Annotated in this window: 109 protein-coding genes and 1 riboswitch (2 of these 110 cut by a window edge); of the genes, 60 read left to right on the top strand and 49 right to left on the bottom strand. The window is 61.0% G+C overall.

Features of this window, described 5'->3' with window-relative positions; genetic code table 11:
• From AC1MDC_RS09800 to AC1MDC_RS09785, 4 genes are all read left to right on the top strand, one after another.
• A protein-coding gene (locus tag AC1MDC_RS09800; protein WP_085697784.1) for an L-carnitine dehydrogenase crosses the window boundary here: on the top strand, nt 1-356 show its final stretch. Its footprint begins 610 nt before the window's first position; the window shows 356 of its 966 coding nt (coding positions 611-966); its start codon lies off the left edge, out of view; the stop codon is at nt 354-356.
• A 129-nt stretch (nt 357-485) separates the two neighbouring features.
• Nucleotides 486-962: a thioesterase family protein gene (locus tag AC1MDC_RS09795; RefSeq protein WP_480392917.1), complete on the top strand. Its 477-nt coding sequence runs from the start codon at nt 486-488 to the stop codon at nt 960-962.
• A 24-nt stretch (nt 963-986) separates the two neighbouring features.
• Nucleotides 987-2,150 (top strand): gamma-butyrobetaine dioxygenase, encoded by a 1,164-nt coding sequence (locus AC1MDC_RS09790; protein ID WP_480392916.1) that lies wholly within the window; start codon nt 987-989, stop codon nt 2,148-2,150.
• A gap of 273 nt (nt 2,151-2,423) precedes the next feature.
• Nucleotides 2,424-2,684, top strand: a complete 261-nt coding sequence (locus tag AC1MDC_RS09785; protein WP_085688602.1) for a hypothetical protein — start codon at nt 2,424-2,426, stop codon at nt 2,682-2,684.
• Between the two features lie 115 nt (nt 2,685-2,799).
• Here the strand turns inward: AC1MDC_RS09785 and gbdR are convergent, their stop codons facing one another.
• Both gbdR and AC1MDC_RS09775 read right to left on the bottom strand, forming a co-directional pair.
• A complete protein-coding gene (gbdR, locus tag AC1MDC_RS09780) occupies nt 2,800-3,903 on the bottom strand; it encodes a choline metabolism transcriptional regulator GbdR (RefSeq protein ID WP_007959756.1) in 1,104 nt (367 codons plus the stop codon).
• A 470-nt stretch (nt 3,904-4,373) separates the two neighbouring features.
• Entirely contained in the window at nt 4,374-5,750 is a 1,377-nt protein-coding gene (locus tag AC1MDC_RS09775) for an L-serine ammonia-lyase (protein WP_480392915.1), read from the bottom strand.
• A 436-nt stretch (nt 5,751-6,186) separates the two neighbouring features.
• Between AC1MDC_RS09775 and AC1MDC_RS09770 the strand changes: the two genes are divergently transcribed.
• The 3 genes from AC1MDC_RS09770 (at nt 6,187) to choV (ending at nt 9,235) form a co-directional block, all read left to right on the top strand.
• Nucleotides 6,187-7,137, top strand: coding sequence for a choline ABC transporter substrate-binding protein (locus AC1MDC_RS09770; protein WP_085697788.1), 951 nt, complete (start codon nt 6,187-6,189; stop codon nt 7,135-7,137).
• Nucleotides 7,138-7,214: 77 nt separating this feature from the next.
• Nucleotides 7,215-8,060 (top strand): choline ABC transporter permease subunit, encoded by an 846-nt coding sequence (choW, locus tag AC1MDC_RS09765; RefSeq protein ID WP_007959749.1) that lies wholly within the window; start codon nt 7,215-7,217, stop codon nt 8,058-8,060.
• Nucleotides 8,057-9,235 carry a choline ABC transporter ATP-binding protein gene (choV, locus tag AC1MDC_RS09760; RefSeq protein ID WP_085697789.1) on the top strand — a complete coding sequence of 393 codons (1,179 nt, stop codon included), beginning with the start codon at nt 8,057-8,059 and terminating at the stop codon, nt 9,233-9,235. Before choW ends, choV begins: the two co-directional genes overlap by 4 nt.
• Before the next feature lie 202 nt (nt 9,236-9,437).
• Here the strand turns inward: choV and AC1MDC_RS09755 are convergent, their stop codons facing one another.
• Nucleotides 9,438-11,378, bottom strand: coding sequence for a BCCT family transporter (locus AC1MDC_RS09755; RefSeq protein ID WP_227235638.1), 1,941 nt, complete (start codon nt 11,376-11,378; stop codon nt 9,438-9,440).
• Between the two features lie 482 nt (nt 11,379-11,860).
• On the opposite strand from AC1MDC_RS09755, the gene betI reads away from it, so the two are divergent.
• From betI to yccS, 9 genes are all read left to right on the top strand, one after another.
• On the top strand, nt 11,861-12,454 hold the full coding sequence (gene betI / locus AC1MDC_RS09750; RefSeq protein WP_011336305.1) for a transcriptional regulator BetI: 594 nt from the start codon (nt 11,861-11,863) through the stop codon (nt 12,452-12,454).
• Nucleotides 12,455-12,563: 109 nt separating this feature from the next.
• Nucleotides 12,564-14,036 (top strand): betaine-aldehyde dehydrogenase, encoded by a 1,473-nt coding sequence (betB, locus tag AC1MDC_RS09745; RefSeq protein ID WP_085697791.1) that lies wholly within the window; start codon nt 12,564-12,566, stop codon nt 14,034-14,036.
• Between the two features lie 179 nt (nt 14,037-14,215).
• A complete protein-coding gene (betA, locus tag AC1MDC_RS09740) occupies nt 14,216-15,919 on the top strand; it encodes a choline dehydrogenase (RefSeq protein ID WP_085702875.1) in 1,704 nt (567 codons plus the stop codon).
• Between the two features lie 184 nt (nt 15,920-16,103).
• On the top strand, nt 16,104-17,546 hold the full coding sequence (locus AC1MDC_RS09735) for a TldD/PmbA family protein (protein ID WP_085697793.1): 1,443 nt from the start codon (nt 16,104-16,106) through the stop codon (nt 17,544-17,546).
• Entirely contained in the window at nt 17,546-18,883 is a 1,338-nt protein-coding gene (locus AC1MDC_RS09730; RefSeq protein ID WP_085702876.1) for a TldD/PmbA family protein, read from the top strand. Before AC1MDC_RS09735 ends, AC1MDC_RS09730 begins: the two co-directional genes overlap by 1 nt.
• A 146-nt stretch (nt 18,884-19,029) precedes the next feature.
• Complete coding sequence (mdtD, locus tag AC1MDC_RS09725; protein ID WP_085697795.1) at nt 19,030-20,457, top strand: multidrug transporter subunit MdtD; 1,428 nt, start codon at nt 19,030-19,032, stop codon at nt 20,455-20,457.
• A gap of 121 nt (nt 20,458-20,578) precedes the next feature.
• Nucleotides 20,579-21,964 (top strand): ATP-dependent RNA helicase DbpA, encoded by a 1,386-nt coding sequence (gene dbpA / locus AC1MDC_RS09720; RefSeq protein WP_085697910.1) that lies wholly within the window; start codon nt 20,579-20,581, stop codon nt 21,962-21,964.
• A 152-nt stretch (nt 21,965-22,116) separates the two neighbouring features.
• The gene (locus AC1MDC_RS09715) at nt 22,117-23,295 is read left to right on the top strand and encodes a BaiN/RdsA family NAD(P)/FAD-dependent oxidoreductase (RefSeq protein WP_480392914.1); all 1,179 of its coding nucleotides are present in this window, start codon (nt 22,117-22,119) and stop codon (nt 23,293-23,295) included.
• A gap of 156 nt (nt 23,296-23,451) precedes the next feature.
• Complete coding sequence (yccS, locus tag AC1MDC_RS09710) at nt 23,452-25,635, top strand: YccS family putative transporter (RefSeq protein ID WP_480392913.1); 2,184 nt, start codon at nt 23,452-23,454, stop codon at nt 25,633-25,635.
• 140 nt (nt 25,636-25,775) lie between these two features.
• On the opposite strand, the gene AC1MDC_RS09705 is transcribed toward yccS, so the two are convergent.
• Complete coding sequence (locus AC1MDC_RS09705) at nt 25,776-26,513, bottom strand: substrate-binding periplasmic protein (RefSeq protein ID WP_085697798.1); 738 nt, start codon at nt 26,511-26,513, stop codon at nt 25,776-25,778.
• Nucleotides 26,514-26,769: 256 nt separating this feature from the next.
• Here AC1MDC_RS09705 and AC1MDC_RS09700 point away from each other — a divergent pair, with 256 nt between their 5' ends.
• Nucleotides 26,770-27,222: a GNAT family N-acetyltransferase gene (locus AC1MDC_RS09700; protein WP_085697799.1), complete on the top strand. Its 453-nt coding sequence runs from the start codon at nt 26,770-26,772 to the stop codon at nt 27,220-27,222.
• 42 nt (nt 27,223-27,264) lie between these two features.
• On the opposite strand, the gene AC1MDC_RS09695 is transcribed toward AC1MDC_RS09700, so the two are convergent.
• From AC1MDC_RS09695 to AC1MDC_RS09685, 3 genes are read right to left on the bottom strand one after another with little or no spacing between them, the layout of a single operon-like run.
• The gene (locus AC1MDC_RS09695) at nt 27,265-27,561 is read right to left on the bottom strand and encodes a winged helix-turn-helix domain-containing protein (protein WP_085697800.1); all 297 of its coding nucleotides are present in this window, start codon (nt 27,559-27,561) and stop codon (nt 27,265-27,267) included.
• Nucleotides 27,562-27,585: 24 nt separating this feature from the next.
• On the bottom strand, nt 27,586-28,077 hold the full coding sequence (locus AC1MDC_RS09690) for a M48 family metallopeptidase (protein WP_227233746.1): 492 nt from the start codon (nt 28,075-28,077) through the stop codon (nt 27,586-27,588).
• Between the two features lie 41 nt (nt 28,078-28,118).
• A complete protein-coding gene (locus AC1MDC_RS09685; protein WP_480392912.1) occupies nt 28,119-30,242 on the bottom strand; it encodes a putative bifunctional diguanylate cyclase/phosphodiesterase in 2,124 nt (707 codons plus the stop codon).
• A gap of 350 nt (nt 30,243-30,592) precedes the next feature.
• Between AC1MDC_RS09685 and AC1MDC_RS09680 the strand changes: the two genes are divergently transcribed.
• The 7 genes from AC1MDC_RS09680 (at nt 30,593) to AC1MDC_RS09650 (ending at nt 35,630) form a co-directional block, all read left to right on the top strand.
• On the top strand, nt 30,593-31,261 hold the full coding sequence (locus AC1MDC_RS09680; RefSeq protein ID WP_227233749.1) for a polysaccharide lyase family 7 protein: 669 nt from the start codon (nt 30,593-30,595) through the stop codon (nt 31,259-31,261).
• A 366-nt stretch (nt 31,262-31,627) separates the two neighbouring features.
• Nucleotides 31,628-31,990 carry a DUF6124 family protein gene (locus AC1MDC_RS09675; RefSeq protein ID WP_085697804.1) on the top strand — a complete coding sequence of 121 codons (363 nt, stop codon included), beginning with the start codon at nt 31,628-31,630 and terminating at the stop codon, nt 31,988-31,990.
• A 266-nt stretch (nt 31,991-32,256) separates the two neighbouring features.
• Entirely contained in the window at nt 32,257-32,688 is a 432-nt protein-coding gene (locus tag AC1MDC_RS09670) for a hypothetical protein (RefSeq protein WP_085697805.1), read from the top strand.
• A gap of 811 nt (nt 32,689-33,499) precedes the next feature.
• Nucleotides 33,500-34,042: a hypothetical protein gene (locus tag AC1MDC_RS09665; RefSeq protein ID WP_139832586.1), complete on the top strand. Its 543-nt coding sequence runs from the start codon at nt 33,500-33,502 to the stop codon at nt 34,040-34,042.
• Between the two features lie 156 nt (nt 34,043-34,198).
• A complete protein-coding gene (locus AC1MDC_RS09660; RefSeq protein ID WP_170929723.1) occupies nt 34,199-34,360 on the top strand; it encodes a hypothetical protein in 162 nt (53 codons plus the stop codon).
• A 114-nt stretch (nt 34,361-34,474) separates the two neighbouring features.
• Nucleotides 34,475-34,918 (top strand): hypothetical protein, encoded by a 444-nt coding sequence (locus AC1MDC_RS09655; protein ID WP_085697806.1) that lies wholly within the window; start codon nt 34,475-34,477, stop codon nt 34,916-34,918.
• A gap of 154 nt (nt 34,919-35,072) precedes the next feature.
• Nucleotides 35,073-35,630, top strand: coding sequence for a hypothetical protein (locus AC1MDC_RS09650; RefSeq protein WP_480392911.1), 558 nt, complete (start codon nt 35,073-35,075; stop codon nt 35,628-35,630).
• A 217-nt stretch (nt 35,631-35,847) separates the two neighbouring features.
• On the opposite strand, the gene fba is transcribed toward AC1MDC_RS09650, so the two are convergent.
• The 6 genes from fba to tkt all read right to left on the bottom strand — a co-directional run bounded on the left by fba (nt 35,848) and on the right by tkt (nt 42,089).
• Nucleotides 35,848-36,912 (bottom strand): class II fructose-bisphosphate aldolase, encoded by a 1,065-nt coding sequence (gene fba / locus AC1MDC_RS09645; protein ID WP_007959708.1) that lies wholly within the window; start codon nt 36,910-36,912, stop codon nt 35,848-35,850.
• 125 nt (nt 36,913-37,037) lie between these two features.
• Entirely contained in the window at nt 37,038-37,370 is a 333-nt protein-coding gene (locus AC1MDC_RS09640; protein WP_227233751.1) for an MliC family protein, read from the bottom strand.
• A 56-nt stretch (nt 37,371-37,426) separates the two neighbouring features.
• Nucleotides 37,427-37,648 (bottom strand): hypothetical protein, encoded by a 222-nt coding sequence (locus AC1MDC_RS09635; protein ID WP_085697808.1) that lies wholly within the window; start codon nt 37,646-37,648, stop codon nt 37,427-37,429.
• Nucleotides 37,649-37,682: 34 nt separating this feature from the next.
• A complete protein-coding gene (locus tag AC1MDC_RS09630; RefSeq protein WP_085697809.1) occupies nt 37,683-38,846 on the bottom strand; it encodes a phosphoglycerate kinase in 1,164 nt (387 codons plus the stop codon).
• Nucleotides 38,847-38,858: 12 nt separating this feature from the next.
• Nucleotides 38,859-39,911 (bottom strand): erythrose-4-phosphate dehydrogenase, encoded by a 1,053-nt coding sequence (gene epd, locus AC1MDC_RS09625; RefSeq protein WP_085697810.1) that lies wholly within the window; start codon nt 39,909-39,911, stop codon nt 38,859-38,861.
• Nucleotides 39,912-40,091: 180 nt separating this feature from the next.
• A complete protein-coding gene (tkt, locus tag AC1MDC_RS09620; RefSeq protein ID WP_480392910.1) occupies nt 40,092-42,089 on the bottom strand; it encodes a transketolase in 1,998 nt (665 codons plus the stop codon).
• A 271-nt stretch (nt 42,090-42,360) separates the two neighbouring features.
• On the opposite strand from tkt, the gene AC1MDC_RS09615 reads away from it, so the two are divergent.
• The 4 genes from AC1MDC_RS09615 (at nt 42,361) to AC1MDC_RS09600 (ending at nt 46,939) form a co-directional block, all read left to right on the top strand.
• On the top strand, nt 42,361-43,356 hold the full coding sequence (locus AC1MDC_RS09615; protein WP_085697812.1) for an ArsR/SmtB family transcription factor: 996 nt from the start codon (nt 42,361-42,363) through the stop codon (nt 43,354-43,356).
• 18 nt (nt 43,357-43,374) lie between these two features.
• Entirely contained in the window at nt 43,375-44,565 is a 1,191-nt protein-coding gene (gene metK / locus AC1MDC_RS09610; protein WP_011336330.1) for a methionine adenosyltransferase, read from the top strand.
• Between the two features lie 203 nt (nt 44,566-44,768).
• Entirely contained in the window at nt 44,769-46,445 is a 1,677-nt protein-coding gene (ligB, locus tag AC1MDC_RS09605; RefSeq protein ID WP_480392909.1) for an NAD-dependent DNA ligase LigB, read from the top strand.
• Nucleotides 46,446-46,543: 98 nt separating this feature from the next.
• Nucleotides 46,544-46,939, top strand: a complete 396-nt coding sequence (locus AC1MDC_RS09600; protein WP_085697814.1) for a DUF1090 domain-containing protein — start codon at nt 46,544-46,546, stop codon at nt 46,937-46,939.
• A 132-nt stretch (nt 46,940-47,071) separates the two neighbouring features.
• Here the strand turns inward: AC1MDC_RS09600 and AC1MDC_RS09595 are convergent, their stop codons facing one another.
• Entirely contained in the window at nt 47,072-47,521 is a 450-nt protein-coding gene (locus AC1MDC_RS09595; protein WP_085697815.1) for a c-type cytochrome, read from the bottom strand.
• A gap of 128 nt (nt 47,522-47,649) precedes the next feature.
• Between AC1MDC_RS09595 and mltA the strand changes: the two genes are divergently transcribed.
• Nucleotides 47,650-48,822: a murein transglycosylase A gene (gene mltA / locus AC1MDC_RS09590; protein ID WP_085702886.1), complete on the top strand. Its 1,173-nt coding sequence runs from the start codon at nt 47,650-47,652 to the stop codon at nt 48,820-48,822.
• A 49-nt stretch (nt 48,823-48,871) separates the two neighbouring features.
• Here mltA and AC1MDC_RS09585 read toward each other — a convergent pair whose 3' ends face one another.
• Complete coding sequence (locus AC1MDC_RS09585; RefSeq protein WP_085697817.1) at nt 48,872-49,255, bottom strand: MAPEG family protein; 384 nt, start codon at nt 49,253-49,255, stop codon at nt 48,872-48,874.
• A 39-nt stretch (nt 49,256-49,294) separates the two neighbouring features.
• A complete protein-coding gene (locus AC1MDC_RS09580; protein ID WP_480392908.1) occupies nt 49,295-50,128 on the bottom strand; it encodes an EamA family transporter in 834 nt (277 codons plus the stop codon).
• A 219-nt stretch (nt 50,129-50,347) separates the two neighbouring features.
• Between AC1MDC_RS09580 and AC1MDC_RS09575 the strand changes: the two genes are divergently transcribed.
• Both AC1MDC_RS09575 and AC1MDC_RS09570 read left to right on the top strand, forming a co-directional pair.
• On the top strand, nt 50,348-51,517 hold the full coding sequence (locus tag AC1MDC_RS09575; protein WP_480392907.1) for an MFS transporter: 1,170 nt from the start codon (nt 50,348-50,350) through the stop codon (nt 51,515-51,517).
• A gap of 104 nt (nt 51,518-51,621) precedes the next feature.
• Nucleotides 51,622-52,887, top strand: coding sequence for a cation:proton antiporter (locus AC1MDC_RS09570; RefSeq protein WP_085697820.1), 1,266 nt, complete (start codon nt 51,622-51,624; stop codon nt 52,885-52,887).
• Nucleotides 52,888-52,932: 45 nt separating this feature from the next.
• Here the strand turns inward: AC1MDC_RS09570 and AC1MDC_RS09565 are convergent, their stop codons facing one another.
• Nucleotides 52,933-53,811, bottom strand: coding sequence for a formate/nitrite transporter family protein (locus AC1MDC_RS09565; protein ID WP_085702888.1), 879 nt, complete (start codon nt 53,809-53,811; stop codon nt 52,933-52,935).
• A gap of 73 nt (nt 53,812-53,884) precedes the next feature.
• The gene (locus tag AC1MDC_RS09560) at nt 53,885-54,292 is read right to left on the bottom strand and encodes an acyl-CoA thioesterase (protein WP_011336338.1); all 408 of its coding nucleotides are present in this window, start codon (nt 54,290-54,292) and stop codon (nt 53,885-53,887) included.
• A gap of 197 nt (nt 54,293-54,489) precedes the next feature.
• Nucleotides 54,490-54,588, top strand: a riboswitch (S-adenosyl-L-homocysteine riboswitch).
• A 23-nt stretch (nt 54,589-54,611) separates the two neighbouring features.
• On the opposite strand from AC1MDC_RS09560, the gene ahcY reads away from it, so the two are divergent.
• The 4 genes from ahcY (at nt 54,612) to rhlE2 (ending at nt 60,128) form a co-directional block, all read left to right on the top strand.
• Nucleotides 54,612-56,021: an adenosylhomocysteinase gene (gene ahcY / locus AC1MDC_RS09555; protein WP_085697822.1), complete on the top strand. Its 1,410-nt coding sequence runs from the start codon at nt 54,612-54,614 to the stop codon at nt 56,019-56,021.
• 192 nt (nt 56,022-56,213) lie between these two features.
• Nucleotides 56,214-57,059 carry a methylenetetrahydrofolate reductase [NAD(P)H] gene (metF, locus tag AC1MDC_RS09550; RefSeq protein WP_085697823.1) on the top strand — a complete coding sequence of 282 codons (846 nt, stop codon included), beginning with the start codon at nt 56,214-56,216 and terminating at the stop codon, nt 57,057-57,059.
• Nucleotides 57,060-57,206: 147 nt separating this feature from the next.
• A complete protein-coding gene (locus AC1MDC_RS09545) occupies nt 57,207-58,019 on the top strand; it encodes a substrate-binding periplasmic protein (protein WP_085697824.1) in 813 nt (270 codons plus the stop codon).
• Between the two features lie 222 nt (nt 58,020-58,241).
• On the top strand, nt 58,242-60,128 hold the full coding sequence (rhlE2, locus tag AC1MDC_RS09540; RefSeq protein WP_480392906.1) for an RNA helicase RhlE2: 1,887 nt from the start codon (nt 58,242-58,244) through the stop codon (nt 60,126-60,128).
• A 140-nt stretch (nt 60,129-60,268) separates the two neighbouring features.
• On the opposite strand, the gene AC1MDC_RS09535 is transcribed toward rhlE2, so the two are convergent.
• Together AC1MDC_RS09535 and AC1MDC_RS09530 are read right to left on the bottom strand one after the other, a co-directional pair.
• Complete coding sequence (locus tag AC1MDC_RS09535; RefSeq protein WP_085697911.1) at nt 60,269-60,862, bottom strand: YceI family protein; 594 nt, start codon at nt 60,860-60,862, stop codon at nt 60,269-60,271.
• A 32-nt stretch (nt 60,863-60,894) separates the two neighbouring features.
• A complete protein-coding gene (locus AC1MDC_RS09530; protein WP_085689662.1) occupies nt 60,895-61,446 on the bottom strand; it encodes a cytochrome b in 552 nt (183 codons plus the stop codon).
• Between the two features lie 332 nt (nt 61,447-61,778).
• Here AC1MDC_RS09530 and llpB point away from each other — a divergent pair, with 332 nt between their 5' ends.
• Nucleotides 61,779-62,273, top strand: coding sequence for a lectin-like bacteriocin LlpB (llpB, locus tag AC1MDC_RS09525; protein WP_227233767.1), 495 nt, complete (start codon nt 61,779-61,781; stop codon nt 62,271-62,273).
• A 412-nt stretch (nt 62,274-62,685) separates the two neighbouring features.
• On the opposite strand, the gene AC1MDC_RS09520 is transcribed toward llpB, so the two are convergent.
• Nucleotides 62,686-64,470 carry a flavin monoamine oxidase family protein gene (locus AC1MDC_RS09520; protein WP_480392905.1) on the bottom strand — a complete coding sequence of 595 codons (1,785 nt, stop codon included), beginning with the start codon at nt 64,468-64,470 and terminating at the stop codon, nt 62,686-62,688.
• Between the two features lie 223 nt (nt 64,471-64,693).
• Here AC1MDC_RS09520 and AC1MDC_RS09515 point away from each other — a divergent pair, with 223 nt between their 5' ends.
• Both AC1MDC_RS09515 and AC1MDC_RS09510 read left to right on the top strand, forming a co-directional pair.
• On the top strand, nt 64,694-66,100 hold the full coding sequence (locus AC1MDC_RS09515; RefSeq protein ID WP_480392904.1) for an adenosylmethionine--8-amino-7-oxononanoate transaminase: 1,407 nt from the start codon (nt 64,694-64,696) through the stop codon (nt 66,098-66,100).
• Between the two features lie 152 nt (nt 66,101-66,252).
• Nucleotides 66,253-66,972 (top strand): 16S rRNA (uracil(1498)-N(3))-methyltransferase, encoded by a 720-nt coding sequence (locus tag AC1MDC_RS09510; protein ID WP_480392903.1) that lies wholly within the window; start codon nt 66,253-66,255, stop codon nt 66,970-66,972.
• 4 nt (nt 66,973-66,976) lie between these two features.
• Here the strand turns inward: AC1MDC_RS09510 and AC1MDC_RS09505 are convergent, their stop codons facing one another.
• On the bottom strand, nt 66,977-67,879 hold the full coding sequence (locus tag AC1MDC_RS09505; protein ID WP_085702894.1) for a transporter substrate-binding domain-containing protein: 903 nt from the start codon (nt 67,877-67,879) through the stop codon (nt 66,977-66,979).
• Nucleotides 67,880-67,920: 41 nt separating this feature from the next.
• Nucleotides 67,921-69,162, bottom strand: coding sequence for a D-amino acid dehydrogenase (locus tag AC1MDC_RS09500; RefSeq protein ID WP_480392902.1), 1,242 nt, complete (start codon nt 69,160-69,162; stop codon nt 67,921-67,923).
• Nucleotides 69,163-69,270: 108 nt separating this feature from the next.
• Between AC1MDC_RS09500 and AC1MDC_RS09495 the strand changes: the two genes are divergently transcribed.
• Nucleotides 69,271-70,182, top strand: coding sequence for a LysR family transcriptional regulator (locus tag AC1MDC_RS09495; RefSeq protein ID WP_480392901.1), 912 nt, complete (start codon nt 69,271-69,273; stop codon nt 70,180-70,182).
• Here AC1MDC_RS09495 and trhA read toward each other — a convergent pair.
• Nucleotides 70,179-70,796 carry a PAQR family membrane homeostasis protein TrhA gene (trhA, locus tag AC1MDC_RS09490; RefSeq protein WP_480392900.1) on the bottom strand — a complete coding sequence of 206 codons (618 nt, stop codon included), beginning with the start codon at nt 70,794-70,796 and terminating at the stop codon, nt 70,179-70,181. The two genes, AC1MDC_RS09495 and trhA, sit on opposite strands and share 4 nt — an antisense overlap.
• A 141-nt stretch (nt 70,797-70,937) precedes the next feature.
• On the opposite strand from trhA, the gene AC1MDC_RS09485 reads away from it, so the two are divergent.
• Nucleotides 70,938-71,858: a LysR family transcriptional regulator gene (locus AC1MDC_RS09485; protein WP_085697834.1), complete on the top strand. Its 921-nt coding sequence runs from the start codon at nt 70,938-70,940 to the stop codon at nt 71,856-71,858.
• 40 nt (nt 71,859-71,898) lie between these two features.
• Here the strand turns inward: AC1MDC_RS09485 and madM are convergent, their stop codons facing one another.
• From madM to pilG, 15 genes are all read right to left on the bottom strand, one after another.
• Nucleotides 71,899-72,663: a malonate transporter subunit MadM gene (madM, locus tag AC1MDC_RS09480; protein WP_085697912.1), complete on the bottom strand. Its 765-nt coding sequence runs from the start codon at nt 72,661-72,663 to the stop codon at nt 71,899-71,901.
• A 5-nt stretch (nt 72,664-72,668) separates the two neighbouring features.
• Nucleotides 72,669-73,061 carry a malonate transporter subunit MadL gene (gene madL, locus AC1MDC_RS09475; RefSeq protein WP_025109166.1) on the bottom strand — a complete coding sequence of 131 codons (393 nt, stop codon included), beginning with the start codon at nt 73,059-73,061 and terminating at the stop codon, nt 72,669-72,671.
• 64 nt (nt 73,062-73,125) lie between these two features.
• Entirely contained in the window at nt 73,126-74,046 is a 921-nt protein-coding gene (gene mdcH / locus AC1MDC_RS09470) for a malonate decarboxylase subunit epsilon (protein WP_480392899.1), read from the bottom strand.
• Nucleotides 74,043-74,663, bottom strand: a complete 621-nt coding sequence (locus AC1MDC_RS09465; protein ID WP_480392898.1) for a malonate decarboxylase holo-ACP synthase — start codon at nt 74,661-74,663, stop codon at nt 74,043-74,045. The genes mdcH and AC1MDC_RS09465 overlap by 4 nt, the downstream gene beginning before the upstream one ends.
• Complete coding sequence (gene mdcE / locus AC1MDC_RS09460; protein WP_480392897.1) at nt 74,657-75,442, bottom strand: biotin-independent malonate decarboxylase subunit gamma; 786 nt, start codon at nt 75,440-75,442, stop codon at nt 74,657-74,659. The genes AC1MDC_RS09465 and mdcE overlap by 7 nt, the downstream gene beginning before the upstream one ends.
• Nucleotides 75,439-76,290 (bottom strand): biotin-independent malonate decarboxylase subunit beta, encoded by an 852-nt coding sequence (locus AC1MDC_RS09455; protein WP_367255024.1) that lies wholly within the window; start codon nt 76,288-76,290, stop codon nt 75,439-75,441. The genes mdcE and AC1MDC_RS09455 overlap by 4 nt, the downstream gene beginning before the upstream one ends.
• A complete protein-coding gene (locus AC1MDC_RS09450; protein ID WP_480392896.1) occupies nt 76,283-76,582 on the bottom strand; it encodes a malonate decarboxylase subunit delta in 300 nt (99 codons plus the stop codon). The genes AC1MDC_RS09455 and AC1MDC_RS09450 overlap by 8 nt, the downstream gene beginning before the upstream one ends.
• Nucleotides 76,582-77,454 carry a triphosphoribosyl-dephospho-CoA synthase gene (locus tag AC1MDC_RS09445; RefSeq protein WP_480392895.1) on the bottom strand — a complete coding sequence of 291 codons (873 nt, stop codon included), beginning with the start codon at nt 77,452-77,454 and terminating at the stop codon, nt 76,582-76,584. Before AC1MDC_RS09445 ends, AC1MDC_RS09450 begins: the two co-directional genes overlap by 1 nt.
• Complete coding sequence (gene mdcA / locus AC1MDC_RS09440; protein WP_480392894.1) at nt 77,454-79,124, bottom strand: malonate decarboxylase subunit alpha; 1,671 nt, start codon at nt 79,122-79,124, stop codon at nt 77,454-77,456. Before mdcA ends, AC1MDC_RS09445 begins: the two co-directional genes overlap by 1 nt.
• 128 nt (nt 79,125-79,252) lie before the next feature.
• On the bottom strand, nt 79,253-79,723 hold the full coding sequence (locus AC1MDC_RS09435) for a chemotaxis protein CheW (RefSeq protein ID WP_085697842.1): 471 nt from the start codon (nt 79,721-79,723) through the stop codon (nt 79,253-79,255).
• Complete coding sequence (locus AC1MDC_RS09430) at nt 79,716-85,628, bottom strand: Hpt domain-containing protein (protein WP_480392893.1); 5,913 nt, start codon at nt 85,626-85,628, stop codon at nt 79,716-79,718. Before AC1MDC_RS09430 ends, AC1MDC_RS09435 begins: the two co-directional genes overlap by 8 nt.
• Before the next feature lie 35 nt (nt 85,629-85,663).
• Nucleotides 85,664-87,724, bottom strand: a complete 2,061-nt coding sequence (locus AC1MDC_RS09425; protein ID WP_085697844.1) for a methyl-accepting chemotaxis protein — start codon at nt 87,722-87,724, stop codon at nt 85,664-85,666.
• A 13-nt stretch (nt 87,725-87,737) separates the two neighbouring features.
• Nucleotides 87,738-88,277, bottom strand: a complete 540-nt coding sequence (locus AC1MDC_RS09420) for a chemotaxis protein CheW (RefSeq protein WP_085689623.1) — start codon at nt 88,275-88,277, stop codon at nt 87,738-87,740.
• A gap of 10 nt (nt 88,278-88,287) precedes the next feature.
• On the bottom strand, nt 88,288-88,653 hold the full coding sequence (gene pilH / locus AC1MDC_RS09415; protein WP_011336365.1) for a twitching motility response regulator PilH: 366 nt from the start codon (nt 88,651-88,653) through the stop codon (nt 88,288-88,290).
• A gap of 60 nt (nt 88,654-88,713) precedes the next feature.
• The gene (gene pilG, locus AC1MDC_RS09410; RefSeq protein WP_007953330.1) at nt 88,714-89,118 is read right to left on the bottom strand and encodes a twitching motility response regulator PilG; all 405 of its coding nucleotides are present in this window, start codon (nt 89,116-89,118) and stop codon (nt 88,714-88,716) included.
• A 224-nt stretch (nt 89,119-89,342) separates the two neighbouring features.
• On the opposite strand from pilG, the gene gshB reads away from it, so the two are divergent.
• The 7 genes from gshB (at nt 89,343) to AC1MDC_RS09375 (ending at nt 95,364) form a co-directional block, all read left to right on the top strand.
• Nucleotides 89,343-90,293 (top strand): glutathione synthase, encoded by a 951-nt coding sequence (gene gshB / locus AC1MDC_RS09405; RefSeq protein ID WP_085697846.1) that lies wholly within the window; start codon nt 89,343-89,345, stop codon nt 90,291-90,293.
• Between the two features lie 107 nt (nt 90,294-90,400).
• Nucleotides 90,401-91,300, top strand: a complete 900-nt coding sequence (locus tag AC1MDC_RS09400) for an energy transducer TonB (protein ID WP_480392892.1) — start codon at nt 90,401-90,403, stop codon at nt 91,298-91,300.
• A 169-nt stretch (nt 91,301-91,469) separates the two neighbouring features.
• A complete protein-coding gene (locus tag AC1MDC_RS09395; protein WP_085689619.1) occupies nt 91,470-92,042 on the top strand; it encodes a YqgE/AlgH family protein in 573 nt (190 codons plus the stop codon).
• Nucleotides 92,042-92,479, top strand: a complete 438-nt coding sequence (gene ruvX, locus AC1MDC_RS09390; RefSeq protein ID WP_007953334.1) for a Holliday junction resolvase RuvX — start codon at nt 92,042-92,044, stop codon at nt 92,477-92,479. Before AC1MDC_RS09395 ends, ruvX begins: the two co-directional genes overlap by 1 nt.
• Before the next feature lie 81 nt (nt 92,480-92,560).
• Nucleotides 92,561-93,064 (top strand): bifunctional pyr operon transcriptional regulator/uracil phosphoribosyltransferase PyrR, encoded by a 504-nt coding sequence (gene pyrR / locus AC1MDC_RS09385; protein ID WP_011336369.1) that lies wholly within the window; start codon nt 92,561-92,563, stop codon nt 93,062-93,064.
• A 27-nt stretch (nt 93,065-93,091) separates the two neighbouring features.
• Entirely contained in the window at nt 93,092-94,096 is a 1,005-nt protein-coding gene (locus tag AC1MDC_RS09380; RefSeq protein ID WP_007913665.1) for an aspartate carbamoyltransferase catalytic subunit, read from the top strand.
• Nucleotides 94,093-95,364, top strand: coding sequence for a dihydroorotase (locus tag AC1MDC_RS09375; RefSeq protein WP_085689617.1), 1,272 nt, complete (start codon nt 94,093-94,095; stop codon nt 95,362-95,364). The genes AC1MDC_RS09380 and AC1MDC_RS09375 overlap by 4 nt, the downstream gene beginning before the upstream one ends.
• Nucleotides 95,365-95,486: 122 nt before the next feature.
• On the opposite strand, the gene AC1MDC_RS09370 is transcribed toward AC1MDC_RS09375, so the two are convergent.
• A complete protein-coding gene (locus AC1MDC_RS09370; protein WP_085697850.1) occupies nt 95,487-95,921 on the bottom strand; it encodes an NINE protein in 435 nt (144 codons plus the stop codon).
• Nucleotides 95,922-96,170: 249 nt separating this feature from the next.
• Here AC1MDC_RS09370 and AC1MDC_RS09365 point away from each other — a divergent pair, with 249 nt between their 5' ends.
• Entirely contained in the window at nt 96,171-96,788 is a 618-nt protein-coding gene (locus AC1MDC_RS09365; protein ID WP_007953345.1) for a C40 family peptidase, read from the top strand.
• A 176-nt stretch (nt 96,789-96,964) separates the two neighbouring features.
• Here the strand turns inward: AC1MDC_RS09365 and AC1MDC_RS09360 are convergent, their stop codons facing one another.
• Nucleotides 96,965-97,999: a type IV pilus twitching motility protein PilT gene (locus AC1MDC_RS09360; protein WP_007953348.1), complete on the bottom strand. Its 1,035-nt coding sequence runs from the start codon at nt 97,997-97,999 to the stop codon at nt 96,965-96,967.
• A 56-nt stretch (nt 98,000-98,055) separates the two neighbouring features.
• Between AC1MDC_RS09360 and AC1MDC_RS09355 the strand changes: the two genes are divergently transcribed.
• The 10 genes from AC1MDC_RS09355 (at nt 98,056) to AC1MDC_RS09310 (ending at nt 104,938) form a co-directional block, all read left to right on the top strand.
• Nucleotides 98,056-98,742, top strand: a complete 687-nt coding sequence (locus AC1MDC_RS09355) for a YggS family pyridoxal phosphate-dependent enzyme (protein ID WP_480392891.1) — start codon at nt 98,056-98,058, stop codon at nt 98,740-98,742.
• Between the two features lie 23 nt (nt 98,743-98,765).
• Nucleotides 98,766-99,584: a pyrroline-5-carboxylate reductase gene (gene proC, locus AC1MDC_RS09350; RefSeq protein ID WP_480392890.1), complete on the top strand. Its 819-nt coding sequence runs from the start codon at nt 98,766-98,768 to the stop codon at nt 99,582-99,584.
• A gap of 10 nt (nt 99,585-99,594) precedes the next feature.
• The gene (locus tag AC1MDC_RS09345) at nt 99,595-100,185 is read left to right on the top strand and encodes a YggT family protein (RefSeq protein WP_085689611.1); all 591 of its coding nucleotides are present in this window, start codon (nt 99,595-99,597) and stop codon (nt 100,183-100,185) included.
• A complete protein-coding gene (locus AC1MDC_RS09340; RefSeq protein WP_085689609.1) occupies nt 100,182-100,472 on the top strand; it encodes a DUF167 domain-containing protein in 291 nt (96 codons plus the stop codon). Before AC1MDC_RS09345 ends, AC1MDC_RS09340 begins: the two co-directional genes overlap by 4 nt.
• 99 nt (nt 100,473-100,571) lie before the next feature.
• Entirely contained in the window at nt 100,572-101,711 is a 1,140-nt protein-coding gene (gene metX / locus AC1MDC_RS09335) for a homoserine O-succinyltransferase MetX (protein WP_085697852.1), read from the top strand.
• A gap of 7 nt (nt 101,712-101,718) precedes the next feature.
• Complete coding sequence (metW, locus tag AC1MDC_RS09330) at nt 101,719-102,339, top strand: methionine biosynthesis protein MetW (RefSeq protein ID WP_085697853.1); 621 nt, start codon at nt 101,719-101,721, stop codon at nt 102,337-102,339.
• Nucleotides 102,340-102,365: 26 nt separating this feature from the next.
• Nucleotides 102,366-102,800 carry a DUF4426 domain-containing protein gene (locus tag AC1MDC_RS09325; protein WP_227233791.1) on the top strand — a complete coding sequence of 145 codons (435 nt, stop codon included), beginning with the start codon at nt 102,366-102,368 and terminating at the stop codon, nt 102,798-102,800.
• The gene (gene rdgB / locus AC1MDC_RS09320) at nt 102,797-103,393 is read left to right on the top strand and encodes an RdgB/HAM1 family non-canonical purine NTP pyrophosphatase (RefSeq protein ID WP_227233793.1); all 597 of its coding nucleotides are present in this window, start codon (nt 102,797-102,799) and stop codon (nt 103,391-103,393) included. The genes AC1MDC_RS09325 and rdgB overlap by 4 nt, the downstream gene beginning before the upstream one ends.
• Nucleotides 103,390-104,595 carry a radical SAM family heme chaperone HemW gene (gene hemW, locus AC1MDC_RS09315; protein WP_085697856.1) on the top strand — a complete coding sequence of 402 codons (1,206 nt, stop codon included), beginning with the start codon at nt 103,390-103,392 and terminating at the stop codon, nt 104,593-104,595. The genes rdgB and hemW overlap by 4 nt, the downstream gene beginning before the upstream one ends.
• 19 nt (nt 104,596-104,614) lie before the next feature.
• The gene (locus AC1MDC_RS09310) at nt 104,615-104,938 is read left to right on the top strand and encodes a DUF3392 domain-containing protein (RefSeq protein WP_011336381.1); all 324 of its coding nucleotides are present in this window, start codon (nt 104,615-104,617) and stop codon (nt 104,936-104,938) included.
• 131 nt (nt 104,939-105,069) lie between these two features.
• Here AC1MDC_RS09310 and trmB read toward each other — a convergent pair whose 3' ends face one another.
• The 4 genes from trmB to AC1MDC_RS09290 all read right to left on the bottom strand — a co-directional run bounded on the left by trmB (nt 105,070) and on the right by AC1MDC_RS09290 (nt 107,313).
• Nucleotides 105,070-105,795 (bottom strand): tRNA (guanosine(46)-N7)-methyltransferase TrmB, encoded by a 726-nt coding sequence (gene trmB, locus AC1MDC_RS09305; RefSeq protein ID WP_085646976.1) that lies wholly within the window; start codon nt 105,793-105,795, stop codon nt 105,070-105,072.
• Nucleotides 105,796-105,804: 9 nt separating this feature from the next.
• Nucleotides 105,805-106,599 carry a thiazole synthase gene (locus AC1MDC_RS09300; protein ID WP_007953385.1) on the bottom strand — a complete coding sequence of 265 codons (795 nt, stop codon included), beginning with the start codon at nt 106,597-106,599 and terminating at the stop codon, nt 105,805-105,807.
• 60 nt (nt 106,600-106,659) lie between these two features.
• Nucleotides 106,660-106,860, bottom strand: a complete 201-nt coding sequence (thiS, locus tag AC1MDC_RS09295; protein WP_007953386.1) for a sulfur carrier protein ThiS — start codon at nt 106,858-106,860, stop codon at nt 106,660-106,662.
• Between the two features lie 72 nt (nt 106,861-106,932).
• On the bottom strand, nt 106,933-107,313 hold the full coding sequence (locus AC1MDC_RS09290; protein WP_085697857.1) for a DUF423 domain-containing protein: 381 nt from the start codon (nt 107,311-107,313) through the stop codon (nt 106,933-106,935).
• A 74-nt stretch (nt 107,314-107,387) separates the two neighbouring features.
• On the opposite strand from AC1MDC_RS09290, the gene mtgA reads away from it, so the two are divergent.
• Nucleotides 107,388-108,110, top strand: a complete 723-nt coding sequence (gene mtgA, locus AC1MDC_RS09285) for a monofunctional biosynthetic peptidoglycan transglycosylase (protein ID WP_085697858.1) — start codon at nt 107,388-107,390, stop codon at nt 108,108-108,110.
• Nucleotides 108,111-108,180: 70 nt separating this feature from the next.
• Here mtgA and rpoH read toward each other — a convergent pair whose 3' ends face one another.
• From rpoH to ftsY, 4 genes are all read right to left on the bottom strand, one after another.
• Nucleotides 108,181-109,035: an RNA polymerase sigma factor RpoH gene (gene rpoH, locus AC1MDC_RS09280; protein WP_007953393.1), complete on the bottom strand. Its 855-nt coding sequence runs from the start codon at nt 109,033-109,035 to the stop codon at nt 108,181-108,183.
• 115 nt (nt 109,036-109,150) lie between these two features.
• A complete protein-coding gene (gene ftsX / locus AC1MDC_RS09275) occupies nt 109,151-110,176 on the bottom strand; it encodes a permease-like cell division protein FtsX (RefSeq protein ID WP_085697859.1) in 1,026 nt (341 codons plus the stop codon).
• A complete protein-coding gene (gene ftsE / locus AC1MDC_RS09270; RefSeq protein WP_007953396.1) occupies nt 110,173-110,844 on the bottom strand; it encodes a cell division ATP-binding protein FtsE in 672 nt (223 codons plus the stop codon). The genes ftsX and ftsE overlap by 4 nt, the downstream gene beginning before the upstream one ends.
• On the bottom strand, nt 110,841-112,331 hold the full coding sequence (gene ftsY, locus AC1MDC_RS09265) for a signal recognition particle-docking protein FtsY (RefSeq protein WP_480392889.1): 1,491 nt from the start codon (nt 112,329-112,331) through the stop codon (nt 110,841-110,843). Before ftsY ends, ftsE begins: the two co-directional genes overlap by 4 nt.
• Before the next feature lie 345 nt (nt 112,332-112,676).
• On the opposite strand from ftsY, the gene AC1MDC_RS09260 reads away from it, so the two are divergent.
• Nucleotides 112,677-112,985, top strand: the beginning of a protein-coding gene (locus tag AC1MDC_RS09260; RefSeq protein WP_085702912.1) for a M16 family metallopeptidase. It continues 1,047 nt past the right edge of the window; the window shows 309 of its 1,356 coding nt (coding positions 1-309); its start codon is at nt 112,677-112,679; the stop codon falls past the right edge of the window.

Raw genomic sequence — 112,985 nt, 5'->3', positions numbered from 1 at the left:
ATCTGGTCAACGACGGTGTGGCGACCACCGGTGAAATCGACGACGCGATCCGCTTTGGCGCCGGTCTGCGCTGGTCGTTCATGGGCACGTTCCTGACTTACACCCTGGCCGGTGGCGATGCCGGCATGCGCCATTTCATGTCGCAGTTCGGCCCGGCGTTGCAGCTGCCGTGGACGTACCTGCCGGCACCGGAATTGACCGACAAGTTGATCGACGATGTGGTGGATGGCACCAGCGATCAGCTGGGCCGGCACAGTATTTCGGCGCTGGAGCGCTATCGTGATGATTGCTTGCTGGCGGTGCTTGAGGCGGTGAAGACCACCAAAGAAAAGCACGGGATGAGTTTCAGCGAGTAATCCTTGCGCCAGCAATTCCGGCCTCTTCGCGAGCAAGCTCGCTCCCACAGGGGACTGCATTTCAACTGTGGGAGCGAGCTTGCTCGCGAAGACGGCAACCCAGACAACATCAATGTCGGAACAAATGCCATGCCAACCCTCACCACCTACCAAACCAGAATCATCCCCGACTGGGTCGACTACAACGGCCATCTGCGCGACGCCTTCTATCTGCTGATCTTCAGCTACGCCACCGACGCCCTGATGGATCGCCTCGGCATGGACAGCAACAACCGTGAGGCCAGCGGTCATTCGCTGTTCACCCTCGAACTGCACCTCAACTATCTGCACGAAGTGAAGCTCGACGCCGAAGTCGAAGTGCGCACGCAGATCATCGGCCACGACCAGAAACGCCTGCACATCTATCACAGCCTGCATCTGGCCGGCGGTGACCAGGAACTGGCCGGCAACGAACAGATGCTGCTGCACGTCGACCTCGCCGGCCCGCGTTCCGCACCGTTTACCCCGGACACCCTGGGCCGTCTGCAAGCCATCGTCGCCGAGCAGGCCGACCTGCCCGCCCCTGCTTACATCGGCCGGGTCATCGCCCTGCCCCCAGCCCGGTAAATCCATCCATCGCAAGGAGCCGCCATGCAATCCGCCGTCGCAGTTGCCGATTTCCGTACTTATCCGTTGATCAGCGCGCTGAACGGCGTGCAGACCCTGGCGGATCGCGTCCTTATTGAATGGGCCGACGGGCGTGTCAGCCCGTTCCACCATGTGTGGCTGCGGGACAACTGTCCGTGTCCGCACTGCGTCTACAGCGTCACCCGCGAGCAGGTGTTCGAGATTGTCGACGCAGCGCCGGATCTGTCGCCCTCCGCTGCGCATATCGACACCGATGGCTGCCTGCGCATCGACTGGCAGGACGGCCACCTCAGCCGCTTCGATGCGGGTTGGCTGCGGGCCCACGCCTACGACGACGAATCCCGCTCCGAACGCCTCGCCGCCAAGCCGAAACCCTTCCTCTGGCGCAGCGATTTGCAGCTGCCGGTGTTCGACTATTCAGCCCTGATGCACGACAGCGCCGCACTGCTGCAATGGTTGCTGGCGGTACGCGACATCGGTCTGACCCAGGTGCGCGGCGTACCCACCGAGCCCGGTTCGCTGAAGCTGATCGCCCAGCGCATTTCATTCATCCGCGAGAGCAACTTCGGCGTGCTGTTCAACGTTCAATCCAAGGCCGATGCCGACAGCAATGCCTACACCGCTTTCAACCTGCCATTGCACACGGATCTGCCGACTCGCGAGCTGCAACCGGGGCTGCAATTTCTGCATTGTCTGGTGAACGATGCCGAGGGTGGCGAGAGTATTTTTGTCGACGGTTTTGCGATCGCCGAAGCGCTGCGTCAGGAAGATCCCACGTCGTTTCAGGCGCTGTGCGAAATCCCGGTAGAGTTTCGCAACAAGGACCGCCACAGTGACTATCGCTGCCTCGCCCCGATCATCGCTCTGGATGCCTTGGGCCGGGTCGCAGAAATCCGCATGGCCAACTTTCTGCGCGGCGCGTTCGACACGTCCGTGGAACAGATGCCGCTGCTGTATCGCGCTTACCGACGCTTCATCGCCATGACCCGCGAGCCGCGCTTCCGGGTGATGCAGCGACTCAACCCGGGCGAGCTATGGTGCTTCGACAACCGCCGCACCCTGCATGCGCGCAATGCCTTCGACCCGTCCACCGGGGCCCGGCATTTTCAGGGCTGCTATATCGACCGGGACGAATTGCTGTCGCGGATTCTGGTGTTGCAGCGCTAGCCCGCGTCAGCCTTATTCGCAGACAAAAAAAGCCCCGATGCAAGCCGTGACAGGATCGGGGCGAGGGTACTGTTGAGGAGCTGCCATACCGAGGGTGACCAAACCTTCGTGAAGCGAGCTGAGGCCAGTGTGCCCACTCCCCTGGCCGGCAAGTTAGCCGAAAACGACCTGTTCATAGCCGTCGCGGCCACTGCGACAAATCGCCCTTGCCGTGCCTGGGCATGCCTACCAGAATCGAGCCACGACCTCCGTTGCCAAAGAAGGATTCGCGTCATGATGTATGCTGATTTGATCGATCAGGAAGACCTGTTGGGCCAGCTCAAGTCGTTGGGATTCGAAGTACCGTCGGGCTCCACTGCCCAGCAGGCCTGTGAATGCGCGGTGCGGGGGCTGGACGATGTGCGGGCCAACACGCTGCGCACCATGGTCAAGCAGATGTACACCAGCAGCGCAAGCATTCAGCCGATCGTGCGCGAAGCCATCGACAAGCAGTTGCTGCCGGCACTGGCGCAGTACCAGCAAACCCGCGCCTGACAACCCCTCATCGCTGGCAAGCCAGCTACCACAGGATTTGTGCCGGACATAGTTAAAGTGTTCAGCACAAATCAGTGTGGGAGCTGGCTTGCCAGCGATTGAACGATGACTCGATTCAGAGCCTTACGCTGGCAAAAGTGGACTCGTTGCGTGCCTGACTGAGCGCCGACATCGGCCCGGACAGCGGCGACATCACGATGGCCTGCGGCAGCGGCATCATCGCCACCTGCTGGGTGGTGTTGGAGCCGACGCGCTCGTCGCGCGGCGGAATGCCGAAGTACTCGCGGTAGCACTTGGAGAAGTGCGGCGTCGACACGAAGCCGCAGACCGACGCCACTTCAATGATCGACATCGGCGTCTGCTTGAGCAGTTGCCGCGCGCGGATCAGGCGCAACTTGAGGTAGTAGCGCGACGGCGAGCAGTGCAGGTATTTCTGGAACAGGCGCTCAAGCTGGCGACGGGACACGGCGACGTACACCGCCAGTTCGTCGAGGTCGATCGGCTCTTCCAGGTTGGCTTCCATCAGCGCAACGATTTCCTGCAGTTTCGGCTGGTTGGTGCCGAGCATGTGCTTGAGCGGCACGCGCTGGTGATCCTGCTCGTTGCGGATGCGTTCGTAGACGAACATCTCGGAGATCGCGGCTGACAGCTCACGACCGTGATCGCGGCTGATCAGGTGCAGCATCATGTCCAGCGGCGCGGTGCCGCCGGAGCTGGTGAAACGGTTGCGGTCGAGGGTGAACAGGCGGGTGCTCATCGCAACGCGCGGGAAAGCTTCCTGCATCGCCGCCAGACATTCCCAGTGCACGCTGCAATCGAAACCGTCGAGCAGACCGGCGCAGGCCAGGGCCCAGCTGCCGGTGCACACGGCGCCGAGGCGGCGCGACTGACGCGCCTGGCTTTGCAGCCACGACACGTGTTCACGGGTAACGGTGCGCTGAATGCCGATCCCGCCGCACACGATGATGGTGTCGAGGGCCGGAGCTTTGTGCATGGAGGCGTCGGGGGTGATCTGCAGACCGTCACTGGCCCAGACCTGGCCACCGTCGACGGTGAGGGTGGTCCAGCGATACAGCTCCCGACCGGACAACTGGTTGGCCATGCGCAGTGGTTCGACTGCGGAAGCCAGGGAAATCAGCGTGAAATTGTCCAGCAGCAGAAAGCCGATGGATTGAGGCGCACGGTTCTGGGGTTGAGCCCCGGAGTTGAACGACGTCATCGCGGTATCTCCTCACACAAAGCGGGTGATGGCCTCAGGCGGAGGCTCTTGTTATTGCCATCGTTCTCTTGCGTGAGACGGGCTTTGTTATGACAGAGCAATTGCCATGCCTAAATTTGAATGGCTGTTCAATAACTCCTGAAAACGACGTCGCGACGCGTCTATACAAGCGCTCCAACGAAGGGTAATTCGAAGTGCCATCAGCGGCCGCGAATGCCCTGCTCCGAAGCGTGTGAGCAAATCGGTAGCACTTGTGGGAACTGGCCTGCGCACGATTGTCCTACAGTGTCACCGCAGGCACAGGTGACGGACGGTAGCGCCTTCGAATCAGGCGCTGGAGGTGGGAAAGACGCTTATCTGATAACGACGCGCCAAAAGGTGGCGCGTTTTGATTCCGGTGTGCACTTAACGCGCAGTTTTGACTGGTCCGGCCTCATCGCTGGCAAGCCAGCGATTGGGGCGACCAGCTATCAGCATTCCACCGCGCTGACCGCCAACCCGCCCCGCGAAGTCTCTTTATATTTGTCATGCATGTCGGCGCCGGTATCGCGCATGGTGCGGATCACCCGGTCCAGAGAAATGAAGTGCTGACCATCGCCACGCAAAGCCATCTGCGCCGCATTGATCGCCTTCACCGCCGCAATCGCATTGCGCTCGATGCACGGCACTTGCACCAGACCACCCACCGGATCGCAGGTCAGGCCGAGGTTATGTTCGAGGCCGATTTCCGCCGCGTTGCACAACTGCTCCGGCGAAGCACCGAGCACTTCGGCCAAACCGGCCGCCGCCATCGCACAGGCCGAACCGACCTCCCCCTGACAGCCGACTTCAGCGCCGGAGATCGAAGCGTTCTTCTTGCACAGAATCCCCACCGCCGCCGCCCCGAGGAAGTAATCGACCACGTTGGCGTCGGTCACCGCCTCGCTGAATTTCATGAAGTAGTGCAACACCGCCGGAATGATCCCCGCCGCGCCGTTGGTGGGTGCCGTGACCATGCGGCCGCCGGCGGCGTTTTCCTCGTTCACCGCCAGGGCGAACAGGTTGACCCACTCCATCGCGCTGAGGGTCGAGCCGATCACGTTGGGCTTGTTCAATTCCTGAAGACTGCGGTGCAACTTCGCCGCACGGCGGCGCACGTTGAGGCCGCCGGGCAGGATGCCTTCGTGCTTGAGGCCCTGCTCGACGCAATCCTGCTTCGCCCGCCAGAGTTTCATCAGGCCGGCGCGGATTTCCTCTTCGCTGCGCCAGACCTTCTCGTTGGCCATCATCAATTCGGCCACGCGCAGGTTGTGGGTCTTGCACAGTTCCAGCAGCTCCACCGCGCTGGAGAAGTCGTAGGGCAATTCGGTGCGATCCAGATCCACCACGCCGCTGGAGGCCTGTGCCTCATCCACCACAAAACCGCCGCCGACCGAATAGTAGGTGTCGCGATGCAGCTCGCCGTGATCGCCTTCGGCAACCAGGGTCATGGCGTTGGGGTGGAACGGCAGGTTCTCGTCGATCAGGCGCATGTCGCGGCCCCATATAAAGGGCACCGACAAACGACCGTCGAGCAACAGCGTGTGGGTTTCGCGCAGGGCCTGGATGCGCGGACCGATCTGCGACGGGTCGATCGCGTCCGGCCACTCGCCCATCAGGCCCATGATCACCGCGTTGTCACTGCCATGACCGACACCGGTGGCCGACAACGAACCGAAAAGCTGCACCTCGATGCGGCGCACCTGCTCCAGCAGGTGTTTGTCGCGCAATGACTCGACAAACAGGGCGGCGGCGCGCATGGGCCCGACGGTGTGGGAACTGGAAGGGCCGATGCCGATTTTGAACAGGTCGAAAACGCTGATAGCCATTGCTGCAGAGCTCCTGAGAGTGCCGGTCCGGGGCATGAAACGCCCGCTGGCGGAGCTGCTACGCTCAAGCTGCGATCCGCCGGAATGCCCGCATCATCGGGCTTTTCCCGGGTCGCTCGGCGTCTGACACCGACGTACTCATGCCCACTAACGCCGTGCCGGTTTCAGCCCGTGTTTTCGCCGTTTTTATGCGGTTCAGATGGCCAGACAGGGCAGAAAAAAGCTGTAAACGACGTCACTGACACTGGATGCGACCATCCCTGTACTGGATACGACGCACCCTGTAGGCGTCAGATTTTCACTGGTACATGATCGTATCGACTCGATTGCAAGGCGCTGCGGTAGAGCTGTCTCCAGAACGCCATCCAACCGCAACCCATAAGTGCGGTGGTCCAATCGGAACACTGCCAAAAAAAACACCAAGGAGTCCCCATTCATGAAAGGTTCCCCGTCGTTGTTGTTGGCCGCCATGCTGAGTCTGCCATTGCTGGCTCAAGCCGCAGAACCGGCGCAGTGCAGTACCGTGAACTTCTCCGATGTCGGCTGGACCGACATCACCGCAACCACCGCCACCACCTCCGTCGTGCTCAACGCCCTCGGCTACAAGACCAAGACCACCATGATTTCCGTACCCGTAACCTACAAGTCTCTGGCCGACGGCAAGAACATGGACGTGTTCCTCGGCAACTGGATGCCGACCATGGAAAACGACATCAAGGCCTACCGCGACGCCGGCACCGTAGAAACCGTGCGCACCAACCTCAAGGGCGCCAAGTACACCCTCGCCGTTCCGCAAGCCTTGTATGACAAGGGTCTGCACGACTTCGCCGACATCGCCAAATTCAAGAAAGAACTCGACGGCAAGATCTACGGGATCGAGCCGGGCAACGACGGCAACCGCCTGATCCAGAGCATGATCGACAAGGACGCCTTCGGCCTGAAGACCGCCGGTTTCAAGGTCGTCGAATCCAGCGAAGCGGGCATGCTGTCGCAGGTCGACCGTGCGCAGAAACGCGACACTGCCGTGGTGTTCCTCGGCTGGGCACCGCACCCGATGAACAAGCGCTTCAAGATTCAATACCTGACTGGCGGCGATGATTTCTTCGGCCCGGACTTCGGCGCGGCGACCGTCGCGACCAACACCCGCAAGGGCTACGTCGAGGAATGCAGCAACGTTGGCCAACTGCTGAAAAACCTGGAGTTCACCGTCGACATGGAAAGCGAACTGATGGGCAACATCCTGGACGACAAGATGAAGCCTGACGCGGCCGCCAAGGCCTGGCTGAAAAAGAATCCACAGGTGCTCGATACCTGGCTCGCTGGCGTGACCACCATTGACGGCAAACCAGGCCTGGAGGCCGTGAAAGCCAAGATTGCCCAGCCTTGAATTAAGGAGCATCGCTTATGCCGGGCGGCGTACGCCGTCCGGGCTGTTTATTTCCTTGCATGCGGACGTTCACTACCATGCTGATTGATCAGAAAATCCCTTTAGGCCAGTACATCGCGGGCTTCGTTGAATGGTTGACGCAACACGGCGCCAACACCTTCGACGCAATCGCCGTGACCCTGGAAACGATGATCCACGGCGTGACGTTTGCGCTGACCTGGTTCAACCCGCTGGTGCTGATTGGCCTCATCGCCCTGCTGGCCCACTTCATTCAACGCAAATGGGGCCTGACCGCGTTCGTGGTCGCCTCCTTCCTGCTGATCCTCAACCTGGGGTACTGGCAGGAAACCATGGAAACCCTCGCCCAGGTCATGTTCGCGACCCTGGTCTGCGTGGTCATCGGCGTGCCGCTGGGCATCGTCGCCGCGCACAAACCGATGTTCTACACTTTGATGAGGCCGGTACTCGATCTGATGCAGACCGTACCGACCTTCGTTTACCTCATTCCTACCCTGACCCTGTTCGGGCTGGGTGTGGTGCCAGGCCTGATCTCGACGGTGGTGTTCGCCATCGCCGCGCCGATCCGCCTGACCTATCTGGGCATCCGCGATGTCCCGCAAGAACTGATGGACGCCGGCAAGGCCTTCGGCTGCTCGCGTCGCCAACTGCTTTCACGGATCGAACTGCCTCACGCCATGCCGAGCATCGCGGCCGGCATCACCCAGTGCATCATGCTGTCGCTGTCGATGGTGGTGATCGCGGCACTGGTGGGCGCCGACGGACTCGGCAAACCGGTGGTCAACGCACTGAACACTGCTGATATCGCCCTGGGCTTCGAAGCGGGCCTGGCGATCGTACTGCTGGCGATCATGCTCGACCGTATCTGCAAACAACCCGACGCCAAAGTAGGGGGTGACGCATGAGCATAATTCGCTTCGATAACGTTGACGTGATCTTCACCAGAGATCCGCGCGAAGCACTGAAACTTCTCGATCAAGGCTTGACCCGTAGCGAAATCCTTAAAAAGACCGGGCAGATCGTCGGTGTCGAAAAGGCCAGCCTGGACATCAACAAAGGCGAGATCTGCGTACTGATGGGCCTGTCCGGCTCCGGCAAGTCGAGCCTGCTGCGCTGCATCAACGGCCTCAACACCGTAAGCCGCGGCAAGCTGTTCGTCGAACACGAAGGCAAGCAGATCGATATCGCCTCCTGCTCCGCGGCCGAGCTGAAAATGATGCGCACCAAACGCATCGCGATGGTGTTCCAGAAGTTCGCCCTGATGCCCTGGCTGACGGTGCGCGAGAACATCAGTTTCGGTCTGGAAATGCAGGGCCGTCCGGAGAAGGAACGACGCAAACTGGTCGATGAAAAACTCGAACTGGTGGGCCTGACCCAATGGCGCAACAAGAAACCCGACGAGCTGTCCGGCGGCATGCAGCAGCGTGTCGGCCTGGCCCGTGCGCTGGCGATGGACGCCGACATTCTGCTGATGGACGAACCGTTCTCCGCCCTCGACCCGCTGATCCGTCAGGGTTTGCAGGATGAGCTGCTGGAGCTGCAACGCAAGCTGAGCAAGACCATCGTATTCGTGAGCCACGACCTCGACGAGGCGCTGAAACTCGGCAGCCGAATCGCGATCATGAAAGACGGCCGGATCATCCAGTACAGCGTGCCGGAAGAGATCGTGCTCAATCCTGCGGACGATTACGTGCGGACCTTCGTCGCCCACACCAACCCGCTGAACGTGCTGTGTGGTCGCAGCCTGATGCGCACCCTGGACAACTGCAAACGCATCAACGGTTCGGTGTGTCTGGATCCGGGTGGCGACTCGTGGCTGGACCTGGCCGAAGGCAACACCATCAAGGGTGCGCGGCAGAACGGTTCAGTGCTGAACCTGCAGAACTGGGCACCGGGGCAAGCCGTGGAAGGACTGGAACGCAAACCGACACTGGTGGACTCGAACATCGGCATGCGCGACGCGTTGCAGATCCGTTACCAGACCGGCAACAAACTGGTGCTGCACGATAACAATCATGTGGTGGGAATTCTGGGCGACAGCGAGCTGTATCACGCGCTGCTCGGCAAGAACCTGGGGTAAAGAGAACAGACACAAAAACGCCGCGAGAGGATCGCGGCGTTTTTGTTTGCGTGATGATCGTTCCCACGCTCCGCGTGGGAATGCCTCAAGGGACGCTCCGCGTTCCAGCCGCGCTGCCGATTTCAAGCTTGGCATCGATAGGACGCAAAGCGTCCTGGGCTGCATTCCCACGCGGAGCGTGGGAACGATCCTGGATCACAACTCAGCTATAGACCCGGCCAAGGAGTTGCCGATGGCTTTCAAACTGATCGAGCACATCGCGCGTGATCTGATCCTGTGTGAAGCCCATCAGGTCGTAGTCCTGGCTGCCGTTGTGCAGGTACACCTCGGCGCGGTAGAAACGCTGGCGCGCTTCATCGGACTGAGCCGACTCGCTCGGGGTGGCCAGATAGCCGTCCAGGCTCACTTCGTAGACAAAAGGGTTGCCCTCTTCCATCTCGACCCGTACGCCCATGCAGCGCTTGGATTTGCCCAGCAGCGTCTGCACTTCCAGACCCTGTGCACGCATTTGCGCAGCGGCATCTTCCAGTGCCGGGCTGACGTGTTTGTCCATGAAGCGCTGCACCACCGACTGACTCGGTTGCAGATCCAGTTGAGTCAGACGCTCGCTGAAACCACGACGACCGCGTTCAGCCAGTTGCGCCTGCTCCTGTTCGATCTGCATGTCCTGACGCATCGCCTTGTGCAGGCCGAACATGAAGCACACCAGCACCACCGAGAACGGCAGACCGGCCAGCACCACCATGGTCTGCATGGCTTCGAAGTTACCGGCGAACAGCAGGCCGATGGTCACCAGGGTGATCACGACCGACCAGAAGATCCGCAGCCAGTGAGGGGCGTCTTCGTCGACGTTGCCGCCCTTGCAGGACAGGTTCGCCATCATCACCGCGCCGGAGTCGGCCGGAGTCAGGAACAGCACGAAACCAACGAAAATCGACACACCGATGACGACTTTCGACGCCGGGTAGTGTTCAAGCAGTTGATAGATCGCCATCGACGGCTGTTCCAGCGCCGTCTTGCCAAGTTCCACCGCGCCCTGGTTCATCACCAGATCCAGCGCCGAGTTACCGAAGATCGACAGCCACGCCAGGGTGAAACCCAGCGGAATCAACAACACGCCGGCCACCAGTTCACGCACGGTGCGACCACGGGAAATACGCGCGATGAACATGCCGACGAATGGGGCCCAGGAAATCCACCAGGCCCAGTAGAACAGAGTCCACAGGCCCAGCCAGCGGTCGGACTTCTCGCTATCGCCTTCATAGACGTACAGGTCGAACGTCTTCATGACTACGCCATTGAGGTAGTCGCCGATGTTCTGCACGAAGCCGTTGAGCAGGTGCAGGGTCGGGCCGAACAGCAGGACGAAAATCAGCAGGCCGCTGAACAGGATGATGTTGAGGTTGGACAGACGACGGATGCCGTTTTCCACACCGGACACGGCAGCGATGGTCGCCACGGTGCTCATCACGATGATCACGATCAGCAGGTTGGTGTTGCTGTGTTCCATGCCGAACAGGTTTTCCAGACCCGAAGACACTTGCAGCGAGCCGATCCCCAGGTTGGTCACCAGACCCAGCAGGGTCACGAACATGCCGAAGCCGTCTACCGCATGACCGGCAGCGCCCTTGACCCAACGCTCGCCCACCAGCGGGTACAGCGCCGAACGCAGGGCCAGCGGCTGGTTATGACGGTAAGCGAAATAAGCCACGGCCAGACCGACCAGCGCGTAGATCGCCCAGCCGTGCAGGCCCCAGTGCAGGAAAGTCAGCTGAACAGCCTGACGCGCCGCCAGGTTGGTGGCCGATGCACCTTCCGGCGGGTTGAAGTAGTGATCCAGCGGCTCGGAAGCGCCGAAGTACAACAGCGAAATACCGATACCCGACGAGAACAGCATCCCCGCCCAGGCGCCGTAACTGAAGTCAGGGGTATCGTCCTTGCCACCCAGTTTGAGTTTGCCGTAGGAGGAAAACGCCAGGCCGACCACGAAAACGAGATAAGCGGCGATCACCACCATGTAGTACCAGCCGAAGCTGCGGGACAACCAGGCCTGAGCCACTCCCAGCATTCTGCCGGCCTCTTGCGGGGCGATGATCAGAATGGCGGTCAACAACAGAATCAGCGCGGTAGAGGTGTAGAACACCCAACCGTTGACCGTCACCTTCTCGGGCGGGGTCTTTATAAGCGAGGCAGAACTCATGGCACAAATGCTCCAGGCAGTGCGAGAGAAGAACACAAGGCAACACGGAACCCGACCAATCGGTTAGTTGGCAGCCGACCGGCGGGTGATATAAAGACACCCCGAAAAAAGCCCGAACCTGCAGAGATGGCACCGCGAATCGCCGTCGTGGCCGAGGCATGGACGTTCATCCGAAACCTGGCCTTGAGCGTCTTGCCCATTCAACACGTCCATCGAACGTCGAACCGCGCCTTGCCCCGCGCAGGTTTCGAGCATTTTCGGATGTCGGTTTATCGCCACTTACACGTAGGAAAAATCTGTAGGCAGCGACGATTTGTCGCAGATCTTATTCTTTGTTGATTGAACGTTCAATCAAAACAAAATAGACTGGCCCTCAATCCGCCAGGCGTTCATCGCCCGTCGGAAGGCCTAAGGAGATGTGCAAGATGCCCAAGGTCGGTATGCAACCCATCCGCCGCCAACAACTGATCGAAGCCACTTTGCAGGCGGTCGATCAGGTCGGAATGGGGGACGCCAGCATTGCGCTGATCGCCCGTTTGGCCGGTGTCTCGAATGGCATCATCAGTCACTACTTTCAGGACAAGAATGGCCTGATCGCCGCCACGATGCGGTATCTGATGAGCGTCCTCAGCGAGAACGTCACCGCGCGCCGTCAGGCGCTGGCAGACAGCAGCCCACGGGCGCATCTGCAGGTGATCATCGAAGGCAACTTCGACGCCAGCCAGGTCAATGGCCCGGCAATGAAAACCTGGCTGGCCTTCTGGGCCACCAGCATGCACCAGCCGTCTTTGCACAGGTTGCAGCGGATCAACGATCACCGTCTGTATTCCAACCTGTGCTGCGAGTTCCGCCGTGTGTTGCCGCTCGAAGATGCGCGCACCGCCGCCCGTGGACTGGCAGCTCTGATCGACGGCTTGTGGTTGCGCGGCGCGCTGTCGGGAGACGCTTTCGACACTGCGCAGGCGCAACAGATCGCTTACGAATACATGGATTTCCAATTGGCCAAGCAGGTGAGCTAGAGCACAGAGAAAACGCTCGGCCCCCTGAACTGTCACCGACCAGCGATGCCACAGCTACATGGCTCACCCGGTGACCAACGCCAACCACTAATGCACTTGCGAGGACACTATGGCCCGTTTCGAACTGCAAAAACTCTACATCGATGGCGCGTACTCCGACGCCGGCAGCGATGCCACCTTCGAAGCCATCAACCCGGCTAACGGTGAAGTCCTCGCACACGTGCAACGTGCGACCAAGGAAGACGTCGAGCGTGCTGTGGTCAGCGCCGAAAAGGGCCAGAAAATCTGGGCCGCGATGACCGCCATGGAGCGTTCGCGCATCCTGCGTCGCGCCGTCGACATCCTGCGCGAGCGCAACGATGAACTGGCTGCCCTGGAAACCCTGGACACCGGTAAAGCCTTCTCCGAAACCAAGTACGTCGACATCGTCACCGGCGCCGACGTGCTGGAATACTACGCAGGCCTGGTGCCTGCCATCGAAGGCGAGCAGATCCCGCTGCGTGACACCTCGTTTGTCTACACCCGTCGCGAACCGCTGGGCGTTGTCGCCGGTATCGGCGCGTGGAACTACCCGATCCAGATCGCCCTGTGGAAATCCGCTCCAGCCCTGGCGGCCGGTAACGCGATGATCTTCAAGCCAAGCGAAGTCACCTCGCTGACCACCCTGAAACTGGCCGAGATCTACACCGAAGCCGGCGTTCCGAACGGCGTGTTCAACGTGCTGACCGGCAGCGGCCGTGAAGTCGGCACCTGGCTGACCGAGCACCCGCGCATCGAGAAAGTCTCCTTCACCGGCGGCACCGACACCGGCAAAAAGGTCATGGCCAGCGCTTCGGCTTCGTCGCTCAAAGACGTGACCATGGAACTGGGCGGCAAGTCCCCGCTGATCATCTGCGACGACGCCGACCTGGATCGCGCCGCCGACACCGCCATGATGGCCAACTTCTACAGCTCCGGTCAGGTCTGCACCAACGGCACTCGCGTGTTTGTGCCGAGCCACCTGAAAGCCGCTTTCGAAGCCAAGATCGTCGAGCGCGTCGCCCGTATCCGCGTTGGCAACCCGGAAGATGAAAACACCAACTTCGGCCCGCTGGTCAGCTTCGCGCACATGGAAAACGTGCTGGGCTACATCGCCAAGGGTAAAGAAGAAGGCGCCCGCGTTCTGTGCGGCGGCGAGCGCATGACCGACGGCGAATTCGCCAAGGGCGCGTTCGTGGCTCCGACCGTGTTCACCGACTGCACCGACGACATGACCATCGTCCGTGAGGAAATCTTCGGCCCGGTGATGTCGATCCTGACCTACGAAACCGAAGAAGAAGTCATCCGTCGCGCCAACGACACCGACTTCGGCCTGGCCGCCGGTATCGTCACCCGCGACCTGAACCGCGCCCACCGCGTGATTCATCAACTGGAAGCCGGTATCTGCTGGATCAACGCCTGGGGCGAGTCCGACGCAAAAATGCCGGTTGGCGGTTACAAGCAGTCGGGCGTCGGCCGTGAGAACGGCATCAGCTCGCTGAACAACTTCACTCGCATCAAATCGGTACAGGTCGAACTGGGCGATTACGTCTCGGTGTTCTAAGACCCGAGTTCTGTATTGCTCGCGAGGCCGCCTTCGCTGGCAAGCCAGCTCCCACAGGTCGGGTGCCGCCCACCCAATCTGTGGCAGCCCCGATCCCTGAGGGAGCGGGCTTGCCCGCGAATCGAGTGCAAAGCACTCGCCAGGCCTGACCTGACCAACTTTCAAAGAGGGTGCATGCAATGTCCCAAGAATTCGATTACATCATCGTCGGTGCCGGCTCTGCCGGTAACACCCTGGCGACCCGCCTGACTGAAGACGAAGGCGTCACCGTCCTGCTGCTCGAAGCCGGCGGCCCGGACTACCGTTTCGACTTCCGCACGCAAATGCCGGCCGCTCTGGCCTTCCCGCTGCAAGGTCGTCGCTACAACTGGGCATACGAAACCGATCCAGAGCCACACATGGACGGTCGCCGGATGGAATGCGGTCGCGGCAAGGGCCTCGGCGGTTCCTCGCTGATCAACGGCATGTGCTACATTCGCGGCAACGCGATGGACTACGACGGCTGGGCGAAACTGCCAGGCCTGGAAGACTGGACCTACCTCGATTGCCTGCCGTACTTCCGTAAAGCGGAAACCCGCGACATCGGCCCGAACGACTACCACGGTGGCGACGGTCCGGTCAGCGTGACCACGCCGAAGGCGGGCAACAACCCGCTGTTCCACGCGATGGTTGAAGCTGGCGTACAGGCCGGTTACCCGCGCACCGAAGACTTGAACGGCTACCAGCAGGAAGGTTTCGGCCCGATGGACCGCACCGTGACGCCGAACGGCCGTCGTGCTTCCACCGCCCGGGGTTACCTGGACGTGGCCAAAAAGCGTTCGACCCTGACCATCGTCACTCACGCCCTGACTGACAAGGTTCTGTTCGAAGGCAAACGTGCCGTTGGCGTGCGTTACCTGGTCGGCGCTGCCGAAGAGCGCGTTGAAGCCCGCGCCCGCAAAGAAGTCATCGTCTGCTCCGGCGCGATCGCTTCGCCGCAACTGCTTCAACGCTCCGGTGTCGGCCCGGCGAAACTGCTGGAAAGCCTCGACATCCCGGTCGTTCACGATCTGCCGGGCGTCGGCGAAAACCTGCAGGATCACCTCGAGCTGTACCTGCAATACGCCTGCACCCAACCGGTTTCGCTGTACCCGTCGCTGCTCTGGTACAACCAGCCGGCCATCGGTGCCGAGTGGCTGTTCAACGGCACCGGCATCGGCGCCAGCAACCAGTTCGAAGCCGGCGGTTTCATCCGCACCCGTCCGGAATTCGAGTGGCCGAACATCCAGTACCACTTCCTGCCGGTGGCGATTAACTACAACGGCAGCAACGGTGTGAAAGAGCACGGTTTCCAGGCGCACATGGGTTCCATGCGTTCGCCGAGCCGCGGTCGCGTCCAGGTCAAATCCAAGGATCCGCGCCAGCACCCGAGCATCCTGTTCAACTACATGGCCACCGAGCAGGACTGGCAGGAATTCCGTGACGGCATCCGCCTGACCCGTGAAATCATGCAACAGCCTGCACTGGACGCCTTCCGTGGCCGCGAAATCAGCCCGGGCATCGAAGTGCAAACCGATGAGCAGCTGGACAAGTTCATCCGCGAGCACGCCGAAACCGCGTTCCACCCTTCCTGCTCGTGCAAGATGGGCACCGACGAGATGGCCGTAGTGGACGGCCAGGGCCGCGTGCATGGCATGCAGGGTCTGCGTGTGGTCGATGCTTCGATCATGCCGATCATCACCACCGGCAACCTGAATGCGCCGACGATCATGATGGCCGAGAAAATCGCCGACAAGATCCGTGGTCGTCAGCCACTGCCGCGCAGCAAGGCGCCGTACTACGTCGCTGGCGATGCGCCGGTGAAAGGCAAGCCGATGCGTGAAGTGAGTACTGTTGCTCAGTAAGCCGTAACACTCCCCCGCCCTGATCGCTTCCACGTTTTGCGTGGGAGCGATCAGCTGTTTCCTACACCCCCTCTTCACTTGATCCTACCCCCTCGCAGGCCTACTCTAGTCCTCGCCCAATCGTTTCACCCCCCTCCCCGCCGCATCCGCTGCGCCGCTGCTCCCATGACAAGGAGGTTCCCTGATGTTCGATTTCCACCCCCAGCTCAAGCAGCGCTTCGCTGCCTTGCGCACGGGCGCCGAGTTCTTTTCCTTGAGGTATGTCCGCGAGTCCGGCCAGTACCTGTCGGTGCGCAAGAACGTCGCCGAACCGCCGAGCCTGAGCCGTGATGAAGGCGCGATGCTCACCGTCCGGGTCAACGGCGTCGAAGCCTATGCCGCGACCAATGACCTGTCGCAACAAGGCCTGCAAGCCGCCCTCGAGCGCGCCGAACAACAGGCCCGACGGATCAAGCCGCACGCCCTGCTCGACCTGAGCCAGCAGCCGGTGTCCAGCGACCGCGCCGACTACTTTTCACCCAATCTCGAACAACCCTTTCCGTCCCTGAGCGAATGCTTCGAGCTGCTCGGCGCGGAATCCGCCTCGGTGCCAAAGGATGAGCGCCTGGTGAATTGGCAAGTGAGCATCGGCATCACCCACGTCGAACAGATCTACCTGAGCAGCGCCGGCGCCGAATTGCGTCAGGCCCAGCGTTTCGTCTACCCGGGCCTGGACGTCACCGCCTACGACGGCAGCGACAGCCAGACCCGCAGCCTCGGCCGCGAGAACTTCGGCCAGCAGGGCGGCGCTGACGTGATCAGCCGTTGCGGCCTGATTGGCGCCGGCCCGCAAGTCGCCGATCAGGCACTGCAACTGCTGCTCGCGCCGAACACCCCGCAAGGCCCTCGCGACCTGCTGCTGATGCCCGACCAGATGATGTTGCAGATCCACGAATCCATCGGCCACCCGCTGGAGCTCGACCGGATCCTCGGCGACGAGCGCAATTACGCCGGCACCAGTTTCGTCAAAGCCTCGGATTTCGGCAGCCTGCAATACGGCTCGAAACTGCTCAACGTGACGTTCGATCCGGGCATTCCCGAAGAACTGGCGAGTTACGGTCACGATGACGACGGCTCCAGGGCCAGCAAGCAATTCCTGATTCGCGAAGGCCTGCTGGTCCGGCCGTTGGGCGGTGCCTTGTCGCAGTTCCGCGCGGGTCTGGACGGCGTCGCCAACAGCCGCGCCTGCGGCTGGAACCGACCGCCGATCGACCGCATGGCCAACCTCAACATCGAGCCGGGCGACCAGCCGCTGGAGCAACTGATCGGCGGTATCGAAAACGGCATCCTGATGAGCACCAACCGTTCCTGGTCGATCGACGATGCACGCAACAAATTTCAGTTCGGCTGCGAATGGGGCCAGTTGATCGAAAACGGCGAACTCAAGGGCGTCGTGAAGAATCCGAACTACCGGGGCATTTCCGCGCACTTCTGGAAGAGCCTGCGCGCCGTCGGCAACGCCGGCACCACCCAGGTGCTGGGTACTCCGAACTGCGGCAAGGGCGAACCGAACCAGGTGATCCGCGTCGGCCATGCGTCACCGGCCTGCGTGTTCAGCAATGTTGATGTGTTTGGGGGAGACGCCTGATGAGTATTTCCAAGAACCCGTCCGAGGCGTTCAAGGTGCTGGTCGACTGGCTGCGCGATGCCGTGCGCGAGCCGGAACAGTTCACCCTGAGTTATGACGCCGAATCCTCGGCCTTCGTGCGCTTCAACCACGCCAAGGTGCGTCAGGCCGGGCAAGTCCAGCAAGCCGGTATCGGCCTGAAACTGATCGACGACGGTCGTCATGCCGACCTGCACATCACGTTGTCCGGTGAGCAGGCCACCGATCTGCAACGCCTCGCCGAAGGCTTGCAGCAACTGCGCGAAACCCTGCCGTTGCTACCGCAGGATCCGTACCTGTTGCTCAACCACAACAGCTGGCAGAGCAAGAACGTGCAGGAACATCCACTGCCGGACACCGAGCAGGTGGTGGCTGAAATTGCCCAGGCGGCCGAAGGTCTGGATCTGGTCGGCTTCTACGCTGCCGGCCCGATCAGCCGCGGTTTCGCCAGTTCTTCCGGCGCATTCGGCTGGCATCAGGCCAACAGCTTCAACTTCGACTTCAGCCTGTTCCACGAAAACGGCGAAGCGGTGAAGGCCAGCTACGCCGGGCATGACTGGAACAGCGAAGACTTCGCCAAACGCATCCAGCAGGCCCGCGAGCAACTCGAGTTTCTGGGGCGACCGCTGCGCACCCTGCCGCCCGGTCAATACCGCGCCTATCTGGCGCCGGCGGCCCTGGAAGAAATCATGGGCATGCTGTGCTGGGGCGGTTTTTCGGCGCAGTCGATTGCCAGCAAGAGCAGCCCGTTGCAGAAGCTGTATGCCGGCGATCAAGCGTTCAGTCCGCTGGTGTCCCTGGACGAAAAAGTCAGCGACTCGCTGAGCCCGGCGTTCTCCGGCGAAGGTTACCCGCGCAGCGATCTGCGGTTGATCATCGAAGGCAAGGCAGGTGATCAATTGGTCGGTTCGCGCAGTGCTGCCGAATACGGGCTTTCGGCCAACGGCGCCGGTGGTGGCGAATCGCCGAGCGCGCTGAACATGGGTGCCGGTGATCTGCCGCAGGCCGAGATCCTCAAGCAGTTGGGCACCGGTTTGTACATCAGCAACCTGTGGTACCTGAACTTCTCCGATCAACCGGCGGCGCGACTGACCGGCATGACCCGGTTTGCCACGTTCTGGGTCGAGAACGGAGAGATTCAGGCGCCGGTCAGCACCATGCGGTTCGACGACAGCGCCTACAGCCTGCTGGGTTCGCAGCTGGAAGCATTGACCGCCGAACGGGAATTGCTGCTGTCGGCGAGCACTTACAGCCAGCGCAATACCTCATCGGCACTGTTGCCGGGGGCGCTGGTGAGCCGATTGACCCTGACTCTCTAACCTTCCGACCTGATCGTTCCCACGCTCTGCGTGGGAATGCAGCCCGGGACGCTCCGCGTCCCAGCCAAAAGCGGACGCAGAGCGTCCATGGCGGCGTTCCCACGCAGAGCGTGGGAACGATCATCTTCCAGACAACAAGAGGTTCCATGCCCAACCGCCCGCCACTCGACGCCATCACCGCCCGCTGGTTGCCGTGGGTCGTCGCCATCGCTTTCTTCATGCAGTCCCTCGACGGCACCATCCTCAACACCGCCCTGCCGGCCATGGCTAGGGACCTGGCCGAAGACCCGTTGCGCATGCAGGGCGTGATCATCGCCTACATGCTCACCGTGGCCCTGCTGATTCCGGCCTCGGGCTGGATCGCCGACCGCTTCGGCACCAAGAAAATCTTCTTCGGCGCGATCCTGCTGTTCAGCCTCGGCTCGCTGCTCTGCGCCTTGTCGAGCAGCCTGAGCATGCTGATCGGCGCACGCGTGATCCAGGGGCTCGGCGGCGCGCTGATGCTGCCGGTCGGACGCTTGGTGGTGCTGCGCGCCTACCCGCGTTCGGAACTGGTGCGGATCATGGGCTTCATCACCATTCCCGGCCTGCTCGGTCCGCTGATCGGCCCGACCATGGGCGGCTGGATGGTGGAATACCTGACGTGGCACTGGATCTTCCTGATCAACCTGCCCGTCGGCGTCATCGGTTGCTATGCGGTGTGGAAATTCATCCCCGACCTGCGCGGCACCGAGCGCACGCGCTTCGACAGTCTGGGATTTCTGCTGTTCGGTGCGGCGATGGTGCTGATCACCATCGCCATGGAAGGCCTCGGCGAACTGCACCTGCCGCACTTGCGGGTGATGTTGCTGCTGTTCGGCGGCATGGCGTGTCTGGCGGCGTACTGGTTACGCGCCGGGCACATTGAAAACCCTTTGTTCGCGCCGTCGCTGTTCAAGACCCGCACCTTCGCCGTCGGCATTCTCGGCAACCTGTTCGCTCGCCTTGGCAGCGGCGCCCTGCCGTTTCTGGTGCCGTTGCTGCTGCAAGTGGCGCTGGGTTATTCACCGTCCCAGGCCGGGATGAGCATGTTGCCTTTGGCCGCAGCCGCGATGGTCGCCAAGTGGGGCGCGCGACCGCTGATCGAACGTCTGGGCTATCGCATCGTGCTGACCGGCAACACCCTGCTGCTGGGAATCATGCTGGCGAGCATGGGTCTGGTCAGCGAGCAGACGCCGTACTGGCTGCTGCTATGCCTGCTGGCGATTCTGGGGGCGATCAACTCGCTGCAATTCACCGCCATGAACACCGTGACCCTGATCGATCTCGACGACGCCAGCGCCAGCAGCGGCAACAGTTTGCTGTCGGTGGTGGCGCAGTTGTCGCTGAGCCTGGGCGTGGCCTGCGCCGGTGCGTTGCTCGGCGGCTTTACGGCACAAGTCGGCAATGACGGCGTTGAGACCGTGTTGGGCGCATTTCAGCTAACGTTCGTGACCGTGGGGATCATGGCGATGCTGGCCGCGACGATTTTCTCGCAGCTATCGAAAGAGGACGGACGGCGTACCAAACGCCGTGAGGAACATATCGAGCATTGACCGGGGTCCGCGTGGCGAGGGAACCGGCCCTCGTCACAGGCTTTGCGTTCGTCCAGAACTTTCGAGGAAAGTGGCCAGAGGCTGCTACACTGCGCGACATTTTGTTTTGCAGGCCAGTCCCGTGACCACCATCGCCACCGCTTTTAATACTTTGCCGCTGTCCGCCGCCATGCTGGCTAACCTCGACTCCCTCGGTTATGCCCAGATGACGCCGATCCAGGCGCAGAGCTTGCCGGTGATCCTCAAGGGGATGGACCTGATCGCCCAGGCCAAGACCGGCAGCGGCAAGACCGCCGCGTTCGGTATCGGCCTGCTGAACCCGATCAATCCGCGCTACTTCGGTTGCCAGGCGCTGGTGATTTGCCCGACCCGCGAACTGGCCGACCAGGTCGCCAAGGAAATCCGTCGTCTGGCCCGTGCCGAAGACAACATCAAGGTCCTGACCCTGTGCGGCGGCGTGTCCTTCGGCCCGCAGATCGGCTCGCTGGAGCACGGCGCGCACATCATCGTCGGCACGCCGGGCCGCATCCAGCAGCACCTGCGCAAGGGTTCGCTGGTCCTCGACGGCCTGAACACGCTGATCCTCGACGAAGCCGACCGAATGCTCGACATGGGTTTCTACGACGCCATCGAAGACATCATCGAGCAGACCCCGGCCCGCCGTCAGACCCTGTTGTTCTCGGCCACCTATCCGGTGGGCATCAAGCAACTGGCGTCGAAGTTCATGCGCGATCCGCAAACGGTCAAGGCCGAAGCGTTCCACGACGACACCCAGATCGAACAGCGCTTCTACGAGATTTCCCCGGAAGAACGCATGAGTGCGGTGACCAAGGTTCTGCACCACTTCCGTCCGGCCTCCACCGTGGCCTTCTGCTTCACCAAGCAGCAAGTGCAGGAAACCGTCGATCATCTGACCTCCAAAGGCATTTCCGCCGTCGGCCTGCACGGTGATCTGGAACAGCGTGACCGCGATCAGGTGCTGGCGATGTTCGCCAATCGCAGCACCTCGGTGCTGGTGGCTACCGACGTCGCCGCCCGCGGCCTGGACATCGATTCGCTGGACATGGTGATCAACGTCGAGCTGGCCCGCGATTCGGAAATCCACATTCACCGCGTCGGCCGTACCGGTCGTGCCGGCGAGAAAGGCATCGCGGTCAGCCTGGTGGCGCCGTCCGAAGCGCACCGCGCGCAAGCCATCGAACAATTGCAGAAAACCCCGCTGAACTGGGATCAGTTGGACAACCTCAAGTCCCAGGGCGGTGCCCCGCTGCAACCGCCGATGAGCACGCTGTGCATCGCTGGCGGGCGCAAGGACAAAGTGCGTCCGGGCGACATTCTCGGCGCACTGACCGGCGAAGCCGGCATTCCGGGCGCTCAGGTCGGCAAGATCGCGATCTTCGATTTCCAGTCTTACGTGGCGGTTGAACGCACCGTGGTCATGCAGGCGCTGCAGCGTTTGAACAACGGCAAGATCAAGGGCCGTTCGCTGCGCGTTCGGGTTTTGTAAGAACGCTTAAATGATCGTTCCCACGCTCCGCGTGGGAATGCCGCCATGGACGCTCTGCGTCCGCTTTTAAATCGTGACGCGGAGCGTCACAGGATGCTTTCCCACGCAGAGCGTGGGAACGATCTGCGTGGTCATTGTGTGAGGACACCGTTTTGCGCTCTACCGAAGTCGTGATCATTGGCGCTGGCGCCGCAGGGTTGATGTGTGCACTGACCGCCGCCGGGCGCGGGCGTCAGGTGTTGCTGCTCGACCACGCGAACAAGGCCGGCAAGAAAATCCTGATGTCCGGCGGTGGGCGCTGCAACTTCACCAACATGTACACCGAACCGAGCAATTTCCTCTCGCAGAATTCGCACTTCTGCAAATCCGCGCTGGCCCGCTACACCCAGTGGGATTTCATCGGCATGGTCGCCAAGCACGGCGTGCCGTATCACGAGAAGAAACTCGGTCAGCTGTTCTGTGATAACAAATCCAGCGACATCCTCGGCATGCTCCTGGACGAATGCGATCAGGTCGGCGTCAACCTGCACCTCGACACCTCGATCCAGACCATCGAAAAGGTTGAAGGCGGTTACCTGCTCGACACCACACTCGGCCAGATCCAGTGCCAGTCGCTGGTGATCGCCACTGGCGGGCTGTCGATCCCGACGCTGGGCGCCACCGGTTTCGGTTACCAGGTCGCCAAACAGTTCGGCCACGAGCTGCTGCCGACCCGCGCCGGGCTGGTGCCGTTCACCATCACCGATCAGCTCAAGGAGTTGTGCACCGAGCTGTCCGGCACCTCGGTGGATTGTCTGGTCAGCTGCAACGACCAGAGCTTTCGCGAGAACATCCTGTTCACCCACCGCGGCCTCAGCGGCCCGGCGATTCTGCAGATTTCCTCGTTCTGGGAGCCGGGCGACACAGTCGAGATCAACCTGCTGCCGGATCACGACGCCGCAAGCTGGCTGCAACAGCAGACCGCCGAGCGTCCGAACAGCGAACTGAAAACCCTGCTCGGCGAAATCTTCACCAAGAAGATGGCCAACCTGCTGGCGGACAACTGGTTCGTCTCCAAACCGATGAAGCAGTACACCCACGCCGAACTGGCGGACATCGCGCAGAAACTCGGCAGCTGGAAAGTCGTCCCGGCCGGCACCGAGGGCTACCGCACCGCCGAGGTAACGCTGGGTGGGGTCGACACCCGCGAAGTGTCGTCCAAGACCATGGAATCGCTGAAAAGCCCGGGCCTGTACTTCGTTGGTGAAGTGCTGGATGTCACCGGGCATTTGGGCGGATTCAACTTCCAGTGGGCGTGGGCCTCTGGCTACGCCGCCGCGCAGTACGTCTGATAAACACAAATCAAACTGTGGGCGAGACTGCTCCCACATTTGTTATCGGTGAAGCTGTAGGGAACACTTTTTGCTGTCAGATGTGATCGGCGCCATTGCGTCGGCGTCATTACTGGCTCAATTTAGCGGCATCGCCTCGGAAGGCCTTCGCACTTCATGTCCTCGACCTCGTTTCGTCAGTCTTTGCGGCGCCTGTGGGCGCTGGATAAATTCAGCTACAGCGTGCGGGTGTTCATCGCCCTGACCGGCAGCATGGCGCTGTGCTGGTATCAGGATGAAATGGGGCTGCTGATTCCGCTGTTCCTGGGGATCATCGCCAGCGCCCTGGCCGAGACCGACGACAGTTGGCAGGGCCGCCTCAACGCGCTGGCGGTGACGCTGGTGTGTTTCAGCGTCGCGGCGCTGTCCGTGGAATTGCTGTTTCCCTACCCCATCGTTTTCGTCATTGCGCTGGCACTGGCCAGTTTCGGCCTGACCATGCTCGGTGCGCTCGGCGAGCGTTATGGCGCGATTGCTTCGGCGACCCTGATTCTTTCCGTCTACACCATGATCGGCGTGGATCAGCGCGGTGGCGCGGTCACGGATTTCTGGCATGAGCCGATGCTGCTGGTGGCCGGCGCCGCGTGGTACGGCCTGCTGTCGGTGCTGTGGCAGGCGATGTTTTCCAACCAGCCGGTGCAACAGAGCCTGGCGCGGCTGTTCCGTGAACTGGGCTTTTACCTGAAGCTGAAAGCCTCGCTGTTCGAGCCGATCCGTCAGCTGGACGTCGAAGCGCGGCGCCTGGAACTGGCCCAACAAAACGGTCGGGTGGTCGCAGCGCTGAACAGCGCCAAGGAAATCATCCTGCACCGGGTCGGCAACGGTCGGCCCGGCTCGAAAGTCAGCCGTTACCTGAAGCTGTACTTCCTGGCGCAAGACATTCACGAACGCGCCAGTTCTTCGCACTATCCCTACAACGCCCTGGCCGATGCGTTTTTCCACAGCGATGTCCTGTTCCGCTGCCAGCGCCTGCTGCGCCAGCAAGGCAAGGTCTGTCGGGCGCTGGCCGAATCGATCCAGATGCGCCAGCCATTCATTTACGACGCGAGTTTCGCCGAAGCCCTGAGCGACCTGCACGCTTCCCTCGAACACCTGCGCATCCAGAGCAACCCGGCCTGGCGCGGACTCCTGCGTTCGTTGCGCGCACTCGCCGCCAACCTCGGCACCCTCGACCGGTTGCTCAGCGACGCGAGCAACCCCGATGCGCTGGCGGATGCCACCGACAGCAGCCTGCTCGACCGCTCGCCGCGCAACTTAAAGGATGTGTGGATTCGTCTGCGCACGCAGCTGACGCCGACCTCGCTGCTGTTCCGTCACGCCCTGCGCTTGCCGTTGGCACTGAGCATCGGCTACGGCATGGTGCACCTGATCCACCCGTCGCAGGGTTACTGGATCATCCTCACCACGCTGTTTGTCTGCCAGCCGAACTATGGCGCGACCCGGCGCAAACTCGGCCAGCGGATTTTCGGCACGGCGATCGGCCTGACGATTGCCTGGGCGCTGTTCGATCTGTTCCCGAGCCCGCTGGTGCAATCGTGCTTCGCCATCGCCGCCGGCGTGGTGTTCTTTACCAACCGCACCACCCGCTACACCGTGGCGACCGCCGCGATCACGATCATGGTGCTGTTCTGCTTCAACCAGGTCGGTGACGGCTATGGTCTGTTTGTGCCAAGACTGTTCGACACCTTGCTCGGCAGCCTGATTGCCGGGCTTGCGGTGTTCCTGTTCCTGCCGGACTGGCAGGGTCGGCGCCTGAACAAGGTGCTGGCCAACACCCTCACCTGCAACAGCATTTACCTGCGCCAGATCATGCAGCAATACGCCGCCGGCAAGAGCGACGACCTCGCCTATCGACTGGCCCGGCGCAACGCGCACAACGCCGACGCGGCACTCTCCACGACGCTGGCGAACATGCTGATGGAGCCGGGGCATTTCCGGAAGGAAGCCGACGTCGGTTTCCGCTTCCTGGTGCTGTCGCACACCTTGCTCAGCTATCTGTCAGGCCTCGGCGCGCACCGGGAAACCCAACTGCCGGCCGAGGTGCGTGAGCATCTGATCGATGGTGCCGGGGTGAGTCTGGCGGCGAGCATCGATGAAATCGCCCAAGGTCTGGCGAGCAAACAGCCGATTGCGATTCAAAGTGATGAGGAAGAAGCGCTGGCCAATGAGCTTGAGCAGATGCCGGACGAAATCGACGAAGGCCAGCGGCTGGTGCAGACGCAACTGGCGTTGATCTGCCGCCAGCTCGGCCCGTTGCGCACGCTGGCGGCGCACCTGATCAAAGACACAGCCGAAGACTGAGTTGGCCGCACAGGCCTCATCGCTGGCAAGCCAGCTCCCACAGTGTCGGTGTGGTACACAAAATATGTGAACTGCCGCTGTACCTGTGGGAGCGGGCTTGCCCGCGAAGAGGCCCGTTCGTGCACTAAAAATCTTTCAGGCTACATTCCGTGTTGCCTGAGCAGCTTGTCATAGCTGCCATCGGCCTTCATCGACGCAATCGCCTTGTCGAACCCGGCCACGATCTGTTCGTGCTGCGGGTTCTTCAGGCTGACCAGAATGTGCAGGCTGTTCTCGCTCAGCGGCTTGGGCAGAAACTCCACTGCGTTGCGTACTTTCGGTGACTCCCGAGCCAGGTAATAGCGGGCGACGTATTCGTCTTCCAGGGTCAGCTTGACCCGGTCCGCCGCCAGCATGCGCACGGCCATCGCGAAGTTATGCACAGGGACTTTCTGTAACGCGGCGTCGGCATCGAACGGCGCCGAATAGGCGTAGCCGCGCACGACCGCAATCGGATAGGTGTGCAATTCCTGCAGGTTGTTGTATTCGATGGGCGAGTCTTTGCGCTTGAGAAAACGCACGCGATTGAGCAGATACTCGGCAGAAAACTGCCCCAGCTTCGTGCGCTCGTCGTTGTACCAGGCGTTGACCAGCACGTCGTAACGCCCTTCGCCAACCCCCATCAACGCCCGCGCCCAGGGCACCTGCTCATAGGCGCTGGCATAACCGGCACGGGCCAGGGCCGTGCTGACGATGTCGGTTGCCAGCCCACCGTTGACCAGCGTGTCATCGGTAAAAGGCGGCCAGACGTCGAATACCAGACGCAGTTTCTCCGCTGCAGCGCTTTGACCCAGCAACAGCAACCCGATCAAAGCAAAGGCTCGATGCAATCGCGGCATGCTTGAAAATCCTTAGCGGGCGGGCCGCCCGGCGTGTTTTCAGTCAAAACCCCAAGGCCCCTTACCGGCGAATCCCAGGCCCTAACATTAGCTCATTGAAGCCATCGCACAGCGCTTCCCAGCAGATTACACAAAGTACGGCGGACCGCGATATTGGAATGATGGCATTTTGGCCTTTGTCACAGATTTCTCAGCCATACAGACTTATTTCGGCGCTGCGCTTAGTATCGGGCGACGTAGTTCAAGGAATCGGAAGATGACAATCGAGTGGGTCTGCAAACATCACAGCGATCTGGGACTGGAGCAGCTGTACGCCATTTTGAAATTGCGCTCGGAAGTGTTCGTGGTCGAACAGCGTTGCGCGTACCTGGATCCGGACGGACAGGATCTGGACGGTGACACCTGCCATTTGATGGGCTGGGACGGTAATCAACTGGTGGCGTACCTGCGCCTGCTGGACCCGGAATCCCAGGGCGGCGACGTGGTGATCGGCCGCGTGCTCACGGCGCCGGCCGGGCGTGGCAAGGGGTTGGGCCATGAAATGATGGAACAGGCGCTGAAACAGGCCGAGAAGCGCTGGCCTGAAGTGCCGATCTACCTGTCGGCCCAGGCGCATTTGCAGGGGTATTACGGGCGGTACGGGTTTGTGGTGGCGGGTGAGGAATATCTTGAGGATGACATTCCGCACATAGGAATGCGTCGGTCTTGAGATTTCCCCTTCGCGGGCTTGCCCGCGAAGGGACTACATCGGTCAGGGATACTCGAGAACAGCCTTGATCTGCCGCAAATTGCGCTCGATCCACCCCCGATCAATCGCCCCCCACTCCCGAATCCGATAACGCCCCGCATGATTGCGCGCGCCCTCTTCCTGTTCGAACTCGCAGACGATATCCAGATCCGCCAGCGCCGCAATGGTGTCCTGCGCCGTACGCCGGGGCATGCCGGTGATCTCGGTCAGCGCCGGCACGCTGCTGGCCAGGCCGCTGTCGATCAGGTACGCCACGTACAAGCGCCGGTAGAAACTGCTCTTGGTCTTGCTTACGTCCATGCATGCGCTCCGGTGTTTGATGTCTTATTGCATGTCCAGCCACGTCAGGTACACCCGCAGGTCGAACTCGATCTGGTGATAGCCCGGCAGCATGTGCTCACATAATTTATAGAACGCCTTGTTGTGATCCGACTCTTTGAAGTGGGCCAGTTCGTGCACGACGATCATCTTCAGAAACTCAGGCGCGGCGTCCTTGAACAGCGAGGCGATGCGGATCTCTTTCTTGGCCTTGAGCTTGCCGCCCTGCACCCGCGAGACCGTGGTGTGCAGGCCGAGGGCGCGGTGGGTCAGGTCGAGGCGGTTGTCGAACAGCACCTTGTCGATGGCCGGGGCGTTGCGCAGGTATTCCTGCTTCAAGTCCAGCGCGTAACCGTACAACGCCTTGTCGCTCTGCACGTCGTGACGGCCCGGATAGCGTTGGCTCAGGTAATCACCAAGGCGGTTGTCAGCGATCAATTGGCGCACCTGATCCTGCAGATTCGCGGGATAGGCCTGGAGGTATTTCAACGCAGTCATGGGGCGGCACAGATCATGAAAAGGCCGCCAGTGTAGCGAATTCAATCGGCCAACGCGCTCCAGTCGAACGGCTCGGTAAAGCGTGCGGTGTCCTCGGCGACCAACGGCCGCGCCACCAGGAAGCCCTGCACGTACTCGCAACCATGAGCTTGCAGCCACTGATATTGCTCGACGGTTTCCACGCCTTCGGCAATCACCAGCAAGCCGTATTCCTTGCATAAGTCGATGACCGTGCGCACCAGCGAAGCGTCGCGAGACGAGTCCGGCAATCGGGCGATCAGGTGCCGATCGAGTTTGAGGGTATCCAGTTCCAGATCGCGCAGATGCGCCAGCGAGCAGGACCCGGAACCGAAATCGTCCAGCGCCACCCGCACCCCGAGATTGCGCAGCAGCTTCAGCTGTTTGCGGGTCTCGTCCGGGTTGATCGTCAGCGCCTCTTCGGTCACTTCCACTTCCATCTGGTGCGGCTGCAAACCATGGCGCTCCAGCACCTGACGCAATTCGGTGACCAGATTCGGCAGGCCGAACTGGGTGTTGCTCAGGCTCACGCCGATCACCAGATCTCCTGAGAACTCGGCCTCCCACGCCTTACGCTGCCCGGCGCTGCGATGATAGATCCAGCTGCCGAGCCGGCTGATCAGCGTCGCCTCTTCCAGCAACGGCAGGAACAACCCCGGCGGCACGTCGCCGACGCTCGGGTGCTGCCAGCGCAGCAACGCCTCGAAACCGCGAATCCGGCCATCGCCAATCGCCACCTGCGGTTGGTACACCAGATTGAAATCGCGGTTTTCGATGGCGTTGCGCACGCTCTCTTCCAGCATCAGCCGCGAGCGCGCGCGGCCGTTCATTTCATGATCGTAAAAGCGATATTGCTGACGCCCGGCACGCTTGGCCTCGTACATGGCGATGTCCGAGGCGCGCATCAAACCGTCGAGGTTGTTGCCGCAATCCGGGTAGGTGGCGATGCCGATGCTCGCACCCAAAGCAATATCGAGGCCTTCGATCTGCTGACAGATCGACACCCGCTCGATGAGTTTCTCGGCGATCTTCGCCGCTTGTTCGGGGAATTCCAGATCCAGCAGCGCGGTGAATTCATCGCCACCCATCCGCGCCAGAATGTCGAACGGCCGCAGGCAGGCTTTCAGTTGTTCGGAGACCCAGCGCAACACCCGGTCCCCGGCATCATGCCCGAGGGAATCGTTGACCCTTTTGAAGCCGTCGAGATCGAGGTACATCAGCACCCAACTGCTGTCCGTACGCTCGCCGCGCAGCAGCAGGTTTTCCACAGTCTGGTAGAAACCCCGGCGATTGAGCAGCCCGGTCAGCGGATCGGTGACCGCCTGAAATACCAGCTGTTGATGCAGATGGCGCACCACCGACATGTCCAGGACCGTCACCACCATCGCGTGCTGTTCACTCGGCAACGCTGCGCAGGACAAGGCCACCGGCACCTGCTGGCCTGGTGCGGTACGCAGCAACGCGTCGTGTAAGCGCAACGTCTCGCCGCGTTTGTAACTGGCATAAAACTCGGAATCGACCCACAGCGGAATGTGCGGTTTCTGCAGGAAATCGAGAAACTCCTGCCCTTCCAATTCCTTTACCGGTGCATTGAGCAGCCGGGAAATCGCCGGGTTGGCGAAGCGGATCAGACCCTCCTCGCCCAGTACCAGAATCCCTTCGGCAGCGTTATCCAGCACCGACGCATTGAAGGCCCGCGCCGACTCCAGATCCTGACTCAGGCGCTGCAACGCCCGGCGATTGCGTTGATGTTCCAGCAACGCCTGGACTTTGGGTTTGAGAATCTGCGGATCGAACGGTTTGAACAGGTAATCCACCGCACCGCTGGCATAGCCCTTGATCACGGCGTCCTGGGACTGCTCGTTGGCGGTGAGAAAGATGATCGGGGTCAGGCGCGTGCGCTGGCTGCCGCGCATCAGACGCGCGACTTCAAAACCGTCCATGCCCGGCATCTGCACATCCAGCAGCACCAGATCGACGTCGTGTTCGAGCAGCAGGCTGAGGGCTTCGAAACCGGAAGCTGCGGTCATAACCTGCCAGTCCTGGCGCTGCAGCAAGGCGCGCATGCTGATCAGATTTTCAGGGTAATCATCAACGATCAAAAGGACTGAGCTGCCTTCACCTGGCTGGGGTTGCGCGCATTCCATGCTGCTTCTCTTGTCGGGACATCTTGTGTCGGGGCATCTCGGATCAGTGTTCCGGCGTTTTCTCGTGAAAACCGTACAGTCACTGAGCGTTCACTCTAGTCCGGGATCTGTAAAAGCAATAGCTGTCATCCAGCCATCATTTAACCAAACCGATAGGCAGCCGACTAACGGTCACCGCTGAAGCCCTCGAAAACCGGGAAACATGGCATTTCGACAGGTTGTTGACGCCAATCATCCGCCAGACGGCCGTTAACAAAAAATCCCACTACGCTTATAAAGGCCGCCCCCAAGAACCGCGGGCTAGAGCATCTGGCACGCGCGTACAACTGCAACAGAGTGGAAGAACCGACATGATCGACCTCGCAACCTGGAACCTCAGCGTTCCCGTTGGCAGCCCGCCCTACACCGTCGAAACCTCCAGACTGGTGAACGGCTTCAAGGATCAGTACTTCCATTCCGACACCGGCACCCTGTTCTTCTGGTCCCCGGTGACCGGCTCGAAAACCGAAAACGCCATCTACCCGCGTACCGAACTTCGTGAAACCTACAGCAACGGCACCCTGCGCAACTGGTATTACCCGGACGCCGACAACCTGCTGCGCGCGACCCTCTCGGTCAACAAGGTGCCCAGCTCCGGCAAGATCGTCATCGGGCAGATCCATGCCTATGAAAGCCAGAAGCCGATGCTCAAGCTTGAGTACCAATACAAAGACAAAACCGAGACCGGCAACCTGGTGATCAAACTGCGCACCCATCCGGATCAGGACGAAAGCCGCGTCATCACCCTCGCCACCGGGATCAAACTCAATCGCGAGTTCAACTACCTCATTCACCTGAGCCCCGGCGGCGCGCTGGGCGTGAGTGCGGCCGGGTATCAGTGGGATTCGCAGATCAGCGCGACGTGGCGTAACAAACCGTTGTATTTCAAGGCCGGCGTGTATGTGCAGGACAACACCGGGTACACCAGCGAGGGCGGGCAGGTGACGTTCAGCAAGCTGGATATCGATCACAATAAATAGCGGTGGCGCACACGTTTAAGGCTGCTGTTTAAAGACGGTTCGCGTTACGTCCTGAAGCCTACAACGGCTTGCGTCGCTGCCTACCGGTACGCCAGAATCCGCCGGCTTGTGCGCCTGGAGGGCCGTCGGTAACTTGATTCGGGTCACTGATTCGCAGTGATCGGGTTTAGTAGCCTGTGGTGTTTTCAGCTACGTGCAACGCGCTGTCCATCAGACATTCCAGTCTGACTGTGATGGTGGCTGTGCGCAGGGCGCTTCGGCGCGCCGGTTAATGCTGAATACTCCCCGGTCTACTAACCTGCGCACAGCTGCCACCCTTCTTTTAGTAGGGAAGGACCGGCAGCTCCTTACAGGAGTTTTCAGCTTATGTTCAAACCTACGCCTAACCCGCCAGAAACCGATCCGGCCTCCCCCTACGATTCCCTCGACCCCAAAAAACTCAACGAAGCCGCCGAACGCGCCCTCGACCACTACCTCTGCCCCGGCGCCCGTATCATGGCCACGGTCAACGAACCCGACCCCATGTACTTCGCCAACCCCGCCTACAACACCGAATCACTGCTGGCCAACGCCAGCGAAACCCTCGGCTCCGCCAGCGAAATGCTCAACAACTTCGCCGCCACCCTCCCTCCCGCCGACCGCAAGACTGCGATAGGCATTGCGCAACTGGTGATGCTTGGAGAACTGGCGGTGAATCAGGCGCTGGACCACGTGGAGCCAAAAACTTAATCAGCAACTGGCTGAGGTAACTCATCTACCACAGAACCCGCCATAGGCGGGTTTTCTTCGCGCAGTACCGAAAAACTGCCAACAATAAATCCGTCACCTTCTTAATACGTCGCAAAAAACCAGTATCGACATATAACTATTCGATTTTGAACAAATAAGTAATTGATATAAAAAACTGTCATATTTGACAGTTAGAAAAACCAGAAAAACAACTCACACTATTGACACCAAAGCCAACAAACCTCGAGTAACCAAGAGAGAGCATCATGGCCAAGTACGTCGTACTTCCAGGAGTAACTCTTTATTACAGCGACGCTGTACAGCACCCACTAAAGTCACCATTCGGGGTTAATATGAAAGACCCTCAAAATGTTGTCTACCAGATTCACGGACTACCTTATGCGTCTTACCAGCGCCTATCCGGTATCAGCATAAAACTCCCCGCCAACACACCAATGGCTGGGGACTTGTCTCTCTATATCGACAACGTAACAATGGAAAAATATATCCAGACAATCATAAAAACCCTACGCACCATTTTCCACTCGACAGCGGCGCGACTCAATAGGTACGCCCGCATGAAGCTTAATAGTTTAGGAGCCATAAATCATGGCACAACCGACATACATAGTGACTTCAGCTACAACGTTTTTTTATTCGGACTCTACAATTCCTGCCGAAAAAACTATCGGCATTGACACTAAGTTTCCCCAAAACGCCGCTTATACACTATATGGAAAACCCTATGGGCAATTCCAGAGGCTAGGTGAATTCAACTTGGCTATTGACCCTTCAATCCCTTTACAAGTTGGCCAAACACCCGATGCATATGGTGACAACATCATGACCAACAACCCTGCCAATTCGTTCTCACATAACCGTCAAATATTAGGACCTCAACCGCTTAAAGTTTTTGCTGGAATGCCGGCCATGAGAATACTGGACACTGGAGATATTGAATGCTACGGCTCGGTGACTGATACAGCGAACAACAGGATTTACATAATCCTCTCCAGCGATCATTACCATACAACAGCCATAACCCAAGAACAACGAAACGTACCAAGTTGGGCCAGACAGAAATTTTTAACTAGTAGGATAAGACACACACGATCGCAGAGCATATAAAAACCGCCATATACAAAATCACAAATCTTCCCTATCAAGCTATATCCCCCCAACAACCAAACGGAGAATCAAACCATGAGCACTTCCACACCAACAATATCAACCCAGCGGTCAGTTCCATTTGTGCTTTTCCCATTCGACTCTATAGGTAGGGGCGCGAAATGCTGGATTAGAAGACCTGACGGCACAAGCGAAACAGTCGTATTAGACAACATAGATATGATTAACAGAAAAATTTACGCCACACGTCTCGACGGAACAAGTATTACCGAGGAAATCTCTGACATTGAACTATACCGAGAGAGCTACGTTGAGTGGCAAGCAGCCACAAAAAAATAGCGAGTTAACTTTTTAAAACATCAAAAGATGATGGAGAACAGAATGACTATCTTTCACTCCCAGGGCGAAGGTTTGCAATACAAAATTGGCGACACTATCAACTTCACCCACGACGGGTCAGCACTTTTCGACATGCGAATAATTGGAATCGACCAGACCGCAACCTCTTTAATTGCCGCACCTAATAGTGCTCCAAGCAAACTGAAACCCTACCTATTCAGGAATACAACACTCCTTACAAAAATAAGTTTCAAAGAACCGCCTAAAAACCAACTTTCAGTTGGTACGCAAACGCTCACTGCTTATCCAAGGAATGGTAATGGTGCAGTCTCAGGCGGCTTGATTGCATTTTGGGGAACGCCCGGTGCCGGGAGCACTAATTGGGATGACGGTGAGCCACCCTTAGTTCCACGCCCAGAGCACGCTTGGAATGTCCCTGATTATCCTGGGCAACAAACAAGTTGGCACTCGAACCTTTGCGTTTGCTGGAGGTGTCAGGCGATTTACGCTGCTGCCACTGCTTCTCTTGGTCATCCTGCAACGCCATGGGGAGATTATAGGTACGGTGACCCAGTGAAACCTTGAAAGATCAGAAAGGTGAGCTTAAAAAAATAGAAAAAAGGGGAGAAAAAGGGGACGGATTTATTTATCAACAAATAAATCTTCCCCTTTTTCCTTCCATGTAGACCATTCGATTTTTATACACCGCAAAATACTCACCAGCCAACGGAGGCACTTCACATGGCTAAGTACATCGTTTCTCCTGCACCTCTAGTTTTTTACTCCGATAGCAATATTCCAGCAGAACGAAAAATAGGTTTCGACCCCAAGGATATGAACAATGTTGCCTACACGCTCTACAACAAACCGTATAGCTTGTTTCGGCAAAATGACTTTAAGTGACTTTAAGGGGACAGATTTATTTAACATATGAATCCGCCCCCATAAAAAGCCCCTCATCTTTCCTCAAGCATTGAAAGACAGCGTGACCACCTTAACTAAAAAAGGAAGCTCTCCATGGCCACCCAATACGTTGTAGTTAAAGAACCATTTGCCCATTTCTATTCAGACACAACAACTGAAAGAGCGGAACCCATCATGGGTGTAAAACCAAGAGACACCAATAACGTCGCCTATACCTTGTACAACAAACCTTACGGCAAGTATCAATTTCTGGGCGGCTGTAATTTTTTGCTTCCAACATCCATTCCTTTCATACCCGGCATGGTCGTAGACTTTTATGCAGACAACACAACCACAGGCATAACTGCAAACTCATTCATCAACCAGCTGACACTACCCAGCAACTTCAACAATACCGATGTAAGGATTTTCATGGGCATTCCAGCCATGGACAAACTGGATAACGGCCTGATCGAGTGCTATGGCTCTGTGACAGACGCAGTGAACAACACTGTTTATGTCATGCAGTCTCTTTTCTTCACGATCCAGAAACCTTAGAAAACCGGATCATTGAATACCAAAGTGAAAAATTGAGGGGGCGTAATTTATAAATTTGCCATACACACCAAACCAATGAGTTCATCTGCAGAATAAATAAATCTGTTATCGGTCACTTTAACACCATCACACCAAGAAACCTGGAGTAACTGACATGAGTACAACACAAAACGTACAACGCCAGGTGCACCTGCGCACTGGCGACAAATTCACCGCGATCACAAAAAAAAACAAATTGGTCGACGGCACCATCGAATCGATAGACGGCGCAAGCGTAAAAGTAAAGAATACAGCAGGCATATTAGAAACTATTAGAAAGACTGATATCACTGCACTGCAGCTAGACAATTTTGATCATATACTTGATTTTATTGGCTCAAAGCCAGTAGTTTTCGACCCGCAGCCTGACTCCCCAAATATCTATCCGGGAATCGCAGAAACCGTAAGCATACCTAGTTTCCCACCCGCCGACCCAAAACCAATTACTGTTAAACCCTATATCCCTCCTGAACCTGATAGCACTCCGTGGATTTGGGATCGCTACAATAATCCCGGGTACGTGGAGGGTTCAAACGGACAACAATTACAACAAGGCTATGTTAGAAGCGACTCAACTACTTATGCATTGAAATTTACCTTCGAAGCGCAAGAAACAATTGAGGAGTCAACTGAAACCGTCAAGGTAAAAAGATATACATACCGCCCTGCATAAGCCAACCGACGACCCCAAGAGCTCTAGAGAACTATGAAGAGCTTATGGGGACAGCGAAACAAGAACTTATGGGGAAAGATTTATTTATCATGCCATTGAGCAAACAGCAGCGCCGTTTGCTCTTACTTTTGGATAACCTCATGGCCCAAGAATATCGTCGCCCATAAAAAATCCGCCTCTCGGCGGATTTTTTATTCAATCAGCTCAACACCCAGTCTCAATTGACCTTGGCGTTCAACTCACCCTTCAGATAACGCTGATACATGCTTTCCAGCGAGATCGGCTTGATCTTCGAAGCATTGCCGGCAGTACCGAAAGCTTCGTAACGAGCGATACATACGTCGCGCATCGCCTTCACGGTTTCGCCGAAGAATTTACGCGGGTCGAATTCGCTCGGGTTGGTGGCCATCAGGCGACGCATGGCGCCGGTGGATGCCAGACGCAGGTCGGTGTCGATGTTGACCTTGCGCACGCCGTGCTTGATGCCTTCGACGATTTCTTCAACCGGTACGCCGTAGGTTTCTTTGATGTCGCCGCCGTACTGGTTGATGATCGCCAGCCACTCTTGCGGAACCGACGAGGAACCGTGCATCACCAGGTGGGTGTTCGGAATGCGCTTGTGGATTTCCTTGATGCGGTCGATCGCCAGCACGTCACCGGTAGGCGGCTTGGTGAACTTGTAGGCGCCGTGGCTGGTGCCGATAGCGATGGCCAGGGCATCAACTTGGGTCTTCTTGACGAAGTCAGCGGCTTCTTCCGGGTCGGTCAGCATCTGGCTGTGATCCAGAACGCCTTCGGCGCCGATGCCGTCTTCTTCACCGGCCATGCCGGTTTCCAGCGAACCCAGGCAGCCCAGCTCGCCCTCAACCGAAACGCCGCAGGCGTGAGCCATGGCGACAGTCTGTTGGGTCACGCGGACGTTGTATTCGTAGTCGGTCGGAGTCTTGCCGTCTTCGCCGAGGGAGCCGTCCATCATCACCGAGCTGAAGCCCAGCTGGATCGAGCGCTGGCAGACGTCAGGGCTGGTGCCGTGGTCCTGGTGCATGCACACCGGGATGTGCGGGAATTCTTCTATCGCGGCCAGGATCAGGTGACGCAGGAACGGGGCGCCGGCGTATTTGCGAGCGCCGGCCGAAGCCTGGACGATCACCGGGGAGTCAGTCTTGTCAGCGGCTTCCATGATGGCGCGCATCTGCTCAAGGTTGTTGACGTTGAAGGCTGGAACGCCGTAGCCGAACTCGGCTGCGTGGTCCAGCATCTGGCGCATGCTGATAAGTGCCATTGTGTGTCTCTCTCCCGGTTTGGGTCGTTAATCGTGCCAGCCTGCCGGAGCGGCGGCGGCTATTCAAGTGATTGCAGATCGGGGGTTGAGGCCCGGCCTGGTGATTCGATAAAGCAAATTCTGTTCTATTCGGCTTTGCAGCCCCGGCCGATCAGATCATTGGTAGCGACCCAGTAGACCAGGCCTTCATTACCTTTGATGTGAAACGCCAGCATGTCGTCGCTGTACAACGTGCCCGAGGCGCCCGGCTCTTCTTTCAGGCGATAGACCTGATCGCCACCGCCCAGTCGCACATCGACTGCCTTCTGGCCGGCGTCGGTGTAACGCCACAGCACCTTGGCCTGGCTGTCGCAGGTCCAGGTGGTCCAGTTATCCACAGGAGCGGACGACTGGAACGGGTTCCACTGCGCACAACCACCCAACAAGCCCAGTGCCGCAACGGCGATCAAACCTTTCATCCGTGTTCCTCGACCGGCAGCGCACGCCGCCGGACTTGAGTAAAGAGTCAGACCGGTCAAGGACAACCATGTTCCTTGGCCGGGGTTTGCGTCTCGTATTTGTCCAGACCGTCCGGCCCCGAGCGCTTGTTCAGCACCGGGTTGGTTTCGGCCTGCCAGTCGGCCTGGTAGCAGCCCTTCTGTGCCTCGCCGGGTGCCGGCTCCGGCGCAGCCTTCGGGTTACTCCCGCAGGCTGCCAATGTACCGGTCAGCAACAACAGCGCTAACGACTTGACCATCTGAACACTCCTTTGCCTGGCCAAACGGGCGGCCTCAGGCCTTGGCCCGGCTTTCCAGGACTTCAACGGCCGGCAGCACCTTGCCTTCGACGAATTCGAGGAACGCGCCACCACCGGTGGAAATGTAGGAGATCTTTTCTGCCACGCCATATTTATCGATGGCGGCCAGGGTGTCGCCACCGCCGGCAATCGAGAACGCCGCGCTTTCGGCGATGGCTTCGGCCAGCACTTTGGTGCCGTTACCGAACTGGTCGAATTCGAACACGCCGACCGGGCCGTTCCACAGGATGGTTTTCGACGACTTCAGCAGTTCGGCGAAGTTGGCAGCGGTTTGCGGGCCGATGTCCAGAATCATGTCGTCGGCAGCGACGTCAGCGATCAGCTTCACGGTCGCTTCAGCGCTTTCAGCGAATTCCTTGGCAACCACAACGTCCACCGGCAGCGGCACGCTGACCTTGGCGGCAATGGCGCGAGCGGTGTCCAGCAGGTCCGGCTCGTACAGCGACTTGCCGACCGGGTGACCGGCCGCAGCGAGAAAGGTGTTGGCGATGCCGCCGCCGACGATCAGTTGATCGCAGATCTGGCTCAGGCTGTTCAGCACGTCGAGTTTGGTCGAGACCTTGGAACCGGCAACGATGGCCGCCATCGGCTTGGCCGGGGCGCCCAGGGCTTTGCCCAGTGCATCCAGTTCAGCGGCCAGCAGCGGGCCGGCAGCAGCGACTTTGGCGAACTTGGCCACACCGTGGGTCGAACCTTCGGCGCGGTGAGCCGTGCCGAAAGCGTCCATCACGAACACGTCGCACAGGGCGGCGTATTGCTGGGCCAGTTCGTCGGTGTTCTTTTTCTCGCCCTTGTTGAAGCGCACGTTTTCGAACAGCACGATGTCGCCGGCCTTGACGTCAACGCCGCCCAGGTAGTCCGTCACCAGCGGCACTTCGCGGCCCAGGGCCTTGCTCAAGTAATCGGCGACAGGCTTGAGGCTGTTCTCGGCGGAGAACTCGCCTTCGGTCGGACGACCCAGGTGCGAGCAAACCATCACGGCCGCGCCTTTTTCCAGGGCCAGCTTGATGGTCGGCAGCGAAGCCAGGATACGCGCATCGCTGGTGACAACACCGTCCTTGACTGGGACGTTGAGGTCTTCGCGGATCAATACGCGCTTACCTTGCAGATCGAGGTCGGACATCTTCAACACGGTCATGGGTCGCACTTCCTACGGTTTTTTTGAAGTCGCTGTCTGCAGATAGTGTTCTGCAACATCCAGCATTCGGTTGGCAAAACCCCATTCGTTGTCGAACCAGGCCAGGATGTTCACCAGCCGGGGGCCGGAAACGCGGGTCTGACTGGCATCGACGATGGCCGAATGTGGGTCATGGTTGAAATCACAACTTGCGTGGGGCAGCTCGGTGTAGGCCAACAGACCTTTGAGCGGGCCGCTGGTGGCAGCCTCGCGCAGGATCCGGTTGACCTCGCCGGCGTCGGTATCGCTCGCGGTCTGCATCGTGATGTCGAGGCAGGACACGTTGACCGTCGGCACGCGTACGGCTTTGGCCTGGATTCGCCCGGCAAGTTCCGGCAGCAGGCGCTCGATACCTCGCGCCAGCCCTGTGGAAACCGGGATCACCGACTGGAACGCCGAACGGGTGCGGCGCAGGTCTTCGTGGTGATAGGCATCGATCACCGGCTGATCGTTCATCGCCGAGTGAATCGTGGTGATCGACACATAATCCAGGCCGACTGCCTGATCCAGCAGACGCAATAGCGGCACGCCACAGTTGGTGGTGCAGGAGGCGTTGGACACCAGCAATTCATCGCCGGTCAGGCAATCCTGATTGACGCCGTAGACGATGGTGGCGTCGACATCCGCCTCGCTGGCCATCGGCTGCGAAAACAGCACACGCGGCGCGCCAGCGTCGAGGAAACGCTGGCCGTCTGCGCGGGTGTGCCAGGCGCCGGAGCATTCGAGCACCAGATCGACGCCCAGCGACGCCCAATCGATGCCTTCGGGGGTGGCACTGCGCAGGACCTTCACGCAGCCGCCATTAATATGCAGACAATCGCCGTCGACCCTCACTTCGCCGGGAAACCGGCCGTGAGTGGAGTCGAAGCGTGTCAGGTATTCGATGCTGGCCATGTCGGCCAGGTCGTTGATCGCGACAATTTCAAACCCTGCCTTCTCGCCTCGCTCGAACAACGCACGCAAGACGCAACGACCAATCCGGCCGTAGCCGTTGAGTGCAACTTTGTAGGGACGCGGTTGAGGCATGGGGTTCTCGATTACCGTGGTGTATCCGTTGATGCGATGGCGCCTGAACCATCGCTATCGCGAGCAAGCTCGCTCCCACATGGGGCATATGTTGCAAACACTATTTGTGTCACACAACAAATCCCCTGCGGGAGCGAGCTTGCTCGCGATGGCGTCAGTTCAGGCGACACCTTTTCTGGATCAGTCTTCCAGCAGCTCTTCAGCCTGACCCAGGATGTTTTCCAGGGTGAAGCCGAACTCTTCGAACAGTGCCGAAGCCGGAGCCGATTCGCCGTAGGTGGTCATGCCGATCACGCGACCTTCCAGACCCACGTACTTGAACCAGAAGTCGGCGTGGGCCGCTTCGATCGCGATACGCGCGCCAATCTGCAACGGCAGGACCGATTGCTTGTAGCTGGCGTCCTGAGCATCGAACGCGCTGGTGCATGGCATGGAAACCACGCGCACCTTGCGGCCTTGCTCGGTCAGTTTGTCGTAGGCCTGAACGGCCAGACCGACTTCCGAACCGGTGGCGATCAGGATCAGCTCAGGCTCGCCTGCGCAGTCCTTCAGTACATAACCGCCACGGCTGATGTTGGCGATCTGGCCGGCATCACGGGTTTGGTGCTGCAGGTTCTGACGCGAGAAGATCAGCGCCGACGGGCCGTCCTTGCGCTCCAGGGCGTTTTTCCAGGCCACGGCCGATTCAACGGCATCGGCCGGACGCCAGGTGTCGAGGTTCGGCGTGCTGCGCAGGCTGGTCAGTTGCTCGATCGGCTGGTGCGTCGGGCCGTCTTCGCCCAGACCGATGGAGTCGTGGGTGTAGACGTGGATGACACGCTGCTTCATCAGAGCGGACATGCGCACCGCGTTGCGGGCGTACTCCATGAACATCAGGAAGGTCGCGCCGTAAGGCACCAGACCGCCGTGCAGGGCAACGCCGTTCATGATGGCGGTCATGCCGAATTCGCGCACGCCGTAGTACATGTAGTTGCCGCTGGCGTCTTCGGCGCTGACGCCTTTGCAGCCTTTCCACAGGGTCAGGTTGGAACCGGCCAGGTCGGCCGAACCGCCCAGCACTTCCGGCAGCAGCGGGCCGAACGCGTTCAAGGTGTTCTGGCTGGCTTTACGGCTGGCGATGGTTTCGCCTTTGGCCGCAACGTCGGCGATGTAGGCGTCAGCCTTCTCGGAGAAGTCGGCCGGCAGCTCGCCGCTCAGGCGACGGATCAGTTCATTGGCTTCGGTCGGGAATGCGGCGGAGTAAGCAGCGAAACGCTGATCCCACTCGGCTTCGACAGCGCGGCCTTTTTCCTTGGCGTCCCACTCGGCATAGATGTCGGCCGGGATTTCGAACGGGCCGTGGTTCCAGTTCAGCGCCTGACGGGTCAGGGCGATTTCCGCGTCACCCAGCGGGGCGCCGTGGCAATCTTCCTTGCCTTGCTTGTTCGGCGAACCGAAACCGATGGTGGTCTTGCAGCAGATCAGGGTCGGCAGCGGGCTTTTGCGAGCGGTCTCGATGGCGGTCTTGATCTCTTCCGGATCGTGACCGTCGACATTGCGGATCACTTGCCAGTTGTACGATTCGAAGCGCTTCGGCGTGTCGTCGGTGAACCAGCCTTCGACTTCGCCGTCGATGGAGATGCCGTTGTCATCGTAGAAGGCGATCAGCTTGCCCAGGCCCAGAGTGCCGGCCAGGGAAGCGACTTCGTGGGAAATGCCTTCCATCATGCAGCCATCACCCAGGAACACGTAGGTGTGGTGGTCGACGATGTTGTGGCCGGGACGGTTGAACTGGGCGCCCAGTACCTTTTCTGCCAGGGCGAAGCCCACGGCGTTGGCCAGACCCTGACCCAACGGGCCGGTGGTGGTTTCAACGCCCGGGGTGTAACCGAATTCCGGGTGGCCCGGGGTGCGGCTGTGCAATTGACGGAACTGTTTCAGGTCGTCGATCGACAGGTCGTAACCGGTCAGGTGCAGCAGCGAGTAGATCAACATCGAGCCGTGGCCGTTGGACAGCACAAAGCGGTCACGGTCGGCGAACGATGGATTGCTCGGGTTGTGCTTGAGGTAGTCGCGCCAAAGCACTTCGGCGATATCTGCCATACCCATGGGGGCACCGGGATGGCCGCTGTTGGCTTTTTGCACGGCATCCATGCTGAGGGCACGAATGGCGTTGGCACGCTCACGACGGCTAGGCATCGCTGATCTCCTGGGTGTGAATAGATTGAAACGGAAAAAAGGAGGGCATTTTCCCTCACCCGAGCGCCTCGGGGCAATGACAGATAGTCATCCGGAGGCGTTTTTCCAATGGATAACATCGGTTTCGGCAGGTGAAACCTTTCCGCTGTTCGTTTGTAGAGTTGACCGGACGGTGAGAAGTGCAATCGAATGCGCCATCCATCGAGCAATATCAAAACTTTTTGATATAGACCTTGCGATGCCTTCCGGCCGTCACTAGACTGCCAGCCCTATGAACTTACGTGTGCCTTCCATTCGCCATGACGATTGCGACGAGCTGGCGGCCCTGTGCAAGGCCGGCGGCGATCCACTGCGGCTGAATGTATTGCGCGCCCTGGCCAACGACTCGTTCGGCGTTCTGGAACTGGCGCAGATTTTCGATATCGGCCAGTCCGGCATGAGCCATCACCTTAAAGTGCTGGCGCAGGCGGATCTGGTGGCGACTCGCCGCGAAGGCAATGCGGTTTTCTATCGCCGCGCCCTGCCCCACACCGAGTTGCTGGGCGGCAAGTTGCACACTGCATTGTTAGAAGAAGTCGACAATCTGGCGCTGCCGGCCGACGTGGAAACCCGGATCGCAAAGGTTCACGGGCAACGCGCTGCCAACAGCCAGGACTTTTTTGCCCGGGTCGCGGAGAAATTCCGCGCCCAGCAGGATTTGATTGCCGGCCTGCCGCAGTACCGTGAAAGCGTGCTGGCCCTGCTCGACAAACTGAATTTCAATGGCGCAGCCACGGCCATTGAAGTCGGCCCCGGCGATGGTGCATTCCTGCCGGAACTGGCGCGCCGCTTCGGCACCGTAACCGCACTGGACAACAGCGCGGCGATGCTCGAACTGGCCCGTCAGGTATGTGAACGTGAACAGCTGGCTAACGTCAGCCTGCAATTGGCCGATGCATTGAATGGCGTGAGCCTTCAGGCCGATTGCGTGGTGTTGAACATGGTGTTGCACCATTTCGCCGCGCCGGCCGAAGCGCTCAAGCACATGGCCAGCCTGCTGCAACCGGGCGGTAGCCTGCTCGTGACAGAGTTATGTAGCCACAACCAGAGTTGGGCCAGGGAGGCCTGCGGTGATCTGTGGTTGGGGTTTGAACAGGACGATCTGGCCCGTTGGGCCACCGCTGCGGGACTCGTTCCCGGGGAAAGCCTCTATGTAGGCTTACGTAATGGTTTCCAGATTCAGGTCCGCCATTTTCAGCGACCGGCTGGCGACACTCACCATCGGTAAATTCAGGAAAACATCGAGATGAGCGAATACTCCCTCTTCACCTCCGAGTCCGTGTCTGAAGGACATCCGGACAAAATCGCCGACCAGATTTCCGATGCAGTGCTGGACGCCATCATCGCCCAGGACAAGCACGCACGCGTTGCGGTGGAAACCCTGGTCAAGACTGGCGTGGCCATCGTTGCCGGTGAAGTGACCACCAGCGCCTGGGTCGACCTGGAGCAGATCGTTCGTGACGTGATTTGCGACATCGGCTACACCAGCTCCGACGTTGGCTTCGACGGCGCGACCTGCGGCGTGATGAACATCATCGGCAAGCAGTCCCCTGACATCAACCAGGGTGTTGACCGCGCCAAGCCTGAAGATCAGGGCGCCGGCGACCAGGGCCTGATGTTCGGCTACGCCAGCAACGAAACCGACGTGCTGATGCCAGCACCGATCACCTTCTCGCACCAACTGGTGCAGCGTCAGGCCGAAGCCCGCAAGTCGGGTCTGCTGCCTTGGCTGCGCCCGGACGCCAAGTCGCAAGTGACCTGCCGTTACGAAGGCGGCAAGGTTGTCGGCATCGACGCCGTGGTGCTGTCGACCCAGCACAACCCTGAAGTGTCGTACAACGACCTGCGCGAAGGCGTGATGGAGCTGATCGTCAAGCACGTGCTGCCTGCCGAACTGCTGAGCAAGGACACCCAGTTCCACATCAACCCGACCGGCCAGTTCATCATTGGCGGCCCGGTGGGTGACTGCGGCCTGACCGGTCGCAAGATCATCGTCGACAGCTACGGCGGCATGGCTCGTCACGGCGGCGGCGCGTTCTCCGGTAAAGATCCATCCAAGGTTGACCGTTCGGCTGCCTACGCTGGCCGTTATGTTGCCAAGAACATCGTCGCTGCCGGCCTGGCCGAGCGTTGCGAGATTCAGGTTTCCTACGCGATCGGCGTGGCCCAGCCTACCTCGATCTCGCTGAACACCTTCGGCACCGGCAAGATCAGCGATGACAAGATCATCAAACTGGTCCGCGAAGTGTTTGACCTGCGTCCATACGCGATCACCACCATGCTCGACCTGCTGCACCCGATGTACCAGGAAACCGCAGCCTACGGCCACTTCGGTCGTGCTCCGCAGACCAAGACTGTTGGCGAAGACACCTTCTCCACGTTCACCTGGGAAAAAACCGACCGCGCCGACGCTCTGCGTTCCGCTGCCGGCCTGTAATTTTCCTGGCGGTACAAGAAGCCCCGCACGGTTCGCCGTGCGGGGCTTTTTCATTCGTACTCCGTGGGAGCGAGCTTGCTCGCGAAGAGGCCCGAATCAGCGACATCACATTCGGACTGGAAACAGCTCGCAAAACACCCATCTCTCTCAACAACAAATCCTCGCCTAGCCTTCAAGCATCTACCTGAGCAAGGACGCTCACGATGCTTGCCACACTGCGCCTGTTTTTGTTTTTCCTGCCGGTTTTCCACCTCAATACCTTCGCTGCCACCTGCCCGGACTGGTCCGCCGACCGGGCATCGAGCGAAGTCGCCGCCCTGCAACAACAGATCGACCGTTGGGACGACGCCTATCATCGCGAAGGCCGATCAGTGATCGCCGATGAGCTGTACGATCAGTCACGCCTGCGCCTGAACCAATGGCGCCGATGCTTCAAACTTCCTTCACCACCCGAGCCGTTGCGCACTGCATCAGGCCCGGTGGCGCACCCTGTCGCCCACACCGGCCTGGACAAACTTCATGACGCTGCGGACATCGCGATCTGGCTGCGCAACCGCCAAAACGTCTGGATACAACCCAAGGTCGATGGCGTGGCGGTCACCCTGATCTATCGCGACGGCCGATTGCATCAGGCAATCAGTCGCGGGGATGGCATTCGCGGGCAGGACTGGACGGCTTCGGCCAAAAAGATCGGAGCCATTCCGCAACAGCTGACGCAACCACAGGATCTGCTGGTGCAAGGCGAACTTTACTGGCGCTTGAACGGACACATGCAGGCACGCGCCGGCGGCGCCAATGCCCGCGCCACCGTGGCCGGCCTGCTGGGGCGCAAGGATCTCGACGCGGAACATGCCGCCGGCATCGAGCTGTTTGTCTGGGACTGGCCGCAAGGGCCTGAGGACTTGCCAGAGCGAATCGCGGCCCTGGCGCAATTCGGCTTTCCCCCCACCGAACCCTACACCCAGGCCGTCGCCAGCCTGAACGACGCGCAACGCTGGCGCGATCACTGGTATCGCTCGCCATTGCCATTCGCCACGGACGGCGTGGTTCTGCGCCAGAGCCAGCGACCGCCCGCCGAACGCTGGCAGGCTCGTCCGCCCTACTGGGCTGTCGCCTGGAAATACCCTTTTGCCCAGGCGCTGGCCGAGGTACGCAAGGTGAATTTCAAGATCGGCCGCACCGGGCGCATCACGCCGGTGCTTGAACTGTTGCCGGTAACGCTCGATGACCGGCAGATCAAACGGGTCAGCGTCAGTTCGCTCAGGCGCTGGCAGGATCTGGACATTCGCCCCGGCGATCAGGTGGCAATCAGCCTGGCCGGGCTGACGATTCCGCGACTTGACAGCGTAGTGCTGCGCAGCAAAGAACGCGCCGATCTGAACGTTCCGCTGGCCAGCGATTTTCATGTCCTGAGCTGCTGGCAACCGACGCCGGGCTGCGAAAGCCAGTTCCTCGCGCGCCTGACCTGGCTCAGCGGCAAACAGGGGCTGGCCCTGCCCCATGTCGGTCGCGGTACCTGGGAGAAACTTCTCGAAACAGGCCGCCTGAACAGCCTGCTGGATTGGTTGACCCTCGACGGGCCGGAGCTTGCTAACATTGCCGGTCTCGGCGAGCGCAGCAGTGCCCGCCTGCTGCACAGTTTTCACAGCGCCCGCCAACGGCCGTTTCTACAGTGGCTCAAAGCCCTGGGATTGCCACCGACCGGTCAGGCAACACTCGCCGATTCGTGGCAGGCGCTGGCACAACGCAACACCGAACAATGGCAGGCAGAAGCCGGGATCGGCCCGGGCCGCGCGGCGCAATTGAGCGCCTTTTTTCGCGACCCGCAGGTACTGGCCCTGAGTGAAACCCTGCAAGCCGCCGGCGTCGACGGCTTCTGAACATGCAATCCCCGGCCCGCCGGGAACCCAATGTCCGCCGGAGCGCTCCAACAGCGCAGTGCTTTACCGACCCGATTGCCTTTGCACATGGAGCTTTTATGAAATTTCTCGCACCGCTCGCCCTGCTGTCTTTCTGCGCAGTCCTCGCCGCTCCCGTGATGGCCGACGAAGACGCGCCGGGCCTGACCGGTTGTGCCGCCAAGAAGCAGGGCATCATCAACCAGATCGAACAGGCCAAGTCCCGAGGCAACACCGACCAGCAGGCCGGCCTCGAAACCGCCCTGCGCGAAGTCACCGAACACTGCACCGACGCCGGTCTGAAGAAAGAACGCGAAAACAAGGTACTCGATGCCAAGCACGAAGTGAGCAAGCGCCAGGCCGATCTGGACAAGGCCATGAAGAAAGGCGATCCGGAGAAGATCGACAAGCGCAAGAACAAGCTCGCCGAATCGCGCAAGGAATTGCAGGACGCGCTGGACGAACTCGACAAGTAACCGCCAATGCGTTGAATGTGATGCCCTCTTCGCGAGCAAGCCCGCTCCCACATCAGACCGGGTTGCTCAGGTGAATACGGTCAAGTGTGGGAGCGGGCCTGTTCGCGAAGGCGTTCACTCAAACAACAGAAATCAATGGTCCCGAAATTCTTTATGGCAGGCACTGCAGGCATCTTCGACTTTCTGCACGGCCGGCCCCAGGTTACTGGCCTTGTAGGGTTGAACCTTGCTGGCGATCACCAGTTCACCGGTAGCCGCTTCAAGGGTGCGGGCCATTTCCTGGAAGCGGGCCTGTTTTTGCCAGACATCGTCCTTGGCGCTGGTGTGATCTTCCTCGCGCACCTGCGGGAAATGTTTCCACGGTTCATGGGACAACGCATCGAGCTTGACCGCACCTTCCGCAAATTTCGGCCCGTCGAAGGCAATGCGCCCGCGCAGCATGCCACCCAGGTCTTCGCTGGTCTTGAGCATCTGTTTGAAGATCGCCTTGCGCTGACCCAGCGGGGAATTCGGGTCGACACCGCCACAGGCGGACAAGGTCAGGCAGGCCAGCAATACAACAGAAATTCTTTTAAGAGTCATGGTGGCTTCAGGTCACGGAAATCGGCGGCCAGTATCCTCGGGTCACCGCCAAACACCAATAGCCCTATTAACAATAAGGGTTGCTTGAGCGCATGGAGCACTTCTGCAACCGGCACAGGAAATTCTCCATGAACAGCCGTTTCAAGGCCTGGCGTCATCCGCTTATCGCTACCCTCCCGCTCTTGGCGGTCCTCGCCGGCTGCACCGGTGGCGACAGCGCCAAGCCGAAAACCCACGCCTTGGCCACCTACTCCAGTGCCACCTGGGAAGCATTGCCGGCAGTGTCCGACAGCGATCTGGTGGCCGGTTTCGGTTCCTGGCGCAGCGCCTGCACCCGGCTCAAGGCTGATCCGGTCTGGGGCGCGACCTGCGCGGCAGCCGCCAATGTGCCGCAAAGCGCCGGCGACATCCGCGCCTTCCTCAAGCAGAACCTCGACGTCTTCGGCCTGCGCGCCGAGAACGACAACCCCAACGGCCTGATCACCGGCTACTACGAACCGGTCTATCCCGGCAGCCTGACGCAGACCGCCACCGCCAACGTGCCGGTGTATGGCGTGCCCGAGGACATGATCATTGTGTCGCTGGACAGCATTTACCCGGAACTGAAAGGCAAGCGCCTGCGCGGCCGCCTCGAAGGTCGCGTGCTCAAGCCTTACGACGACGCGGCGACCATCGAAAGCCAGGGCGTCAAGGCGCCGGTCGTGGCTTGGTTGACCGACCCGATGAACCTGCAATTCCTGCAGATTCAGGGTTCGGGGCGGATTCAGACCGATGACGGCCGCCAACTGCGTATCGCCTACGCTGACCAGAACGGTCACCCGTACCGGCCGATCGGCCGCTGGCTGGTGGAACAGGGCGAGCTGAAAAAAGAAGAAGTGACCATGGGCGCAATCAGCGACTGGGCCAAGGCCAACCCGTCGCGCATTCCGGAACTGCTGGCGAGCAACCCGAGCTACGTGTTCTTCACCCGCAACCCGGACAGCAACGAAGGCCCGCGCGGCTCGCTGAATGTGCCGCTGACCGCCGGTTACAGCGCGGCAGTGGATCGCAAGGTGATTCCGCTGGGCAGCCTGTTGTGGCTGTCGACCACTCGCCCGGACGGCACGCCGCTGGTGCGCCCGGTGGCCGCGCAGGACACCGGCGGCGCGATTGCCGGCGAAGTTCGCGCGGATCTGTTCTGGGGCACCGGCGATGCCGCCGGACAACTCGCCGGCGACATGAAGCAGCAAGGGCAGATCTGGATGCTCTGGCCAAAAGGCGCGGCGCTGCCGCAAGTGCCGCAGGTGGCCGACAAGCCGTAGGCACAATGCAAAAGATCGCAGGCCTCGTCAGCCTGCGATCTTTCACGGTTCAGACCGACACGAAGAAGAAACTGGCAATCAGCCCCATCCCGACGAACCACACCAGCGACCGCAGCATCGCCCAGTCCGCCAGATAGCAAATGATGTAGAGCAGGCGACTGGTGATGAACAGCACCGCCAGCACATTGACCGTTACCAGCTCCGCAGTGCCCACCAGGTGCGCGACGATCACCGCCGTCGCAAACGCCGGGGTCACTTCAAAACTGTTCAGTTGCGCCGCATGGGCACGGCGCGCCACGCCATCCACGCTGTCCAGAAAGTCCCGGGGATCATGATTGTCCCGCAGCCTGAAACCACCCGAGGCCTTGGCCACGACGGTGCACAGATAGGGCAGAAAGATCGCGATCAACACACACCACAGAGCCACCGTCATAACGCCGTCCTTCTTTCGAGTTTTAGAGTTGCCGGGCGGTCAGAGCTTCATCACCAGCATGCCGACCAGCACCAGCCCACAGGCTAAGAGCCGTGGCCGGCCGAAAGGTTCTTTCAGGTATCGCATGCCGAACAGCACCACCAGGATCACGCTGATTTCACGCAATGCCGCCGCTTCGGCGATCGAACCCAACTGCATCGCCCACAGCACCAGAGCGTAGCTGAACAACACGCAGAACCCGACTGCCAGACCCAGCTTCCATTGCTCGCGCCAGAACAGCCTGAACGCCGGACGTTTGGCCACCCACGCCAGCAACGGAAACGGCCAGGCACTGAGCAGTGTGACCCAGACCAGGTAATCCAGCGGATGCGACCAGCGCCGCAACGCCTGGCCATCGATGTAGGTGTAGCAGCCGATGCACAAGCCGATCAGCGCCACTACCGGCAGCATCGACCACGGCAGGTGTTTCCCGCCGCCGCCCTGCCAAAGCAGGCAGGCCATGCCCAGCGGGATCAACAGGATCCCGAAGATCTGCTGGGTGGTCAGCACTTCGCCGGCGAAGATCAGGGTCAGCGCCAGCACGACCAGCGGCGACAATCCGCGCATCAATGGATAGACCAGCCCCAGGTCGCCGACCCGATAGGCCTGGATCAACAGGTAGCGATAAAGCAGCTCGAACGCCGCCGACGCCAGAATCCACGGCCAGATCTCCGGCGGCGGCAGGCTGATGAAAGGGAATGCCAGCGCGACGAACAACAGTGCCACGGTGTCCATGCAGGCCACCACCAGCAGCCGCTCGGCACTGAATTTGATCAACGTATTCCACGCTGCATGCAACAGCGCCGCCACCAACACCAGAGCTGTCGCCAGCACGTGCCACTCCTTGCTTCTTGTTATTGAGACTGAGCCAATTAGTCAGATTATTGATTCGCGATGTGTCAGCAGCTGTTTATACTGCAAGCGACCACGCCGCACTCAGTTGCGCACAGACAAATTCCAATAATTCCTGCCTGCCCCGTTCTCGTCCGAGAGCGGTCGCCGGCCTGCGTATGCCTGATCAAAGCGTCAAGACTAACGACAGAGACCTTGCGCATGCCACTCGCCTTGCTTGCACTCGCTGTTGCCGCTTTCGGCATCGGCACCACTGAATTCGTCATCATGGGCCTGCTGCCCGATGTCGCCCGCGACCTCGCGGTGAGCATTCCCCACGCCGGCCTGTTGATCACCGGCTACGCCCTGGGCGTGGTATTCGGTGCGCCGATCCTGGCGATCGGCACCGCCAACATGCCGCGCAAGGCCACACTGCTGGGCATGACGCTGATGTTCATCCTCGGCAACGTGCTGTGCGCACTGGCGCCGAACTACGCAACACTGATGGCGGCGCGGGTGGTCACCGCGTTGTGCCACGGGGCGTTCTTCGGCATCGGTTCGGTGGTGGCCGCCGGGCTGGTCGCGCCGAACAAACGGGCGCAGGCAATTGCAATGATGTTCACCGGCCTGACCCTGGCCAACGTCCTCGGTGTACCGCTGGGCACTGCGCTCGGCCAGTACGCAGGCTGGCGCTCGACCTTCTGGGCGGTCTCGGTGATCGGTGTGATCGCCGCCCTCGCCCAGTGGCTGTGGTTGCCGAAACACATCCCGATGGACAAGGCCAACCTCGCCAGCGAATTCAAAGTGCTGGGCAAGGTCAACGTGTTGCTGGCGCTGGGCATGAGCGTGCTGGCCTCCACCAGCCTGTTCAGCGTGTTCACCTACATCGCGCCGATTCTGCAGGACATCACCGGCGTCAGCCCCCACGGCGTGACTGTGATGCTGTTGTTGTTCGGCGTCGGCCTGACCGGCGGCAGCATGCTCGGCGGTCGCCTGGCCGACAGTCGCCTGCTGCCGTCGCTGGTGGGTGTGGCGCTGGCGGTGGTGGTGATTCTGGCGGCGTTCAGCCAGACCAGTCGCGCGGTGGTTCCGGCGGCGATCACGCTGGTGCTGTGGGGGATTTTTGCCTTCGCCCTGTGCCCGATCCTGCAACTGCTGATCATCGATCAGGCGCATGAAGCACCGAACCTCGGTTCGACCCTGAACCAGAGCGCGTTCAACCTCGGCAATGCCGCCGGCGCGTGGATCGGCGGGCTGGTGGTCGCCAGCGGTGCGGACCTGGCCGACTTGCCGTGGACCGGCGCGCTGATGGGTGTGCTGACCGTGCTGACGGCGCTGTTTTTCATCTACCTGCAACGTCGGGGTGTTGCTGCGGTCAATGTGTCCGGCTGATTTCCCCGGGGACACCATTGTGTCCCCACCCGGCGTCAGCCCATCCAACCCTTGCGTCCTTGAGCGGGCGCGCTGTCTTTCACCCCCCATCCAAAGGACTCCGGATGCTTGAACTCGTTGCCGCTTTCATCTGCCTGACCACCCTCCTCACCTTCGTCAATTTCCGTTTCATCGGCCTGCCCCCAACCATCGGCGTGATGGTGACTGCACTGATGTTTTCCCTGTTGCTGCAAGGCCTGAGCCTGCTCGGTTACCCCGGTCTCGAAGAGCGCGTGCAGCAGCTGATCGGCCAGATCGACTTCGGCGATCTGCTGATGAACTGGATGCTCTCGTTCCTGCTGTTCGCCGGCGCCTTGCACGTCAACCTGAGCGACTTGCGCAGCTACCGCTGGCCCATTGGTCTGCTGGCGACCTTCGGCGTACTGATCGCCACTGCCGTGATCGGCAGCCTCGCCTATTACATTTTTGCCCTGTTCGGCTGGCACGTGAGCTTCCTCTACTGCCTGTTGTTCGGCGCACTGATTTCCCCGACCGACCCGATCGCGGTACTCGGCGTGCTGCGTACGGCCAACGCCTCGAAGCCGTTGAAAACCACGATCGTCGGCGAATCGCTGTTCAACGACGGCACCGCCGTGGTGGTGTTCACCGTGTTGCTGGGCATCGCGCAATTGGGCGAAACCCCGACCGTCGGCGCCACGGCCATGCTGTTTGCCCATGAGGCCATCGGTGGCGTGCTGTTCGGCGGGCTGATCGGTTATCTGGTGTACCTGATGATCAAGAGCATCGAGCAGCACCAGATCGAAGTCATGCTGACCCTGGCGCTGGTGATCGGCGGTTCGGCGATGGCCACCGAGCTGCACGTCTCGGCGCCGATTGCGATGGTGGTTGCCGGTTTGATCATCGGTAACCTCGGCCGCAACCTGGCGATGAACGACATGACGCGCAAATACCTCGACGGGTTCTGGGAATTGCTCGACGACATGCTCAACGCCCTGCTGTTCGCGCTGATCGGGATGGAGCTGTTGCTGCTGCCGTTCAACTGGCTGCACGTGGCGGCGGCGACTCTGCTGGCGCTGGCGATTCTGCTGTCGCGCCTGCTCACCGTGGCCCCGGCCATCGTCTTGCTACGGCGCTGGCGCACGGTGCCGCGCGGCACGATCCGGATCCTGACCTGGGGTGGTTTGCGCGGCGGTGTTTCGGTGGCACTGGCCCTGGCCCTGCCGCTGGGCCCGGAGCGCGATCTGCTGCTGAGCATCACCTACATCGTGGTGCTGTCGTCGATCCTGTTGCAGGGCCTGACCATCGGCAAACTGGTCAAGCATGCAACGCGCGACGAGCCGGCAACCGCTGCCGAGCTCGCGCACCACTGATCATTTTTTGATCTGCTGCGGATCGGGCTATTTGGCCTGATCCGCTTACTCTTTCGGCGCAGCCGTATCTTTTGGCGCAGCCGTATCTTTCGGCGCACCGCTTTCACTGCGGATCTGCGCATGACTGATCAGGGCGAAGATGAAACTGCCGCCGATGATGTTCCCCGCCAGGGTCGGCCCGGCAAACACCGCCCAGAAATCACTCCACGGCAGCTCGCCGGCAAACACCAGATAGGACACCTCCGCCGAACCCACCACGATGTGCGTGAAATCGCCCAGCGCCATGAGATAGGTGATGAGGATGATGATCCACATCTTCGCGCTCTCCATGGACGGAATCATCCAGACCATGGTGGCGATCATCCAGCCAGAAACGATGCCCTTGGCGAACATCTGACTCGCGTGGTTCTCCATGACCTTGCGGCCGATTTCGAGAAAGGCCTCGTCGGTCTTGCTGTCAAAGATCGGCAGTTCGAGCATCACGTACGCCACCAGAATCGTGCCGCACAGGTTGCCGAACAGCACGACAGTCCAGAGCCGGATCAATCGGCCGAAATTGCCGAACGTCGGTTTGGTCATCACCGGCAGCACGGCGGTCAGGGTGTTTTCGGTAAACAGTTGCTGGCGGGCGAGGATCACTGCGAGAAAGCCTGCGCAGTAGCCGAAGCTGGCGATCACCTTGAATTCGTCGCCCTCGGGCAGACGCGAATTGAGCAGGCCCATGCCCATCAGCGACAGGCCCATGGTCAGCCCGGCGGCCAGCGCCGACCACCACAGCGCGGCAATGCTGCGCTCCAGTTCCTGGTCGCCCTGTTTGCGGATGATTTCATGCAGAACCGCCGCGCGGGGCGGCTGGCTTTTCTCGACTTCGTGTTGTTCCTTGGCCGAGAGGTCGGGGGTCTTGCCGTCTGTTGGTGTGGTCATGGCGGGAAACCGGTGGCGGAGTCATAAGGCTACGACACGCGCCGCTCGGCTTCCGTTCGCCGGTCAGACGCGATTACTCGGTAACGGGCACGTCATCCTTGAACTGGTCTTTGACGTATCTGATTTCGGTCCGCCCGTGCGGCGCCGGCAGACCGTCTTCGCCGAGGTTGACGAAAACCATTTTCTCGACGGTCAGGATGCTTTTGCGGGTGATCTTGTTGCGCACTTCGCAGGTCAGGGTGATCGAGGTACGGCCGAACTCGGTGGCGGTGATGCCCAGTTCGATGATGTCGCCCTGGCGCGAAGCGCTGACGAAGTTGATTTCGGAAATGTACTTGGTCACCACACGCTGGTTGCCCAGTTGAACGATCGCGTAGATCGCCGCTTCTTCGTCGATCCAGCGCAGCAGGCTGCCGCCGAACAGGGTGCCGTTGGGGTTGAGGTCTTCGGGTTTTACCCACTTGCGGGTGTGGAAATTCATCTTCACTCCTGAGCGTCTTGCAGAATGATGGCGCCATCTTGGCAGACTGAGTGGTCATGCTCCATGAGGCTTCTACTATGGTCGCGATTGGCGATCTTCATCCGGCCGACAGAAACCCTTTGGAAGATCAGTCTAGACGGCTATAATCGCCCCCGTTTCAAAACGGTAACCTTCACTTGATACCGTTTTCCCGCCACCTGTCCGAGGGGCGCTGCAGCAGGTTCAACCTGTCAGGCTCGGATGGGGCGTTGGCCGGCTTGCGCCGGACACTAAACGCACAACGGCGCCCATTCGCATACATTACGAATGGAGGCTCTTCATGAGCGCTGTTATCACGCCTGCAGATTTTAACGATTACAAAGTTGCCGACATGTCCCTGGCTGCCTGGGGCCGTCGCGAAACCATCATCGCCGAGTCGGAAATGCCGGCCCTGATGGGTCTGCGCCGCAAGTACGCTTCCGAGCAGCCTTTGAAAGGCGCAAAAATCCTCGGCTGCATCCACATGACCATTCAGACCGCCGTGCTGATCGAAACCCTGGTTGCCCTGGGTGCCGAAGTGCGCTGGTCGTCCTGCAACATCTTCTCGACTCAGGATCAGGCCGCTGCTTCCATCGCCGCTGCCGGCATCCCGGTTTTCGCCTGGAAAGGCGAGACTGAAGAAGAGTACGAGTGGTGCCTGGAGCAAACCATCCTGAAGGATGGCCAGCCATGGGACGCCAACATGATCCTCGACGACGGCGGCGACCTGACCGAGCTGCTGCACAAGAAATACCCACAGGTTCTGGACCGCGTTCACGGCGTGACCGAAGAAACCACCACCGGCGTACACCGTCTGCTGGACATGCTGGCCAAGGGCGAGCTGAAAATCCCGGCGATCAACGTCAACGACTCGGTGACCAAGTCCAAGAACGACAACAAGTACGGCTGCCGTCACAGCCTGAACGACGCCATCAAGCGTGGCACCGACCACCTGCTGTCCGGCAAGCAAGCGCTGGTCATCGGTTACGGTGACGTGGGCAAGGGCTCGGCCCAGTCCCTGCGTCAGGAAGGCATGATCGTTAAAGTCTCCGAAGTCGACCCGATCTGCGCCATGCAGGCCTGCATGGACGGTTTCGAACTGGTTTCGCCGTTCATCGACGGTATCAACGACGGCACCGAAGCGAGCATCGACAAAGCGCTGCTGGGCAAGATCGACCTGATCGTGACCACCACCGGCAACGTCAACGTTTGCGACGCAAACATGCTCAAAGCCCTGAAGAAGCGCGCCGTTGTCTGCAACATCGGTCACTTCGACAACGAAATCGACACCGCTTTCATGCGCAAGAACTGGGCATGGGAAGAAGTGAAGCCACAGGTACACAAGATCCACCGTACCGGCCCGGGCGCTTTCGACGCTCAGAACGACGACTACCTGATCCTGCTGGCCGAAGGCCGTCTGGTGAACCTGGGCAACGCCACCGGTCACCCGAGCCGCATCATGGACGGTTCGTTCGCCAACCAGGTTCTGGCGCAGATCTTCCTGTTCGGCCAGAAGTACGCCGACCTGTCGCCAGCCCAGAAAGCCGAGCGTCTGACCGTTGAAGTACTGCCGAAGAAACTCGACGAAGAAGTAGCCCTGGAAATGGTTCGCGGCTTCGGCGGCGTGGTCACCAAACTGACCAAGCAACAGGCTGACTACATCGGCGTGACCGTCGAAGGCCCGTTCAAGCCGCACGCATACCGCTACTAAGACAAGAGCAGCTGCGAGCTACAAGCTTCAAGCGGCAAGCAAGGTCAAAAGCCGGACTTGCCGTACGAAGCTTGAGAGCTCTGCCCCTATTTCAAAACAGTTTCAGGCAGCAGGTTTCACGCACGAGAGATCAGCGCACCTCCGCTTCTTTCGCAGCGTGTAACTTGCCGCTCGTAACTGGAGGCTCCCTCCATGTCCCAAGAACGCCGCTACAGCTTCGAGTTCTTCCCGACCAAGACCGATGCTGGGCATGAAAAACTGCTCGCCACTGCCCGTCAGCTGGCCACCTACAACCCTGATTTCTTTTCCTGCACCTACGGCGCGGGCGGTTCGACCCGTGACCGCACGCTGAACACCGTGCTGCAGCTGGAAAGCGAAGTCAAAATCCCCGCCGCCCCGCACCTGTCGTGCGTCGGCGACAGCAAGGACGACCTGCGCGGCCTGCTGAACGAGTACAAGGCTGCCGGCATCAAGCGCATCGTCGCCCTGCGTGGCGACCTGCCGTCCGGCATGGGCATGACCAGCGGCGAGCTGCGTCACGCCAATGAACTGGTTGAATTCATTCGTGAAGAAACCGGCAATCATTTCCACATCGAAGTCGCCGCTTATCCGGAGATGCATCCGCAAGCGCGCAACTACGAAGACGATCTCGCCAACTTCGTGCGCAAGGCCCGCGCCGGCGCCGACAGCGCGATCACCCAGTACTTCTTCAACGCCGACAGTTACTTCTACTTCGTCGACCGTTTGCAGGCGCTGGGCGTGGACATCCCGGTCGTGCCGGGGATCATGCCAATCACCAACTACAGCAAACTCGCGCGCTTCTCCGATGCCTGCGGTGCGGAAATCCCGCGCTGGATCCGCAAGCAGCTGGAAGCCTACGGCGATGACAGCCAAAGCATTCAGCGCTTTGGCGAACAGGTCGTCACCGAGATGTGCGAACGCCTGCTGCAAGGCGGCGCGCCTGGCCTGCACTTCTATTCCATGAACCAGGCCGAACCGAGCCTGGCAATCTGGAACAACCTGAAGTTGCCGCGCTAAAAAGACGTAACCGCAGGACCAGGAGATCGCAGTTGCGACAGCGCTTTCAGCGTTTTCGCCGCTGCGATCTTTTGCTTTTAACGCCCGAAACAGAGCTTCTGCGGCCAGTTTCTGGCTCTTTGCCGTTTCTCGTCGTAATCTCAAGCCATGCCTTTGATCACGCAGTTATTCGCCGTGCTGGTTTTTGCTTGCCTGAGCTTTGCGGCTCGGGGCGAGAAGCTGCGTATCGTCACCGAACCGTGGGCGCCGTACGTCTATGAACAGGGCGGCAAGAACCTCGGACTGGACTACGAAACCACCGCCATTGTGTTCAAGCGCCTGGGCATCGAAGTCGAATGGCAGTTCCTGCCCTGGAAACGCTGCCTGTCGATGCTCGAAACCGGCCAGGCCGACGGCGCGCTGGACATCTTCCACAGCGACGAACGCGACGCCACCCTGCTTTACCCGAGCGAACCACTGTCGGACGTCGAGTTCGTGATGTTCTATGCCAACGACCGGCCGCACCCTTTTCACAGCCTTGAAGACCTCAAGGGCCTGACCGTCGGCACCTCGCCGGGCTATCTCTACAGCTCCGACTTTCGCGAATCGACCCTGTTCACCCGCGAGCCGGCCCCGACCCACGAAGCCAACTTCGGCAAACTGGTGCGCGGGCGTATCGACCTGCTGATCACGGATCGCCGGGTGGGCCAGCATTTGCTCGATGAGTTGGGCATTCGCGACAAAATTACCGAAAATCCGACCGTCATCAGTCGCCAGAGCCAGTTTCTGGCCGTGCGGCGCAATGCCGGGATGGATCTGCTGGTGCAGCGCTTCGGCGCCGAGCTCAAGCGTTTCAAGCGCGAACCGGCCTACGCCGAGCTCAGCGCCCGCTACGGCGCGGCCCCCGCCCTGGCGGCGCCGCTGGGCAACGCCACCGCCAGCGGCAAAACCGTTGAGCAGCAGGAAAGCGGCGCGCAGTGATTGCTCTGTTATACTCCGGCGTTCCCGCCAGGCTCACGCCCGGACGCCCGGAACCGTAACAGGCCTCCCGATCCGCTACAGCGCAGCTTTTCAGCCCGCGCGAGCACTCCGGACGTGCCTTCGGAACCGCAGCAGGACCGGACGGGATTGCGTCCTCTTAAACGCCATTCGCGCCAGGCAAGACTCCCATTGGGCCAAGCCCTAACTGAAACAGGATTACTCATGTCCTTTGCTTCCCTCGGTCTCTCCGAGGCTTTGGTCCGCGCTATCGAAGATGCGGGCTATACCGAGCCTACTCCGGTGCAACAGCGGGCCATCCCCGCCGTGTTGCAAGGTCGCGACCTGATGGTTGCGGCACAGACAGGTACCGGTAAAACCGGCGGTTTCGCCCTGCCGATCCTCGAGCGGCTGTTCCCCAACGGCCACCCGGACAAATCCCAGCGTCACGGCCCGCGCCAACCGCGCGTGCTGGTCCTGACCCCGACCCGCGAACTCGCGGCCCAGGTTCACGACAGCTTCAAGATCTACGCCCGTGACCTGAAATTCGTCAGCGCGTGCATCTTCGGCGGCGTCGGCATGAACCCGCAGGTTCAGGCCATGTCCCGCGGCGTGGACGTCCTCGTTGCCTGCCCGGGTCGTCTGCTCGACCTGTGCGGCCAGGGCAGCGTCGATCTGTCCCACGTTGAAATTCTCGTGCTCGACGAAGCCGACCGCATGCTCGACATGGGCTTCGTCCATGACGTGAAGAAAGTCCTCGCGCGCCTGCCGGCCAAACGCCAGAACCTGCTGTTCTCGGCGACCTTCTCCAAAGACATCACTGACCTTGCCGGCAAGCTGCTGCACAACCCGGAACGCATCGAAGTGACGCCGCCGAACACCACGGTCGAGCGCATCGAACAACGCGTCTTCCGTCTGCCAGCCAGCCACAAGCGTGCACTGCTGGCCCACCTGATCACCGCCGGCGCGTGGGAACAGGTGCTGGTGTTCACCCGCACCAAGCACGGCGCCAACCGTCTGGCCGAATATCTGGACAAACACGGCCTGCCGGCTGTGGCGATCCACGGCAACAAAAGCCAGAACGCTCGCACCAAAGCCCTGGCCGACTTCAAGGCGAATCAGGTGCGCATCCTGGTAGCGACCGACATCGCGGCTCGCGGTCTGGACATCGACCAGTTGCCACACGTGGTCAACTTTGAACTGCCGAACGTCGATGAGGACTACGTGCACCGCATCGGCCGTACCGGCCGTGCCGGCCGTTCGGGCGAGGCGATCTCGCTGGTCGCGCCGGACGAAGAAAAGCTGCTGAAAAGCATCGAACGCATGACCAAGCAGAAAATCGCCGACGGCGACCTGATGGGCTTCGATGCCAGCACCATCGAGGCCGAGAAGCCGGAAGCCCGTGAACGTCCGGACATGCGCAACCCGCGCAACGCCCGTGGCCCACGCGGCGACGGCCCGAATGGTGGCGGTGGCGGCGGCGGTCGTAAAGACAAAGGCAAAGACAAGGGCAAGGAAAAACCGGCCGGCGAACGCGGTGAGCGTGGCGAGCGTGGTGAACGTTCTGCCCGTCAACAAAAGCCGCGCGAAGGCACCCAGGCTCGCGAACAACGCCAGCCGAGCCAGCCGCCACGCATCCCGGCAGATCGCGCTCCGGATGAATTCCTCGACGACGATATCGATAATTTCGGCAACCGCGTTGACTACGTGCCGAAGCAGGCTCCGGCCGGTGGCCGTGGTCGCCGTCCTGGCGGTCAGGGCCAGGGCGCAGGTTCGGGCGCGCCACGCGGCGGTCAGTCGCAAGGTCGCCAGAACGGCCCGCGCAACAGCAACGGTTCGAGCACCGGCACCCCGCCAGGCAAACGCAACGGCCCGCGCAATGGCGCCCCGCGTGACGGCCAGGGTCGTCGCGATGAAAACTCGCGCAACCGCCGCCCGGCCCGTGACGATCAGCAACGCGCTGAACCGGCCGTGCAGAACCCGCGCAGCAGCGGGCCGAAGATCATGCACAAGGAATCGAAAGCCGACCGCTTCCCGACGCCTGAGCAGCTGGATCAACTGCCAAGCCGCCCACGCGGTGAAAAACCGGCCTTGCTGACCCGCAATCGCTGAGTTTTCGACTGCTATGAAAAATGCCCCGGCCTGAAAACCGGGGCATTTTTTTGTGCGTCGCCGAGACGAGCGTTGCCGAAGGCAATAAAAAAACGCCCCCGGTCGCAAGACCGCGGGCGTTTTTGTGTGTCAGGCGAAAATTACTTCGCTTTGACACCTTCAAACGAGATGTACAGGTCGACGTTGTCGGACTGTGGACCCAGATCCATCATCTTGCCGAAATCAGAGCGCTTGATGCTGGTAGTGCCTTCGAAGCCGGCACGGTAGCCGCCCCATGGATCCTTGCCTTCACCCAGGAAAGTGGCCTTGACCACGATCGGCTTGGTCACGCCGTGCAGGGTCAGGTCGCCGGTGACGTCAGCCGTGTCTTTGCCAGCGGCGTTCTTGCCGGTGGATTTGACGCTGGTGGAAACGAACTTGGCGTCGGCGAATTTGCCCACATCCAGGAAGTCTTTGCTGGCGATGTGCTTGTCACGCTCGGCGTGGTTGGTGAACACGCTGGCGGTCTTCACGTCGAATTCGATCTTGCTGTCTTCAGGCTTGGCAGCGTCGAAGCTGAACTTGCCGCTGATGTCCTTGAAGGTACCCGTGATGTAGCTGTAGCCCAGGTGGCTGATCTTGAAGTCGACGAAGGCGTGCTGGCCTTCTTTATCAACCACGTAGTCAGCGGCCATCACGTTGGCGGACAGAACGGCAGAACCGATTGCCAGAGCGGCCAGAGTCTTTTTCAACATGCTTTGTTTTCCTTTGGAGTCGAGGTTGAACATCAGGCTTTGCGTCCCAGCATTCGTGTCAGGGTCGCATCACGATCGATAAAGTGGTGCTTCAATGCTGCCAACGCATGAAGGCCGGAAAAAATTACCAGCGCCCACGCCAGCCAGAGATGAATCACACCGGCGGTATCTGCCTGATCCGGTAGTCCGGAAACCAGTGCAGGAACTTCAAACAGGCCAAACACCGGGATCCCGACACCGTCTGCGGTGGAAATCAGGTAACCGGCAATCATCACGGCAAACAGACCGAAGTACAGAAATGCGTGGCCGAACTTCGCGCCGAGGCGCGTCATGCGGCTGTAGCTTTCCAGCGACGGCGGCGGCGGACTGACAAAGCGCCACAACACCCGCAACACCATCACCCCCAGCAGCACCAGACCGATGCTCTTGTGCAGATCCGGCGCGTCTTTGCGCCAGGTGCTGTAGTAATCCAGCCCCACCATCCACAAGCCCAGCGCAAACAGCCCGAAGACCGCCAGCGCCACACCCCAGTGCATGAAGATGCTGACCCAACCGTAGCGCGAAGAAGAGTTACGTAGCTGCATTGCCCAAATCCTGTGAGAACTGCGAACCAAGACTAGCGAGTTATCTATCGAATTAAAGCGGAAAATTTTGCTTTGAAATATCGAGAAATACGATCAAGAGTCTGGAAGTGGCGTGTTAAGGAAAGATTAAAGGCGATTTTGCCCAGGTGCGGTTGAGAAAGGGCTGGCAGACCCTCCCCCCATTTCTGCGGCGTGATACGAGGCATGGACCTCGCCGCTCCGCTCGCAGAGACGGCCACGTAGGACAAACATTAACGATATATATGTATTGCAGATTGCGAATTTGCCCATGTTCAAATGAAAACTCAGGCATTCATTTGACAGGTGAAAACATGGCTCTACGATACATTCCTTTTCAAGCAAGTGGATCATCGGTACTACCTCCCAATCAAACAATGACAGCGGGGCAATATCTTCAATCCGAAAACGGCCGATTCCGTTTACTATTACAAAGTGATGGAAATCTAGTAATTAAAGATGGAGAAGCCGTGATCTGGATTGCAGATAGCAATCAGGCTTACAGTAAAACACTCCATCAAAAGAGAATGCGCGAACCTCTGCAATTCGTCATTAGTAACAACGGATTCCTATATGATCCTTCCCGAAGGCGTTTATGGATCGCGGAAGGCAACCACAGTACTGATAAATCGCTTTGGTACAACGCTCACCTCATCCTGCAGGATGATGGAAATCTAGTCATCTATGACGGACGGACTGGGAAACTCAGCTGGGCCCGCTGGGGGTTTGTCCCCGGCAGATTTCCTAAGCCAAGGCCTCTCAAGATCTTGTCTGAAGGCATTCCAATATTCATATGGAATTTCCCATAAAATCCGCCCTCTAAGCGCTTCAATTAATAGTCAAAGAGCATTCAGCTAATTTACCGAGCACTCCGGTTTAAATGGATCAATCTTGCATTTATGTGCTAACTCGAAATCATTCCTGGGAATCATCGGGATTTTCAATGGGTCTCTGCACTCACCCAATACGCACCCAGAAAGTGCAACTGACAGGATCAACAATATTGTAAATTTCATAGATGCTCCAAGTTTTTATGGAGCCTATGGCGTACGGCGAGCTGCAAGCAATCAATCCCTTCCGAATAATTTGTGGGATGTTTCCGATTGCTTTGAAAGATCACCGGCACTGCTCAAAAAAAACGTAATAACCAAGCATCTGATAGTGGATGAACGCGAAAAAAAACGCGGCCCGTATGGCCGCGCTTTTTATTGAAGCAAAGGCTTACTGAGCCTTCGTATCAGTGGTTGCCGCCGGTTTGGCCGCTGGCTTCTTCGCCGGTTCAGCTTTTTTCACCGCAGGTTTGGCTGCAGGTTTTTTCGTTTCGGTCTTGGCCGCCGGTTTCTTCGCTGCTGGTTTGGCTGGCGCTTTCTTCGCCGGCTCGGCCTTCACCGGAGCCGCTGGCTTCGGTGCTTCTACCGGGGCAGGCGCAGGCGCCGGGGTCGGTGCAGGGGCTGGAGCGGCTGGAGCAGGTGCCGGCTCTGGCGCTTTTACTGGCTCTGGCTTCTTGTCGTCGTCCGAACCACCGAACAGGTTGGTGAAGAAGTTGCCTTTCTTCGCTGCCGTGGCCGCACCCGCTGCACCTGCCGCCGCGGCTGCGGTGGCCGCTGCCGGGCCGACCTTGATCGGTTCGAAGGATTTGCCTGCCGCCAGGTCTTCAACCTGACTGGCCGCGCGCTGGCCGGTGCGCAGCGCGCCTTCCAGGGTGCCCGGGTACAAGGTGTCGGTGTGTTCGCCGGCAAACGCTACGCGTTGCAGTGGACGTTCCCACAGGCGCCAGAATTTGCTGATCTGGCCAGGACCGAAGGCCAGGTAAGAGCCGCCAGTCGACGGGTCGGTGCTGTAACGACGGATTTCATAGCCGGTGAACGAGCCACGGGCCTGTGGATAAAAGGCGTGAAGACGGATCAGCACCTGATCGACCATCTGCTTGTCGCCAAAGGCCTGCATGACGCGGGCGTTGTCGCCGGACAGGTTGATCACCACGTTGGCGCCGCCCTTCAGGGCTGGCTCGATCCACAACATGCCCAGGCCGGTGTTGCTGTAGATCTCGCCGGACATCCGCGCCTTGCTTTCCCACACCGGCGTCTTGAACTTCAACATGATCTGGTCGCGCCAGCCGTAGTTGGTGCCCTTGATCGCGGCCAGGTGCTGGGCATCCAGCGCCGGGGTCAGCTGGATCTTGTTGAGGGCGCGCAACGGCACCGCCAGCACGACGTAATCCGCCTGGTAGCCAACGCTGCCGACCTTGACGGTGACGCCATCCTTGTCCTGGGTGATGGCGGACACCGGCGAGCTGGTCTTGATGGTTTTCAGCTGTTTGACGAAGGCCTGGGCCAGCACCGGGCTGCCGCCGACCAGACGCGAAGCGCGCAGGTCACGGTCGGACACGCCGCGATACACCCGGCTCTGCTGCGCGAAATACAGCAGCGACAGACGCGAAGGCTCGTCGTAGTGGGTGCGGATATCCTGGTTGATCAGCTGACGCGCAGTGGCCGGCAGATTCTGCTTGTCGAGCCAGCTCGAGACGTTGATCTGGTCCAGGGCGTGCAGAGTGTTGGTCGCCGCCGGATTCTGCGGGTCGTCGATCGAGCGCGCCAGATCGTCACGGGTTTTCTCGTAGCGCTTGAGCGCTTCGGCCGTGGCCGGTTGTTTGGTGGTGAGGTCGGCGACGGAGAAATACTCGCCGTCGATCAGGTAACCCGGAGTCCGCACGAATTCAGGGGCTGGCGTGGTGTTCAGCTTGAAGGTCGACACGTACTTGTTCAGCACCGGTTGAGTCTTGTCGTTGCCGATCCACTCGCTGGTGGCCATGCCCGAGCGACCGCCCAGGCTCGGTTTGGCTTCGAGCAGCGTGACTTGCCAGCCCTTGTTCTGCAGTTCGTAAGCCGCCGTCAGGCCCGACAGGCCGCCGCCGATCACGATTGCGGTTTTATCCTTGGCCAGCGCCGTAACGCTAAACAGCCCCAACACCACTAGCGCACAGGCGCGCAGCCAACCGACAGACATTCAGCGAACTCCGGAAAAACACGTAGGAAAATGCAGTTTTGCGGGTCATACGACCCAAAGAATCGCGAAGAATACGTCAGCCATCAAAACGCCGCCAGCGACGTCTATCGGCCCGTACAAAGTAGCTCAATCGACACAATGGGTTGTTCCGGCGCGATGCATTGCATAGGCTTGCGCGATTGTTTGCCCGCGCCTGACGCGAGCCGCCTCGAGGAGACTGAACATGGGCCTGAACAACCAGTGGATGCAACGCGATCTCGCGGTGCTGTGGCATCCCTGCACCCAGATGAAAGACCACGAACAGCTGCCGCTGATCCCGATCAAGCGCGGTGAAGGTGTCTGGCTGGAAGACTTCGAAGGCAAGCGTTATCTGGATGCGGTCAGCTCCTGGTGGGTCAACGTGTTCGGCCACGCCAACCCGCGCATCAATCAGCGCATCAAGGATCAGGTCGATCAGCTGGAGCACGTGATTCTGGCCGGTTTCAGCCATCAGCCGGTGATCGAACTGTCCGAGCGTCTGGTGAAGATGACGCCGGAAGGCCTGAACCGGGTGTTCTACGCCGATAACGGTTCGTCCTGCATCGAAGTCGCGCTGAAAATGAGCTTTCACTACTGGCTCAACCGCGGCCAGCCGAACAAGAAGCGCTTCGTCACCCTGACCAACAGCTACCACGGCGAAACCATGGCGGCGATGTCGGTCGGCGACGTGCCGCTGTTCACCGAGACCTACAAAGCGTTGCTGATGGACACCCTCAAGGTGCCGAGCCCCGATTGCTACCTGCGTCCGCAGGGCATGAGCTGGGAAGAACACTCGCGCAACATGTTCGCGGCCATGGAGCAGACGCTGGCGGAAAATCATGACAGCGTCGCGGCCGTGATCGTCGAGCCGCTGATCCAGGGCGCCGGCGGCATGCGCATGTATCACCCGGTCTATCTCAAGTTGCTGCGCGAGGCTTGCGACCGTTACGGCGTGCACCTGATCCACGACGAAATCGCCGTCGGTTTCGGTCGCACCGGGACGATGTTCGCCTGCGAACAGGCCGGCATCCGACCGGACTTCCTCTGCCTGTCGAAAGCCCTCACCGGCGGTTACCTGCCGTTGGCGGCGTGCCTGACCACCGACGAGGTTTACGGCGCGTTCTACGACGACTACCCGACCCTGCGCGCCTTCCTGCATTCGCACAGCTATACCGGCAACCCGCTCGCGTGCGCGGCAGCGCTGGCGACCCTGGACATTTTCGAGCAGGACAACGTGATCGAGCGCAACCGGGCGTTGGCTCAACGCATGGCCTCGGCGACGGCGCATCTGGTGGATCATCCGAATGTCTCGGAAGTCCGTCAGACCGGCATGGTCCTGGCCATCGAGATGGTCAAGGACAAAGCCACGAAAGAGGCTTATCCGTGGCAGGAACGCCGCGGCCTGAAGGTGTTCCAGCATGCGCTGGAGCGTGGCGCATTGCTGCGTCCGCTGGGCAGTGTGGTGTATTTCCTGCCGCCGTACGTAATCACCCCGGAGCAGATCGACTTCCTTGCCGAAGTCGCCAGCGAAGGCATCGACATCGCCACCCGCGAGAGCGTCAGCGTGGCGGTACCGAAGGATTTCCATCCCGGGTTCCGTGATCCGGGTTGATTCGGCTTACTTGAGATTTGCAGTGCCTGGACTGCCTCTTTCGCGAGCAAGCTCGCTCCCACAGCGAAATGCATTCTAAATGTGGGAGCGAGCTTGCTCGCGAATGAAGTCGACTCCGATCCAACTGATTCACATCTTTTCAGAGAACCACCATGAGACTGTCCCGCTTCTTTATCGACGCCCCGCTGAGCACCGGCGAACACGAACTGCCGGAAGCCCAGGCGCATTACATCAGCCGCGTGCTGCGCATGGCCGAGGGCGATGCGGTGCAGTTGTTCGACGGTTCCGGCCACGAGTTTCGCGGATCGCTGGTGGAAGTCGGCAAGAAACGCGTGGTGGTGCAGATCGACGAGCAGTTCGCAGGTCAGGTCGAATCGCCGTTGCAAATCCACCTCGGCCAGGGCCTGTCACGGGGCGAGCGGATGGACTGGGCGATCCAGAAAGCCACCGAACTGGGCGTGACCGAAATCACCCCGATCTTCAGCGAGCGCTGCGAAGTCCGCCTCAAGGACGAACGCGCCGACAAACGCCTGCTGCACTGGCGTCAGGTGGCAATCAGCGCTTGCGAGCAATGCGGTCGTTCGCGGGTGCCGGTGATTCACCCACCGGTGCTGCTCACCGACTGGCTGAAGCAGACCGAAGCCGAGCTGAAACTGGTGCTGCACCCGGTCGCCGAGCCGTTGATCAGCCACGCCAAACCATCGACTCTGGCGTTCCTGATCGGCCCCGAAGGCGGCTTGTCCGACGCCGAAGTCGAGCAGGCCAAGGCCAACGGTTTCCAAGCCGCCCGCCTCGGCCCGCGCGTGCTGCGCACCGAGACCGCGCCAGTTGTGGCGCTGGCGGTGGCGCAGCAACTGTGGGGTGATTTCTAACCCGTCACTGCACCGGATCACTGATCGGTCTGGCAATGATTGCCTTGAGTTCGCTGGTCATCGGGAACTCAAGGTTCAAGCCTTTGGGCGGGATCGGCTGTTCGAACCACTTGCGGTAGATCCCGTTGATCTCCCCCGAGCTGTACAGGTCGGCCAACACACCGTTGACCAGTGCAAGGAACTGCGGATCATCCTTGCGCACCATGCAGCTGTAGATTTCCCGCGATTGCTCCTCCCCCACCACGACCCAGTTGTGCGGGTCGCGCGCCTTGGCCCGCTCGCCGTAGAGCAATGCATCGTCCATGTAGAACGCCGCCGCGCGCCCCGATTGCAGCATCTGGAACGCCTCGCCGTGATCCTTGGCACTGATCACGAACATGTTCAATTTGTGATCGAGGTTGTAGCTCTTCAGATAGCGCTCGTTGGTGGTGCCGGCGGTGGTCACCACGTTCTTGCCGCGCAGGTCATCGAAGCTGTGGATTGCGCTGTCCTTTGCGGTCAACAACTGGCCTTTGACGTAGATGAAACCGTAGGAGAACGCGACCTGCTTCTGCCGTTCGGCCGTCACTCCGGTGGAGCCGCATTCAAGGTCGACCGTGCCGTTCTGCACCAACGGAATCCGCGTCTGCGAGGTCACCAGGTTGTACTTCACCTTCAGCTCCGGCAGCGCCAACTGCTGTTTGATGCGCTCGACGATCCTGTCCGCCAGTTCCACCGAATACCCCATTGGCTGCCCGGTGTGATCGCCCACATACGAGAACGGCACCGACGCATCGCGATAACCCAGGGTGATGCTGTTGGCGCTGGCAATCTTGCCGAGCGTACCGGTCAGCGGCACTTCATTGGCCTGTGCCTGGGCGCCGATGAACAGCGCCAGTGTGCAGCCGAGCAACGTGATTTTTTGCATTGTTATTCTCCGTTGTGGGTGGGGTGTTTTAGCAGAAAACGTCACGCCGCACGGGGATTGAACCCGTGCAGATCAATGGATGTGCGTTGCTGGCCGATCAGTTCGCTGAGCAACTGCCCGCTGCCGCAGGCCAGGGTGAAACCGAGCGCACCGTGGCCGAGGTTGAGCCACAGATTGCGATACGCCGTGGCGCCCAGCAGCGGAACGCCGGTGGGCGTTGCCGGACGCATGCCGGCCCACTCAATGGCGGCGTCATAGTGGCCGGCGTCGGGAAAGGTGTCGCGGGCCTGGCGTTTGATCAGCGCCAGTCGCTCGGGGTCCACCGCCGGGTCGAAACCGACGATGTCGACCATCGCCGCCACGCGTAACTGTTCGCCGATGCGGGCGTAGACGATCTTGCGGTCGTAGTCGGTGATGCTGACGTCCGGTGCCCGGTGTTCAATGCCAATCGGTACGGTCAGGCTGTAGCCCTTCAGCGGATACAGCGGCAGGCGCAGGCCGGGCAGCGCCAGCAACGGGCTGCGATGGCCGGCGGCGATTACCAGTTGTTCGACCGGGAGGGTTTCTTCGCCAAGTTCGATGGCCGTGACGGCGCCGTGGCTGTGACGGATGCCGGTGACTGCCTGACCGAGGCGAAACTCGCAGCGGCCCGACGCGTTCAATCGCGCCGCCAACTGTTGGCAGAAACCGTGGCAGTCGCCGACTTCTTCATCCGGCGTGTAGATCGCGCCCACAAACGGCGCCTTGGCCAATGCCGGTTCCAGTTGCGTACATTCGGTGGCGGACAACACCTGCTGTTGCTGCGGATCGGCCAGGCCCTTGCGCGCATGATCGAAGCTGGCGGCGTTGCGGAAGGTCACCAGTTTGCCGTTGCGCCGCCAGTTGAAACCGGCCAGCCCGTCGTCCTCGCGCCAGCGTTTCAGCGTGCTCTGGCTGAACAGCGCCAGACGCAACAGATGCGCGGCGTTTTCACGATTGACCGAGGTGCGGCAGGCGGCGAGAAACGACGCCATCCAGCGCCACTGCGTCGGGTCCAGGCGCGGGCGCAGCTTCAGCGGTGAATCGCCGCGCAGGATCCAGCCGATCGCCTGCAGCGGCACACCGGCATCGGCCAGCGGCGCAACATAGCGATAGGACAACTGGCCGCCGTTGGCGAAGCTGGTTTCGCTGCCCAGCGACTGCCGCGCCTCGACCACTGTCACTTCGAAGCCGTCGCGCACCAGCGCATAGGCCGTTGCCAACCCGATCACGCCGCCGCCGATGATGCACACACGCTGAGCCATGTCCGTCCTTAATCGCTCTTGAAGACGAGACCGAGGTTAGGGCGAGGTGACAGGCGTCGAACAATGAATAAAGATGCCAGACCTATAAACCAAGGTTATGGACTCGCCATGCGCCTTCGTCATATCGAGATTTTCCAGGCCATCCGCCAGACCGGCTCGGTCAGCGCCGCTGCGCAATTGCTGCACGTCTCGCAACCGGCGGTGACCAAGGTGTTGCAGCACGCCGAACAGCAGTTGGGTTTTCCATTGTTCCTGCGGGTGCGCGGCAAGTTGCAGGCGACCCCGGAAGCGCTGGAGCTGGAGCGCGAAGTCGACAAGGTCACCGAAAGCCTGCAAAGCGTGCGGCGTCTGGCCCAGAGCCTGCGCCGCGAGCCCGGCCACAGCCTGCGGATCGGCGCGACGCCTGCGCTGGCGCTGTCATTGCTGCCGCCGGCGATCCGGCAATGGACGGCGCAGTTCCCGGACATTGCCTGCGAACTGTCCAGCGCCCACAGCCGCGAGCTGATGCAGAACCTGCTGATGCGCGAAGTGGACGTGGCCCTGACGTTGCAGTTGCCGGATCATCCAGGGCTGAAGGCGCAGGCATTGGCAGTGGGCGTGTTGGTGGCGCTGGCACCGAAAGGTTACTGGCCCGAGGAAGACGCGGGTCAGCCGTTGTCGCTGATGGCCCTGGTCGATGCGCCGCTGATCGGGCTGTCCAGCGCCGACCCGCTGGCCGCCCGGCTCGACAGTTATCTGGAAGCCGTCGAACCACCGCCTCGAGTGCGGATTGCCGTGCAGACTTACTCACTGGCGCGAGCGATGGTGGAGTCCGGCGCCGGGGTGGCGGTGATCGATCCGTTCACCGCGCTGGGTGCCTCATCGGCCACCACCTCTATCCGCCCTCTCGCCCCGCCGCTACCGATCACGCTGTACGCCGTGACCCGCGCCACTGAACCTTTGCCGCATACCCTGAATGATTTGCTGCAGATCTTCAGTCAGCGCGCCCGGGAACAACTCGACCGACTGATGCGCCCTTAAAGGACATAAAACAGAATCGCCACAAAGTGCAGCAAGCTCCCGGCGATCACGAACAGATGCCAGATCCCGTGGGCATGCCGTAACCGATGGTCGAGGGCGAAAAAGATGATCCCCACGGTATACAGCACGCCCCCCGACGCCAGCCAGGCAAACCCCGCAGCCCCCAGCGCCGCAATCAGCGGCTTGACCGCCACCAGCACGATCCAGCCCATCACCGCGTAAATCACGATCGACAGGATCCGCGCCTCGGAGCGCGGTTTGATCTCTTGCAGGATGCCGATCAGCGCCAGGCTCCAGACAATCCCGAACAACGTCCAGCCCCACGGCCCGCGCAGGGTCACCAGGCAGAATGGCGTGTAACTCCCGGCGATCAGCAGGTAGATCGAAAAGTGATCGACCTTCTTCATGATCGCTTTCTTGCGCCCGCGCACGCTGTGGTACACGGTGGATGCGCTGTAGAGCACCAGCAAGGTGAAGGCGTAAATCGCCACGCTGACGATCTTCCACGGGCTGCCGTCGAGGCTGGCGATCACCAGCATCCAGACGCCCCCGACAAACGCCGCTACCGCCCCGACCAGATGCGTCCAGGCGTTCAGTTTTTCTCCGTGATACATGTGTCGCACACCTCGATTTCATTACCGCAGCGCGCAAGGCTCGGGCCTTGAGCGTAAAAGCGCAATGTTTCCGTTCAACGCGGGCCTGCGCCTGTCCTGATATTTGGGCACAATCGACCGATACCAAGAAGAGTCCGCGCCATGCTGATCGACGAAGAATTGACCCTGAAGAAACTCGAGGTGTTCCTCGCCTTCATGCGCACCGGCAACCTCGCCCGCGCCGCCGCCGAGTTGCAGACCAGCAACGTCAGCGTGCACCGCGCAATCCATTCGCTGGAAAGCGCCCTGCGCTGCCCGTTGTTCAAGCACGAAGGGCGCAACCTGACGCCGCTGGAAAGCGCCTTCGTACTCGAAGAGCGGGCGCAGAAGCTGATTCAGGACGTGGTCGAAAGCGTGCGCCTGACCCGCGAAGCCGCCGGGTTCTCGGCCGAGCGCTTCAAGCTCGGTTCGCTGTATTCACTGACGGTGAAGACCGTGCCGCAGCTGATCATGGGTTTGAAGATCCGCCGCAGCGAACTCAACATCGACCTGATCCTCGGCTCGAACATCGACCTGCTCTACAAACTGAAAAACATGGAAGTCGACGCGATCCTGGTGTCGCTGGACGACACCGTCAACGACCCGGACTGCGAACAGATTCCGCTGTTTTCCGACGATATCTTCCTCGCCACCCCGGCCGATTCCCGTTTTGCTCAGCGCAGCGAAGTGGACTTGGCGCAGGTGCGCGACGAAACCTTCATCACCCTCACCCAAGGCTTCGCCACCCATCAGGACGGCGTCCGGGTGTTCAGGCAAGCGGGGTTCGAACCGAAGGTGGCGATGCAGGTCAACGACATCTTCACCCTGCTGAGCATGGTCAGCTCCGGGGTCGGTTATGCGTTGCTGCCGGGGAGGATTGCGGCGGTGTACGAGAACCGGGTGAAGCTGATTCCGTTGCAGGAGAAGTACCGGTTGCAGCAGCACATCGGCGTGGTGTTTTTGAAGGCCAAGGAGCGGGATCCGAATTTGCTGGCGTTGCTGGCGGAGTGTCGGATGTATGCCAATCGCCAGGTCTCCCAATGATCGTTCCCACGCAGAGTGGGAACGATCACCCATCATCGTCCTAGCCCATCAAACCACGCATCAGCAGAAACAACAGCGAAGGCCCGAGCAAGCATCCAAGTGCGGTATAGAACGCCGCCGTCAGGCAACCATAAGGCACCAGTTTCGGATCGGTGGCCGCCAACCCTCCGGCCACACCACTGGATGTCCCCATCAAACCGCCAAAAATCACCGCACTGCGTGGGTTGTTCAGACCGATCATCGGCGCCACGAACGGCGTCATTACCATCACCAGAATCGCCTTGATCAACCCTGCGGCGATAGACAGCGCCATGACCTCGGAACTCGCGCCAATGGCCGCGCCGGTTACCGGTCCGACGATGTAGGTCACCGCCCCTGCGCCAATGGTCGTCAGACTCACCGCATCGGTATAACCGAATGCCATCGCCACCCCGACCCCGGCAACAAATGACGTGCCCACGCCGACAAACAACGCCAGCACACCAACAAACCCGGCCCGCTTCAGCTCATCGACACTGACGCCAAACGCCGTGGCAACAATCGCGAAGTCCCGCAGCATGGCGCCGCCAAGTAAACCGATACCCGACAACAACGGAATATCCACGACCCCTTTCTGACCGCCAGTCAGGGCTCCGCCGATATACGACAGCACCAAGCCGAGCAAAATGGCGATGGCCGAGCCGTGCAGACGGCCCTTGGTGAAGGTGTTGGACATCCAGTAGGACACCCACATGGTCAGGCCGACAATCAGGAAACCGCTGATCAGCCCGTAGCCGGTGATGACTTTCATCATTGATTCGTACATGGCGCTCACCCCGCAGTCTTGGCAGGTGTGATCGGCGCCGGTTCCTTGTTACCCAGGCGCACCAGCACCGGCACCAAGGCAAAGGCAATGACCACGGCGAGCGTTCCCGCAAGGATCGCCATCGGCCCGCCCTTCAGCGCGCCGTAAACATTCTGTTGCGCGGCCATGGCGACCACGATCGGAATGTAGATCGCACTCCAGAACTCGACGCCCTGTTCGGTCTTGCCCTTGAGCCAGCCACTTTTGTTCAAGTAACTGCCCAACCCGATCAACAGCAGCATCGCAATACCGACACCGCCGACATTGGCCGGCACGCCGATCAACTTGCCGAGCAGTTCACCGACCCAGATACCCACCAGCGTACAAAAGGCGAGAAACGCCACACCGTAAATAATCATTGTTGTAGTCCTCAAAGTGCATCGTCGAATGTTGTTTTTGTTGTTCGAAGCCTGAGTCGGTGATTTAGGGTCGTCGGCCCTCCTCCTCTCGCAACAGCGCCTGCAAGGTGTCGAGCCGGGCACTGTCGAAGGCAGTGACGGTCCCCTGTTCGAACACCCGGCGCGCCAGCCCGGTCAGCACCGCACCGGGCGGCAGTTCGATCTGTAGTCGCACGCCGCGCTCGTAGGCGCTTTGCACGGTGCCGCGCCAGTCCACCACGCGGCACATGTTGAAGGCGAGGTCGTCGCGCAGCGCTTCTACCTTGGTCACAGGCCTTGCGCGACTGCCGCTCAGGTAAGCGATTTTTGGTGTTTTCAGCTCTACCTGGGTGAACGCCTCGGCGAGGGTTTGTGCCGGCTCATCCAGCAACGGGCAGTGGGACGGCACGCTGACCGCCAGACGTTTTGCCAGCCCGGCGCCACGGCTGCGCGCCAGCTCGGCCACTGCCTGCATCGCCTTGTCGCTGCCGGCAATCACCACCTGGTTATCAGCGTTGATGTTGGCCAGGTACACCGGTGTATCTGCGCTGTGCACCTGAGCCAGCAAATCTTCGACTGTGGAGAGTTGCAGACCGATGATCGCGGTCATCCCGAAGCCCTGTGGAAAAGCCTGCTGCATCAACTCGCCGCGCAGGCTGACCAGATGCAACGCATCGCTGAAGCTCAACGCTCCCGCGACCACCGCTGCCGGGTACGCACCGATGGACAGGCCGGCGACGTAATCGGCGGTAAGTCCGGCCTGCAACAATTGCCGCGAGGCGGCGACGCCGGCGATCAGCAGGCAGAGCTGAACCGCCCGGGTGCTGCGTAATGCTTCGCCGGAATCCAGCCGCAAGACGTCTTCACCGAGGCTATCGCTGGCCTCAATCAGCGTTTCCCGAGGCAAACGCTGGAGCATGCCGGGCTGCTGCGCGCCCTGACCGGGAAACACCAACAGGCTGGTCACGCTGCCAGCTCCTGCGGGTTCCACGGATCGCTCACCAGACAGGCTTCATGGGCGTTTTTCAGCAGCACCCGCGAAGTTTTTCCGGCCCACTCGCGCAGGGCGACAGCACCGAATGGCGTCTGCAACTGCATGTCGACCCGGCAGATCGCCTGATCGAAAACCGCCACCAGTTCACGTGCCTGGTGACGGGTGATGAGTTGCGGTGTACGCAGGATCAGATCGAGATCGCTGGCATCGTGCATGGCTGCAAAACCGCTCGCCAGTTCAAACCCGACACTGCCACTGACACCCCAGACCCAGCCGCAATCATCGAGCATCGACCGCAGTTGCCGAAGTGCCTGCATGACCGGCAGATCACGCTGGCTGTCGACCTGACAAAGCGCTTCCGGGCTGACCCGGCAAGCAATCGAATCGAGCGCCATGAACGCCGCCAACCGCTGCTCACGCAAGCGACCGCGCACGCCCACCGCCACGAATCCCTCCTCACTCAACGCCCGCCGCACCACCACCGGTTGCCCGGCAGCCAGCGAGTCAATCGCCCACTGCGGCGCTTCCGCCGGCAGTTGCGCCGGCGTCATGCCCCACAGCAGGTCGTGGGCCAGAGGCGTGTTCACCACTGCGCCCTCAACAGTTCACGCACGCGGCTGGAGGCTTCGCGATTTTTCGCACCGAGACGATTGCTCAAATCCGTCGCGCCAATATCGCCGATCGCCTGCTTCAGGCATTCGCCGACCCGCGCCAGATCCTCCGCTGTCGGCTGATCGATCTGCTGCACCGACAGGGTTTCCCAGAGCAATCCGAGGCTGGCGTAGCTGTCGATGTCATAAGCCATCGGCGGCACGCTGGACGCCAGGGCTTCCAGCTCTTCGACGCTGCGCAGGGTCACCCGCGCCGCCGACGCCTTGCCCATCGCATGCACCATCACCCCCGGATCACGCAGGGCGATCAAGCGGTTGGCCTGATAACCGTGGGCCAGAAATGCCCCGGACATGGCCTTGCCCACCAGCAACGCAATCACCGGATGCCCGGCCAAACGGGCGCGGGCGTAAGCGTCTGCCGCACCGGCCAGCGCCTGATGAATGCCGAGGGCTTCTTCGCGGCGACCATAGGCCTGGCTCGGCACATCGACGATGGCGATCAAGGGACGCTTTTGCGTTTTGTCACGGTCGGCGGTGATCGCATCATCCACAGCCTTGGCCAGGCCCCAGCCTTCGAGCAATCCGACTTCACCGTTGCGAGCCCGAGGGAAACGGTTTTGCGGATCGGCGACCACGGCGATAAAACGCCCGAGTGCCCCGTCGGCGACCTTCAGCGATGGCGGCAAACCTTCAACGGCATTCGCGCCAGCGCTCAAGGCGTTGAACCAGTTCAAACCGCGCACGGAATAACCGCTCATGAGCGCTCTCCTTGATACAGATCGCGAACCACCGAAGGCTCGATTTGCTTGTCAGTGTCCAGGCTCGTCAGGCGTTGCAGGAACCACTCGGCACGCTGGCTGCGCGGTTGTTTCGGCAAGCCCAGTTGCAGCAACTCGCCGACCTGTTGACGAATCTGCACCACGTCATCGGCGACATAACGGTCCACCAGACCACTGGCAAACCGTTGCTCGCCACCGGTCAGGCTCCAGATGAAGGGCCGGTCGCGGGAGTCGTATTCCTCGATCCCGGCTTCCTGCTCGATCACCTGTGGGCCGTTCAGGCCGAGGCGTGCTTCCTGGGTCACCAGCAAATAGCTGCACAGGGCGGCGGCAATCGACATCCCGCCAAAACAACCGACGCTGCCGGCCACCACGCCGACCACCGGTTGGTACTGCTGTAGATCGACAATCGCCGCGTGGATGTCGGCAATCGCCGCCAGTCCGAGGTTGGCTTCCTGCAAGCGCACGCCGCCGGTTTCCAGCAGCAGGATGGCGCGGGTCGGGATGCCTTTGCGGTTGTCTTCAGCCGCCAGTTCCAGTGTGCCGGCTATTTTGGCGCCACCGACTTCACCAAGACTGCCGCCCTGAAACGCGCCTTCAATCGCCGCGATCACCACCGGCAAACCGTCGAGGCTGCCCTTGGCGATCACCACTCCATCATCGGCCTGCGGCACCACGCCCTGACGTTCGAGCCATGGCGACATGACGCGTTGAAACGGATCGAGCAGTTCGCGAAAGGTGCCGGCGTCGAGCAAGGCTTTTGCCCGCTGCCGAGCACCAAGTTCGACGAACGAATGTTTGTGCAGAAGCGCTGAGGTATCAGTCATGGCCGATCTCCTCGAAGCCTTGTTCCAGACGCAGGCGCACCACGCCCGGGGTCGCGCCGAAATCGTGGATATCGATGGCCATCGCCGGCGGTGTGGTGCCGTCGAACATCCGCGCAAACAGATGTTGCCAGCGCTGCTGCGCACCGTTGACCGAGGTCTGCACATTGATAGTCAGCTTGCCGGCCAGGCCCGGTTCGATCAGCACTTCCAGATCGCCCGAGCCGACACAACCGACCAGCGCCCGACCGCATGGCGGCTGCCCGGCGGGGAATTCAAAGGATAAGGTTTCCATCAAAACGCTCCCTGAAAGATGCCGTTGCACTCGATCCGGTCGAGCAACAACGTGGCGGCGAGCAAGTCGGCGGCGCCACCGGGCGAGGCATTCAATGCGATGAGTTGTTGATCCAGTTCATGCAAGCGGCGGCGACCGGTGAGGCTGGCACTGCCACCGGCGTCGAGCACTGCCTGGGCGCCGTGCTGCATGGCGTGCAGGCCCTGTTCGCCGGCGCGGTACAGCACGCAGGTATCGGCGAGCCTGGTCATGATCGCCAGCAAGCCATCGAGCCGGGCGTTCTGTTCGCCATGGCCGGCGGCGCGGCTGCGTTTGAGCTGCGGCAAACCGCGCTGCACCACCGACGGGAAGCCGAGTTGCGCTTCTTCCCGGGCACCGCGAGCGCCGTAGCGTTGGGCGACTTGCGCGCCATGGCTCAGTGGGCGCTGCGCATAACGGTCATCGAGCAATGCCAGACGCGCAGCGCGCAGGGTAACGGCGCCAGCGCTGGTGGACTTGGTGTCCAGCGCAGCAGCCGTGACCAGCAGGCCCAGCGCCCAGATCGCCCCGCGATGGGTGTTCACGCCGTGGGTGGTGGTGAGCATCGCCTGCTCGCCTTCCCGTCCGATGCGGCCGATGGCTTCGCGCAGCGGCAAGCCGATCTCGGCGAATTCAAGCGCGGCTTCAGCCATTTCCTTGAACGCCGGCCACAGCGCCAACGCCGAGGCATGCATCAATCCCAGGTGCAGGTCAGTGTGCGCACCATTTCCGCGTCGGTCGACCAGCGCCGGTTTCGGCGACAGGTCGGCTTCGTCGATCAGCGCGTCCACTGCCAGGTCCGCTAATCGGTCAGCCAGAGAAACAGGTTTCGCTTTCAGGTTGAGTGCGTGCATTACCAGCTCCTGAACTTGGCGGGCGGGTTGTAGAGGCCGCCGGACCACTCGACCAGATCGGCCACGCTTTTCGCCGCGAGCAATTCGCGGGTGGCGTCGGTGCGACGGATGCCAAGGTCTTCGGGCAAGGCGATCAGGCCTTCGCGGCGCATGCGTTCAGTGTCTTTCGGGTTGTGGCGCAAGCCGATGGCAGTGACGCCGGCAACGGCAGCGATCATCGCCTGACGCTCTTCCAGCGAGCGCGCCTTGTACAGGTAGGCGATGCCTTCTTCGGTGAGCAGGTGGGTGACGTCGTCGCCGTAGATCATGATCGGCGCCAGCGGCATGCCGCTTTTCTTCGCCACGTCCACCGCGTCGAGGGTCTCGACGAAGGTCGGTTTGCCGCCCTCCTGGAAGGTCTCGACCATCTGCACCACAAGCTTCTTGCCGCGTTCGAGCATCGGCTGCTGCGAATCGTCATGGCGCATGTCGAGCCAGGCCGGGGTGCCATGACGGCGACCGCGCGGATCGTGGCCCATGTTCGGTGCGCCGCCGAAACCGGCGAGGCGGCCACGGGTCACGGTAGAGGAATGGCCATCGCCATCGACTTGCAGGGTCGCGCCGATGAAAAGGTCCACCGCGTATTGCCCGGCCAGTTGGCAGAACATCCGGTTGGAACGCAGCGAGCCGTCGCGCCCGGTGAAGAACACGTCCGGGCGAGCGGCAATGTAGTTTTCCATGCCCAGTTCGGTGCCGAAGCAATGCACGCTTTCGACCCAGCCGCTTTCAATCGCCGGGATCAGCGTCGGATGCGGGTTAAGCGTCCAGTTACGGCAGATCTTGCCCTTGAGGCCGAGGGATTCGCCGTAGGTCGGCAGGATCAGTTCGATGGCCGCGGTGTTGAAACCGATGCCGTGGTTCAGCGACTGCACGTTGTGTTTTTCGTAGATGCCGCGGATCGCCATCATCGCCATCAACACGTGCACAGGCTTGATGTGGCGAGGGTCGCGGGTGAACAGCGGTTCGATGTAGAACGGCTTGTCCGCCACCACCACGAAATCCACCCACGATGCGGGAATATCCACGCGAGGCAGTTCGCTGACGTCGTCCACCAGTTGGTTGACCTGGACGATGACGATGCCGTCGCTGAAGGCTGCCGGTTCAATCAGCGCCGGGGTGTCTTCGGTGCTCGGGCCGGTGTAGATGTTGCCGGCACGGTCGGCCATGAACCCGGCCGAGAGCACGACGTTGGGAATCAGGTCCACCACCAGCCGGGCGTAGAGTTCGATGTAGGTGTGGATCGCGCCGACTTCCAGCAGACCGTCTTCAAGCAACTGGCTGATGCGCAGGCTCTGGGTGCCGGCGAAGGAGAAATCGAGTTTGCGAGCGATGCCGCGTTCGAACAGGTCCAGATGCTCGGAGCGACCGACGCTGGGCATGATCATGTGCAGGTCGTGGAGCTTTTCAGGATCGGCCCTGGCCAGAGAGCGCGAGAGGAAATCTGCCTGCTTCTGGTTGTTGCCCTCCAGCACCACACGGTCGCCGGGCAGGATCAGTGCCTCAAGCGCCGCGACGATCCTGTCGGTGGGCAACACCGCACCGTCGGCCAGCCCGCGCACCTTGTCGAGGCGCCGCTGCTTCTCGTCACGCCGCCGCGTCCAGCGCGAGTCGGGGGATATTGTTGTTGTCATGCTCACTCCACGGGTTCGCTGTCGTGGAGCTACCTTAGGAGTGTCAGGTGGGGGCATCAATCAAGCGCGGTGGCAAACCGTTACGGTCAGCGTAATGAATACTGGCCTCATCGCTGGCAAGCCCTGGTTCAGTGAACCAGTCCGGCATCCACCAACAATTTCTCCAATGCCAACAAATCCGGCACCTTCGCCACCTGCTCCCCGACCTGCACCGCTGCCTGCTCCAGCGCACACAGCGGCACGTCGACATAACTCAACTGGCTGTCGAGCTTGTACGAGCGCGGAATCCCCTGCACCAGCAGCGCGATGAACTTCAACTCAGGCCGCCCGCCGAGGGCGTTGAGGATGACGATCCGTGCCCGCTCGCCGATGACGATCTTGTTGCCGCAGGCCGACTCGAAACTCAGCAGCGGAATCTGCCGCTCGCGCCAGGTCACCCGGCCCAGATACCACGGCGGCGTGTCGAGATCGAAGGCACTGGACTGGTAGTCGATCAGCTCGGCAACGGCGACGTTGGGCAGGATCAGGTTGCGATCCGCCAGCGGCAGCAGCAGCCCGGTGAGTTGGCTGGTGCGTTGGTTGTCCCGGCGTTCATGCATGTTTTTTGCTCCACAGCGCGATGCTTTCGAGCAGCACCGATTCCTGGTACGGCTTGCCGAGGTAGTCGTTGACGCCGATGGCCATCGCGCGGTCGCGGTGTTTCTGGCCGGTGCGCGAGGTGATCATGATGATCGGCAGGTGTTTCAGGCGCTCGTCGTGGCGCACCTGGGTCGCCACTTCGAAGCCGTCCATGCGCGGCATTTCGATGTCGAGCAGCATCAGGTCCGGCATGTGTTCTTCCAGCAGCAGCATCGCATCGACCCCGTCCTTGGCGGTCAGCACGTTCATGCCGTGGCGTTCCAGCAAACGACTGGTGACCTTGCGCACCGTGACCGAATCGTCGACCACCATCACCAGCAACGGCTTTTGTGGTTCGCTCTCGATTTCGTGACTGGCCGGCCGCTGCGGCAACCGCGCCTGCATCGCGCGGATCGGCGCCAGCAGGTCGAGAATCAGCACCACCCGGCCATCGCCGAGAATCGTCGCCCCGGACACGCCCTGCACCGACGCGAACTGCGGGCCGAGGCTCTTGACCACGATCTCGCGGGTGCCGGCCATCGTGTCGACCTGCACCGCAATGTGCCGGTCGTTGCACTGCACCAGCAAGACCGGCACCGGCAGGCTCTGGCCGGATAGTTTTGGCCGTGGAGCGGTTTTCAGCAGCTCGCCCAAATAGCACAGTTCATAACGCTGACCGCCGTATTGATAACTCGGCGGGTCGAGACGGAAATGCCCGTCCAGTTCATTCGGCAGCACACGGACGATACCGTCGATGGTGTTCAGCGGAATCGCGTACTGATCCTCACCACACTGCACCATCAGCGCACGGTTGACCGACACGGTGAACGGCAGGCGAATGCGGAAGTGCACGCCCTGCCCCGGCACCGAGTCGATGCTCATGGTGCCGCCCAGTTGCCGGACTTCTTCGTGCACCACGTCCATGCCCACGCCACGCCCGGAAATCTGGGTGATTTTCTCGGCCGTGGAAAAACCTGGCTGAAGAATGAACTGCAGCACATCGCGATCACTGATCTGCGCGTCAGGTGCCAGCAATCCTCGCTTGATCGCCTTGCGCCGCACAGCGTCCAGCGGCACGCCGGCGCCATCGTCGCGGATGTCGAACACGATGTCGCCGCCCTCGCGGGACAGGTCGAGGCTGATCTGCCCCTGCGCCGGTTTGCCCGCCGCCAGTCGGACTTCGGCGGACTCCAGACCATGGTCGACGGCATTGCGCAGCATGTGCTCCAGCGGTGCGGCCATGCGTTCGAGTACGTTGCGGTCCATCTCGCCTTCGGCGTTGCCAACGGTAAACGCGACGTCCTTGCCCAGCTCTTCGGCGACCTGTCGGACGATGCGTTTCAAACGCGGCAACATGCGCTCGAAAGGCACCATGCGCGTGCGCATCAGGCCTTCCTGCAACTCGGTGTTGATCCGCCCCTGCTGCTGCAACAGGTTCTCGGCGTCGTGGGCGCGCCGGTCGAGGGTTTCCTTCAGATCCAGCAAGTCGGAAGCGGACTCGAACAGCGCCCGGGACAACTGCTGCAACTGCGAATGGCGGTCCATTTCCAGCGGGTCGAAATCTTCGTAGCCGAGGCGTTCGGCATCCACTTGCTGACGACTGAGGATCCGCCCCTGGGTTTCGGTGTCGAGCCGGCGCAACTGGTCGCGCATGCGTTCGATGGTGGTTTCCATCTCGTGCAGGGCGGTCTGCGCATCGCTGACTTGCTGTTCGATGCGCCCACGGAAAATCGAGGTTTCGCCGGCGAGGTTGACCAGTTCATCCAGCAGCTCGGCGGAGACCTTGACCATGTCCGCCCCGGCTTCGGGCGCCGGAGCAGCAGGCTCAACCTTCACCGCCACCGGCGGCACCGGCGCCGGAGTTTGCACCACCGGATGGCTGAAATTCTGGATCGCGCTGATCAGCCGATCCGCCGGTGGGCATGGCTGGCCGGCGCGCACCGCATCGAGCATCTGGGCCAACCGGTCATGACCACGCTGCAATAGGGCAAACAGTTCGGCACTGCCCTGCAGGGTACCGGCGGACAGGCTTTCGTAAAGGTATTCCAGCTCATGGGCGAGGTCGCCGATCGGGCCGATTTCCACCATCCGCGCGCCGCCCTTGAGGGTGTGCAGATCGCGCAACAGGGTTTCCACTTCCTGGCGATTGCCGGGCTCGGCCTGCCAGCGCAGCAACGCGGCACCGGAGTTTTCGATGATGTCGAAACCTTCTTCGAGGAAGATTTCCAGCAGCTCCGGATCGTGTCCGGGGCCGTCCTGCGTGACGCTGGTTGGCGGTGTTTCAGGATTGGCGGTCGAGCCCTGACGGAAACGGCGGATCGCCTCGATCAGGTCCTGCGCCGGATCCAGCGGCTGGTGCAGGTGCAACTGTTCGAGGAACTGCGCCAGACGCTCGTGGCTTTGGCGCAACAACCGATCCAGGGCTTCGCTGTGGCTGTAACGACGATCCACCAGACCTTCGTAAAGGCCTTCCAGCTCATGGGCCAGATCGCCGACAGCCGCCACCTCGGCCATCCGTGCGCCGCCCTTGAGCGTGTGCAGATCCCGTTGCAGCGACGACAGCGGTGCGCCGTTCTCCGGGTCTTTCAGCCAGCGCTGCAAGGCTTGCCCGGCGCTGTCGAGAATGTCGACCGCCTCTTCGAGGAAGATCTCGACGATCTCGTCGTCCGGCCCGCTGTCGGTGCTGTGTTGTTGCAGCTCGGCGGTGGCGCTGCCCAGTTCGCGAATGCTCGGGGTACGGCTGCCATCACTGCGGATCAGGCCCATGGCCGACGGGTCGAGGCTCTCGTCGAGCAGTTCGTGCAAGGCGCGGATGCGCTGCGGTTGCGGAGTGATTTCCTGGCCGGCGGCCAGTTCGTCGAGCATGTTGATCAGCGCTTCATGGGCCTGCTGCGCCTCATGGAAAAACCGCTCGCTGACCGCCAGGCTGCTTTCTTCGACGGCGCCGTACAGATCGAGCAACGCTTCGCACAGCACGTCCACCGGCAGCAGATCCGCCAGGTGCGCGCCCTCGCCCAGGGTCGTCAGTTCATCCAGCAGCGCGCTGAGTTCCTGACGTTCGCCGGGGTGCTGCTGCCAGCGCTGCAAAAGGTTTTCGGCGTCGAGCAGGATGTCCATGCCCTGGGCCAGGAAGTTGTTGATCAGTTGCGGATCACGCTTGACCCGCAACGCGCTGCTCGGGGCGCTGAGGATTGATTCCAGGCGCTCGCCGAGCAGGGTTTCGGTGCGTTTGATCAGCGATTGCGCGCCGACAATCGGCGCCAGCGGATCGTGTTTGAGCTGACGCAGACCGACGCGGAACAGGCCCTCGGCTTCGAGCAGCAGTTCCACTTCGTCCAGGTCCAACGCCAGTTGATGGGCCTTGAATTCCCGGGCGAGCTTGTCGAGCGGCGCCGCCAATTCAGCAATCGGTGAAACCCCCGCCATCGAGGCGCTGCCCTTGAGCGTGTGCAGTGCACGTTGCAATTCGTCACTGGCCTGCAACGGCACATGCTCGGCGGCCTGATCGAGAAAACGGTTGAGGCTGGCGAGATGGGTTTCGGCTTCGTTGCGAAAAATCTCCAGCAGCAGCGGATCGAGGGCCGCGACGTCTTCCACGTCTTCAGCCGGCAGCGGTGTGTCGCCCTTGGCCAGCGCATGAGCACGGGCCGCCAGTTGATCGACATCGTGGCGCTGACGCTGGCCGTTGGTGGCGAATTCGCCGATCAGATCGGGCAACAGCAGCAGCGTGTCGGCAAGCAACTGGTGCACCGCCGGGCCGGGTTCGACACTGTGTTCGAGCACGCGGTTGAGCAGGTTTTCCACCGCCCAGGCCAGTTCGCCGATAACCAGCGCACGCACCATCCGGCCGCTGCCCTTGAGGGTGTGGAACGCTCGGCGCAGCTCACTGAGGGCGGCGCGGTCATCGGGCTCGGCAGACCAGCGCGGCAGGTATTTGCTCAATACTTCGAGCACTTCCCCGGTCTCTTCGAGGAACACTTCGCGCAGCTCGTCGTCCACCGGTTCTTCATCAGCCGGTGGCGGCAGCAGGCTGCCCGGCGTGGTCAGCGCCGGCGGGTTGACCGCCGACACCGGGCTGGCCAGCACTTCGGCCAACGACTGCACGATCTGCGGATCATCCAGCTCCTGCAAATCCTGCATTACCAGGGCTTCGCTGGGGCTGAGCACATCGTCGAGCACCGGCACATGCGGCTCGCCGGGCTGTTCGTCGGGAAAGAAACCGAGACTGGCGAGGCTTTTCTGCGCGATATCCAGCAAGTGCTCGCTGGGTGCCTGCGGGTCATCGGTCATGCGCTCAAGGTAGTACTCGAGGCTGCTGATGGCGTCGGCGAGGCTGTCGAGTTGCTGCCAGCCCGGCTCATGAGGGTCGAGCAACAGATGCTCGCGGATGAACCCGTTGCAGGCTTCGAGCAGGCTTGCCGCACGCGCCAGCGGAATCATCGCCAGGGCACCGCGCACCTGGGTCAGCAGCGCCGGCAGGCTTTGCAGTTGCTGGCGATCCCAGTCGGCGTCGATGTAGTCGACGATCATGTCCTTGGCCTGTTGCAGGCAGATGCGCGCTTCCTTGATCACGATCTGATGGATCTGCGTCAGGTCGGTGGTCGGCAGGCGCGAGTCTTCCGGGCTCTCCGGCTCCACCGTACCCACCATCCCGGCCAGCGTCGCCTCGACGTAGAGCAAGGCGCCGGCGACGTCCATCAGCGTGGCATCGTTCGGTTCGCGCTGGCCCTGCGCAAGGCTGAGCACCACTGCCAGTTGATCGATGATGACCTTGCGCGGCTGACCGAAACCAAGCACCGCCAGCGTATCGGCGATCTGCCGCAGCGGTGCCAGCAGGCTGTCCAGGTCCGAAGCGTGCTGGCGGTCGCTGCGCACGAACAGATCGAGGCGTTCCTTGACCCGTACCAGCTCTTCGCACAGCGCCGCGAGCACCGAGCGCATGGCGTCGCGGTCGGGACCGGCCAGGCGCGCGCGTTCTTCGTCGACCATCGCGCTGTCGGGCAGCGCGTCGTCCAGGGAGTAGCGATCTTTCATGGTCAGCATCTGCCCGGTGGGATGTTCGGCTTTGGCGATATAAAACAGCAGGCTTTTCAGCAGTTCAGGCGGTGGCGGCTGGTTGAGGCCGGGCATGCCCTGTTCGAGCAGGCGCTTGAGTTCCTTGTCGGCGTCCTTGAACAGACTGCGCAGGGCCGGGCTGTTGGCGATTCGCCCTTCGCGCATGCCCTCGACCAGAGCCGAGGCGACCTGCCACAACGGGCTCAGCGGCGAGTGACCGCTGAGTGCTTCAAGTCGGGTAAAAACCTTGGCCAGATAACCGAGATGCGTCTGGTCGTCCTGCTCGCGGAGCAATCCGACCAGCGCCATTTGCAGCATCTGGCGCAACTTGCGCAGCACATTCGCCAGCTCTGGCGGTTCCAGCAGCGCCAGTGTTTCTTCGCTCAAAGGCGCCAGTTCGGGCAACTGCGGGCTGAACAGGCTGGTTTCCGACAACAGGCTTTCGCCTCGGGCGCTGCGCAAGTCGTTGATCAGCGGCAGCACCACCAGCGGCAGGTCACGGCGGGCGCCCTGCACGCGGTCGAGGTAAGTCGGCAACTGGCCCAGCGCCTGCAACAGCAAGTGCAGCGCTTCGTCGCGGTGGCTGACACGGTCGTTCTGCAACGCTTCGACCAGGTGTTCCATTTCTTCGGCGAGCAATGCCGCGCCATAGAACTCGACCATCTGCAGGCTGCCATGCACCTGATGGATGCAGGCCAGACACTCGTCCAGCCCCGGCACCGACTGCGGATCGTCGAGCACGGCTTCAATGGCCTGATGCGCCTGTCTCAGCGTCTCGGCTATTTCACCCTTGACCCATTCGAGGGCCACGTAGTCGTGCCGGTCACCCATAACCACTCCGCTCGACATGGCCTCGCCCGCAGGCCTCACGCCTTGTCCGCGACGGGCGCAGGCGCCGCCGGCAAGGTGAACCCGGACACCGAGCGACGCAACTGGCTGGCCATTTTCGCCAGGTTGCCGATGCTCTCGGCGGTGGCCGTGGAACCGGACGAGGTCTGCGAGGTGATCTGCTGAATCACGTTCATCGTCAGTGAAATCTGCCCGGCCGAAGACGTTTGCTGCTGCGCCGCGTTGGAAATGCTCTGGATCAGCGCCGCGAGGGTCTTGGACACGCCTTCGATTTCTTCCAGGGCCACACCGGCATCCTGCGCCAGCCGCGCGCCGCGCACCACTTCGGTGGTGGTCTGCTCCATGGAAATCACGGCTTCGTTGGTGTCGGTCTGGATCGCCCGCACCAGCGTTTCAATCTGCCGGGTCGCGGCAGACGAACGTTCGGCCAGCCGTTGCACTTCGTCGGCAACCACGGCAAAGCCACGGCCGGCGTCACCGGCCATCGAGGCCTGAATCGCCGCGTTGAGGGCGAGGATGTTGGTCTGGTCGGCAATGTCGTCGATCAGGCTGACGATGTCGCCGATCTCCTGAGACGACTCGCCCAGACGCTTGATGCGTTTGGCGGTGTCCTGGATCTGTTCGCGGATGTTGTCCATGCCGTGGATGGTGTTGTGCACCACCTCGTTGCCCTTGTTGGCGATCTCCACCGATCGCTCGGCCACCGCCGACGATTCGGCGGCGTTGGCCGACACCTGATCGATGGATTGGGCCATGTCGCTGATCGCGGTCGAGGCTTCGGAAATCTGCTGGGCCTGATGCTCCGAGGCCTGGGCCAGGTGCATCGCGGTGGCCTGGGTCTCCTGCACCGCCGCGGCGACCTGGCCGGCGGTGAGGTTGATGGTGGCCACCAGATCGCGCAACTGATCGACGGAATAGTTGATCGAGTCGGCGATGGTCCCGGTGAAGTCTTCGGTCACCGAGGCGGTCACGGTCAGGTCGCCGTCGGCGAGGTCTTCGATCTCGTCGAGCAGGCGCATGATCGCGTTCTGGTTGCGTTCGTTCTTCTCGGCGGTCTCGCGCAACTGGCGGTTGGTTTCCCGGACCATGACCATGCCGATCAGGATGATCGAAGCCAGCGCCAGCAGGCCCAGCACATAACCGCCGATGGTGTCGGTGCTGCGTCCGCCGGCGAGGTTTTCGAAACCGGTGGCCAGGTGCGAGGCTTCGTCGAGCAGGGTCTGCGACAGGCTGAAGATATTGGTGGCCGACTCACGGACCTTGAACAGCTCAGGCGAGGTCTCGAGGATTTCATCCACCGAACCGGAGACGAACTGGAACAGCTCGGAAATATCGCTCAAGCGAGCTCGGGCGTCGCGGTCTTCGACCTGGCTGATCTTCAGCGTCGAGTTGCCTTGCAGCATGCCGTTAAGCACCTGACCGAAGCGTGCGGCATCGCGACCGAAGGCGTCGGCGGCCTGCTGGGAGTTTTCATCGCCGGAGAGCACGGTGTTCACCGCGCCGAGAATCCGCTCGGCCAGCAGCGACTGACGCTGGGCCATCGCCACCTGTCCCGCCGGGGCACCGCGTTGCAGGAGGATTTCGACGACTTTTTCGTATTCGATCTGCAACTGCGGCACGGTTTCGGCCAGGGTCGCGGCCACTTGATGCAGGGACAGCACGGTCTGTTCGCTGGAGAGAATTGCGTCGGTGTTTTTCAGCAGGCGTTCCCAATCCAGCTGAACGGCGCGCATTTCCGGGCGCACGGTGGACGGCGCGGGTGGCAGGCCGGTGGCCGGGTCGCCTTTCTTCAAATAGCCCCAGCGCTGGGCGAAGTCGTTGCGCGCATCGCTCAACAACTTGAACGCGGCGGCCTTGCCGGCGGCGGCTTCGGTGGCGTTCTTGGCGATCCGCTGCGACAGCACCCGCAGCTCGCCGGCGTGGCCGATGTACTGCTTGTCGTAGTTGGCCTGGGTGTTGAGGTAAGCGAAGTTGGCGAACAGCAGCATGATGAACACGATCAGTGCGATGAACAGCACGATGATCTGCGAGCGGCTGCGCGAGCCTTCTGCGGGCTTGCCTGTTTTTGCTTTGATCATCGGTCCTCGCCTGTTAAACCGCGACGTGCATGAAACTCGGTGACTGCGCCAGCGCAAACAGGCTGAACACCCGCCAGTTCTGCTCGCGCCGGAAATAGCCCTTGATGAACTCGCCCTTGGAGCCTTGCCGTTTACTGATCGAGACCGACTCGAAACTGTCCTGCTCGAAGTGCTGCAGGCCGAAGACTTCATCGACCAGCAACCCGGCAAACACGTCCTGATGCTCTACCACCAATACCCGCCGCTGTTTGCGCATCGGTGACAGCTCATGGCCGAAGAATCCGCACAGGTCCATGACCGGCAGCAGCCGACCGCGCAGATTGGCCACGCCCTTGACCCACGGCTTGACCCCCGGCAGCTGGGTGACGCGCAGTTCGGGCAGCACTTCGCTGACTTCGCCCATCGGCGTGACGTACCAGTGCTCGCCCAGACGAAAGCCGATGCCGCTCCAGCGATCCTGGCGCGCAGCTTGCGACGGCAGGTCGGCCGCCAGCAGGCGACAGCGCTGGTCGATCTGCCACAACAGTTCGAACGCGGTCAGCGACTCGCTCATGACGGCGCGATCAACCGGCCAGCACGTTGTTCAGGGTCTTGATCAGCGTGTCTTCGTCGACCGGTTTGGTCAGGTAGTCCCTGGCGCCCTGGCGGGTGCCCCAGACCTTGTCGGTCTCCTGATCCTTGGTGGTGATGATGATCACCGGGATGTGGCTGGTTTCCGCATCCTTGGTCAGCTGACGGGTGGCCTGAAAGCCGTTGAGGCCGGGCATGACGATGTCCATCAGCACCGCGTCGGGTTTTTCCTGGCGGGCCAGGGCCACGCCGTCGGCGCCGTTTTCGGCTTTCAGCACTTCGTGCCCGTGCTTTTCCAGCATGCCGGTGAGTTTGTACATTTCGGTCGGCGAATCATCGACGATCAGGATACGTGCCATGGTCTTCCCCATTTTTCTTGTCGACACCGGGCCCGCTGGCCGAGCGTCTCTGTGCGTGTCTTACTGCGGCAAAGCGGCAGCGAAGCCCGGAACATGGGCCGAAATCGCGTCGAGCAGTTCTTCCTTGCTGAAAGGCTTGGTCAAAAATTGATCGGAACCGACAATCCGCCCCTTGGCCTTGTCGAACAACCCGTCCCGGGACGACAGCATGATCACCGGCGTGCCCTTGAACGCGTTGTTGTTCTTGATTAAAGCGCAGGTCTGATAACCATCCAGACGCGGCATCATGATGTCGACAAAGATGATCCCGGGATGGTGGTCGGCGATCTTCGCCAAGGCGTCAAAACCGTCGATCGCGGTGATGACTTCGCACCCTGCATTTTTCAACAGGGTCTCGGCGGTGCGACGAATCGTTTTCGAGTCGTCGATCACCATGACCTTCAAGGCGCTGGACTGCTGTTCCATAAGGGGGCTCTACCGTCGCCTTTGCGAATCAATTTGTCCGTTTTGCGATGACTGATGGCTGGAAACCCTTGATGCTCAAGGGCCAGCATGGCTGGCAGCCTTTTTAGCACAGTCTCCAGACGCAATCTATCGACGGGTTTTTCCTTGACCGAAAACCCGCCCGGCGCCACTCTGGCGGCACTTTTTTCATACCGATCCGGTAGCCAATTTTCGAGGAAAACCCAATGAGCGTTCGCGTCGGGATTGTCATGGACCCTATCGCCAGCATTTCCTACAAAAAGGATAGCTCGCTGGCCATGCTGCTGGCGGCGCAGAAGCGCGGCTGGGAACTGTTCTATATGGAACAGAAAGACCTTTATCAGGGTGAAGGCCAGGCACGGGCGCGGATGAAGCCGCTGAAAGTCTTCGCCAACCCGGAAAAATGGTTCGAACTGGGCACCGAGCAGGATTCACTGCTCAGCGACCTGAACGTGATCCTGATGCGCAAGGATCCGCCGTTCGACATGGAGTTCGTCTACTCCACCTACTTGCTCGAACAGGCCGAAACCGCCGGCGTGCTGGTGGTCAACAAGCCGCAGAGCCTGCGCGACTGCAACGAAAAGCTGTTCGCCACGCTCTTTCCGCAGTGCACGCCGCCAACCATTGTCAGCCGCCGTCCGGACGTGTTGCGCGAATTCGCCGACCACCACGGTGACGTGATCCTCAAGCCGCTGGATGGCATGGGCGGCTCGTCGATTTTCCGTCACACCGCCGGCCATCCAAATCTGTCGGTGATTCTGGAAACCCTGACCCTGCACGGCAAGCAACAGATCATGATCCAGGGTTATCTGCCGGCCATCGTCGATGGCGACAAGCGCATCCTGATGATCGACGGCGAGCCGGTGGATTACTGCCTGGCGCGGATTCCGGCCCATGGCGAAACCCGTGGCAACCTCGCGGCCGGCGGCCGAGGCGAAGCCCGTCCGCTGACCGACAAGGATCGCTGGATCGCCGCCCAGGTCGGCCCGACCTTGCGTGAGAAGGGCCTGCTGTTCGTCGGCCTGGACGTGATCGGCGAGCATCTGACCGAAATCAACGTCACCAGCCCGACCTGCATCCGCGAAATCGACAATGCTTTCGGCACCGACATCGGCGGGATGCTGATGGATGCCATCGAGAAAAAGCTGCAAGGTTGATGTGTGTCACATGCAGCCTGTCGCTTGATGCTTGAAGCCCAAGGCGTGAAACCAACATTGCGTTATCATGCGCGGCCTGTGAAAAACGCGATGTTGGTTTTCTTGTCATGACACTTCCGTCCGATCTGCCTGCTGAACTCGCCCACCGCGGCGTGCGCCCGGTCGATCGCCTCGGATTTACCCTGTTTCTCGCGGCGCTGATCCATTTGGCACTGCTGCTCGGCGTGGGCTTCACCATGGTCGAGCCCAAGCAGATCAGCAAAACCCTGGAAATCACCCTCGCCACCTTCAAAAGCGAAAAGAAGCCGGCGAAGGCCGATTTCCTCGCCCAGGAAAACCAGGAAGGCAGCGGCACGCTCGACAAGAAAGCGGTCCCCAAGACCACCGAAGTCGCGCCGTTCCATGCAAACGAGGTCAAGAAAGTCACCCCGCCGCCGGCCGCCAAGCCGCAAGTGCAGGAAGCCGCGCCCAAGGCGGCCGTGACCACCGTCGCGCCGAAACCGAAAAAGGCGCCGACCAAGAAAGAAGAAGCCAGGACCGAGATCAAACCAACGGTCGATGCGCCGACTTTCGACAGTTCGCAACTCTCCAGCGATATAGCCAGCCTCGAAGCGGAACTGGCCAAAGAACAACAGCTGTACGCCAAGCGCCCGCGCATCCACCGCCTGAGTGCCGCATCGACCATGCGCGACAAGGGTGGCTGGTACAAGGACGAATGGCGCAAGAAGGTCGAGCGCATCGGCAACCTCAATTACCCCGAGGAAGCCCGGCGCAAGCAGATCTACGGCAATCTGCGCCTGATGGTGTCGATCAACCGCGACGGCTCGCTGTATGAAGTGCTGGTGCTGGAGTCCTCCGGCCAGCCGCTGCTGGATCAGGCGGCGCAGCGCATCGTGCGACTGGCAGCTCCGTTTGCACCGTTTACCGGCGACCTGTCGGACATCGACCGGCTGGAAATCATCCGCACCTGGAAATTCGCCCGCGGTGACAAACTCTCGAGCAACTGACACACCGAAGAACCCCTGTGGGAGTGAGCTTGCTCGCGAATGCGGTGTGTCATACAACATTGATGTGACTGATCCACCGCTTTCGCGAGCAAGCTCGCTCCCACATTGGAACAGTGTTGCAAGCATCTCCAGCTTGTCAGTTCGCCCCCCGAACGCCACACTAGCGCACATGAAAAACGTCAGCCCCAGCTACCTCAAGCATCACTTCCTGATCGCCATGCCACACATGGCCGACCCGAACTTTGCCCACACCTTGACCTACATCGTCGAGCACACGGCCAATGGGGCCATGGGGCTGGTGGTCAACCGACCGCAAGAGCTGAATCTGGCCGACATCCTCGAACAACTGCGCCCGGACATCGATCCGCCAGCGCTGTGCCAGCATGTACCGATCTTCATCGGCGGCCCGGTACAGACCGATCGCGGTTTCGTGCTGCATCCGGCGGGCCAGACCTTCCAGGCCACCGTCGAGCTGGACGGCGACCTGGCCCTGTCGACCTCGCAGGACGTGCTGTTCGCCATTGCCGACGGCGTGGGCCCGGCCAAAAGCGTCATCACCCTCGGCTATGCCGGCTGGGAAGCTGGACAACTGGAGGCCGAACTGGCCGACAACGCCTGGCTGACCTGCCCGTACGACGCCGACATCCTGTTCAACACCAGCAGTGAACTGCGCCTGGAGGCGGCGGCCAGGCACCTGGGGATCAACCTCAGCCTGCTGACCAGCCAGGCAGGACACGCCTGATGGCCCTGCGCCTGATCCTCGGCTTCGACTACGGCACCAAACAGATCGGCGTCGCGGTCGGCCAGGTGATTACCGGCCAGGCCCGCGAACTGTGCACCTTGAAGGCGCAAAACGGTGTGCCGGACTGGAATCAGGTCGAAGCCCTGATAAAGGAATGGAAGCCCGACGCCGTGGTGGTCGGCCTGCCGCTGAACATGGACGGAACGCCCAGTGAAATGTGCGCCCGCGCCGAGAAATTCGCCCGACGCCTCAACGGCCGCTTCAACCTGCCTTTCTATACCCACGACGAACGCCTGACGACCTTCGAAGCCAAGGGCGAACGACTGGTGCGCGGCGGGCAGAAAGGCAGCTACCGCGACAACCCGGTGGACGCCATCGCCGCCGCCCTGCTGCTGCAAGGCTGGCTCGACGAAAACACCGCACTATTTGAATCCTGACAAGCGCTACGGCGCTTTTCTTTTGGTTACAACCCGAGCCAAGGTTCGCGAGAACCGGCTCGACCCCAAGAAGGAGCAACCATGAGCCTGCCCAATCCCGCCGATCTGATCAGCCAGATGGCGACCCGCCTCAAGGCGCACCTTGCCCAGCGTAATATCAGCGAACCACGTTACATCGGCATCCGCACCGGCGGCGTCTGGGTCGCCCAGGCCCTGCTCGCAGAGCTGGGCAGCGACGCGCCATTGGGCACGCTGGATGTTTCCTTCTACCGCGACGACTTCAGCCAGAACGGCCTGCACCCGCAAGTGCGCCCGTCCGCCCTGCCCTTCGAAATCGAAGGCCAGCATCTGGTGCTGATCGACGACGTACTGATGAGCGGCCGGACCATCCGCGCCGCCATGAACGAACTGTTCGACTACGGCCGCCCGGCCAGCGTGACGCTGGTCTGCCTGCTGGACCTGGACGCCGGCGAACTGCCGATCCGCCCGAACGTGGTCGGCGCGACCCTGTCGCTGGCCGCCCACGAGCGGGTCAAGCTGTCCGGCCCGGAGCTGGCCCTCGAACTGCAAGACCTTGCCCTTTAATCCGCCCTATTGAGAGTCCCCTTCGCGATGACGCCTCTAGATACCAAGCGCCCGCTGCAGCTCAATGATCAGGGCCAGCTGCGCCACTTCCTCTCGCTCGACGGCCTGCGCCGCGAGTTGCTGACGGAAATCCTCGACACTGCCGACTCGTTCCTGGAAGTCGGTGCCCGGGCTGTGAAGAAGGTCCCGTTGCTGCGCGGCAAGACCGTGTGCAACGTGTTCTTCGAAAACTCCACACGCACCCGCACCACCTTCGAACTGGCGGCCCAGCGACTGTCGGCGGACGTGATCACCCTGAACGTGTCGACCTCGTCGGCCAGCAAGGGCGAAACCCTGCTCGATACCCTGCGCAACCTGGAAGCCATGGCCGCCGACATGTTCGTCGTGCGCCACGGTGACTCCGGCGCTGCGCACTTCATCGCCGAACATGTCTGCCCGCAGGTGGCGATCATCAACGGCGGCGACGGCCGGCACGCGCACCCGACCCAGGGCATGCTCGACATGCTGACCATCCGCCGCCACAAGGGCGGCTTCGAGAACCTTTCGGTGGCCATCGTCGGCGACATCCTGCACTCGCGGGTGGCGCGCTCGAACATGCTCGCCCTGAAGACCCTCGGCTGCCCGGACATCCGCGTGATCGCGCCGAAGACCCTGCTGCCGATCGGCATCGAGCAATACGGCGTGAAGGTCTACACGGACATGACCGAAGGCCTGAAAGACGTCGACGTGGTAATCATGCTGCGCCTGCAGCGTGAGCGCATGACCGGCGGCCTGCTGCCGAGCGAAGGCGAGTTCTATCGCCTGTTCGGCCTGACCACCGCGCGCCTGGCCGGCGCCAAGCCCGATTGCATCGTCATGCACCCGGGGCCGATCAACCGTGGCGTGGAGATCGAGTCGGCGGTGGCCGACGGCCCGCACTCGGTGATCCTCAATCAAGTCACCTACGGCATCGCGATCCGTATGGCCGTGCTGTCGATGGCCATGAGCGGACAAACAGCGCAGCGTCAATTCGAGCAGGAGAACGCCCAGTGAAGCTCAGCATTCTCGGCGCCCGCGTCATCGATCCAAGCAGCGGCCTGGATCAAATCACCGATATTCACGTTGAAGCCTGCAAGATCGTCGCCCTGGGCGCTGCACCGGCCGGTTTCAGCGCCGTCGAAACCATCGACGCCCAAGGCCTCGTCGCCGCTCCCGGCCTCGTAGACCTGAACGTTGCCCTGCGCGAGCCGGGCTACAGCCGCAAAGGCACCATCGCCAGCGAAACCCGCGCGGCTGCGGCCGGCGGCGTGACCAGCCTGTGCTGCCCGCCGAAGACCAGACCGGTACTCGACACCTCCGCCGTGGCCGAGCTGATCCTCGACCGCGCCCGCGAGGCCGGCAACACCAAAGTGTTCCCGATCGGCGCGCTGAGCAAAGGTCTGGATGGCGAACAGCTTGCAGAACTCGTTGCACTGCGCGACGCCGGTTGCGTGGCGTTCGGCAACGGCCTGGAGAGCTTCCGCAACACCCGTACCCTGTGCCGGGCGCTGGAGTACGCGGCGACCTTTGACCTGACGGTGATTTTCAACTCCCAGGATCACGACCTGGCCGACGGCGGCCTGGCCCACGAAGGCGCTACCGCCAGTTTCCTCGGCCTGCCGGGCATTCCGGAAACCGCTGAAACCGTGGCCCTGGCCCGCGACCTGCTGCTGGTCGAACAGACCGGCGTGCGTGCGCACTTCAGCCAGTTGACCAGTGCTCGTGGCGTAGCCCTGATCGCTCAGGCCCAGGCTCGTGGTTTGAAAGTCACGGCGGATGTCGCCCTGTATCAGTTGATCCTGACGGACGAAGCGCTGATCGATTTCAGCAGCCTGTATCACGTACAACCACCGCTGCGCACCCGCGCGGATCGCGACGGCCTGCGTGAAGCGGTGAAGTCCGGGGTGGTCTCGGCGATCTCCAGCCATCACCAGCCCCATGAGCGCGATGCCAAACTGGCACCGTTCGGCGCGACCGAGCCGGGCATCAGCAGCGTCGAGCTGCTGCTGCCGCTGGCGATGACGCTGGTGGAAGATGGTCTTCTGGATCTGCCAACCCTGCTGGCACGCCTGAGCGCCGGCCCGGCCGAGGCCCTGCGCCTGCCGGCGGGCAAGCTGGCGGTGGGTGGCGCGGCGGATATCGTGCTGTTCGATCCGAAGGCTTCGACCGTGGCTGGCGAAACCTGGCTGTCGAAGGGCGAGAACTGCCCGTTCCTCGGCCATAGCCTGCCGGGTGTGGTGCGTTACACCTTGGTGGATGGCCGGATCAGCCATCAGGCTTGATACCGAGTCGAGCCTAATCGCGAGCAAGCTCGCTCCCACAGGATTTGTGCAGTGACAAATCCCAGGTTACACACAGAACCTGTGGGAGCGGCGGTGCGACGATTCGACTTGCCAGCAATGACTTACTGAAAGGCACCCCGCCCTTCGGCATTACGCACCGACACCTGATCGTTCAGCGTCCAGAAGTCATACAGCACTCCCAGAAAGAACAACCCGCCGGTCAGCAGATAAATCACCCCGCTGATCCACTTGCCCTGATACATCCGGTGCACGCCGAGCGCGCCGAGGAAGGTCAGGAGAATCCACGCCACGTTGTACTCGATAGGGCCCGCGGCGAAACGCAGGTCGGCTTCGCGATCCATCGCCGGGATCAGGAACACGTCGATCAGCCAGCCGATTCCCAGCAACCCGAAGGTGAAAAACCAGATCGTGCCGGTCACCGGTTTGCCGTAATAGAAGCGGTGCGAGCCTGTGAAACCGAAAATCCACAACAGGTAACCGATCACCTTGCTATGGGTGTCTTTTTCCTTCACACGGGGCAGCTGATAGCTGTTCATTAAGACCTCGATACACGCGATAGATAAATATTCTTTAATTCTTTGTGACTTTTTTACAGGTTGCCGACGTATGGCAAATGCTACCGTGTCTCCCGTCAAACCCTTATAGCACCGGACTTCTGTCCGACAATTGCGTTTTTTTGCCGCTTATTTGGTTCCGTTGGCGCCCGATTGAATCGACCAACGGCCTCGGAAGTGACAAAAAAGCTGTTATAAAGTTGCGCGCTAACACACCAAGAGCCCTGCCTAATGCGTCCATTTTTCAAGACATGGCTAACCATTTGCCTATTAATGCCACTGGCCGCCCACGCCACCAATCGTGAGCAACGTCTTCCAAACGTTAACGGTTTCACCCCCAAATCCCATGCCTCTGCTCCTTCGAACAAAGGCAAACAGGTCAAACACACCACGCTGAGCAGCAACGGCCGCAGCAAGCTGGTGCCACCAATGGCGACCAAGGAAAGCAGCAATGTCCTGAGTCGTGCGGTAAACGTCCTCGGTACGCCATACCGTTGGGGCGGCAGCAGCCCGAGTAAAGGCTTCGACTGCAGCGGTCTGGTGAAATACGCGTTCAACGACGCCACGTTCGACCTGCCACGCACCTCGAATGCCATGGCCAGCGGTCACGGCGAGAAAGTCGAACGCAAGGACCTGAAGCCGGGCGACCTGATTTTCTTCAATATCAAGAGCCGTCGGGTCAATCACGTTGCCATCTACCTGGGCAACGATCGTTTCATCCACGCACCACGGCGCGGCAAGTCGGTGAGCATCGACACTCTGAACAAGCCGTACTGGGAAAAGCACTACGTGGTGGCCAAACGCGTATTGCCGAAGGAACAGGGGCAGATGCGCGTCGTTCAGCGCTAACACCATACCGATCGTTCCCACGTCGAGGCGTCGAACCGTCCGCGTGGGAATGCCTCAATGGACGCTCCGCGTCCGCTTCGGCAGGGACGCAGAGCGTCCCGGGCTGTATTCCCACGCAGAGCGTGGGAACGATCAGAACAAAAAAATCGCAGCCCACGGGCTGCGATTTTTTTTGCCTAGAAGTTATCCGGCGTACGCGCCTTCTCCCGCGCATGTTCGCGGCTGATCAAGCCCTTGGTCACCAGATCCTTCAGGCACATGTCGAGTGTCTGCATCCCCAGTGAGCCGCCGGTCTGTATCGCCGAATACATCTGCGCCACCTTGTCCTCGCGGATCAGGTTACGGATCGCCGACGTCCCCAGCATGATCTCGTGCGCCGCCACCCGGCCGCCGCCGATCTTCTTGATCAGCGTCTGCGACACCACCGCCAGCAACGACTCCGAGAGCATCGAACGGACCATGGACTTTTCATCCCCGGGGAACACGTCCACCACCCGGTCGATGGTTTTGGCCGCTGACGTGGTGTGTAACGTGCCAAACACCAGGTGCCCGGTCTCGGCGGCGGTCAGGGCCAGGCGAATGGTTTCCAGGTCCCGCATCTCGCCCACCAGGATCACATCCGGGTCTTCACGCAGCGCTGAACGCAATGCAGTGGCGAAACTGCGGGTATCGCGATGGACCTCGCGCTGATTGATCAGGCATTTGCGCGATTCATGGACGAATTCGATCGGATCTTCGATGGTCAGGATGTGGTGATGGCGATGGGTGTTGAGGTAATCGATCATTGCCGCCAGGGTTGTGGACTTGCCGGAGCCGGTCGGTCCGGTCACCAGCACCAGCCCGCGTGGCGCATCCGTGATCTTGCGAAAGACGTCGCCCATGGCGAGGTCTTCCATGCTCAGCACTTTCGATGGTATGGTCCGGAATACCGCGCCAGCGCCGCGGTTCTGGTTGAAGGCATTGACCCGGAAGCGCGCCACGCCAGGGACCTCGAAGGAAAAGTCGGTTTCCAGATGTTTCTCGAAGTCCACCCGCTGGGTGTCGTTCATGATGTCGTAGATCAGTTCATGCACTTGCTTGTGATCCAGCGCCGGCAGATTGATCCGCCGCACGTCGCCATCCACGCGGATCATCGGCGGCAGACCGGCCGACAGGTGCAGGTCGGAAGCGCCCTGTTTGGCGCTGAAGGCCAGCAGTTCAGTGATATCCATAGCGTCCCTCAATTCCAGTAGAATGCCGCGAACCTTCAGACCGCTGGCGCCTCTTGATGTCCACGATAGCAGACAACATTCTCCAGGTTAGTTCGCGCATTAAGGCAGCCGTCAAAGCCGCCGGCCGCGATGAAAACAGCGTCCGGCTGCTGGCCGTGAGCAAGACCAAACCCGCCCAAGCCCTGCGCGAAGCGTACGCCGCCGGCCTGCGCGACTTTGGCGAGAACTACCTGCAGGAGGCCTTGGGCAAACAGCTCGAACTGGCCGACCTGCCCTTGATCTGGCACTTCATCGGCCCCATTCAGTCGAACAAGACCCGCTCGATTGCCGAGCATTTCGCCTGGGTGCACTCCGTGGATCGTCTGAAAATCGCCCAACGCCTGTCCGAACAACGCCCGGCGAATCTGCCGCCCCTGAACATCTGCATTCAGGTCAATGTCAGCGGTGAAGCCAGTAAATCCGGCTGCACCCCGCAAGACCTGCCAGCCTTGGCCCAAGCCATCAGCACCTTGCCACGCCTGAAACTGCGCGGATTGATGGCAATTCCCGAGCCGACCGAAGATCGCGCCGAGCAGGATGCCGCATTCGCTGCCGTCCAGAAATTGCAGGCCGGCCTCGATCTGCCGCTCGACACACTTTCCATGGGCATGAGCCACGACCTCGAGTCGGCCATTGCCCAGGGCGCGACCTGGGTCCGTATCGGTACGGCCCTGTTCGGCGCCCGCGACTATTCCCAATCTTGACCATTTCCAGATAAGGACCTGACATGAGCAACACACGTATTGCCTTTATCGGTGCCGGCAACATGGCCGCCAGCCTGATCGGCGGCCTGCGGGCCAAGGGTCTGGAAGCTGCACGGATTCGCGCCAGCGATCCGGGTGAAGAAACCCGCAACCGGGTCAGTGCCGAGCACGGCATCGAAACCTTCGCCGACAACGCCCAGGCCATCGACGGCGCCGACGTCGTCGTGCTGGCAGTCAAGCCGCAGGCCATGAAGGTCGTGTGCGAGGCCATCCGCCCGAGCCTGAAACCGAATCAACTGGTGGTCTCCATCGCCGCCGGCATCACCTGCGCCAGCATGACGGCCTGGCTGGGAGAGCAGCCGATCGTGCGCTGCATGCCGAATACCCCGGCGCTGCTGCGTCAGGGTGTGAGCGGTTTGTACGCCACCAGCGCAGTGAGCGCCGAACAACGCCAACAGGCTGAAGAACTGCTGTCCGCCGTGGGCATCGTCCTGTGGCTGAACGAAGAGCAGCAACTGGACGCAGTCACCGCCGTCTCCGGCTCCGGCCCGGCGTACTTCTTCCTGCTGATCGAAGCCATGACCGCCGCCGGCGTCAAACTCGGCCTGCCGAAGGAAACCGCCGAGCAACTGACCTTGCAGACCGCGCTGGGCGCCGCGCACATGGCGGTGTCCAGCGACGTCGACGCTGCCGAGCTGCGCCGCCGCGTGACCTCGCCGGCCGGCACCACGGAAGCCGCGATCAAATCGTTCCAGGCCGGCGGCTTCGAAGCCCTGGTGGAAAAAGCACTCGGCGCCGCCGCGCACCGCTCGGCCGAAATGGCCGAACAACTGGGCAAATAAGGAGCCTTACATGATCGGATTGAACACCGCAGCGGTTTACGTGCTGCAAACCCTCGGCAGCCTCTATCTGCTGATCGTGCTGCTGCGCTTCGTCCTGCAACTGGTGCGGGCGAACTTCTATAACCCGCTGTGCCAGTTCGTGGTCAAGGCTACCCAGCCGCTGCTCAAGCCGCTGCGCCGGATCATCCCGAGCCTGTTCGGCCTGGACATGTCGTCGCTGGTACTGGCGATCCTCGTGCAACTGGTACTGATGGCGCTGACCCTGCTGCTGACTTACGGCACCACCGGTAACCCGCTGCAACTGTTGATCTGGTCGCTGATCGGCGTGACGGCGCTGTTCCTGAAGATATTCTTCTGGGCCATGATCATCAGCATCATCCTGTCCTGGGTCGCACCGGGCAGCCACAATCCGGGCGCCGAGCTGGTGAACCAGATCTGTGAACCGGCCCTGGCGCCGTTCCGTCGCATCGTTCCGAACCTTGGTGGCCTGGACCTGTCGCCGATCTTCGCTTTCCTCGTGCTGAAGCTGATCGACATGCTGGTGATCAACAACCTTGCGGCGATGACGATGATGCCGGAAATCCTGCGCCTGCTGATGTGAGCTGGTTTCGTTGGGACGGTGACGATCTGATTCTGGAATGTCACCTGCAGCCGGCTGCCCGCAGCGATGACTTTTGCGGGCTGCACGGTGATCGCCTGAAGATCCGCCTGACCGCGCCGCCGGTCGAGGGCAAGGCCAATGCTTATCTGATGGGCTTTCTGGCCAAGGCTTTTGGGGTTTCCAGGAGTCAGGTCAGTTTGCTCAGCGGCGAGTTGAACCGGCAGAAGCGGGTGAAGATTTGCTCGCCGAAGAAGTTGCCGGATTTGCCGGGTTTGGTTTTTCCCTGATCGATCCCACGCAGAGCGTGGGAACGAGCGCAGGTAGTTGCTTGCCGCTAACCCCACCGGTCTTTAGACTTACGCCTCATTTCAACGAGAGCAGGGTCGATGCCAGCTGCCTTTCCCCCCGATTCTGTTGGTCTGGTGACGCCGCAAACGGCGCACTTCAGCGAACCGCTGGCCCTGGCCTGCGGCCGTTCGCTGGCCGATTATGACCTGATCTACGAAACCTACGGCACGCTGAACGCGCAAGCGAGCAACGCCGTGCTGATCTGTCACGCCCTGTCCGGCCACCACCACGCCGCCGGCTACCACAGCGTCGAAGACCGCAAGCCCGGTTGGTGGGACAGCTGCATCGGCCCCGGCAAACCGATCGACACCAACAAGTTCTTCGTGGTCAGCCTGAACAACCTCGGCGGTTGCAATGGTTCCACCGGCCCGAGCAGCCTCAACCCGGAAACCGGCAAGCCGTTCGGCGCCGACTTCCCGGTGCTGACTGTAGAAGACTGGGTGCACAGCCAGGCACGCCTGGCCGACCTGCTCGGCATCGGCCAGTGGGCCGCGGTGATCGGTGGCAGCCTCGGCGGCATGCAGGCGCTGCAATGGACCATCACTTACCCGGATCGCGTGCGCCATTGCCTGGCCATCGCCTCGGCCCCCAAGTTGTCGGCGCAGAACATCGCCTTCAACGAAGTGGCGCGCCAGGCGATCCTCACCGACCCGGAATTCCACGGCGGTTCGTTCCAGGAACAGGGCGTGATCCCCAAGCGCGGCTTGATGCTGGCGCGGATGGTCGGGCACATCACCTACCTGTCCGACGACTCCATGGGCGAGAAATTCGGTCGCGGCCTGAAGAGTGAAAAGCTCAACTACGACTTTCACAGCGTCGAGTTCCAGGTCGAAAGCTATCTGCGCTATCAGGGCGAAGAGTTCTCCGGGCGCTTCGATGCCAACACCTATCTGTTGATGACCAAGGCGCTGGACTACTTCGATCCTGCGGCGAATTTCAACGATAACCTGGCGAAAACCTTCGAAGGTGCGAAAGCCAAGTTCTGCGTGATGTCGTTCACCACCGACTGGCGTTTCTCCCCGGCCCGCTCGCGGGAACTGGTGGACGCGCTGATGGCGGCGCGCAAGGACGTCAGCTACCTGGAAATCGACGCGCCGCAAGGCCACGACGCCTTCCTGATTCCGATCCCGCGTTATTTGCAGGCGTTCGGCAATTACATGAACCGCATTACGTTGTGAGAAAGCCATGAGAGCTGATCTGGAAATCATCCAGGAATGGATCCCCGCCGGCAGCCGCGTGCTCGACCTTGGTTGCGGTGATGGCGAGTTGCTGACCTGGCTGCGTGACCACAAGCAGGTCACCGGCTACGGCCTGGAAAACGACCCGGACAACATCGCCGAGTGCGTGGCCAAAGGCATCAACGTCATCGAGCAGGACCTGGACAAAGGCCTGGGCAACTTCGCCAGCAACAGCTTCGACGTGGTGGTGATGACCCAGGCCCTGCAAGCCGTGCATTACCCGGACAAGATCCTCGACGAAATGCTGCGGGTCGGCCGCCAGTGCATCATCACGTTCCCCAACTTCGGCCACTGGCGCTGCCGCTGGTATCTGGCGAGCAAGGGCCGGATGCCAGTGTCCGAGTTCCTGCCGTACACCTGGTACAACACGCCGAACATCCACTTCTGCACCTTCGAAGACTTTGAAGAACTTTGTCGCGAACGTGAGGCGAAGGTCATTGATCGGCTTGCCGTGGATCAACAGCACCGCCACGGGTGGGCCAGTAAGCTATGGCCTAATCTGTTAGGTGAGATCGGTATCTACCGCGTCAGCAGCCCGGGGCTTGCGGATCACAAAATCGCGGTCTGAACCACGACATTGCGAGGAGAACGAACATGGGACGCTTGATTACCGTGCTATTGGCCGCCTGCCTGAGCCTGTCGGCCGTTGCCGCCGATGCCATCAAGGGCGAGCGCAAGGAAGTGTTCGGTGATGTCACCGTGCATTACAACACCTTCAATTCCACCTACCTGACGCCGGACATCGCCAAGGCTGCCGAGCTGGTCCGCAGCAAGAACCAGGGCGTGATCAATGTCTCGGTGATCAAGGACGGCAAGCCGTTGATCGCCAACGTCACCGGTACGGTGAAAGATCTGACCAGCCAGAGCGTGCCGCTGACCTTCCGCCAGGTCACCGAACAGGGCGCGATCTATTACATCGCCCAGTACCCGGTGGAACAGCAGGAAACCCGCACCTTTGAAATCAAGGTGCAGACCGGCGACAAGATCAACACCATCAATTTCAACCAAGAGCTTTTCCCTGGCCAATGATCAATCTCAAGCAACTCGTACTGGCCAGCCACAACGCCGGCAAACTCAAGGAACTCCAGGCCATGCTCGGCGATTCGGTGCAATTGCGCTCGATCGGCGAATTCAGCAGCGTGGAGCCGGAAGAAACCGGCCTGTCTTTCGTCGAGAACGCGATCCTCAAGGCCCGCAATGCCGCGCGCATCTCCGGGCTGCCGGCGCTGGCCGACGATTCGGGCCTGGCAGTGGATTTCCTCGGCGGTGCGCCGGGCATCTATTCGGCGCGTTATGCCGACGGCAAGGGCGACGCGGCGAACAATGCCAAGCTGCTCGACGCCTTGAAGGACGTGCCTGAAGCCGAACGCGGCGCACAGTTCGTCTGCGTGCTGGCGCTGGTGCGTCACGCCGACGACCCGCTGCCAATCCTCTGCGAAGGCCTTTGGCACGGGCGCATCCTGACCGCTGCCAGCGGTGAGCACGGTTTCGGCTACGACCCGCTGTTCTGGGTGCCGGAGCGTAACCTGTCCAGCGCCGAGCTGAGCCCGAGCGACAAGAACCAGATCAGCCACCGCGCCCGCGCAATGAATCTGCTGCGCCAGCGTCTGGGCTTGAAATGACCGGTGACTCTTCCGCGTCGCCACTGATCGTCGGTGGCGCCGCCTCCTCGCCTCGGACGCCGTTGCCGACGCTGCCGCCCCTGGCGCTGTACATCCACATCCCGTGGTGTGTGCGCAAATGCCCCTATTGCGACTTCAACTCCCACACCGCCAGCCCGGTGCTGCCGGAGCAGGAATACGTCGATGCGTTGCTGGCTGACCTCGATCAGGATCTGCACGCAGTGTATGGCCGTGAGTTGAGTTCGATCTTCTTCGGCGGCGGCACACCGAGCCTGTTCAGCGCTGAAGCACTCGGTCGCTTGCTGGAAGGCGTGAAACAGCGCATTCCGTTTGCCGATGACATCGAGATCACCCTGGAAGCCAACCCCGGAACCTTCGAACAAGAGAAGTTCGTCGCCTACCGCAAACTGGGGATCAATCGCCTGTCGATCGGCATCCAGAGCTTCCAGCAGGAAAAACTCAAGGCCCTCGGCCGTATCCACAACGGCGACGAAGCGGTACGCGCCGCCGGCATGGCGCGTCAGGCCGGGTTCGATAACTTCAACCTCGACCTGATGCACGGCTTGCCGGACCAGTCGCTGGACGATGCCCTGAGCGATCTGCGCCAGGCGATCGAACTGAAGCCGACGCATATTTCCTGGTATCAGCTGACGCTGGAGCCGAACACCGTGTTCTGGAACCAGCCGCCGGTGCTGCCGGAAGACGACACGCTGTGGGACATTCAAGAGGCCGGACAGGCGCTGCTGGCCGAGCACGGTTACGCGCAATATGAAGTTTCGGCCTATGCGCAACCGGGTCGCCCGGCGCGGCACAACCTGAATTACTGGAGCTTCGGCGACTTCATCGGTATCGGCGCCGGCGCCCACGGCAAGCTCAGTCACCCGGACGGGCGCATCGTCCGTACCTGGAAGACGCGCCTGCCGAAGGACTACCTCAACCCGGCCAAAAGCTTCCAGGCAGGCGAGAAAGCCCTGACCAACGACGAGATGCCGTTCGAGTTCCTGATGAACGCCCTGCGCCTGACCGCCGGCGTCGAATCGCGTCTGTACCCGGAACGCACCGGACTGCCGCTGGAGAGTCTCGACGAACACCGGCGCGAGGCCGAACAAAGCGGTCTGTTGCAGGTCGAACCGTCACGTCTGGCGGCCACCGAGCGCGGACAACTGTTCCTCAATGACTTGCTGCAGAAATTTCTGAGCTGACCGCTCTAAAGGAAACCGCATGGATTTGATACTCGACCTGCTCGCCACCGTGTCCCGCTGGAGCCGCAGCAACCTCTCGGAAATCGCTCTGGCGCTGGTGGGCTGTCTGCTGGTGCTGTTTGGCGCCGACTTCAAGGGCTGGGTCGAGCAACGCCTGGGCAGCATCGCCGGCGCCCTGCGCGTCCCGCTGATGGCCCTGCTGTGCATGATCGGCAGCGGCGCAGCGCTGATTTACGCCACACCCTGGGTGGTGAAGGGGCTGAGCCAGTTCAACAACTACAGCCTGGCGCCGGTGTTGCTGGTGGTGCTGGTGTTGATCGGCGTGGTCGCGGATCGCCGCTGATTTCAGCTACTACCCAAAACGACTGTGGGAGCGAGCTTGCTCGCGATAGCGGTGTAACAGACGACATAAATGTTGAATGTTACGGCCTCATCGCGAGCAAGCTCGCTCCCACAGTTTTTATTGCGTGATGCTTAAGCGAGCTTTTCGAACTTCAGATCCCACACGCCATGCCCAAGACGCTCGCCGCGGCGTTCGAACTTGGTGATCGGGCGTTCGGCCGGGCGCGGCACGCACTTGCCGTCTTCGGCGAGGTTGCGGTAGCCCGGGGCGACGTTCATCACTTCCAGCATGTATTCGGCGTATGGCTCCCAGTCGGTGGCCATGTGCAGAATGCCGCCAACCTTCAGCTTGCTGCGCACCAGTTCAGCGAAGGACGCCTGAACAATGCGGCGCTTGTGGTGACGGCTCTTGTGCCACGGGTCCGGGAAGAACAGCATCAGGCGATCAAGGCTGTTGTCGGCGATGCAACGGTTGAGCACCTCGATCGCGTCGCAATCGTAGACCCGCAGGTTGGTCAGGCCCTGGGTCAGCACGCCGTTGAGCAGCGCGCCGACACCCGGACGGTGAACTTCGACACCGATGAAATCCTGTTCCGGCGCAGCGGCGGCCATTTCCAGCAGCGAGTGGCCCATGCCGAAACCGATCTCCAGCGAACGCGGCGCGGAACGGCCGAACACCTGGTCGTAATCCACCGGCGCATCGGCCAGCGGCAGGACGAACTTCGGCGCGCCCTGATCCAGGCCGCGCTGCTGGCCTTCGGTCATGCGCCCGGCGCGCATCACAAAACTCTTGATGCGGCGGTGTTGGCGCTCGTCGCCTTCTTCCGTCTGGATTGGCGTGTCGTTCGATTCAGTCATCAATAGCTCTTACTTGATCAGACCATCCAGCGGCGAAGAGGCGCTGGCATAGAGTTTTTTCGGCATGCGGCCGGCGAGGTAGGCCAGGCGGCCCGCGACGATCGCGTGTTTCATGGCTTCAGCCATCATGATCGGCTGCTGGGCGTGGGCGATGGCCGAGTTCATCAGCACGGCGTCACAGCCCAGCTCCATCGAGATGGTGGCGTCGGAAGCAGTGCCGACACCGGCATCCACCAGCACCGGGATCTTGGCTTCTTCGAGAATGATCTGCAGGTTGTACGGATTGCAGATCCCCAGGCCCGAACCGATCAGACCGGCCAGCGGCATCACCGCGATGCAGCCGATTTCCGCCAGTTGCCGGGCGATGATCGGGTCATCACTGGTGTAGACCATCACGTCGAAACCTTCCTTGACCAGCACTTCGGCGGCCTTGAGGGTTTCGATCACGTTGGGGAACAGGGTTTTCTGGTCGGCCAGCACTTCCAGCTTCACCAGGTTGTGGCCATCGAGCAGTTCACGGGCCAGGCGGCAGGTGCGCACGGCTTCCACCGCGTCGTAGCAGCCTGCGGTGTTCGGCAGGAAGGTGTAGCGATCCGGCGACAGCACTTCGAGCAGGTTCGGCTCGCCTTCGATCTGGCCCAGGTTGGTGCGGCGCACGGCGAAGGTGACGATCTCGGCACCCGAGGCTTCGATGGCCAGGCGGGTTTCTTCCATGTCACGGTACTTGCCGGTACCGACCAGCAAACGCGACTGGTAAGTACGACCGGCCAGAACGAAAGGCTTGTCGCTACGAACGATGCTCATGGGGAATCCTCTGTTGGGGTGAGGGTCTTGCAGAATTGTCGGCCCATGCAGGCCTGGCGACTAGCCGCCGCCTATCGCGTGCACGACTTCGACATTGTCGCCGTCGTTCAGCGTGGTGTCGGCGTGCTGGCTGCGCGGGACGATATCCAGATTGAGTTCGACCGCGACGCGGCGTCCGGTCAGATCCAGACGGGTCAGCAGGGCCGCAACGGTTTCACCGTCGGGCAGTTCAAAGGATTCACCGTTCAACTGAATGCGCATGCGCAACGCCGCCATCACTTTTTAGGGGGTGGCATTCTAGCCCGATCATGACCTAAAGGTCAGCACCAAGCGTCAAGCGGTTGGCTGCAGGCGCCAGGCGGCGAGTCCGAGGCACAGCCAGCCGATCAGGAATGCCAGGCCACCGAATGGGGTGATGATGCCGAGCTTGCCGATGCCGAGGGTGGTCAACAGGTACAGGCTGCCGGAGAACAGCAGGATACCGACGGTGAACGAGATACCGGCCCAGGCGACCAGACGCCCCTGAAGCTGCGTGGCCAGCAGCGCCACGCCGAACAGCGCCAATGCGTGTACCAACTGATACGTGACGCCAGTGTGGAAGATCGCCAGGTAATCCGGGGTCAGGCGGTTTTTCAGGCCATGGGCGGCGAATGCGCCAAGGCCGACACCCGTGAAACCAAAGAAGGCAGCCAGCATCAGAAAGCTACGCAGCATGTAGAACTCCACTCAGACTCGATCGGCAGGGTCTGTATAATGGCCCGCTCAACCGGTTCGGCCAAGCCATCTCTATGCTGCGTTTATTTCTCCGTCGTTTCACGAAGGCCCTGCTCTGGTTCGCGGGCGGCAGTGTATTGCTGGTGTTGGTGTTTCGCTTCGTGCCGCCGCCGGGCACGGCGTTGATGGTCGAGCGAAAGATCGAATCCTGGGTCGACGGCGAGCCGATCGATCTGCAACGCACCTGGAAGCCGTGGGACGAGATCTCTGATGACCTGAAGGTCGCGGTAATTGCCGGCGAAGACCAGAAATTCCCCGAGCACTGGGGTTTTGACCTGAGTGCAATCAAAGCTGCACTGGCCCACAACGAACTCGGTGGCTCGATTCGCGGCGCCAGCACGTTGAGCCAGCAAGTGTCGAAGAACCTGTTCCTGTGGTCGGGCCGCAGTTATCTGCGCAAAGGCCTGGAAGCCTGGTTCACCGCGTTGATCGAAGTGTTCTGGCCCAAGCAGCGGATTCTCGAGGTGTACCTGAACAGCGTCGAATGGGATGACGGCGTGTTCGGCGCCGAAGCGGCGGCACGGCATCACTTCGGCGTAGGTGCCAAGTCATTGTCCCGGCAGCAGGCGAGTTATCTGGCGGCCGTACTGCCGAATCCTCGGGTGTGGAGCGCCAGTCATCCGACTGCTTACGTGTCGCGCCGCGCCGGATGGATTCGCCAGCAGATGAGCCAGCTGGGTGGCGATAGCTATCTGCTGACACTCGATGAGTCACGTCGGGCACCCTGGGCCCAATGAGTTTCTGAAGCGCACACGAAAACGCCCCGATCATCACTGATCGGGGCGTTTTTTATTGCCAGACTACCGGTTATGCGGCAATCGACAACTTGAGCTTGTTCATCGCGCTCTTCTCGAGCTGACGGATCCGCTCGGCCGACACGTTGTACTTCTGCGCCAGATCGTGCAGCGTGGCTTTCTCTTCTGCCAGCCAGCGCTGGTAGAGAATGTCGCGGCTGCGTTCGTCCAGCACTTCCAGCGCTTCGTGCAGATTGTGATTGGAGTTGTCGCTCCAGTCGGCATCTTCCAGTTGACGCGCCGGGTCGTACCGGTGGTCTTCCAGGTAGTTGGCCGGCGACTGGAAAGCACTGTCGTCGTCGGCTTCGGCAGCCGGGTCGAAGGCCATGTCATGGCCGGTCAGGCGACTTTCCATCTCACGCACTTCACGCGGCTCGACGCCGAGGCTTTCCGCCACACGGTGGACTTCCTCGTTGTTCAGCCAGGCCAGACGCTTCTTCTGGCTGCGCAGGTTGAAGAACAGCTTGCGCTGGGCCTTGGTGGTCGCGACTTTCACGATCCGCCAGTTGCGCAGGATGAACTCGTGAATCTCGGCCTTGATCCAGTGCACCGCGAAGGACACCAGACGCACGCCCATTTCCGGGTTGAAACGCTTAACGGCCTTCATCAGGCCGACGTTACCTTCCTGGATCAGGTCAGCCTGAGCCAGACCGTAGCCGGAATAGCTACGGGCGATGTGTACGACAAACCGCAGGTGGGCGAGCACCATCTGCCGAGCCGCCCCCAGATCCTGCTCATAGTAGAGACTCTCGGCCAGTTCACGCTCCTGCTCCGGCGTCAGCAATGGAATGCTGTTGACGGTGTGCACGTAGGCTTCCAGGTTTGCGCCTGGAACCAATGCATACGCAGGTTGCAAAGAATTGGACATACGGAAAAACCTCCGACTTACATACTCATGCTTTTCAGCATTGCGAAAAATTGACCGGAAACTCAAATGAAAGTTTCCTTAACCACTGAAAGGTCAATCACGCGCAAAAAAGATTCTACTTCGGCGCCAACTCCCTGAGATGACGTGCGACTGCAATCCATGCACCGATATAACCCAACAGCACCGCGCCAAGCAAGAGCGACAGACCGTCGGCAACTGGCACGCCGGCCAGTGCGAAGTCACTGCCGTACAAGCCGGCCAGCCCGACCACCGCGTCATTCAGCCAGTCCAGGCCGAACGCCAATACACCCCAGGACAGCAGCCCCGCACCGAAGCCATACAGCGCGCCCATATAAAGGAAAGGACGACGCACATAGCTGTCGGTGCCGCCGACGAGTTTAATCACTTCTATCTCGGTGCGGCGGTTTTCAATATGAAGACGAATGGTATTGCCTATCACCAAAAGCAATGCGGAAACCAGCAACACCGTCAGACCGAACACAAAACGGTCGCCGAGCTTGAGGATGGCGGCCAGACGCTCAACCCAGACTAGATCAAGTTGCGCCTGTTGTACCTTCGGCAGCTCGGAAAGTTTTTGTCTTAATGCTTCCAGGGTCGACTTGTCGACCTCGTTCGGCGTCACCAGCACCACGCCCGGCAGCGGGTTTTCCGGCAGCTCGCGCAGGGCTTCGCCCAGTCCCGACTGCTGCTGGAATTCTTCCAGCGCCTGGTCGCGGCCGACATATTCAGCATCAGCTACGCCGGGCATGCCTTTGATCTGGTCGCGCAACGCTTCGCCCTGAGACGGACTGGCCTCGAGCTCCAGGTACAGCGAAATCTGCGCCGCGCGCTGCCACGAGCCGCCCAGGCGCTCGACGTTGCTCAGCAACAGCGAAAGCCCCATCGGCAGGCTCAGGGCAACCGCCATCACCATGCAGGTGAAGAAGCTGCCGATCGGCTGCTTGCCGAGACGGCGCAGGCTGTCGATCCAGCTGGCGCGATGGCTTTCGATCCAGGCACGGAACAATGTGGCGAAATCCGGGCCGTCGTCATCGTCGTGCTTTTTCTTCTTTGGCGGTTGCGGATCGGCTGCCTTCGGGGCCACGCGCTCGGAAACCTTCGGACTACGTGTTGCACTCATACGCCGGCCTCCCCGTCGCCGATCAATCGGCCGCGTTGCAGGGTCAGCATGCGATGGCGCATGCGCGCGATCAGCGCCAGGTCGTGACTGGCGATCAGCACGCTGGTGCCCAGACGGTTGATGTCTTCGAACACGCCCATGATCTCGGCCGCCAGACGCGGGTCGAGGTTACCGGTCGGTTCGTCCGCCAGCAGCAAAGCCGGACGGTGAACGATGGCGCGGGCAATGCCGACGCGCTGTTGCTGACCGGTGGAGAGGTCGCCCGGATACAGTTCGGCCTTGTCCGACAGCGCCACACGCTCCAGCGCCGAATCGACGCGCTTGGCGATTTCAACCTTGGACAGCCCGAGAATCTGCAACGGCAGCGCGACGTTGTTGAACACCGTGCGATCAAACAACAGTTGATGGTTCTGGAACACCACACCGATCTGTCGGCGCAGGAACGGAATCTGCGCATTGCTGATGGTGCTCAGGTCCTGTCCGGCCAGCAGCAGTTTGCCGCTGGTCGGACGCTCCATCGCCAGCAACAGGCGCAACAATGTGGATTTACCGGCACCGGAGTGGCCGGTGACAAACAGGAACTCGCCGCGACGGACTCGAAAGCTCAGCTCATGCAAGCCGACGTGACCGTTCGGGTAGCGCTTACCGACCTGTTCGAAACGAATCATGAACGCTCCCGCTCGGCGAACAATGCCTGGACAAAGGGTTCGGCTTCAAAGGTACGCAGATCGTCGATGCCTTCACCGACGCCGATGTAGCGGATCGGCAGGCCGAATTGCTTGGCCAGGGCGAAAATCACCCCGCCCTTGGCGGTGCCGTCGAGCTTGGTCAGCGCCAGGCCGGTCAGCTCGACGGTCTGGTTGAATTGCTTGGCCTGGTTGATGGCGTTCTGACCGGTGCCGGCGTCGAGCACCAGCAGCACTTCGTGCGGCGCATCGGCGTCGAGCTTGCCGATCACCCGGCGAACCTTCTTCAGTTCTTCCATCAGGTTGTCTTTGGTGTGCAGACGACCAGCGGTGTCGGCGATCAGCACATCGATGCCACGGGCCTTGGCGGCCTGCACGGCGTCGAAGATCACCGAAGCCGAGTCCGCGCCCGTGTGCTGGGCGATCACCGGAATCTTGTTGCGCTCGCCCCAGACCTGCAATTGCTCGACAGCTGCGGCACGGAAAGTGTCACCGGCGGCCAGCATGACTTTCTTGCCTTCCAGCTGCAGCTTCTTCGCCAACTTGCCGATGGTGGTGGTTTTGCCGGCGCCGTTGACGCCGACCACCAGAATCACGAACGGCTTGTTCTGGGAAGCGATTTTCAGTGGCTGTTCGACCGGCTTGAGCATTGCGGCCAGCTCGGCCTGCAGGGATTTGTACAAGGCGTCGGAATCGGCCAGCTCTTTACGTGCGACCTTCTGGGTCAGACGCTGGATGATCACCGAAGTCGCCTCGACGCCGACGTCGGCCGTCAGCAGGCGGGTTTCGAGATCGTCGAGAAGATCGTCATCAATGGCTTTCTTGCCGAGGAACAGGCTGGCCATGCCTTCGCCGATACTGGCGCTGGTCTTGGACAGGCCTTGCTTGAGGCGGGCGAAGAAGCCGGCCTTGGTTTCCTCGGTGCGCGGGGCCTCGACCGGGGTTTCCACAGGAGCGACTGGCGCCACGGCGACTGGTGCAGGTGCAGGTGCAGGTGCAGGTGCAGGCTCGGGCGTTTCAACAATCGGGGCAACCGGGGCAGCAACCACAGGTTCTGGAATGACAGGAGCGGCTTCCACCACTGGCGCCTGAGCAGGTTCCGGCGTAAACGCAACCGGCGCAGGAATCGGCGGCGTAACGTGCGGCGCGGCCTCTTCGACCAAGGCCACCGGCTCTTCCGCCACCGGCAAGGTCAGCCACGGCTCACTGGCCGGGGTCAGCGGCAATTCGGCGGCAGCCGGCGCTTCAGGCTCGGCCTCGGCCACCGGTTGCAACACCGGCTCGGCGATCGGCAGCACAACCGGTGCCGGCGCTTCTTCTATTACGGGAGCAGGCGCGGGGGCTGGCTCAGGAATGGCAGTCGGCTGTTCGATGACGGGTTCCTGCGGTTTCTTGCGCAGCCATCCGAACAGGCTTTTCTTCTCGCCAGCCGCAGCTGGGGTCTTCTTGTCGTCGTTGGAACCAAACATGGAGGACGGCTATCTCACGGTAGCGACGCGCCACAGGGGCGCCCCGGCAAATAAATATTCGATGCAGAACAGACTGTGTTTCACCCAGCTTGTTCACGCGCAACATTTTGTCGAGGCGCCAAAAGCACCTCAAAGGTCATTAAATACGAAGGACTGGAACGGCATCGTCGGCGAAAACGCAGAGTTTAGCTGAGAAACTCAATGCTTCTGCCGGTAACCCGTACAACCTATAGACCGATCAGTGGCCTGATAGGCGTGGCCGCCAGTAAAACGGATCAGTATCCTAGCACCCTCTCGCCCGCCGACGCTAAGACCAAGCGGGCAGCCCAACAGGTTTAAAAACGAATGAATGCTCTAGCCCGCCGCGCCGCAGGCCTGCTGCTCAGCACAGTCTGCCTGCCCCTTTCGGCCCTGGCGGCCGATCCGCAACCGACTCACGAATTTACCCTCGACAACGGCCTGAAGGTCGTCGTGCGCGAAGACCATCGCGCGCCGGTGGTGGTGTCGCAGGTCTGGTACAAGGTCGGTTCCAGCTACGAAACCCCGGGCCAGACCGGTCTGTCCCACGCCCTCGAGCACATGATGTTCAAGGGCAGCGAAAAAGTCGGCCCCGGCGAAGCTTCGCTGATTCTGCGCGACCTCGGCGCCGAAGAG

The sequence above is a fragment of the Pseudomonas sp. 1 genome (genome assembly GCF_056626735.1).
Note: the sequence above shows the minus strand (reverse complement) of the source record. Positions and strands in the feature narration are given on the sequence as shown.

What these genes read in the sequence shown, in the direction of transcription:
- AC1MDC_RS09795 (WP_480392917.1), top strand. Translation starts at nt 486, where the DNA reads ATGCCAACCCTCACCACCTACCAAACCAGAATCATCCCCGACTGGGTC.
- AC1MDC_RS09790 (WP_480392916.1), top strand. Translation starts at nt 987, where the DNA reads ATGCAATCCGCCGTCGCAGTTGCCGATTTCCGTACTTATCCGTTGATC.
- AC1MDC_RS09785 (WP_085688602.1), top strand. Translation starts at nt 2,424, where the DNA reads ATGATGTATGCTGATTTGATCGATCAGGAAGACCTGTTGGGCCAGCTC.
- gbdR (WP_007959756.1), bottom strand. Translation starts at nt 3,903, where the DNA reads ATGACGTCGTTCAACTCCGGGGCTCAACCCCAGAACCGTGCGCCTCAA.
- AC1MDC_RS09775 (WP_480392915.1), bottom strand. Translation starts at nt 5,750, where the DNA reads ATGGCTATCAGCGTTTTCGACCTGTTCAAAATCGGCATCGGCCCTTCC.
- AC1MDC_RS09770 (WP_085697788.1), top strand. Translation starts at nt 6,187, where the DNA reads ATGAAAGGTTCCCCGTCGTTGTTGTTGGCCGCCATGCTGAGTCTGCCA.
- choW (WP_007959749.1), top strand. Translation starts at nt 7,215, where the DNA reads ATGCTGATTGATCAGAAAATCCCTTTAGGCCAGTACATCGCGGGCTTC.
- choV (WP_085697789.1), top strand. Translation starts at nt 8,057, where the DNA reads ATGAGCATAATTCGCTTCGATAACGTTGACGTGATCTTCACCAGAGAT.
- betI (WP_011336305.1), top strand. Translation starts at nt 11,861, where the DNA reads ATGCCCAAGGTCGGTATGCAACCCATCCGCCGCCAACAACTGATCGAA.
- betB (WP_085697791.1), top strand. Translation starts at nt 12,564, where the DNA reads ATGGCCCGTTTCGAACTGCAAAAACTCTACATCGATGGCGCGTACTCC.
- betA (WP_085702875.1), top strand. Translation starts at nt 14,216, where the DNA reads ATGTCCCAAGAATTCGATTACATCATCGTCGGTGCCGGCTCTGCCGGT.
- AC1MDC_RS09735 (WP_085697793.1), top strand. Translation starts at nt 16,104, where the DNA reads ATGTTCGATTTCCACCCCCAGCTCAAGCAGCGCTTCGCTGCCTTGCGC.
- AC1MDC_RS09730 (WP_085702876.1), top strand. Translation starts at nt 17,546, where the DNA reads ATGAGTATTTCCAAGAACCCGTCCGAGGCGTTCAAGGTGCTGGTCGAC.
- mdtD (WP_085697795.1), top strand. Translation starts at nt 19,030, where the DNA reads ATGCCCAACCGCCCGCCACTCGACGCCATCACCGCCCGCTGGTTGCCG.
- yccS (WP_480392913.1), top strand. Translation starts at nt 23,452, where the DNA reads ATGTCCTCGACCTCGTTTCGTCAGTCTTTGCGGCGCCTGTGGGCGCTG.
- AC1MDC_RS09705 (WP_085697798.1), bottom strand. Translation starts at nt 26,513, where the DNA reads ATGCCGCGATTGCATCGAGCCTTTGCTTTGATCGGGTTGCTGTTGCTG.
- AC1MDC_RS09700 (WP_085697799.1), top strand. Translation starts at nt 26,770, where the DNA reads ATGACAATCGAGTGGGTCTGCAAACATCACAGCGATCTGGGACTGGAG.
- AC1MDC_RS09695 (WP_085697800.1), bottom strand. Translation starts at nt 27,561, where the DNA reads ATGGACGTAAGCAAGACCAAGAGCAGTTTCTACCGGCGCTTGTACGTG.
- AC1MDC_RS09690 (WP_227233746.1), bottom strand. Translation starts at nt 28,077, where the DNA reads ATGACTGCGTTGAAATACCTCCAGGCCTATCCCGCGAATCTGCAGGAT.
- AC1MDC_RS09685 (WP_480392912.1), bottom strand. Translation starts at nt 30,242, where the DNA reads ATGGAATGCGCGCAACCCCAGCCAGGTGAAGGCAGCTCAGTCCTTTTG.
- AC1MDC_RS09680 (WP_227233749.1), top strand. Translation starts at nt 30,593, where the DNA reads ATGATCGACCTCGCAACCTGGAACCTCAGCGTTCCCGTTGGCAGCCCG.
- AC1MDC_RS09675 (WP_085697804.1), top strand. Translation starts at nt 31,628, where the DNA reads ATGTTCAAACCTACGCCTAACCCGCCAGAAACCGATCCGGCCTCCCCC.
- AC1MDC_RS09670 (WP_085697805.1), top strand. Translation starts at nt 32,257, where the DNA reads ATGGCCAAGTACGTCGTACTTCCAGGAGTAACTCTTTATTACAGCGAC.
- AC1MDC_RS09665 (WP_139832586.1), top strand. Translation starts at nt 33,500, where the DNA reads ATGACTATCTTTCACTCCCAGGGCGAAGGTTTGCAATACAAAATTGGC.
- AC1MDC_RS09660 (WP_170929723.1), top strand. Translation starts at nt 34,199, where the DNA reads ATGGCTAAGTACATCGTTTCTCCTGCACCTCTAGTTTTTTACTCCGAT.
- AC1MDC_RS09655 (WP_085697806.1), top strand. Translation starts at nt 34,475, where the DNA reads ATGGCCACCCAATACGTTGTAGTTAAAGAACCATTTGCCCATTTCTAT.
- AC1MDC_RS09650 (WP_480392911.1), top strand. Translation starts at nt 35,073, where the DNA reads ATGAGTACAACACAAAACGTACAACGCCAGGTGCACCTGCGCACTGGC.
- fba (WP_007959708.1), bottom strand. Translation starts at nt 36,912, where the DNA reads ATGGCACTTATCAGCATGCGCCAGATGCTGGACCACGCAGCCGAGTTC.
- AC1MDC_RS09640 (WP_227233751.1), bottom strand. Translation starts at nt 37,370, where the DNA reads ATGAAAGGTTTGATCGCCGTTGCGGCACTGGGCTTGTTGGGTGGTTGT.
- AC1MDC_RS09635 (WP_085697808.1), bottom strand. Translation starts at nt 37,648, where the DNA reads ATGGTCAAGTCGTTAGCGCTGTTGTTGCTGACCGGTACATTGGCAGCC.
- AC1MDC_RS09630 (WP_085697809.1), bottom strand. Translation starts at nt 38,846, where the DNA reads ATGACCGTGTTGAAGATGTCCGACCTCGATCTGCAAGGTAAGCGCGTA.
- epd (WP_085697810.1), bottom strand. Translation starts at nt 39,911, where the DNA reads ATGCCTCAACCGCGTCCCTACAAAGTTGCACTCAACGGCTACGGCCGG.
- tkt (WP_480392910.1), bottom strand. Translation starts at nt 42,089, where the DNA reads ATGCCTAGCCGTCGTGAGCGTGCCAACGCCATTCGTGCCCTCAGCATG.
- AC1MDC_RS09615 (WP_085697812.1), top strand. Translation starts at nt 42,361, where the DNA reads ATGAACTTACGTGTGCCTTCCATTCGCCATGACGATTGCGACGAGCTG.
- metK (WP_011336330.1), top strand. Translation starts at nt 43,375, where the DNA reads ATGAGCGAATACTCCCTCTTCACCTCCGAGTCCGTGTCTGAAGGACAT.
- ligB (WP_480392909.1), top strand. Translation starts at nt 44,769, where the DNA reads ATGCTTGCCACACTGCGCCTGTTTTTGTTTTTCCTGCCGGTTTTCCAC.
- AC1MDC_RS09600 (WP_085697814.1), top strand. Translation starts at nt 46,544, where the DNA reads ATGAAATTTCTCGCACCGCTCGCCCTGCTGTCTTTCTGCGCAGTCCTC.
- AC1MDC_RS09595 (WP_085697815.1), bottom strand. Translation starts at nt 47,521, where the DNA reads ATGACTCTTAAAAGAATTTCTGTTGTATTGCTGGCCTGCCTGACCTTG.
- mltA (WP_085702886.1), top strand. Translation starts at nt 47,650, where the DNA reads ATGAACAGCCGTTTCAAGGCCTGGCGTCATCCGCTTATCGCTACCCTC.
- AC1MDC_RS09585 (WP_085697817.1), bottom strand. Translation starts at nt 49,255, where the DNA reads ATGACGGTGGCTCTGTGGTGTGTGTTGATCGCGATCTTTCTGCCCTAT.
- AC1MDC_RS09575 (WP_480392907.1), top strand. Translation starts at nt 50,348, where the DNA reads ATGCCACTCGCCTTGCTTGCACTCGCTGTTGCCGCTTTCGGCATCGGC.
- AC1MDC_RS09570 (WP_085697820.1), top strand. Translation starts at nt 51,622, where the DNA reads ATGCTTGAACTCGTTGCCGCTTTCATCTGCCTGACCACCCTCCTCACC.
- AC1MDC_RS09565 (WP_085702888.1), bottom strand. Translation starts at nt 53,811, where the DNA reads ATGACCACACCAACAGACGGCAAGACCCCCGACCTCTCGGCCAAGGAA.
- AC1MDC_RS09560 (WP_011336338.1), bottom strand. Translation starts at nt 54,292, where the DNA reads ATGAATTTCCACACCCGCAAGTGGGTAAAACCCGAAGACCTCAACCCC.
- ahcY (WP_085697822.1), top strand. Translation starts at nt 54,612, where the DNA reads ATGAGCGCTGTTATCACGCCTGCAGATTTTAACGATTACAAAGTTGCC.
- metF (WP_085697823.1), top strand. Translation starts at nt 56,214, where the DNA reads ATGTCCCAAGAACGCCGCTACAGCTTCGAGTTCTTCCCGACCAAGACC.
- AC1MDC_RS09545 (WP_085697824.1), top strand. Translation starts at nt 57,207, where the DNA reads ATGCCTTTGATCACGCAGTTATTCGCCGTGCTGGTTTTTGCTTGCCTG.
- rhlE2 (WP_480392906.1), top strand. Translation starts at nt 58,242, where the DNA reads ATGTCCTTTGCTTCCCTCGGTCTCTCCGAGGCTTTGGTCCGCGCTATC.
- AC1MDC_RS09535 (WP_085697911.1), bottom strand. Translation starts at nt 60,862, where the DNA reads ATGTTGAAAAAGACTCTGGCCGCTCTGGCAATCGGTTCTGCCGTTCTG.
- AC1MDC_RS09530 (WP_085689662.1), bottom strand. Translation starts at nt 61,446, where the DNA reads ATGCAGCTACGTAACTCTTCTTCGCGCTACGGTTGGGTCAGCATCTTC.
- llpB (WP_227233767.1), top strand. Translation starts at nt 61,779, where the DNA reads ATGGCTCTACGATACATTCCTTTTCAAGCAAGTGGATCATCGGTACTA.
- AC1MDC_RS09520 (WP_480392905.1), bottom strand. Translation starts at nt 64,470, where the DNA reads ATGTCTGTCGGTTGGCTGCGCGCCTGTGCGCTAGTGGTGTTGGGGCTG.
- AC1MDC_RS09515 (WP_480392904.1), top strand. Translation starts at nt 64,694, where the DNA reads ATGGGCCTGAACAACCAGTGGATGCAACGCGATCTCGCGGTGCTGTGG.
- AC1MDC_RS09510 (WP_480392903.1), top strand. Translation starts at nt 66,253, where the DNA reads ATGAGACTGTCCCGCTTCTTTATCGACGCCCCGCTGAGCACCGGCGAA.
- AC1MDC_RS09505 (WP_085702894.1), bottom strand. Translation starts at nt 67,879, where the DNA reads ATGCAAAAAATCACGTTGCTCGGCTGCACACTGGCGCTGTTCATCGGC.
- AC1MDC_RS09500 (WP_480392902.1), bottom strand. Translation starts at nt 69,162, where the DNA reads ATGGCTCAGCGTGTGTGCATCATCGGCGGCGGCGTGATCGGGTTGGCA.
- AC1MDC_RS09495 (WP_480392901.1), top strand. Translation starts at nt 69,271, where the DNA reads ATGCGCCTTCGTCATATCGAGATTTTCCAGGCCATCCGCCAGACCGGC.
- trhA (WP_480392900.1), bottom strand. Translation starts at nt 70,796, where the DNA reads ATGTATCACGGAGAAAAACTGAACGCCTGGACGCATCTGGTCGGGGCG.
- AC1MDC_RS09485 (WP_085697834.1), top strand. Translation starts at nt 70,938, where the DNA reads ATGCTGATCGACGAAGAATTGACCCTGAAGAAACTCGAGGTGTTCCTC.
- madM (WP_085697912.1), bottom strand. Translation starts at nt 72,663, where the DNA reads ATGTACGAATCAATGATGAAAGTCATCACCGGCTACGGGCTGATCAGC.
- madL (WP_025109166.1), bottom strand. Translation starts at nt 73,061, where the DNA reads ATGATTATTTACGGTGTGGCGTTTCTCGCCTTTTGTACGCTGGTGGGT.
- mdcE (WP_480392897.1), bottom strand. Translation starts at nt 75,442, where the DNA reads ATGAGCGGTTATTCCGTGCGCGGTTTGAACTGGTTCAACGCCTTGAGC.
- AC1MDC_RS09455 (WP_367255024.1), bottom strand. Translation starts at nt 76,290, where the DNA reads ATGACTGATACCTCAGCGCTTCTGCACAAACATTCGTTCGTCGAACTT.
- AC1MDC_RS09450 (WP_480392896.1), bottom strand. Translation starts at nt 76,582, where the DNA reads ATGGAAACCTTATCCTTTGAATTCCCCGCCGGGCAGCCGCCATGCGGT.
- AC1MDC_RS09445 (WP_480392895.1), bottom strand. Translation starts at nt 77,454, where the DNA reads ATGCACGCACTCAACCTGAAAGCGAAACCTGTTTCTCTGGCTGACCGA.
- mdcA (WP_480392894.1), bottom strand. Translation starts at nt 79,124, where the DNA reads ATGACAACAACAATATCCCCCGACTCGCGCTGGACGCGGCGGCGTGAC.
- AC1MDC_RS09435 (WP_085697842.1), bottom strand. Translation starts at nt 79,723, where the DNA reads ATGCATGAACGCCGGGACAACCAACGCACCAGCCAACTCACCGGGCTG.
- AC1MDC_RS09430 (WP_480392893.1), bottom strand. Translation starts at nt 85,628, where the DNA reads ATGGGTGACCGGCACGACTACGTGGCCCTCGAATGGGTCAAGGGTGAA.
- AC1MDC_RS09425 (WP_085697844.1), bottom strand. Translation starts at nt 87,724, where the DNA reads ATGATCAAAGCAAAAACAGGCAAGCCCGCAGAAGGCTCGCGCAGCCGC.
- AC1MDC_RS09420 (WP_085689623.1), bottom strand. Translation starts at nt 88,277, where the DNA reads ATGAGCGAGTCGCTGACCGCGTTCGAACTGTTGTGGCAGATCGACCAG.
- pilH (WP_011336365.1), bottom strand. Translation starts at nt 88,653, where the DNA reads ATGGCACGTATCCTGATCGTCGATGATTCGCCGACCGAAATGTACAAA.
- pilG (WP_007953330.1), bottom strand. Translation starts at nt 89,118, where the DNA reads ATGGAACAGCAGTCCAGCGCCTTGAAGGTCATGGTGATCGACGACTCG.
- gshB (WP_085697846.1), top strand. Translation starts at nt 89,343, where the DNA reads ATGAGCGTTCGCGTCGGGATTGTCATGGACCCTATCGCCAGCATTTCC.
- AC1MDC_RS09400 (WP_480392892.1), top strand. Translation starts at nt 90,401, where the DNA reads ATGACACTTCCGTCCGATCTGCCTGCTGAACTCGCCCACCGCGGCGTG.
- AC1MDC_RS09395 (WP_085689619.1), top strand. Translation starts at nt 91,470, where the DNA reads ATGAAAAACGTCAGCCCCAGCTACCTCAAGCATCACTTCCTGATCGCC.
- ruvX (WP_007953334.1), top strand. Translation starts at nt 92,042, where the DNA reads ATGGCCCTGCGCCTGATCCTCGGCTTCGACTACGGCACCAAACAGATC.
- pyrR (WP_011336369.1), top strand. Translation starts at nt 92,561, where the DNA reads ATGAGCCTGCCCAATCCCGCCGATCTGATCAGCCAGATGGCGACCCGC.
- AC1MDC_RS09380 (WP_007913665.1), top strand. Translation starts at nt 93,092, where the DNA reads ATGACGCCTCTAGATACCAAGCGCCCGCTGCAGCTCAATGATCAGGGC.
- AC1MDC_RS09370 (WP_085697850.1), bottom strand. Translation starts at nt 95,921, where the DNA reads ATGAACAGCTATCAGCTGCCCCGTGTGAAGGAAAAAGACACCCATAGC.
- AC1MDC_RS09365 (WP_007953345.1), top strand. Translation starts at nt 96,171, where the DNA reads ATGCGTCCATTTTTCAAGACATGGCTAACCATTTGCCTATTAATGCCA.
- AC1MDC_RS09360 (WP_007953348.1), bottom strand. Translation starts at nt 97,999, where the DNA reads ATGGATATCACTGAACTGCTGGCCTTCAGCGCCAAACAGGGCGCTTCC.
- AC1MDC_RS09355 (WP_480392891.1), top strand. Translation starts at nt 98,056, where the DNA reads ATGTCCACGATAGCAGACAACATTCTCCAGGTTAGTTCGCGCATTAAG.
- proC (WP_480392890.1), top strand. Translation starts at nt 98,766, where the DNA reads ATGAGCAACACACGTATTGCCTTTATCGGTGCCGGCAACATGGCCGCC.
- AC1MDC_RS09345 (WP_085689611.1), top strand. Translation starts at nt 99,595, where the DNA reads ATGATCGGATTGAACACCGCAGCGGTTTACGTGCTGCAAACCCTCGGC.
- metX (WP_085697852.1), top strand. Translation starts at nt 100,572, where the DNA reads ATGCCAGCTGCCTTTCCCCCCGATTCTGTTGGTCTGGTGACGCCGCAA.
- metW (WP_085697853.1), top strand. Translation starts at nt 101,719, where the DNA reads ATGAGAGCTGATCTGGAAATCATCCAGGAATGGATCCCCGCCGGCAGC.
- AC1MDC_RS09325 (WP_227233791.1), top strand. Translation starts at nt 102,366, where the DNA reads ATGGGACGCTTGATTACCGTGCTATTGGCCGCCTGCCTGAGCCTGTCG.
- rdgB (WP_227233793.1), top strand. Translation starts at nt 102,797, where the DNA reads ATGATCAATCTCAAGCAACTCGTACTGGCCAGCCACAACGCCGGCAAA.
- hemW (WP_085697856.1), top strand. Translation starts at nt 103,390, where the DNA reads ATGACCGGTGACTCTTCCGCGTCGCCACTGATCGTCGGTGGCGCCGCC.
- AC1MDC_RS09310 (WP_011336381.1), top strand. Translation starts at nt 104,615, where the DNA reads ATGGATTTGATACTCGACCTGCTCGCCACCGTGTCCCGCTGGAGCCGC.
- trmB (WP_085646976.1), bottom strand. Translation starts at nt 105,795, where the DNA reads ATGACTGAATCGAACGACACGCCAATCCAGACGGAAGAAGGCGACGAG.
- AC1MDC_RS09300 (WP_007953385.1), bottom strand. Translation starts at nt 106,599, where the DNA reads ATGAGCATCGTTCGTAGCGACAAGCCTTTCGTTCTGGCCGGTCGTACT.
- thiS (WP_007953386.1), bottom strand. Translation starts at nt 106,860, where the DNA reads ATGCGCATTCAGTTGAACGGTGAATCCTTTGAACTGCCCGACGGTGAA.
- AC1MDC_RS09290 (WP_085697857.1), bottom strand. Translation starts at nt 107,313, where the DNA reads ATGCTGCGTAGCTTTCTGATGCTGGCTGCCTTCTTTGGTTTCACGGGT.
- mtgA (WP_085697858.1), top strand. Translation starts at nt 107,388, where the DNA reads ATGCTGCGTTTATTTCTCCGTCGTTTCACGAAGGCCCTGCTCTGGTTC.
- rpoH (WP_007953393.1), bottom strand. Translation starts at nt 109,035, where the DNA reads ATGTCCAATTCTTTGCAACCTGCGTATGCATTGGTTCCAGGCGCAAAC.
- ftsX (WP_085697859.1), bottom strand. Translation starts at nt 110,176, where the DNA reads ATGAGTGCAACACGTAGTCCGAAGGTTTCCGAGCGCGTGGCCCCGAAG.
- ftsE (WP_007953396.1), bottom strand. Translation starts at nt 110,844, where the DNA reads ATGATTCGTTTCGAACAGGTCGGTAAGCGCTACCCGAACGGTCACGTC.
- ftsY (WP_480392889.1), bottom strand. Translation starts at nt 112,331, where the DNA reads ATGTTTGGTTCCAACGACGACAAGAAGACCCCAGCTGCGGCTGGCGAG.